The following is a 111219-nucleotide window of genomic DNA, read 5'->3' on the forward strand; positions in this document are numbered from 1 at the left end:
GCGGATCCGGGGTGGTCGTGGGCTCGCGGGGAGCGGGCTCGCGCAGCGCGGCGGGGCCCACGGCTGGAGCTGTCCGCGGCCGGCGTGCTCGTGCTGTCGCTGCCGTCCTTGCTCGATGGGTGCCCGCGGATCGGAGGTGGGAGCGAGTGACGGTTGTCCGCTCGGCGTGACGGTTGATCGAGGACCGTCACGGCAACCGTCACGGCTCAGAGGCCACGTATTCATTGGGATGCGCGGGCGCTCGGTGCGCGTGTGACGGTTGTGACGGTTGTTTCGGGGAACTCTAGCGGTGTGCTCTCCCGTGCCGCCGCGCACGCCAGGCGAACGGCCTCCATGCAACGACTTATGCAACACCGGTGTTGCATCGCGGTGTATCTGGATGCAGCAACCGGCACGCGTTCAGGCGAGAATCGCCCGCCGTTGCTGGGATCGGGGCGGTTCGGCGTGGCTCGATGTTGCAACGGTGGCCGGAGTTCGAGTCCCGCCCTCGCTACACAAGAAGCACCAGCAGGTCCGGCATCCGCCCCTCGGAGCACCGATGCGATCTGGGAGTGTGTTGAGGTCATCCGTGGACACTCCCCGAACGGGGCAATAGTCTATGCATGTGAATAAGATGCCGCGAGAGAATTGCCCGACCTGCCGCGCCCACCTCGAGATTGCCACCGAGGAGCGGCCCTATCACTGGTGCCGCGACTGCGCCGTCGGCTGGTTGGGCTGACCGCGGCCCTCTCGAACCCCGAGAATCTTCAGCGCCAGAGCGCCGCACCGGGTAGCTTAAAAAGCACCTAGACGCGAGCAGTCTCACCGGGAGCACAACATGGGCGTATTGCTGTACGGCAGCCACGGCATGGAGATCGACATCGACGATCGCGCGCTGGCCCATCTGCAGATCGTGATCACGTCGAAGCTGCGGCGCAACGAGCGGTTCCTCTTCAGCTGGACCAATTCGCTCACCGTCGGCAGCGGCCGGAGCAGCGTGTGGATGGACCCGGGCATCCCCCTCTACTTTCGATACTTCCACTCCGGGGCATCCGCGATCAACCGCGCCTGGATCGACGCCCTGATGGAGTCGGCCAACAGCGTCTCTGGCCTGCAGTTCACCTCAGAGCCCGACCGTGAGACAGCTCAGCCCAAGCCCAGGGGTCAGCGCATCACCGGTTAGAAGGCCTCGTCCGTTCGGCGACGTGCAGGAACCACATCGCATTCTCGAGAACCGAGAAGCTGGCCAGCCAGTCGCCGCGCGAATTCTTGACGACGAATCCGTACGCGCGGGTCTCCTCGATCGAGCCGAGGGGCATGTTGTCGAGTGTTGCGTCCCAGCGGCCGGCGGTGGGTTCGCTCCACGTCGGTTCACCAAGTTCAGCTTTCAGCATTTCCAGAGTCAAGCCGGTGATTCTCGAGAACCTCAAGGGGTTGATTTCAGCTGGTTTGGCGACAAACCCGGGTGAGATCGGGAAAAGTGAGCGGCGCGGGCTGCAAGCGGTTACCGTGGAACAGGACTGAGGAGAAGACAAAGGCGATGGGTAAATTGCTGTACGGCAGTTCGAGCATGGAGGTCGAGTTCGACGACCGCGCGCTCATGCACCTGCAGATTGTCATTTCCGCGAAACTCCGGCGGCAGGAATGCTTCGTGTTCTCCTGGCGCGACGCTTTCGATGTCGGTGATGGGCGTAGCAGCATCTGGATGCACTCGAGCATCCCCCTCTACTTCCGCTACTTCGGCAGCCGCATCCCGGCCATCAACCGCGAGTGGATCGAGGCGCTCACTATCTCCGCCAACAGCCCCGGCGGGCTGCACTTCTCAGACGAGCCCGGAGCGAACGCGGCGGCGCACGGGGGTCGCTGAGCCCGTCTCGCGCTACGAGCGGATCATGCGGTGTGGTGTCCGACGCGCGGCACTCCACCCGGCGGCAATGGCCCACACCGGAAGCCACGCGCACAGGGTCATGACGGTCATGATCAGGTGGAATCCGTGGTCAGCCGGATGCCGTCGCGACGAAGCTGCAGTTGTCTCGGGGGGCATCGGGGCGTAGTGGTCGGTCCATCCGCGCCCGTCGAACCAGCGCCTGCGGCCCGAGCCGATGTCGTACCAGCCGGCCGGCGCGGAAGCGACGGCGGCGGGGGTCGTGGCCGTGGTCGACTGCCCCGCGACGGTGATGTTCGACATGACTCCTCCAGCTCGGTTGGCACCAGCGTAGGCACGCCGGTTCTACTCCGACAGTCCCTCAAGCTGGGGCCATCGAGCCTCCGCGACACGCCGGCAATCCCGGCGTAGTGTCGAGAAATGAAATCAGTCGCGGGAAGGGTCGTGCTCGTCACCGGGGCCGCCATGGGAATGGGTCGCCTCTACGCTCAGCGGGCGGTGCTGGAGGGGGCGAAAGCGGTTGTCCTCTGGGACATCGATGTGGATGCCCTCGCCGCGACGACCGCAGAACTCGCCACCCCGGGGGTGAATGTCGTTCCATATGTCGTCGACATCTCCTCGCTGGGGTCCATCGCGGATGCTGCCGGGCGTGTGCGAGCGGAGGTCGGCCACCCCGAGGTGCTCATCAACAACGCCGGGATCGTGCGGTCGGGCTACTTCTGGGACCACCATCCCGAGCGCGACACCGAGCTCACCATGCGGGTCAACGCGATCGCGCCCATGCAGATCGCGGCCGAGTTCCTGCCGGGGATGATCGAGGGGGAGGGCCCTCGCCGCATTCTCAATGTCGCCTCGGCTGCCGGAACCGTCTCGAATCCGAAAATGAGCGTCTATGCGGCGTCGAAATGGGCGGTGATCGGCTGGAGCGACTCGCTTCGTCTTGAGCTGGTGCGAGCCGGTCACGCTCACGTCGGCGTCACGACCCTCGCCCCCAGCTATATCAGCACGGGCATGTTCGATGGCGCCCGGGGGCCGCTTCTGACGCCGATCATGGCACCGGAATACGTCGTCGATCGCGCCTGGTCAGCGATGCTCGCAGCCCGTCCGTTCCTCATGTTGCCCTGGACAGTGAGCTTGGGGCGGGCGCTCAACGGGCTGCTCCCGCAGCGCGCCTTCGACTTTGTTGCCGGCCGTCTCTTCGGCGTCTATCGCTCGATGGACGACTTCACTGGCCGAGTCTCCAAGGAATCTCCAAAAAAATCCTGAAACACTACATGTAGTGGAATGACACGGGTGTCATTAGCGTTATATAGTGGAGATCCAGCACGCGAGGGATTCAACCTCCGCACCTGCTGGAGCCGATCGGGGCGATCGGTAACAGAACTTAGAAGGAGGCCAACATGGACAACGACAACAACGTAGGCGGCTACGAAATCCCCGTCGACCCGATGGACCTCCTGCAGTGCGACAGCTGCCAGTAGGCGACTAAGTCCACCCGGAAGGCCCGGCCATCATGATGATGGCCGGGCCTTCCGCATTCCCCGGCTCGGCTGGTGGCGAGTGCCATTCGTTAGGCTGGCAAGCGTGCCAGTGAACCCAGAACTGCAGGGCCGCGTCTTCGCCCCCACCGATCCGTACCTCGTCGGCCGCGAGAAGGTGCGCGAATTCGCCCGCGCCGTCTTCGCGACCAACCCGATTAACCACGATCCTGCTGCGGCAGTGGCGGCAGGCTACCGCGACATCGTCGCGCCACCGACCTTCGCTGTCGTCGTGCAGGAGTCGACCCTCGCACAGCTGCTCGCCGAGCCGGACGCCGGCATCGACTTCAGCCGCGTCGTGCACGGGGAACAACGGTTCAGCTACTCACGGCCAATCGTGGCGGGAGACGAACTCACCGCGACTCTCTCGGTGACGAGCATCAAGACGCTGGGAGGCAACGCCATGGTGACCGCCGAATCGTCCATCGTCGACGCGACGGGCAGCCACGTCGTCACCGCCTCGTCCACTCTCGTCGTTCGGGGTGACGCGTGAGCGCCCCGGCTGCACCTCGCCTCGAGACGCTCGAGGTCGGGCAGGTCGTAGCCGACGCCGACTACCGCATCAGCCGCGACAGCCTCGTTCGCTACGCGGGGGCATCCGGGGACTTCAACGCCATCCACTACCGCGACGACGTCGCCGAGGCCGTTGGGCTTCCCGGCGTCCTCGCGCACGGCATGCTCACCATGGGCATTGCGGTGCAGTCCGTCGTCGACTGGCTCGGCGACCCCGGGCGCATCGTCGACTACGGTGTTCGCTTCACCCGACCGGTGGTCGTGGATGCGCTCGAGGGGGCTGGCATCGCGGTCGTCGCCAAGGTCGGTGCGCTCGACCCGGATGCAGGGGAGGCGAGGATCGACCTCACCGTCACCGCGCACGGCGGCACGGTACTCGGGAAGGCGCAGGTTCGCGTCAGCCTGAGCTGACTTGCCTGCCACAGATGGATCTTCGAGAACTGACAACCCTGCGCGTGGGCGGGGCGCCCCGCGAGCTGCTGAGCCCGGAAACACCCGACGAACTCGTAAGCGCGAGCCTGGGCGTGTGGGCGAGCGGCGAAGAGTGGATGGCCCTCGGCGGCGGATCCAACATCGTCGTCGGCGATGACGGATTCGACGGCAGCGTCATCCGCGTGCTCACCCGCGGCATCGAGTCGCTGCCGTCGGCACCCGGCACGGCACGGCTCCGCGTGCAGGCCGGCGAGCCGTGGGATGAGCTGGTCAGCTACACCGTCGACCGCGGACTCGCGGGGATCGAGGCGATGGCGGGCATCCCCGGGTCGAGCGGTGCCGGCCCCATCCAGAACATCGGCGCCTATGGGCAGGAGCTCTCCGACACGCTCGTCGCGGTCGAATTCCTCGACCACGAGAGCGGGCGCCTCGAGGTCATCCCGGCAGACCGGCTCGAGCTCGGCTACCGCAGCTCGGTATTCAAGTCGGGACGCCGCGGCGTCGTGCTCTCGATCGAGCTCGAGCTGACGGATACCGAGGGGCTCAGCCGCCCGGTCGCATCACAGCAGCTCGCGACCGCGATCGGCGCTGCCTTCGGCGACCGGATCCCGGTCGGCGTCATCCGCGACGCCGTGCTGGCGCTGCGCCGGGTGAAGGGGATGGTGCTCGATGCGTCCGACCCCGACACCACGAGCGCCGGTTCGTTCTTCACGAATCCGCTCGTCGCGGCATCCTTCGCCAGGACCCTGCCGCCGGATGCCGCCCAGTGGCCGATCGAACCCGACCGGGTGAAGCTGTCGGCGGCCTGGCTGATCGAGCGGGCCGGCATCGGCCGGGGGTTCTCGCTCCCCGGGTCCGGGGCGGCGATCTCGAGCAAGCACACCCTGGCGATCGTGAACACCGGGGCGGCGACGGCATCCGACATCCTCGAGCTGGCCCGATTCGTGCAGGAGCGCGTGCGCAACGAGTTCGGCGTGGCACTTCAGCCGGAGCCGGGCTACATCGGCATGCCGGCCGAGGACTGAGCGGTCAATAGCCGAGGGCGCGCGTGGCTGCGGCGTACTGCTCGCGGGTCACCGGCTGGGCGCTCGCGTCGAAGCGTGTCGTCTGGCCGAGGGCCCATGCGGGCGGCTCGCCAGTATGCACCCAGGCCGCCTGGCGCGCTGCGCCGTCGGCGACGTACTCGCTGGTTGGCGGCACGGTGACCGGCAGAGCGAACACCTCGGGGGCGATCCGCTGCACAGCCGCGTTCCGTGCCCCGCCCCCGATGAGCAGAACCCGCTCGACCGCGACGCCGCGGCTCGCGATCGCGTCGAGCCCGTCGGCGAGCCCGCACAGCATCCCCTCGACCATCGCCCTCGCGAGGTTCGGAGGCGTCGCGTTCGCGAGCGTCAGCCCGTGGATCGATCCTCGCGCGGTCGGGAGGTTCGGTGTGCGCTCCCCCTCGAGGTACGGCAGTAGCACCAGCCCGCCGCTGCCCGGGGCGGCCTCCATCGCCAGCTCCGCGACCCGGTCGTGATCGGCGCCGAGCAGGGTGCCCGCGGCCGCGAGCACCCTGGCCGCGTTGAGGGTCGCGACGAGGGGCAGGAAGAGCCCGGTCGCGTCGGCGAATCCGGCGACCGTGCCCGAGGGGTCCGCTACCGCCGTGTCGGTCACCGCGAAGACCGTGCCGGATGTGCCGATCGAGACTACGACGTCGCCGCGCCCGGCCGCGAGCCCCAGGGCGGCTCCCGCGTTGTCGCCCGCGCCGGGACCGACGAGGATCCCGGCCCGAACGCCCGCAAACGTCGCGGTCTCGCCCGCGGCATCCACCGGTCCGAGCACGCGAGGCACGATCACCTCTCGTCCGAAGGCATGCTCGAGCAGGTCGACGCGGTATTTGCCGGTCGCCGGTGACCAGTACCCGGTACCGCTCGCGTCGGAGCGGTCGGTGACGAGGGCCGAGAAATCGGCATTGCCGGGGCCATAGCCCAATAGGCGCCAGGTCAGGTAGTCGTGGGGCAGGGCCACGGCGACCGTCGCGTCGGCGTTCACCGGCTCGTGATCGCGCAGCCAGCGCAGCTTGGCCACCGTGAATGAGGCCACGGGCAGACTTCCCGTGCCGGTCGCCCAGGCATCGGCGCCCAGCTCAGCCACGAGGTCGTCGGCGGAGGGGGCAGACCGGGTGTCGTTCCAGAGCAGCGCCGGCCGCACGACCTCGCCGGCGGCATTGAGGCAGACACAGCCGTGTTGCTGGCCGCCGATCGAGAGGGCGACGACGCCCTCGAGCCCGCCGGCATCCTGTATCGCGGCAAGCAACGCATCCCACCACTCGGCCGGATCGACCTCGGTACCCGCCGGGTGGCTCGCGCGGCCCTCGCGAACGAGCCGCCCCGTCTCGAGGTCGCGCACCACGACCTTGCAGCTTTGTGTCGACGAATCGATGCCGGCGACGAGTGACATGGGTCCTCCATTGGCTGTCCGGCTTGCAGTATATGGTGTTGGCGGCAACAAACCATGTCCGCTGGCGCGGCCCGCCCGCCCGCCTCTCTACTGGAGCGAGTCGCCCACTTCTGTCGGGTTCGCGGCCTTTGTGGCCGCGGAGGGGACGTATGTGGGCGGTTCGCGGGGTGTGGGTCCACGAGTTGCCAGCCCAAGCGGAGTAGCTGGAGACTGCCAGCGCAGAGGCGGCTCCTACGCGAACAGCCGCTGCAGGCGCTGCACACCTTCGAGCAGGGCCTCGTCGCCCAGGGCGTACGACAGGCGCAGGTAGCCGCTCGGCCCGAACGCCTCGCCGGGAACGACGGCCACCTCGGCCTGCTCGAGGATCAGGTCCGCGAGCTCGAGCGAGCTCGTGGGCGTCACCCCGCCCCACTCGCGCCCCAGCAGACCCGTCACGTCGGGGTAGACGTAGAACGCGCCCTGCGGCATCGGGCAGTTGACCCCGTCGATCTTGTTGAGCTCCGCGACGATGGTCGCGCGGCGCCGGTCGAACGCCTGCCGCATGTCCTCCACCGCATCCTGCGGACCGGTCAGCGCGGCGATCGCCGCACGCTGCGAGATGTTCGACACGTTCGAGGAGAGGTGCGACTGCAGGTTCGCTGCGGCCTTGATTGCGTCGACGGGGCCGACCATCCAGCCGAGTCGCCAGCCGGTCATCGCATAGGTCTTGGCGACGCCGTTCACGAGGATCGTGGTGTCGGCGAGGGCAGGAACGGCCTCGACGACACCGACCGCACGGATGCCGTCGTAGACGAGGTTCTGGTAGATCTCGTCGCTGATGACCCAGATGCCGTGCTCGAGCGCCCACTCGCCAATGGCGCGGGTCTGCTCGGCCGAGTAGACCGACCCGGTCGGGTTGGACGGCGAGACGAAGAGGAGAACCTTGCTGCGCGGGGTGCGGGCGGCCTCGAGCTGCTCGACCGTGGCGAGGTAGTTCTGCTCCACGCCGGCGAAGACCTCGACCGGCACTCCGCCGGCCAGGCGGATCGCCTCGGGGTAGGTCGTCCAATACGGGGAGGGCAGGATGACCTCGTCGCCCGGGTCGATGAGTGTGGCGAAGGCCTGGTAGACGGCCTGCTTGCCGCCGTTCGTGACGACCACCTGGTTGGCGGTCACCGTCCAGCCGCTGTCGCGCGCGGTCTTCGCCGCGATTGCCTCGCGCAGCTCCGGCAGGCCGGCCGCCGGGGTGTAGCGGTGGTTCTTCGGATCGAGGACGGCGGCGGATGCTGCCTCGACGATGTTCGCCGGCGTCGGGAAGTCCGGCTCGCCCGCGGCGTAGCTGATGACCGGGCGCCCGGCCGCTTGCAGCGCCTTCGCTTTCGAGTCGACTTTGAGGGTCGCGGATTCCGCGATCGAGGAAATGCGCAACGAGATACGAGGGAGAGGAGTGGCCACGATCCCCAGCTTAACGAACCAAGCCTGTGGTGTGCAGTGCCGCGCAGCGTGGGCTGGCTTTACACCCCCGGACACCTGACCTAGACTGGGAGAGGTAGTGGAAATCTGCCATGCTTTTGCGTGCCCGTTTGTAGCCAACAATTCGGATGCCGATCGACAGGTCGTGAGTATGGGATTTCTCCTCCGAAGGGCGGTGGCTCAATTGGTAGAGCAGCGGTCTCCAAAACCGCAGGTTGCAGGTTCAAGTCCTGTCCGCCCTGCAGCTCGATTCGTGCGGGACCGCACGAACCAGCGAGTTGCCTGATCCTTAGCGGGTCGGGCGACCGGTATCCGGAAGGTAGTAACAGTGGCGAAGAACGTGACCGACGAGTCCAGTGAGGACGTCGTCGCCAACGCCAGGAAGGAGCGCGCCGGAAGGCGCGGTCCATTTGGTCGCATCGCCCTGTTCATCCGACAGGTCATCAACGAACTCAAGAAGGTCGTCACCCCGACCCGCAAGGAACTGTTCAGCTACACGGGCGTCGTGCTGGCGTTCGTCGTCATCATGATGTCGCTCGTGGCCGGATTCGACTTCCTGTTCGCGCTCGGTGTGGCATATGTCTTCGGTGACGGGCCCGCCCAGTAGTTCCCCCGGCCGCGCGAGTGGCCGACTCCCCGGGATGCCCCGGAAATCGTGACGGCGCGCGGAACCGCAAGGCTCGCGCGCAGACCCGCAACAACAACGGAAATGGAATCCAGTGTCTGACACAGAACGCGACGATATCGACCTCGCGACTGCCGCCGAGCAGTCTTCCGAGGTGGAAGAGGCTCAAGAGGGCAACTCCCTCGACGAGGCCGAGTCGTCGGTGGAGCCCGCCGAGCACACCGCGATGCACGTCGAGAACGACGTCGAGTCCGACCTCAACGCGGCACTCGACGCGATCGAGACAGCTGTCGACCCCGAGGCGGACGAGGTTGTCGACGACGCCCTCGACATCGACTCGATCGAGGAGGCCGACGCATCCGTCGCCGCTGTCGACGACGAGGCCGAGGTCGAAGCCGAGCTGGAGGAGGAGGCCGAGGTCGACCCCTACGAGGCCTTCCGCGCCGAGTTGAAGTTCGCGCCGGGCAAGTGGTACGTCATCCACTCCTACGCCGGGTTCGAGAAGCGCGTCAAGCAGAACATCGAGAACCGCAAGGTGAGCATGTCGATGGAGGACTATGTCTTCCAGGTCGAGGTGCCGATGGAGGACGTCGTCGAGATCAAGAACGGCCAGCGCAAGCTCGTCAACCGCGTGCGGATCCCCGGCTATGTGCTCGTCCGCATGGACCTCAACGAGGACTCCTGGTCGGTCGTGCGCCACACGCCCGGGGTCACCGGCTTCGTCGGCAACTCGCACAACCCCACCCCGCTTCGCTTCGAAGAGGCGTTCTCGATGCTCAAGAGCCTCGTGCAGATTATCGAAGCGCCCGCGAAGGCCGGAGCGAAGGGTGGCAAGACCACCGCGCGCTCGATCCCGCAGGAAGTCGACTTCGAGGTCGGCGAGACCATCACGATCAAGGAGGGCTCGTTCGCGGGTCTTCCCGGTTCGATCAGCGAGATCAAGCCGGAGAGCGGCAAGCTCACCGTGCTCGTGTCGCTCTTCGAGCGCGAGACCCCGGTTGAGCTCAGCTTCGAGCAGGTGACTAAGCTCTAACGCGATACACAGACCACCGCAACCGGACCTACCGGGCAGCGGGAGAGCATCCGGGACACGGATGCTCGAAAACGAAAGAGAGAAACAATGGCATCGAGAAAGAAAGTCACCGGTCTGATCAAGCTTCAGATCAAGGCTGGCGCCGCCAACCCCGCACCGCCCATCGGGCCGGCGCTGGGACAGCACGGCGTCAACATCATGGAGTTCTGCAAGGCGTACAACGCGGCGACCGAGGCCCAGCGCGGCAATGTCATCCCCGTCGAGATCACGGTCTACGAGGACCGCTCGTTCACGTTCATCCTGAAGACCCCGCCGGCAGCCGAGCTCATCAAGAAGGCCGCCGGAGTGGCCAAGGGATCCGGCACCCCGCACACCGTCAAGGTTGCGAAGCTCACCAAGGATCAGGTTCGCGAGATCGCCGAGGTCAAGATGGCCGACCTCAACGCAAACGACATTGAAGCAGCTTCGAAGATCATCGCCGGCACCGCCCGCTCGATGGGGATCACGGTGGACGCATAATGGCTACGAAATCCAAGGCCTACCGCGCCGCAGCAGAGAAGATCGAAGAAGGACGTTTCTACACGCCTTCTGAGGCCGTCGCGGTCGCCCGCGAAACTGGCTCCGCCAAGTTCAACTCGACCGTCGAGGTCGCGCTCAAGCTCGGGGTCGACCCGCGCAAGGCCGACCAGATGGTTCGCGGAACCGTCAACCTTCCCCACGGAACCGGCAAGACCGCCCGCGTCATCGTGTTCGCGACTGGACCGGCCGCTGAGGCAGCTCTCGCCGCCGGCGCCGACGAGGTCGGTGGCGACGAGCTCATCGAGAAGGTCGCCGCCGGGTACACCTCCTTCGACTCCGCCGTCTCGACGCCGGAGCTCATGGGCAAGGTCGGTCGTCTCGGTAAGGTCCTGGGGCCCCGCGGCCTCATGCCGAACCCGAAGACCGGCACCGTGACCCCGGATCCGGCCAGGGCCGTGACCGAGATCAAGGGTGGAAAGATCGAGTTCCGCGTCGACAAGCACAGCAACGTGCACTTCATCGTCGGCAAGTCCGGTTTCGACCAGGTGCAGCTCGAAGAGAACATCAAGGCCGCGCTCGACGAGATCTCGCGGGCCAAGCCCTCAAGCTCGAAGGGCCGTTACATCCAGAAGGGCACGGTGTCGACCACGTTCGGCCCCGGCATCCCGCTGGATGTCAACGTTCTGTAGCTGGAAGCATTCGCTCAGCACGAGCGACACGAGAAGGGGCCCACGCGCGTGGGCCCCTTCTTCGTTTTCCTGCCGCAGACATTAGGGGCGAGAGCCCCCGGTGCGACAGAATCGACTATGCCCACGACCGCCCCAGCCAACGAGGGCGTGGTGGTGCGCCAGGCCAGGCCAGCGGATGCCGTGGCACTGCACGAGCTCGCCGCGGCCACGTTCCCCCTCGCCTGCCCGCCCGGAACGCTGCGGCGCGACATGGACGCCTTCGTGGCCACCCACCTCTCCCGCGAGAAGATGACGGGCTACCTCGCCGACCCGCACCGCGAGCTGCTGCTCGCCGAGGTCGACGGCATCGCCGCCGGGTACACGATGCTGATCTTCGGCGAGCCGGCGGACCCCGACGTGTCGGCGGTGATCACGGTTCGCCCGACGGTCGAACTCAGCAAGCTCTACGTGCACACCGGGCACCACGGCAGCGGCATCGCCGCGCGATTGGTCGAGGCCTCGCTCCGGCGCGCCCTTCGGCGCGGGGCGCGCGGCATCTGGCTCGGCGTCAACCAGCTCAACGAGCGGGCGAACGCGTTCTATGACAAGAGCGGATTCGCTCTTGTGGGAACCAAGCGCTTCCTCGTCGGCACTCGCTGGGAGGACGACTTCGTGCGCGAGCTCCGATTCGAGTCCTGGCCTACGCCTCGCCGACCCTGAGCACGATCTTGCCGCGAGTGCGGCCGGACTCGAGTTTGGTGTGGGCCGCGGCCGCCTCGCCGAGATCGAAGACGTCGTCGAGGTGCACCCGGATGTCGCCGGATTCGAGGAGACGCGCGATGATCGCGAGGGTCGCCCCGTCGGGCGCAACCTTGTAGTCCGTCGCCCGGATGCCCGCGGCGGCAGCATCCGCCCGCATCGTCGGCCAGCTGCCGGACGGGGCGTTCACGAGCAGGCCGCCGCGGCGCAGCGTCGCCAGCGACCGGGTGCCGGTGTCGTCGTGCACGTTGCCGATGAGGTCGATAACGGTGTCGACCTTGTCGAGCCCCTCCTCGAACCGCGAGGCCGTGTAGTCGACGACCTGGCTCGCGCCGAGCTCGCCGAGCCAGCCGAGGTTGCGCGTCGAACCCGTCGCAATGACGTGGGCGCCGAAGTACCGAGCAAACTGCACGGCGAAGTGGCCGACCCCGCCGGCGCCGGCGTGGATGAGCATCCGCTGGCCCTCGTGCGCCTTCGCAACATCGACGACCATGCCCCACGCGGTGAGGGCGGCGAGGGGGACCCCAGCCGCCTCGACATGGGACAGGCTCGCCGGCTTGCGCGTCACGCTGAGCGACGAGACGGCCACGTACTCGGCGTAGCTCCCGGCGGACCGCGGAAAGCTCGTCATGCCGAACACCTCCATGCCGGGCTGGAGGGCGTGGGCCTCGAACGGGCTCTCGACGACCACGCCACTGAAGTCGCGGCCGAGCACCGCGGGGTATGCGCCGATCGCCTGGGCGACCCCGCCGCCGGAGCGGGTCTTCGCGTCGATCGGATTGATGCCGGCGGCCAGCACGCGAATGAGCACCTCGGAGTTAACCCGCAGCGGGATCGGCACCTCCGATCCGACCAACTCCAGCGGTGTGCCGGTCCTGTGGATCACCATGGCTCGCATCGTGGTCATTCGAATGGCCTCCTCGCCTGGGGAACACCAGTCAACCCGGCCCGTGAGTCGAGGCTGTTACAGCGGTGTCAATTGGATGCAAACTCTGCGCACTTCGCTAGTATCCGAGGCAGAGCCGAGAGTGCTCCCCGACAGCATTGGAGCACCGTGACCTACCTGTTCGCCGCCTTCCGGCTCGCTGCCGCAATCGCCGGGGCAACCGCCGTGATCGCGACCTTTGCCTACACGGCGGAGAAGGGCCCGATCAACCCGTTCAACTTCTTCGGGTTCTTCACCCTGCAGAGCAACATCTTCTCCGTTCTCGTGCTCGGTACCGCGGCGATCGTCGGCCTCGCCGGCCACGTGCAGTCGAGGGCGCTCGAGGTGGCCCGCGGGTGCGTCGCGACGTACATGATCATCGTCGGCGTGGTCTACAATACCCTTCTGACCGGCCTCGACGGCGGTGTGTTGCTGCCCTGGGCCAACGACATCCTGCACATCTGGATCCCCCTCTACCTCGCTGCCGACTGGATCCTGTTCGGAGACAGGTCCCCTCTGGCATGGAAGTACTTTCCCGCAGTGCTCGCCTACCCCGTGGTGTGGCTTACCGTCGTGCTGATCCGGGGCGCCACCGACGGCTGGGTGCCGTACCCGTTCCTCAGCCCCGCGACAGGCTACGGCTCGGTCGCGATCTACGCCATCGTCATCGCGATCGCCTTCGCGCTCGTCGGTGCGCTCGTCTGGGCGCTCAGCCGGGTGCGGGTCCTCACGCCGCTCGCGCCGGCTGGTCGCGGTCAGCGCTGACACGCGAGCACGTCGAGCACCTGGTTCGCCAACTGCACGAGCGAGTGGATCTCGTTCTCGTCCCGTTCGATCCAGCGGCACTCCGGCGTGATGTTCACCGGGACGAAGTCGAGGTGCTGCTCCCAGACGAGCAGGGTGCGCTCGGCGCCCAGCACGTACTGCTGCCACCAGATCTGGCGCAGGTACGACCGCGGGATCGACTGCCAGGCCGACTTCGTGGTCTTGATCTCGGCGAGCACGAGGTCGCCCGCGGAGGAACGGCCGAGTCCGTCCGGCGTCGCCAGGTGCTGTCTCTCGCCGTTGGCGTGGAACAGCCCGTCGCTCGGTGAGATGCCGAACTCGCCGTTCACCCAGCGGGCGATCTCGGGCTCGCGGGCCCGGCCGTGGTCAGTGTAGGCGTTGCCGCCGAAACCCGACCCGTGCACCTTCTCGAGGGCGATCGCCTGCACGGAGCGGATGCCGGACAGCCGGGCGGCATCCGTCGCCGTGATCCCCTTGCTCCTCGCCCGCAGCCACGCGACGCGGTCGCTCGACCTGGCCACGAGCCGGTCCCGATGGTCGGGGGGCGGCTCGTCCCAGAGGGAGAGCATGGGCTGCACGAACGTCACCTCGCCATTCTCCCCGACGACGACCCCGAGCCGGTGCGGACACTACCGGGAATATGTGCGCAGAACTATGCGTTTGCATGGATACAATCAAGTACGGAGGCACAGACAATGAGTGTGAACACATCGGGGCTGCATCACGTGACGGCGATCGCCGGCGAGCCGCAGCGCAATATCGACTTCTACGTGACCGGGCTCGGGCTTCGACTCGTGAAGAAGACCGTGAACTTCGACGACCCGGGGACATATCACCTCTACTACGGTGACACCGCGGGGCGCCCGGGATCGCTCATCACGTTTTTCCCGTGGGTCGGAGTGCCCGACGGCCGGGTCGGCCGCGGCCAGTCGACCTCGACGGCGTTCTCGGTTCCGGCGGGAACCCTCGGCTGGTGGAAGGAGCACTTCTCGGCCCTCGGCGTCGAGTCGTCCGTGACCTCCGAATCAGGCGACGAGGAGCGTCTGTCACTGCGGGACCCGGACGGCCTGCAGATTGACCTTGTCGCCTCCTCGGTCGCCGACCCGCGCGACCCCTGGGATTCCGCCTCGGTACCCGCCGACTACGCGGTGCGCGGGCAGCACTCCTCGGTGCTCACCGTCGCCGACCCCGTGAAAACCGTGGGCCTTATGACCGACGATCTCGGGCTGCGCATCGTGAGCGAGCGCGGAAACCGCACGAGGCTCGAGGCCGGTGACGGCGGAGCCGGCAACATTGTCGACGTCATCGCCGACCCGACCGGTCCGCAGGGGCTGTCGGCGGGAGGCACCGTGCACCACATCGCGTTCCGGGTCCCCGACCAGGCGACGCAGGAGTTGTGGCGGCGCGAGCTCGTCGACCGCGGCCACCAGGTCACGGCGATTCTCGACCGCCAGTACTTCACTTCCATCTACTTTCGCGAGCCGGGCGGTGTGCTCTTCGAGATCGCGACGGACACCCCCGGGTTCGACATCGACGAACCGTTGCTTGAGCTCGGCCGCTCGCTCAAGCTTCCGCCGTGGCTCGAGCCGAGCCGCGACGCGATCGAGAATGCCGTCGCGAGAATCGAGTTGCCCGCCGAGAACAATCCGCAGCTCGAGGGGCGCACCCGATGACCGCCCCGGCGCCGGCATGGCCGCACCTGTACCGCGAGGGGTCACCCGATTCGCCGGTGCTGCTGATGCTTCATGGCACGGGAGGGAACGAGCATGACTTCGCCGCGTTCGCGGACTCACTCGACCCCTCGGCCGCGGTGCTCGCGCCGCGCGGGCCGGTGCAGGAGAACGGGATGCTGCGCTGGTTCCGCCGGTTCGCCGAAGGCCAGTTCGACGTCGACGACGTCGTGCGCCGGTCGGGCGAGCTCGCCGGGTTCATTGCCGAGGCTCGAGCCTCGTATGGGCTCGCCAGCCGCCGGCTCATCGCCGTCGGCTTCTCGAACGGCGCGAACATGGCACTCGCCACGACCCTGCTCCATCCGGAGTCCATCGACCGGGCCATCGCCTTCTCGGGCATGAATCCGCTCCCCGGCCGAGAGGTCCACACCGACCTCTCGGGGCGCAGCGTGCTCGTGGTGAGCGGCGACTCCGATCCGATGGCGCCCCTTGACAGCGCGAAGCGTGTCGTCGCCGTCCTCGCCGAGCGCGGCGCCGAAGTGGACCACGTGGTGCGCGCCGGCGGCCACGGCATCGGCGAGTCCGACCTGCGGGCGGCGCTGGACTGGCTCGCGGCACCCCGACATTCGGCCGTGCTGCCGCACAGCGTGCACCGGGCGCACTCATAGGTTTCTCCTAGCACACACGGGATAGTAGGAGGCGTGACCGACACTGCTCCCGCCAGAGTCCCCCTGCGCCGCGCCGACGGCTCGCCCGTGCGCGCGGTGGTCGTCGACGATGAGGCATCCCTCACCGACCTGCTTGCGATGGCGCTGCGCTACGAGGGCTGGGATGTTCGCGCGGCATCCGGCGGCGCCGCCGCCATTGCCCTCATTCGTGAGTTCGCGCCGGATGTCGTTGTGCTCGACGTCATGATGCCGGACATCGACGGCCTCAACGTGCTGCGCAGGCTCCGGGCCGACGGCCGCGACATGCCGATCCTGTTCCTCACCGCGAAGGACTCGCTCGACGACCGCATCCAGGGGCTCACCGCCGGTGGTGACGACTACGTCACCAAGCCCTTCAGCCTCGAGGAACTCGTCGCGAGGCTGCGCGGACTCATCCGCCGGTCCACCGTGCTCGCGCCCGACCTGACCGACCCGATTCTGCGGGTGGGCGACCTTTCCCTCGACGAGGAGAGCTACGAGGTGCAGCGGGGCGGCGAGGCGATCGAGCTCACCGCGACCGAGTTCGAACTGTTGCGCTTTCTCATGCGGAACCCCCGCCGGGTGATGAGCAAGACACAGATCCTCGACCGTGTCTGGAGCTACGACTTCGGCGGGCGGTCGAGCATCGTCGAGCTCTACATCTCCTACCTGCGCAAGAAGGTCGACGGCGATCGGGAGCCGATGATCCACACGGTCCGCGGCGTCGGCTACCTCATCAAGCCGGCGCGATGAGGGGACACTCCGGGGCGCCCTGGTCGCTCCAACGCCGGCTCGTGGTCGGCATCATGCTGCTCCTCGCCCTCGTCAGCATCGTCGTCGGCGCCGTCAGCACCGCCGCGCTCGGTCAGGCCCTCACCGCGAGGGTCGACGAGCAGCTGCGGTCCGCCGCGGACATTCTGCTCGGACCGACGGGTCCGGGACGCGGCGAGTACACGCCGTCGCCGCGGGATGCCCTCCGGCCGGGCGCCGTCGTGCTCGTCGAGTCGCGGGGGAGTGTCGTCGTCGCCGGCTACGTGGCGGATGACGGCACCGCCATGCCGCTGACCACTGCCCAGCGGGACGCGCTGCTCGGCGTCGATGGCGGGCGTCGAGCGTCGAGCGTCGAGCTCGGCGAGCTCGGCGAATACCGGGTGCTCGCCGAGACTACGCGTGCCGACGAGCGCCTCGTGGTCGGCCTGCCGCTTGCGGAATCCCGGGCGACGACCCTGCAGCTGCTGCTCATCATCGTGCTCGTCACGGCGGCAGCGCTCGCCGCAACGGCCGTGATCGGCTCCGCGGTAGTCAGACTGGCGCTGCGCCCCCTCGGCCGTGTGGCCGGCACGGCGGCCCGGGTGTCGGAACTTCCTCTCGCGAAAGGCGAGGTCGCGCTCGTGGAGCGGGTGCCGGATGCCGATACCGACACGAGAACGGAGGTGGGGCGGCTGGGGGCCGCGATCAACCGGATGCTCGACCATGTGGCATCCGCCCTGCTCGCCCGGCAGGAGAGCGAGGGGAAGGTGCGCCGGTTCGTCGCCGACGCGAGCCACGAGCTGCGCACCCCGCTGACCTCGATCCGCGGCTACGCCGAGCTCACCCGGCGGGGCGGCCACGAGCTGCCCCCCGACGTCGCGAAGTCGATGGAGCGCATCGAATCCGAGGCGATCCGCATGACCTCCCTCGTCGAGGACCTCCTGCTGCTTGCCCGACTCGATGAGGGTCGCGACCTCGAGACCGGGTCGGTCGACCTGTCGGGCATCCTGCTCGATACCGTGAGTGACGCGCACGCCGCCGCCCCGGACCATGCTTTCGCGCTCGACCTGCCCGAGGTGCCCGTGATTGTCAACGGCGACGATTCGCGCCTGCGCCAGGTCGTCGCGAACCTGCTCGCCAATGCGCGCGTGCACACCCCGGCCGGCACCGCGATCACGATCGGCCTCGAGGTGCGCGACAGGGCCATCCTGACGGTCGCCGACAACGGCCCGGGAATACCCGCGGAGCGGCAGGCATCACTGTTCGAACGCTTCACGAGGGGCGACGAATCGCGGTCGCGGGCGGCCGGAAGCACGGGTCTCGGCCTTGCGATCGTGAGGGCCGTGATTGAGGGCCACAGCGGAACGGTGTCGGTCGACTCCGTTCCCGGCCGCACCGTCTTCACGGTCGAGCTGCCCCTCGCGTTTCGGCCGGTCCCGGCTCGCACTCGGCAGGACGGGGCAGAATGACACCGGCGGCACGGGTCGTCAGGAAGCGGGCACGGCGATGGACTCACTCACCCGGCACACCGACTACGGATCGACGAGCCTGACCGAAGCGGACGTCGACCCGGATCCGCTCGTCGAGTTCGCCGCCTGGCTGGCGCGGGCCGAGGGGGCCGGCGTCTACGAGCCCAATGCGATGGTGGTCGGCACCGTCGACGCCGACGGGCGGCCGAGCAGCCGCACGGTGCTGCTCAAGGGGCTGGATGCCGAGGGCTTCGAATTCGTCACCAACTACGAGTCCCGCAAGGGACGCTCGCTCGCCGCGAATGCCGCGGTCTCGCTTCTGTTTCCCTGGTACTCGCTCAACCGGCAGGTCTGCGTGCTCGGCACCGCCGCACCCACCTCGGCCGCGGTGAGCGACGCCTATTTCGCCCGGCGCCCCCGCGGCGCGCGGATCGCCGCCCTCGCGAGCGAGCAGTCCCGCCCGATCGCCTCGCGCGACGAGCTCGAGCGCCGGGTGCGGGAGCTCGAGGAGCGCTTTCCCGAGGGGACAGAGATTCCCCGGCCGGAGCACTGGGGCGGAGTACGCGTGGTGCCGCGCGAGATCGAGTTCTGGCAGGGCCGCACGTCGCGGCTGCATGACCGCATCCGGTTCACGGCGACGAGCGAGCCGGGTGCCGGCGCACGAGGCTGGACGCGCGAGCGCCTGCAGCCGTAGTCGCCCGGTACCCGCACGGGTGGGAGGATGGAACCTTGCAGTCAGCCACCAAAGGAGCCCGAATGAGGATCGCCGTCACCGGATCGGCCGGAAAACTGGGGAGCGTTGTCGTCTCGGAGCTGCGTGCCGCGGGACACGCCGTGTGCGAGCTCGACCTCGCCGGCCCGCGTAGCGAGACGTTCACGCGCGTCGACTTCACCGACTACGGACAGACCGTCGACGCCTTCTTCGGCATCGACAGCAGGCACTCGGGCCTGGACGCGGTCGTGCACCTCGCGGCGGCGCCGGCCGGCGGCATCCTGCCCGATTCCGCGACCTTCCACAACAACATGCTCGCGACCTACAACGTCTTCCAGGCGGCCCGTCGAGCGGGCGTGACGACGATCGTCTACGCCTCGAGCGAGACGCTGCTGGGCATCCCCTTCGACGCGCCGCCGCCGTACATCCCGGTCGACGAGGAGTACGAGTCGCGACCCGAGAGCACCTACGCGGTCACCAAGCACCTCGAGGAGGAGCTCGCCCAGAAGCTCGTGCGCTGGGATCCCGAGTTGAGTATCACCGCGCTGCGGTTCTCCAACGTGATGCACGTCGAGGACTACGCCGCGTTCGGTTCCTACGACGCGGACGCGCTCGCCCGCAAGTGGAACCTGTGGGGGTACATCGACGCCCGCGACGGAGCGCAGGCCGTGCTCAAGGCGCTCGAGAAGAACATTCCGGGTTTCGCTGCCTACATCATCGCCAACGCCGACACGGTCATGACCCGGTCGAGCGCCGAACTCGCGGCCGAGGTCTTCCCCGGCGTGCCGGTTACAAAGGAGCTCGTCGAGAACGAGACGATGCTCTCGATCGAGAAGGCCCGCCGGGTACTGGGCTACGAGCCGAATCACTCCTGGCGCAACCACGTCTGACGTGGGGGCGAGCCCGGTTTGCCGATCGGACCCGCATCCCCTAGTCTTAGCGAAGCCAAAGACCGCAGGTTGTCGGCGTTCCCATCACCGGGTGCCCGATCGAAGATTCGTTCAGCGAATGCCAGCGCAGGTGTGTGTAGAAGTCTCCCCCAGGGTTTCAGCTCCGTGCGCTTGCGCCGGAGCTTTTTTCATGAGCCGAGCCTGTTGATTCACTGCCCCGGTCGCGGCGCAAACAATCAATCAAAGGAGTGCCATGGCGAACAAGGAAGCTTCAGTCGCCGAGCTCACGGAGAAGTTCCGTAGCTCGAACGCTGTCCTGCTCACCGAGTATCGCGGACTCACCGTCGCCCAGCTGAAAACGCTGCGGACGTCGATCAGTGAGCACGCAACATACGCCGTGGTGAAGAACACGCTGACCAAGATCGCGGCCAACAACGCGGGTATCTCGTCATTCGACGATGAGCTCGCCGGGCCGTCCGCGATCGCATTCGTGCACGGCGACACTGTCGCCGTCGCGAAGGCTCTGCGTGACTTTGCCAAGGCAAACCCGCTGCTGGTCGTCAAGAACGGTTACTTCGACGGTAACGCTCTTACCCCGGCAGAGGTCATGAAGCTCGCCGACCTCGAAAGCCGGGAGGTGTTGCTGGGCAAGCTGGCCGGCGCCTTCAAGCAGTCGCTGTTCGGTGCGGCCTACCTGTTCAACGCACCGCTGTCGAAGGCCGTTCGCACGGTCGACGCGCTGCGTGAAAAGCAGGAGTCCGCGAGCTAATAACCCCCCCGCGGGTTCGGCCACGCGGCCACAACGATCACAGAACCAATTAGGAGAATAATCATGGCAAAGCTTTCAAATGACGAGCTCATCGAAGCATTCAAGGAGCTCACGCTCATCGAGCTGAGCGACTTCGTCAAGAAGTTCGAAGAGGTCTTCGAGGTCACCGCTGCGGCTCCCGTCGCCGCTGCTGCCGTCGGCGGCGCCGCGCCCGTGGAAGAGGTCGAAGAGAAGGACTCCTTCGACGTCGTCCTCGAGTCCGTCGGTGACAAGAAGATCCAGGTCATCAAGGAGGTTCGCGCGCTCACCAGCCTTGGACTCGGCGAGGCGAAGGCCGTCGTCGATGGCGCCCCCGGCGTCGTCCTCGAAGGTGCGAACAAGGAGACCGCCGAGAAGGCGAAGGCTCAGCTCGAAGCAGCTGGCGCCACCGTCGTCCTCAAGTAATAACTGCCGCACACGCGGTGCACCTCGAATAAGCCCTCGGCCTCTGGCCGGGGGCTTATTTGCGTCTCGGCGAGTCGGTGGACGGCGCGACGTTTGTCCACCATAATGAGGACACCCAACAGAGATTCGGCGGGTGAATACCGGTCGGCACTGCCCGATTGTGTCCCCGTGCGTGTCTAGACAGCCTTACCCTCTGCCTAGCCACTCGGCTCTCTCGCGCCACATCGGGACGCGGCGGGTGCTTCGATCCCGGAGGCACCCGCCCACCCGCCTGAGGCGTTCTAGCCTGCGTGAGGTGGCGCCGTGGTGCTGCGCCGGGCCACGAAGACGAGGGGCACGACGACGCGCTCGATGGCGGCCGGCTCACCGGACGTCGAGAGTTCGCGCATCACCAACTCGACCGCGCGGGCTCCCTGCCGGCACGGCTCTTGGCGCAACGTGGTCAGACCGAACATTTCTGCGAGGTCGTGGTCGTCGATGCCGATCACCGAGAGTTGCCTTGGCACGTCGAGGCCGAGCTCGCGGGCGGCAACGATGACCCCGATCGCGATCTCGTCGCATCCGGCCATGATCGCCGTGGGGCGCAGGCGCGGGTCGGAGAGCAGCTGTCGGGCCACCTCGTAGCCCCCTGCGATCGAGAATGGAACCGCGCGGAAGTCATCGCCCCGCTCGATTCCCGCCTCGTCGAGCGCGAGTCGGAATCCGGTCAGCCGCTGGGCGTGCACTCGGAAGTCCATCTGCTCGAACTGATCGCCACCAAGGTGCATGATGCGTCGGTGACCCAGACTGATGAGGTGCTCGGTCGCCAACCGGGCCGCTTCGACGTCGTCGATGCTGAGCGTGGACATCCCGTCGATGGGGCCGCCGAGGCCGACAATCGGCTTGCCGAGCGAGCGCAGCAGACCGATCTCCGACGGGGCGAGCTCGATCCCGATGGCGATCACCGCATCCACGCGCTTGCGCACCAGGAAGTAGTCGAACACGCGACGGCGCTGCTCCGGATCGCTGCTGAGGCGGTACAGGGTGAGGTCGTAGCCCGCATGGATGAGCGTCGACTCGATTCCCTCGAGCACCTCCGCGAAGAACCACCGGTTGATGAAAGGGATCACCACGCCCACATTGCGGGTCTGGCCCGTCACGAGGCTCGCCGCGTTCGAGGAGACGACGTAGCCGATCGCCGCGGCCGCCCGCTCCACCCGCTCCCTGGTGGGGAGGGCGACATAGCCGGCGCCGCTCAGGGCCCTGGATGCGGTGGACTTCGACACTCCCGCCATGCGGGCGACATCTGCAAGCGCGCTCACCTCCACTCCCTCCGTTGGGTTAGGCCTGGCTCGCATCATAACCGGGATTCGCCCGGTGTGGAATCGGTTCCAGATTTTCGCGTTCAACCCCGGTTGAGTCTGCTTTCAAAACTCTCTCAGCCACCTTCCAGCCGTGCCCCAATCGTTAGATTCCGTTGTGGAACTGTTGTTGCGCCGCGGCGTGGGGTGCCATAGCGTCGATTCTGGAACCGGTTCCCTACCCTTTGCCGCAGCGCCGAGACGTCACATCCGTTCCACACGCAGGCACCAACCCCGCGTCCTCTCCTTCTGAGACGCGGCCGACCTCAACGAGGAGGAATTACATGAGCTCAACCTTGCACCGCCGCTTGCTCTTGCCAATCGCCGCCGCCGGAGTACTGGGCCTCGTGCTCGCCGGCTGCACCGGAACAGACGGCGGCGGCCCGGCCGCCTCCGACGCCGACTGCGGGCCCTACGAGGACTACGGAACATTCGAGGGTGAGTCGGTCGAGGTCTACGCGACCATCGTCGACGTCGAAGCCGACCAGATGGTGCAGAGCTGGGAGGACTTCGAGTCCTGCACCGGCATCACCATCGACTATGTGGGCACACAGGAGGCTGAGACTCAGATCAACGTGCGTGCCGCTGCCGGCGACGCTCCCGACCTGATGATCATCCCGCAGCCTGGTCTGCTCCAGCGACTCATCAACGATGGCTACGTGCTGCCCGCACCCGAGTCCGTCGAGGCCAACGTCGACGAGTTCTGGTCCGAGGACTGGAAGGGCTACGGAACCGTCGATGACACGTTCTACGCCGCTCCACTGATGGCGAGCGTCAAGGGCTGGATCTGGTACTCGCCGTCGGACTTCGAAGCCAAGGGCTATGAAGTTCCGGAGACGTGGGACGAGATGATGGACCTCACGGCGACCATGGCCGAGGAGAGCACCGCGACCTACCGCCCCTGGTGTGTCGGCTTCGGCTCGGGCGACGCCACCGGATGGCCGGGAACCGACTGGATCGAAGACGTGGTTCTTCGCGAATCCGGCCCCGAGGTCTACAACGAGTGGGTCGCGGGCGAGGTCAAGTTCTCCGACCCCGAGATCACGAGCGCGTTCGACCGTGTCGGCGAGATCCTGCTCAACGAGGACTACGTGAACGGCGGATTCGGTGGGGTCAACTCCATCGTGTCGACCACCTTCAACGACGCCGCGCTGCCGATCCTCGACGGTAACTGCTCGATGCACCACCAGGCCTCGTTCTACGAAGCACAGTGGCCTGAGGGCACGACCGTTGCCCCGGATGGCGACATCTGGGCGTTCATCACCCCGAAGATCGACGAGGGCGCGGGTGACTCGGTCACCGGTGGTGGCGAGTTCGTCGCCGCATTCAGCGACTCCGAGGCTGTTCAGGCCGTTCAGACGTACCTCTCCTCCGACACCTGGGCGAACAACCGCGTCGAACTCGGCGGAGTGATCAGCGCCAACAAGGGACTCGACCCGGAGCTTGCCGGATCGGAACTCGGCAAGGCGTCGATTGAGATCCTGCAGGGCGAAGACACCACGTTCGCGTTCGACGGATCCGACCTCATGCCGGCCGCCGTCGGAACGAGCTCGTTCTGGACCGGCATGGTCGACTGGGTCTCCGGAACTCGGAGCACCGAAGAGGTCCTGACGTTCATCGACAGCACCTACCCGTAATTGCGCCCATGAAGTAGAGCGATCCTGGCCCATCGAGATCTTTCTCGGTGGGCCAGGTTTCGATAACGTGATCACAAACCAACGGAGGTCCCTGCATGTCAACGTCGATAGTGCATAGCGAGGTGCTCGCGAACGTGGGCCTCTTGCCCCTCAGCCGGGGTGGAATCCTCGGCGACATAACTGAGAAATTCGGTCTCATGATCGTCGGTCTGGCCGCCTTCGCGGCCGTCGTCGGTCTCATCCTCTTCCTCGCCGACCGCGCACCGAAGCGCGGCCGCGACGTCGTGCAGGTGCTGGCCTTCGTCTTACCGGCCCTGGCCCTTCTGGCCGTCGGCCTCATCTACCCGGCCATCCGCACCACCCTGCTCGCCTTCACCAACCGCGGGGGCGATTTCGTCGGCCTCGAGAACTTCGTCTGGATGTTCACCCAGCCGACGATCATCACAACCCTGATCAACACGCTCATCTGGGTGGCGCTCGTCCCACTCCTGTCGACCATGGTCGGACTCGCCTACGCGGTGTTCATCGACAAGTCGTCAGGGGAGAAGATCCTCAAGTCCCTCGTGTTCATGCCGATGGCGATTTCGTTCGTCGGAGCCGGCATCATCTGGCGCTTCGTGTACGAGTATCGGGCCGAGGGCTTCGAGCAGATCGGAATCCTCAACCAGCTCATCGTGTGGTTTGGCGGTGAGCCGGCGCAGTTCCTCATCAACAGCCCGTGGAACACGCTCTTCCTGATCGTCGTCATGGTCTGGATCCAGACCGGTTTCGCCATGGTGCTGCTCTCCGCGGCCATCAAGGGCGTGCCTGTCGAGATCATCGAGGCGGCGAAGCTCGACGGCGCCAACGCCTGGCAGCAGTTCCGCAACGTCACCATCCCGGCGATCCGGGGCACGCTCATCGTCGTCGTCACGACCATCACGATCGCTACCCTGAAGGTCTTCGACATCGTGCGCACCATGACGGGTGGTCAGTTCGACACCAGCGTCATCGCCAATGAGATGTACACCCAGGCATTCAACCGCGGTGAGTTCGGCCAGGGCTCCGCCCTCGCGGTGGTGCTGTTCATTATGGTGATGCCCATCGTCATCTACAACGTCCGGTCGATGCGCAAGCAGAGGGAGATCCGATGAGCATCCAAGAAGCCGAAGACAAGCTGGATCGCCCCCTCGGCCAGAAGAACACGCTGCGGCCGCAGAAAGTGCCGAAGGCCGACCGGGTCAAGCAGCGGCTGACGTCGCGCGGCGCCACGATCGCCGCAATCATCATCGCGACGCTCTGGACCATCCCGACCTTCGGGCTGTTCGTCTCGTCGTTTCGCCCTGCCGAGCAGATCCGGACCACGGGCTGGTGGACCGTGTTCACGAATCCGAGCTTCAGCCTCGAGAACTACGCCGACGTTCTGTTCGCGAGTGGGGCATCGAGCGCGAACCTGAGCTCCTACTTCATCAACTCGCTCGTCATCTCGATCCCCGCGACCCTGTTCCCGATTGCCCTCGCAACGATGGCCGCGTACGGGTTCGCCTGGATCAAGTTCAAGGGCAGCGGAGCGATTTTCGTGCTCATCTTCGCGCTGCAGATCGTGCCGCTGCAGATGGCCCTCATCCCGCTGCTCCAGATCTTCTCCCAGGTTCTCGGGATCAGCGGGACGTTCCCGGCGGTGTGGATCGCGCACACGATCTTCGGCCTTCCGCTGACGATCTTCCTGCTGCACAACTTCATCGCGGAGATCCCCGGCGAGGTCATCGAGGCCGCGCGGGTCGACGGTGCAAACCACACGCAGATCTTCTTCCGGATCATCCTGCCGCTGTCGATGCCCGCCCTCGCGAGCATCGGGATCTTCCAGTTCCTCTGGGTCTGGAACGACCTCCTGATCGCCCTCGTGTTCTCCGGAGGCACCGTCGACGTCGCGCCACTCACTCAGAGACTCGCGGAGCTCGTCGGCAACTTCGGTCGAAACGCGGAGCGGTTGCCCGCTGCGGCCTTCATCTCGCTGATCATCCCACTCATCGTGTTCTTCAGCCTGCAGCGCTACTTTGTGCGCGGGCTGCTGGCTGGCTCGACGAAGGGGTAGTCCGAGCGCTCGACCAACCGACGGCCGCGGCCGCGTCACCTCACCGGGTGCCGCGGCCGCGGCCTAAGTTAACGCCCATCCGACGAGACGTAAAGTGATCCAGTGAGCGGAATGCACCCCGGCCGAGGCGGCCGCATGATGGGCGGCGGCGACGCGTCTGCCCAGCGCAAGGAGAACGAGACGGCCCCGAGCGTTCCCGACCTGCTCCGCCGCATTGGAGACCTGTTCGCGCCGCACAAGAGCGCCCTCATCCTCACCGTCGTGCTCGTGGTGGTCGGCGCCGGGCTCACCGTGCTTCCTCCGCTGCTCACGAAGGTGGCCTTCGACCAGGGGCTCTTCCCACCGGGGCAGGGACCGGATGTGCCGCTGCTGGCCGAGGTCGTGGGCCTCATGGTCGTGATCTTCATCGTCAGCGCCGGACTCGGGGTCTGGCAGACCTGGCTCACCGCGACGGTGGGCAACAAGGTCATGGGGGCGCTGCGCATCCGCCTGTTCGAGCACCTCCAGCGCATGGAGCTCGCGTTCTTCACCAAAACCAAGACCGGGGCGATCCAATCCCGGCTGCAAAACGATGTCGGCGGCGTCGCCGGGGTGCTCACGAACACAGTGTCGAGCGTGTTGGGCAACACCGTGACCGTTGTTGCGGCCTTCGTCTCCATGCTCCTGCTCTCATGGCAGCTCACGCTGGTGGCGGTGATCCTCATGCCGATCCTCGTGATCGCGCAGCGCCGCGTCGGCCAGGTGCGCGCCCGCATCGCGACGAAGACGCAGGAGTCGCTCAGCGACATGACCGCGATCACCCAGGAGACGCTGTCGGTGTCCGGCATCCTGCTCGCCAAGAGCTTCAACCAGCAGAAGGCGGAGACCGGGCGGTACAGCGCCGAGAACGACACCCAGGTGGGCCTCCAGGTGCGCCTGCAGATGAGCGGGCAGTGGTTCTTCGCGACGGTGCAGATCTTCCTCGCGATCATTCCGGCGATCGTGTATCTCGTCTCGGCGTTCCTCATCCTCGGTGATGTGCCCATCACCGCGGGAACGATCGTGGCCTTCACGACGGTGCAGGCCCGGCTCATGTGGCCCCTCCTGGGACTGATGCGCGTGGCCCTCGACCTGCAGACCTCGCAGGCGCTCTTCGCTCGCATCTTCGAATACCTCGACCTGAAGCCCGCCATCACCGATCGGCAGGGAGCGCGATCGGTCACCGACTCCGGGCTCGGACGCATCGAATTCGACGATGTCGTCTTCGCGTACCCGGACTCGGCGCCGGAGACCCCGCCGACTCTGAAGGGGATCTCGTTTGCGATCGAGCCGGGTCAGTACGCCGCGTTCGTCGGGCCGTCGGGGGCGGGAAAGACGACGGTGTCATACCTCATTCCGCGCTTTCACGCCGTGAGCTCCGGTCGCATCCTGTTCGCGGGCGACGATGTGCGCGAACTGCAGCAGGACTCGCTCGTCGCGAACATCGGCATCGTCAGCCAGGAGACGTACCTCTTCCACGCGACCATCGGCGAGAACCTGCGCTACGCCAAACCGGACGCGAGCAAGGACGAGATCGAGGCGGCCGCCAGGGCGGCGAACATCCACGAGACCATCGCGTCGTTTCCCGAGGGCTACGACACCGTGGTGGGCGAGCGCGGCTACCGCCTGTCCGGCGGCGAGAAACAGCGCATCGCGATCGCCCGCGTTCTGCTCAAGGACCCGGCCGTGCTCATCCTCGACGAGGCGACGAGCGCGCTCGATTCGATCTCGGAGCGGGTCGTGCAGTCTGCGCTCGACACTGCCGCGCGGGGGCGGACGACGATCGCGATCGCCCACCGGCTGTCGACGATCGTGGGCGCCGACGTGATCTTCGTGGTGGATTCGGGGCTCATTGTCGAGCGCGGCACGCACAACGAGCTCATGGCGCTCGGCGGCGTCTACGCGGGCCTGTACCGGGAGCAGGTACGGGCCGGCTCCTGACCGCAGCCCCGGCATCCGGCATCCGGCATCCGGCATCCACTTTCATGATTCAGGAGCCTGTGGTGCCGCTCCCTTGCAGCATTCAGGAGTTTGGGCTGACATTCAGGAGTCCGCGGTCGAGAATCGCCGGTTTAACGGCGATCGAGATTGACCTGGGTCCGAAACTCCTGAATTCTGCGGGCCGTCTGGACCCGAAACTCCTGAATTCTGTGGGCCGTCGTCGGCAGGAACTCCAGACACGTGATTGGAAGCACGCCAGGCTCCCGCGTCTCCTGAGGTCTGCAGGATTCGCATCGCGTGTGCGCAACTCCGGCGAATGTGGATGCGTCGGCATCCACTCTTCGGACAACGTCGGGCTGCGTCAGAGCCAGGTGAGATTTCACCGGAGTTAGGTGCAACCAGGCGCAACCGCAGGATCAACCACTGGTCATTGATGAACTCCGCGCTCGTGTGCCGGTGAGGTTGACGACCGAAAGCGCGGTCGGCGCCCGGCCGGCCTGCGGTGCTGAAACTCGCCGACTAGTCGTTCTGCGTGTGCGCAACTCCGGTGAATGTGGATGCGGCGGCATCCGCCCCCGGGAATGCAGGACTACTCAGGTGCCCGGTGAGATTTCACCGGAGTTGTGTGCCAGGCGCCAGACCCGAAAACGCGAGCCAACAGCATTCTCACCACCCGCAGCGCGGCAACGCCCTTGGGACGCTGAAGAATGAAAGTGAGCGGGGCTAGTAGGCCGCGAGGAGCTGGTTCATGTAGTCCATCTCGCTGTTTTGTGTTCGGACGATGTTTCCCGCGAGTGCGGTTACGATGTCATTCGTCGAGCGCTCGAGCAGGGCCTGAGCCATCTCCACCCCGCCGGTGTGATGTGCGATCATGAGCTCGAGAAACATCTTGTCCGCATCCGCTCCGGTCGCCGTCTGGAGGGCCGCGATCTGTTGGGGTGTGGCGAGACCAGGCATCGCCGCCGCGGGCATGGTCGTGCCCGGCATGGTCATGCCCGGCATCGTCGTGGAATCCGAGTCGCCGGATTCGCTGTCAAGCGTGGGTTGCGCCATCCAGGTCATCGCCGGGTCTGAGGCGGCCTGCGGCAGCCCCCACATTCTCAGCCAGGCGAACATCTGCCCGGCCTGCTGCCCTTGAGACGTGGCAATGTCGTACGCGAGGGTTTTGATGTCCTGGTTGTCAGTCGTATCGCGGACGATAATCGCCATCTCGACAGCTTGCTGGTGGTGCGTCTGCATATCGCGGGCGAAGCCCGCCTCAGCGCTTGTCGTCGATGGCGTCGTCTGGTCGGCTGGCATCACCAGGCGCCCAATTGCAAATCCGCCGAGCAGCAGCACTCCGCTCGCCACGATCGCCACGATCACGTGGCGAAGCGGCCACGTGGACTTCTGGTTGATGGGCTCGGTCAAGAAATTTTACCCGGACCGTCAATGGCGCCGGAGCACGAAGCTCCCGCTTCCGGTGCCTCGCCCCCCTGCCAGAACTTGTCGACGAAGTCCTGCAGGCGCGGGTCGTCGACGCCGTCAAGCTCGACCTGGTTAGCCCATCCCGAGATGACCACGGGTGCCTGGAGGTCGGCCATGGGGGAGAGGACGGAGAACGTCGTCGGCACCGAGTCCTGAAGTGCCGCGAGCTCGTCGCCACTCACCTCGTCCGGGTCGTAGGTCACCCAGACCGCACCGTGCTCCAGGGAGTGGACGGCGTTCTCGCTGGGAACCTGCTCCGTGTAGACGCCGCAGTTCAACCAAGCGCCCGCGTGCTCGCCCCCGGCTGGCGGACTTTGGGCGTAGTCGACGGGTCCCTCCACATGCCCGGCGACGACATCCTCATAGCTCTGCAGGCCGCTGATCTCGATGTCCTCAGGATCCCGCGGCGGGGTGCCGCTCGTGACCACGGCGTTCACGACGAGCGCCAGCACGCTGGCGGTGGCGACGCTCGCGATCGCGATGCCGATGATCCGGTTGCGCTTCTCGGTGGCCTGTTTCTTCTTCAGCGCCGCCACCTTCTCGGCTCGGCGGGCGTCACGCTGTTGCTTGATCGTCAGCTCCTTGCGGGCGCCGGGCGGAATGGGCGAAGGGGTCGAATCGCGAGGGGGCAAGGCCGTGGTCCTGTCGTGTGTGCGGTCGGTGCACTACAAGAATGCACTACTCGGGCAGGCGCTGCGTGTGAGGGAGCCGGATGTCCGCTCCCCCGTAACACCCCGGGGCGCCTTGGTAAGCTCGAGCGACGGGCCACGAGCCCGCTTTTTCCTCCTTTCCGGCGAATCCAAGGGCTGGCCCAGTGAAGTACGCAAATTCCGTGATCGACCTCGTCGGCAACACGCCGCTCGTGAAGCTCAATCACGTGACCGAGGGCATCTCGGCGACGATTCTGGTGAAGCTCGAGTACGTGAATCCCGGGGGATCGTCAAAGGACCGCATCGCGACGCGCATCATCGACGCGGCAGAACGCGACGGGCTGTTGAAGCCCGGCGGAACGATCGTCGAGCCGACATCCGGAAACACCGGCGTCGGGCTCGCGCTCGTCGCCCAACAGCGCGGCTACCGGTGCGTCTTCGTGGTGCCCGACAAGGTCGGAATCGACAAGCGAAACGTGCTCACCGCCTATGGCGCCGAGGTCGTCGTGACACCGACCTCCGTCGCGCCCGACAGCCCCGAGTCGTATTACGGCGTGTCCGACCGCCTCGCCCGCGAAATTCCCGGCGCGTTCAAGCCCAACCAGTACGCCAACCCGAACGGGCCGCTCAGCCACTACGAGACGACCGGTCCGGAGATCTGGCGCGACACCGAGGGCACGGTCACGCACTTCGTCGCGGGCGTCGGCACCGGCGGCACGATCAGCGGAGTGGGCAAGTACCTCAAGGAGGTCTCGGGCGGAGCGGTGCAGATCATCGGAGCCGACCCGGAGGGCTCGGTCTACTCCGGCGGCACCGGGCGCCCGTACCTCGTCGAGGGCGTCGGCGAGGACTTCTGGCCCGAGGCCTACGACCCGAGCGTTGTCGACCGCGTCATTGCGGCATCCGACGCCGTCTCCTTCGCCCTGACCCGCCGGCTTGCGCTCGAGGAGGGCCTGCTTGTCGGCGGATCGAGCGGGCTCGCGATCGCGGCCGCGCTCGAGGCCGCCCGCGATCTCGGCCCCGGAGACGTCGTCGTCGTGTTGCTGCCCGACGGTGGGCGCGGCTACCTCGGCAAGATCTTCAACGACCAGTGGATGCGATCACACGGCTTTGCTGCGCCCGACGAGGGAACGACGGTCGCCGACGTGGTCGCGGGCCGCGAACTCGCGCACGTGCGGCCCGAACACACCGTGCGCGACGTCATCCGGCTCCTGCGCGAGACGGGCGCGTCGCAGCTCCCCGTGCTCTCCGCCGACCTCCCCGTCGTGCTCGGCGAGGTGCTCGGCGCGGTGCACGAAGACCGGCTTCTCGAGCTCGTGCTCGCGGGCGAGGCGGGAATGGCGGATGCGATCGGCGAGCTCGTCGGTGCGCCGCTCGACCTCGTCGGGGCCGGCCAGTCGATCGAATCGGCACTCGAGGCGTTCGGCGCCGCCGACACGCTCCTCGTGACCGACGGCGGCAAACCGCTCGCGCTGCTCACCCGCACCGACCTGCTCGCCCACCTCTCCAACTGACGAAGGACCCCATGAGTCACGACTTCTCCACCCGAGCCATCCACGTCGGGCAGACCCCCGACGCAGCGACCGGCGCGGTCATCCCGCCGATCTACCAGACCTCGACCTTCGTGCAGGACGGCATCGGCGGTTTCCGAGGAGGCTACGAGTACGCCCGCGGCGGCAACCCGACCCGCACCTCCCTTGAGACCCTCGTCGCCGACCTCGAGGGGGCGACGCACGGATTCAGCTTCGCGTCCGGCCTCGCCGGCGAGGACACGCTGCTGCGCGCGATCCTCGAGCCCGGCGCCCGCGTCGTGATGGGCAACGACGTCTACGGCGGCACACACCGCCTGGTCAACCGGGTTTTCGTGCCGTGGGGGATCGAACTGGCGACCACAGAGCTCACCGACCTCGACGCCGTGCGCGCCGCAGTCACTCCCGGAACCGCCGTGCTCTGGGTCGAGACACCCAGCAATCCGCTCATGAAGATCAGCGACATCGCGGCGCTCGCCGAGATCGGCCACGCGGCTGGCGCGATCGTCGTCGTCGACAACACCTTCGCCTCCCCCTACCTGCAGAACCCGCTGGCCCTCGGCGCCGACGTCGTCGTGCACTCCACCACCAAGTACCTCGGTGGGCACTCCGATGTGCTCGGCGGCGCGGTCGTCACGAGCAACGAGGAGATCGCCGAGAAGGTCGGCTTCCACCAGTTCGCCGTCGGTGCCGTCGCCGGACCGATGGATGCCTGGCTCACGGTGCGGGGGATCAAGACCCTCGCCGTGCGCGTCGAGCGGCATTCGAGCAACGCGCAGGCGATCGCGGAACGGCTCGTCGGGCATCCGTCGATCGAGCGGGTCTACTACCCCGGCCTGGCAGGGCACCCCGGACACGAGATCGCGGCGCGGCAGATGCGCGGCTTCGGCGGCATGCTCTCGCTCGCGCTTCGGGGCGGGGCTCCCGCCGCCCGAAAGCTCGTCGAGTCGACCGACGTGTTCCTGCTTGCCGAGTCGCTCGGCGGGGTCGAGTCGCTCATCGGCTACCCGTCCGAGATGACCCACGCCTCGGTGCTCGGCACCGAGCTCGAGGTACCGGACAACATCGTGCGACTGTCGGTCGGCATCGAGGGCGTCGACGACCTGGTTGGCGACCTGCTGCAGGCGCTCGACCGGTAGGTGACGCGCGCGGCATATGTTGATCGACAATCAGGAGTGGCGGGCCGCCGCGCGTGCGACATAATGGTGTCGTTCGCGAAATGTGAACGTACACATTGCCAATGAAGCCGGGTACGACAGTCACCATGGAACCACCGAAGGTTCGCGCTCCCAACATCCGGGATGTCGCACGACTCGCGGGAGTCTCGTACCAGACGGTGTCCCGGGTGCTCAACAACGCCGAGTCGATCAAACCCAGCACCAAGCAGCGCGTGCTCGAGGTCATCGAGCAGATCGGCTACCGGCCGAATCAGGCTGCGCGCGCCCTCGTGACGAGCAAGTCGCGGACTATCGGCGTGCTGACCTCGCAGACGGCCCACTACGGCCCGACGACCAGCCTGCACGCCATCGAGGACGCGGCACGCGAGGCGGGCTACCTCATCACCACGACGAGCCTGTCGACGAGCGATCAGGGCTCGATCACCGAGGGGCTCGAGCACCTCATGGCTCAGGCGATCGAGGGGCTCGTCGTCATCGCCCCGCAGGTGCGGGTGTTCGACGCCTTCCGGCAGCTCGCGCTGACCATCCCGCTGGTGACGCTCGATTCGACCGGACAGGATGCGCCGCGCAGCCTCTCGGTCGACCAGATCGCCGGCGCACGGATGGCCACGAACCACCTCATCGAGCTCGGCCACGAGGACATCGTGCACGTCGCCGGCCCGCGCGACTGGATCGAGGCGGAGGCTCGGATGCGCGGATTCCTCGATGCGATCAACGCGGCCGACCTGAGGACGCATCGGCCCGTCCTCGGCGACTGGACAGCCGACTTCGGGTACCACGTCGGCACCGAACTGTTGGACTTTCGCGACTTCACGGCGGTGTTCGCGGGGAACGACCAGATGGCGCTGGGGCTGCTGCATGCGTTCCGCAACGCGGGGCTCGATGTGCCCGGCGATATCAGCGTGGTCGGCTTCGACGACATCCCCGAGGCCCGCCACTTCTTCCCGCCGCTCACGACGGTTCGGCAGGACTTCGCCGAGCTCGGCAGGCGCTCGATCGCGCTGCTCGTCGGCGAGATCGAGGGCGAGGAAGACCTCGACCACGCGCAGATCCTTCCGGAGCTGATCGTGCGCGAGTCCACGGCGCGTGCGCGCCGCTGACGGCGGTCCCACCGAGCCAGCTTTGCCGAGCGACTGCGCCGTCGCGGGCTTGACAGGCGGGCCGGGCGGGCGGCTACCATGCAATGTGAGCGATCACATTTTGTGAACCGCCTCGTTCCCCCGCCCTGACGAAGGAGTCTCTCGTGCCCGCTTCCGCCGCACCGATCACGCCGGAGGACCGATTCGTCATCGGCGTCGACTACGGCACCCTGTCCGGCCGCGCCCTCGTCGTGCGCGTCTGCGACGGCGCCGAGTTCGGCACCGCGACCCACGAATACCCCCATGCGGTCATGGACACGGTGCTCGCCGCGACCGGCGAGAAGCTGCCGCCGGAGTGGGCGCTCCAGGTGCCCGCCGACTACGTGGACGTGCTCAAGACCGCCGTGCCGCGCGCGATCGCGGCATCCGGAATCGACCCGGCGCAGGTCATCGGCATCGGAACGGACTTCACCGCGAGCACCCCCCTCCCCGTGCTGGCCGACGGAACACCGCTCAACGAGGTTCCCGGCCTCGAGTCACGCCCGCACGCCTACGTGAAGCTGTGGAAGCACCACGCGGCACAAGCCCAGGCCGACCGCATCAACGAACTCGCCCGCACCCGCGGGGAGACCTGGCTGCCGCGCTACGGCGGGCTCATCTCGAGCGAGTGGGAATTCGCCAAGGGCCTCCAGCTGCTCGAGGAGGACCCCGAGCTCTACGCCCGCATGGACCACTTCGTCGAGGCCGCGGACTGGATCGTCTGGCAGCTCACCGGCAGCTACGTGCGCAACGCCTGCACGGCCGGCTACAAGGGCATCCTGCAGGATGGCGCATACCCCAGCCGGGAATTCCTTGCCGCGCTGAACCCCGAGTTCGCCGGGTTCGCCGCCGACAAGATCGCCCAGGAGATCGGCCAGCTCGGCGAGAGGGCCGGCGTGCTGTCCGAGCAGGCCGCCGCGTGGACCGGGCTCCGCGCCGGCATCGCTGTCGCAGTCGGCAACGTCGACGCGCATGTCACCGCGCCTGCCGCCCAGGCCGTCGAGCCCGGCCAGATGCTCGCGATCATGGGCACGTCCACCTGCCACGTCATGAACGCGACGGGGATCACCGAGGTGCCCGGAATGTGCGGCGTCGTCGACGGCGGCATCGTCGCGGGGCTCTACGGCTACGAGGCAGGGCAGTCCGGCGTCGGCGACATCTTCGCCTGGTACGTGAACAACCAGGTGCCGGGACGCTACCACGAGGAGGCCGCGGCGCGGGGGCTCAGCGTGCACGAGTACCTCACCTCCCTCATCCAGGACCAGCCCGTCGGCGGGCACGGTCTCATCGCCCTCGACTGGCACAGCGGCAACCGCTCGGTGCTCGTCGACCACGAGCTCAGCGGAACCCTCATCGGCGCGACGCTCGCGACCCGGGCCGAGGAGGTCTACCGGGCGCTGTTCGAGGCGACCGCGTTCGGCACCCGAACGATCGTCGAGACCTTCGCCGCGAGCGGCACCCCCGTGACCGAGTTCATCGCCGCGGGCGGCCTGATCAAGAACCCCTTCCTGATGCAGGTCTACAGCGACGTGCTGCGAATGCCGGTGTCGACGATCGTGAGCGACCAGGGCCCCGCGCTCGGCTCCGCGATCCACGCAGCCGTCGCCGCGGGAGCCTATCCAGACGTGCGCGCCGCCGGCGACGCGATGGGCCGCCTCAACAAGTCGGCCTTCACGCCGAACCCGGATGCCGCGGATGCCTACGACCTGCTGTTCGCCGAGTACACCCTGTTGCACGACTACTTCGGCCGCGGCGGCAACGACGTCATGCACCGCCTCAAGGCCATGCGGCGGGATGCGCTCGGGGGAGCGGGCGAGTTCGCCGGCGCCCTCGCCGCGGACCAATCGGAGCCCAGCGACCCCGCGGAGAGCGAGGTCGGGTCATGAGCGTCGATGACGACATCCGCCGCGTCCGCGCCGACGTCGCAGCGCTGCACGACCAGCTCACCCGCTACGGGCTCGTGATCTGGACCGGCGGCAACATCTCCGGCCGCGTGCCCGGCGCGAACCTGTTCGTGATCAAGCCGAGCGGCGTCGAGTACGACGACCTCGACGCCTCGAACATGATCCTCTGCGACCTCGACGGCCACGTCATCCCCGGGTCGGAGGGCAGCGAGCGCAGCCCCTCGAGCGACACCGCGGCGCACGCCTACGTCTACCGCAACATGCCGCAGGTGGGCGGCGTCGTGCACACCCATTCGACCTACGCCACCGCGTGGGCGGCCCGGGGCGAACCCGTGCCGTGCGTCATCACCGGCCAGGCCGACGAGTTCGGCGGCGAGATCCCGATCGGCCCGTTCGCGATCATCGGCGACGAGTCGATCGGCGAGGGAATCGTCGAGACGCTGTCCGGGCACCGCTCGCGCGCTGTGCTGATGCAGAACCACGGAGTCTTCACGATCGGCAAGGACCCCCGCGACGCCGTCAAGGCCGCCGTCATGGCCGAGGATGTCGCGCGGACGGTGCACATCTCCCGCCAGCTCGGCGAGCCGATCCCCATCCCGCAGGACAAGATCGACGCCCTGTTCGACCGCTACCAGAACGTCTACGGGCAGGCGCCCGCCGGTGCGCTCGACGACACCACGATGAACGACACCGCACTGGACAACACTGGAGAAGACGCATGAACGGCTCGATCATTCCCGACCTCGCCACAAACGAGGTCTGGTTCGTCACCGGCAGCCAGAACCTCTACGGCGACGAGACGCTGCGCCAGGTGGCGGAGCAGTCCCAGCGGATCGCGACCGCGCTCGGCGACGCCCGCGACATCCCCGTGACCGTGAAGTGGATGCCGGTGCTCAAGGACTCCGATTCCATCCGGCGCCTCGCCCTCGACGCCAACGCGAACGACCGCGTCATCGGCGTCATCGCCTGGATGCACACCTTCAGCCCCGCGAAGATGTGGATCACCGGACTCGACCTGCTGCGCAAGCCCCTGCTGCACCTGCACACGCAGGCGAACGTGGAGCTTCCGTGGTCCGAGATCGATATGGACTTCATGAACCTCAACCAGGCCGCCCACGGCGACCGCGAGTTCGGCTACATCCAGACCCGTCTCGGGGTCGCCCGCAAGACGGTCGTCGGCCACGTCTCCAACCCCGCGGTTGCCGCGAGAATCGGCACGTGGACACGCGCCGCGGCCGGGTGGGCCGCGACCCATGAGTTGAAGCTCGCCCGGTTCGGCGACAACATGCGCTTCGTCGCCGTGACCGAGGGCGACAAGACAGAGGCAGAGCTGCAGTTCGGCGTGCAGGTCAACACCTGGGGAGTGAACGATCTCGTCGAGGCGGTCGACGCAGCGACCGAGGCCGACGTCGACGCGCTCGTCGCCGAGTACGAGGAGCTGTACGAGGTCGTGCCAGAGCTACGGTCCGGCGGAGAGCGCCACGACTCACTGCGCTACGGCGCGCGCATCGAGCTCGGCTTGCGCTCGTTCCTCGAGGCTGGGGGGTTCAGCGCCTTCACCACGAGCTTCGAAGACCTCGGCGGACTCCGCCAGCTGCCCGGCCTCGCTGTGCAGCGGCTCATGGCGGACGGCTACGGCTTCGGCGCCGAGGGTGATTGGAAGACCGCCGTGCTGGTCCGCGCGGCCAAGGTCATGGGGGCAGGGCTTCCCGGCGGGGCCTCGCTCATGGAGGACTACACCTACGACATGACGCCGGGCAACGAGCTCATCCTCGGCGCGCACATGCTCGAGGTGTGCCCGTCGCTGACGACCTCGAGGCCACGCCTCGAGGTGCATCCGCTCGGCATCGGTGGCCGTGAGGATCCGGTGAGGCTCGTCTTCGATACGGATGCCGGGCCCGCGGTCGTCGTCGCCCTCTCCGACATGCGCGACCGCTTCCGGCTCGTCGCGAACGTCGTCGAGGTCGTGCCGCTGCCGCATCCGCTTCCCAAACTGCCCGTCGCCCGGGCGGTGTGGAAGCCCGAGCCCGACTTCGCGACAAGCGCCGCCGCGTGGCTTGTGGCGGGAGCCGCGCACCACACGGTGATGTCGACCGCCATCGGAATCGAGGTGTTCGAGGACTTCGCCGAGATCGCGCGCAACGAGCTCGTCGTGATCGACAAGAGCACGAACCTGCGCGATTTCACCCGGGAGCTGCGTTGGAACCAGGCCTACTACCGGCTCGCCCGCGGGCTCTGACCGCGCTGCCGTGGCCAACATCACCGACGTCGCGAAGCTCGCGGGGGTCTCGCACCAGACGGTGTCCCGGGTGCTCAACGATGCCGCCGTGCGCCCGGCGACCAGGGCGCGCGTGGATGCCGCGATCCGGGAGCTCAACTACCGCCCGAGCTCGGCCGCCCGCGCCCTCGTGACGCGGAAGTCGAACGCGATCGGCCTCATCGCGACGGGAGCGCCGCTGTATGGGCCCTCGAACACGATGCTGGCCTTCAACGAGGCGGCCCGGGCGGCGGGGTACCAGGTGACCATCGCGAGCATGACGAGCGTTGACCGGGCGTCGATGGTGAGCGCCATCGAGGTGCTTCTCGGGCAGCGCGTCGAGGCGCTCGTGCTCATCGTCGCGGATGTCGCGGCCTTCGACGCCATCGCGGGGCTCGACATCGATGTTCCACTCGTCACGGCTGAGAGCAGCGGCCGGGAGGGATTCCTCAGCGTGTCGATCGACCAGTTCGCCGGCGCGCGCCTCGCCGTGCGGCACCTGATCGGCCTCGGGCACACGGAGATCCTTCATGTCAAGGGGCCCGACTGGTCGGTGGATGCGGCAGAGCGCGAGCGGGGCTGGCGCACCGAGCTGGAGGCCTCCGGCCTGGCGGTGGTCCCGCCGCTCGCGGGCACCTGGCTTGCCGACAGCGGTTATGCGATCGGCACCGAGCTCGCCAGCACCGGCGCGGTCGGAGCGGGCCGAGCGACGGCCATCTTCTCGGCCAACGACCAGATGTCGATCGGGCTGTTGCACGCGCTTTCGGATGCCGGGCTCCGTGTTCCCGGGGATGTGAGCGTCGTCGGCTTCGATGACATCCCCGAGAGTGTGCACTATTCGCCCCCGCTCACGACGGTGCGCCAGGACTTCGCGGACCTCGGCGCCCGGATGATGCAGACGCTGCTGCAGGTGCTCGATGGTCGCCCGCCGCTGGACCCCGTCCAGGCGACCCCCGAACTGATCGTGCGCGCGTCGACCGCGCGCGCGATCCCGTTACCGAACCGTGAAGTGAATGCTTGACACGGCCCCCGGGAAACGGATTAGCATGTAGTCCACAATGTGACCGTTCACATTGGGTAAGAATCCTGCACCGGCATCCACCGATCGCATGACGAAGAGGTCAAGCATTGAGCACGATCCCACACCCCGCGCGCGCCGACGATTGCGTCGTCGTTTCGTGGACCGGTGGGGGACGCGCCCGTGATGCCCGTCCCCTGCGCCGTGGGGTCGCCGGCGCTCTGCCCCTCCCCGACTCGCCCAACGCCCGGCCTCTCGCCGGGTAGGCAAACGACGAGCCGACCGCATGGACGAGGTCGACCCGTTGAGCACCACGCAGTTCCCGAAGTCCAAGCACCCACGAAAGGAAACACAGTGAACAACAGGAAGATTCTGGCGACAATTGCCGCCGGAGCACTCGCCCTCGGCCTCGCGGCCTGCGCACCCGCCGAAGACGGCGGCGGCGCAGCCGGCGGCGGCGGCGGCGAAGGCGGCCTCGTCGGCGTCGCAATGCCCACGAAGTCATCCGAGCGCTGGATCCAGGATGGCGAAGCCGTCAAGGCCCAGCTCGAAGAGGCCGGCTTCGAGGTCGACCTTCAGTACGCGGAAGACGACATCCCGACCCAGGTCAGCCAGATTGAGAACATGATCACCAAGGGCGCTGTCGCCCTGATCGTCGCCTCGATCGACGGAACCACGCTCACCAACGTGCTCGAGGACGCCGCCAGCCAGGACATCGCGGTCATCGCGTATGACCGACTGCTGCGCGACACCGAGGCCGTCAGCTACTACGCCACGTTCGACAACTTCCTCGTCGGACAGCAGCAGGCATGGTCGATCACCAACGGACTCGGCCTGACCGAGCTCGACGGAACCGCGATCGACGGCGCTCCGGCCGGACCGTTCAACATCGAGCTGTTCGCCGGTTCGCTCGACGACAACAACGCGTTCTTCTTCTTCAACGGCGCCATGGACGTGCTCCAGCCGCTGATCGATGACGGCGTTCTCGTTGTCAAGAGCGACCAGACCGACATCGAGCAGGTTGCAACGCTCCGTTGGGACGGCGAGACCGCGCAGAGCCGCATGGAGGACATCCTCACGTCGCAGTACTCGGGTGGAGACAAGGTCAACGCCGTCCTCTCGCCGTACGACGGCATCAGCCGCGGAATCATCTCCGCCCTCGAAGGATCCGGGTACACGGTCGGCGCCGAATGGCCGATCATCTCGGGCCAGGACGCCGAACTCGACTCCGTCAAGGCGATCGTCTCCGGCGAGCAGTACGCCACCATCTTCAAGGACACCCGCGACCTCGCGTCGAAGGCTGTCGAGATGACGGTTGCGGTTCTCGCAGGTGAAGAGCCCGAGGTCAACAACACCGAGGACTACGACAACGGCGTCAAGAAGGTGCCGTCGTTCCTGCTCGAGCCGATCATCGTCGTCGCGGACAACATCCCCGAGGTGCTGATCGACAGCGGCTACTGGACCGACGAAGAGATCAACGGCTAGTCACATCGCACTGCGATAGCAACACAGAGCACCAACACGCCGGTGGGGAGTACCCAGGTACCCCCACCGGCGACCACAATGTACTACCCCCACCAAAGGAGTTGGATCGCCGGTGAATGCAAACATTCTCGAGATGCGTTCGATTACGAAGACATTCCCCGGCGTCAAGGCGCTGTCGGACGTCACCCTCAACGTGGCCCGCGGTGAGGTCCACGCGATCTGCGGCGAGAATGGCGCGGGCAAGTCGACCCTCATGAAGGTTCTGAGCGGGGTCTACCCTCTCGGCACCTACGAGGGCGACATCGTTTTCGAGAACGAGACGATGACCTTCCACGACATCCGCGACAGCGAGTCCAAGGGCATCGTGATCATTCACCAGGAGCTCGCGCTGAGCCCACACCTGTCGATCGCGGAGAATATCTTCCTCAACAACGAGCAGCGTGGCGCCCTCGGCCTCATCGACTGGAACAAGACCAACTCGGAGGCGGCGAAGCTGCTCGCCCGCGTTGGCCTGCGGGAGAACCCGACGACGAAGATCAAGAACATCGGCGTGGGCAAGCAGCAGCTGGTCGAGATCGCAAAGGCCCTGTCGAAGCGAGTGAAGCTCCTGATCCTCGACGAGCCGACCGCCGCCCTCAACGACGAGGACAGCGACCACCTGCTCGACCTCATCCTGCATCTCAAGGGTCAGGGCATCACCTCGATCATCATCAGCCACAAGCTCAACGAGATCAAGAAGGTCGCCGACTCGGTCACGGTCATCCGTGACGGCAAGACCATTGAGACGATCGCCAAGAACGACGTGACCGAGGACCGGATCATCAAGGACATGGTGGGCCGCGACCTCGAGCACCGGTACCCCGACCACACCCCGCATATCGGCGAGGAAGTGCTCCGCGTCGAGAACTGGACGGCGCATCACCCGCAGGACCCGACGCGAGTGATGGTCGACAACGTCAACCTCAACGTCCGCGCGGGCGAGATCGTCGGGATCGCCGGCCTCATGGGCGCCGGACGAACCGAGTTCGCGATGAGCCTGTTCGGCCGCTCCTACGGCAGCAGGATCACCGGCAAGGTCTTCAAGAACGGGAAGGAGATCAAGCTTCCGAACGTCTCCGAGGCGATCCGGCAGGGGATCGCGTATGCGACCGAAGACCGCAAGGTCTACGGGCTCAACCTCATCGATGACATCAAGCGCAACGTCTCGATGGCCGCGCTCGACAAGCTGTCGAAGTGGGGCCTCGTCCACGACAACGAAGAGTTCAAGGTTGCGAACGAGTACCGCAAGTCCATGAACATCAAGTCACCGACGGTGCTTGCCAAGGTCGGCAAGCTCTCCGGTGGAAACCAGCAGAAGGTCGTTCTGAGCAAGTGGATCTTCTCTAACCCTGACGTGCTGATTCTGGACGAACCGACGAGAGGGATCGACGTCGGCGCTAAGTATGAGATCTACACGATCATCAATCGCCTGGCGGCAGACGGCAAGGCCATCATCGTCATCTCGTCCGAGCTGCCCGAGTTGCTCGGAATCTGTGACCGCATCTACGCGATCTCGGAAGGCCGCATCACGGGCGAACTGCCGATTGAACAAGCAAACCCAGAATCACTCATCAAACTCATGACCATGGAGGCGCCCCGCTGATGGGCGGGGCGATCACGAAGGAGCACTCACGCCCATGACTGACACCAAGCCTGTTTCCACCGAGACCATCGGGCCACCCCAGAACCGATTCACAGCGTCGCTGACCCACGTTCTCGCCGACCTCGGCAAGAACGGCATCTTCCTCGCCCTCATCGCGGTGATCATCCTCTTCTCGATCACGACCAACGGGATCCTGCTGCGTCCGCAGAACATCTCGAACCTGATCGTGCAGAACGGATACATCCTCATCCTCGCGGTAGGAATGGTGCTCGTGATCGTCGCGGGCCACATCGACCTGTCGGTTGGATCGGTCGCCGCGTTCGTCGGCGCTGTCTCGGGGGTGTTCGCGGTCAATATGGGGCTGCCGTGGTGGCTCGCGGTCATCCTGTCTCTGCTTGTCGGCGCGGTCGTTGGTGCGTGGCAGGGATTCTGGATCGCCTACGTCGGCATACCCGCGTTCATCGTCACTCTCGCGGGCATGCTCATTTTCCGTGGACTCGCGCTCGTCGTGCTCCAGAATGCCAACATCGGTTCGTTCCCCACGGAGTACCGCGCGCTCGGCAACGGATTCCTGACCGACCTGCTCGGGGCGTACCAGGTCGACCCGGTGACGATGGGCATCGCGATCATCGCGATCATCGCCCTGGTGGTGCAGCAGATCCGAACCCGCCGCGGCCGCCTGCAGTACGCGCAGGAGGTCGAGCCCCTCATCTGGTTCGTTGCGAAGCTGATCCTCATCGTCGGCGGCATCGGTGCGTTCGCCTACGCCCTCGCCACCTTCAAGGGCATCCCCATCACACTCATCATCCTCGCGGTGCTCGTGATGATCTACGGCGTGCTGACGACCAAGAGCGTGTTCGGTCGTCACATCTATGCGATCGGCGGCAACCGCCACGCGGCCGAGCTGTCGGGTGTCAAGACCCGCCAGGTGGACTTCTGGATCTTCGTCAATATGGGCTTCCTTGCAGCGCTCGCCGGCCTCGTCTTCACGGCACGCCTGAATCTCGCTGGCCCGAAGGCCGGTGAGGGCTTCGAACTTGAGGCCATCTCTGCGGCGTTCATCGGTGGGGCGGCGGTGCAGGGCGGCATCGGCACGATCGCAGGTGCCATCATCGGTGGCCTCATCATCGGCGTGCTCAACAATGGCATGTCGATCATGGGCATCGGCATCGAGTGGCAGTCGGCAGTCAAGGGCCTCGTGCTCCTGCTCGCGGTCGCCTTCGACGTGTTCAACAAGCGTCGCTCCGGAGGCCGCTAGCCTCAGCACGGCTCGACAAGCCCCGTTCCGTTCGGAGCGGGGCTCGTTGTTCAGTATCAGCGCCACGCAGGAGGGACCGCAATGGTCCGAGTGAACCGTCGCACCGATCATGCACCGGAGTGTCGATGACCGCGAAGCTCAGAATCGTCATCGCGCCCGATTCGTTCAAAGGCACCACGACCGCCGTCGACGCGGCCGCGGCACTCGCGGCGGGGTGGCACGCCGCCAGGCCGGGCGACGAGGTCGTGCTCGCTCCCATGGCCGACGGGGGAGAGGGCACGATCGACACGATCGCTGGCTCCGTTCCCGGAGCGCTGCGGATGCCGGAGCGGGTCCTCGGCCCGGTCGGGTGCGGCCACAACGGACTGGTGGATGCGGAGTGGCTGCTGCTGCCCGCGACCTCGCCCGGCGAAGGACCCACCGGCGTCGTCGAGCTCGCCGCCGCGAGCGGCATCACGCACCTCGACTCGCTGTCACCCATGGCTGCGCACAGCTACGGGTTCGGCCAGCTCATCGCGCGCGCCCTCGAGGGCGGCGCGCACCGGCTGCTGCTCGCGATCGGCGGCAGCGCCTCGACCGACGGCGGCACGGGTGCGCTCGCCGCGCTCGGTGCCCGGTTCCTGGACGACAACGGCGGCGCCGTTGCGCCCGGCGGCGCCGGCCTCGGCGACATAGTGCGGGCTGACCTGTCCGCGCTTACATCGCTTCCCCCGGGCGGGGCGGTCGTGCTGGGAGACGTCACGAACCCGCTGTTCGGCGAAAAGGGCGCCGCTGCGGTGTTCGGGCCGCAGAAGGGGGCGACGCCCGCCCAGGTGGCCGAGCTCGACGCGGGACTGCGACGGCTCTCCACGGTGGTTTCCGCCGACCCCGAGACACCCGGCGCTGGCGCCGCCGGTGGCACTGGATTCGCATTGCTCGCGTGGGGCGCCTCGATGACGCCGGGGGCCGTGGCCGTCGCCGAGGCGATCGGCCTCGCCGACAGCATCCGCTCGGCCGACGTAGTCATCACCGGGGAGGGCAGGTTCGACGACCAGTCGAGCGACGGTAAGGTGCCCTCGCGCGTGCTGGCGCTCGCCGACGAGGGGGGCGCAGTCGCGATGCTCGTGGCCGGGCGTGTCGATGCCGACACTCACGGCTTCGCGGCATCCGTCTCGCTATCCGACCTCGCGGGAAGCGCGGACGAGGCGCTCGCCGATCCGCTCCGCTGGCTGCAGGTGGCCGGCGAACGGCTCGCGGGCGCGCTCTGACGCGCTCGGGACTACCGGGCGCCGAGGATGTGCTCGGTCGCGAGCTGGTTGAGGCGAACGAAGCCGAAGCCCTTGCCGCCGAAGTAGGCGTCGGTGTCGAACTGCTCATAGGAGGCGGCATCCGCCAGCAGGTCGGCGTAGCTCTCGCCGTCGGCAAGGGTCGGCTCGTTGATCTCGTGCACACGCGCGGCGGCGAGGGCCTCGTGCACCTCGGGGTCGGCGCGGAATGCCGCGGCGCGCTCCTTGAGCAGCAGGTACATGCGCATGTTCGCGGCCGCCGAGTCCCAGACGCCCACCGCGTCTTCGGTGCGGCTGGGCTTGTAGTCGAAGTGGCGCGGCCCGTCGTACGACGGACCGCCGTTCGGACCGCCGTTTTCGAGCAGGTCGACGAGCGAGAACGCATTCGCGAGGTCGCCGTGGCCGAACACGAGGTCCTGGTCGTACTTGATGCCCTTCTGTCCATTGAGATCGATGTGGAAGAGCTTGCCCTGGTAGAGGGCCTGGGCGATGCCGGCCGTGAAGTTGAGCCCGGCCATCTGCTCGTGGCCCGTCTCCGGGTTCACCCCGACGAGCTCGGGGCGTTCGAGCGTCTCGATGAACGCGAGCGCGTGGCCGAGGGTGGGGAGCAGGATGTCCCCGCGGGGCTCGTTCGGCTTGGGCTCGATCGCGAACCGGATGTCGTAGCCCTGGTCGGTCACATAGTCGCCGAGCAGGTTGACCGCCTCGCGGTACCGCTCGAGGGCTCCGCGGATGTCCTTCGCGGCGTCGTACTCCGCACCCTCGCGGCCGCCCCACATCACGAAGGTCTTCGCGCCGAGCTCGGCGGCGAGGTCGATGTTGCGCAGCACTTTGCGGATCGCGAAGCGCCGCACGGCACGGTCGTTCGAGGTGAAGCCGCCGTCCTTGAACACGGGAGCGCTGAACAGGTTTGTGGTGATCATTGGCACGATGATGCCGGTGTCGGCAAGCGCCTGCTTTGCGCGCCCGATCTCCTTCTGCCGCGCGGCGTCGCTCGACCCGAATGCGAACAGGTCGTCGTCGTGGAAGGTGAGCCCGTAGGCACCGATCTCGGCGAGCTTGTGCACGGCCTCGACGACGTCGAGGTGCGGCCTGGTCGGTCCGCCGAACGGGTCGGTGCCGTTGTAGCCGATGGTCCAGAGCCCAAAGGAGAACTTGTCGTCGCGGGTCGGGGTGAGAGTCATGGCGGTACCGTCCTTGGGCCTCGTCGTTGATTTGTAGGGAACGGGAACATATTAGCGGGTTCGCGCTGGATTGCGCCCGTGGTCGTCGAAGTGACTGCGGATTTGTGGCGGTATTAGCAGCGACCGTGTCGAGACCCGGCCAGTGTCGCCCCGGTCAGGGCAGTGCGGGTGTGGGCAGTCGTCCGCCGCGCCGCGGGGTGCGGGTCGGGTCGATTCTGGCGGGTGGGATGAACCAGGGCACGTTGTCGATGACCTGCACGGTCCACCCGTTGTGGATCACATGGTGGTGGCCGGTGCACAAAAGGATCCCGTTGTTGAGGTTCGTTGGCCCGCCGTTCGACCACCAGTGAATATGGTGCGCCTCCGTATAAGAGGGTGGTTTCCCACATCCTGTGACGGCGCAGCCGCCGTCGCGTTCGGCGAAGGCGATCCGCTGGGCGCGGGTGAACAGTCGTTTGCCGACGCCGAGGTCGAGTACCTGGCTCTTGCCGCCGAGCACTGCCGGGATCAGTTCCGCGTCCGCGGCGAGGATCCGGGCAGCACTAGCGGTGATGGGTTCCTCGACGCCGTCCAACTGCGCCGCGCCGAGTCCTGACTCGAGCTGCTCCAACGTCATCCGAATCACAAGGGTGGTGTGGGGGAGGGTTCCGGGTGCGGTGGTGCAGCCCATCATGTGTCGGGCGACATCGATCAGGGCGTCGGCGGCGATCCGGGGGATGGTGCGTGGGTCGGCAAGCTCGACGTGATCGGCCGAGCACGCGTCACGCTCGAGCCCGTCGTGGCTGTCGCTGCCGTTGGCTCCTGCCGCTCCCGCTGGCTCGGCTTCGAAGCGCACCTTGCGCAGGGCGTCGCCGACCATCGCGTCGATCATCGTCCTCACATATCCGGCGCCGAGGGGGTCGAGGTCGATGGTGCACCGTTCGAGGCCGTTGCCCTGTTTGGACCAGCGCAGCGAGCGGAGGGCGATCAGCGCCTCCTCCCGCGGTGCGATCCCGTCGGTATCGAGGGCGTCGCGCCAGGCGATCGACAGCTTGCGCACGGTGTCGGCCGGATGGTGGGCCGCGAACTCGACCAACTCCTCCTCCGCGGCGACCAGATGCTCCGGTAGTGCGCGCGGGGTCGCCTGCGTGAGCGCGGTGATGATCGACTGCGCGGCATCGACCTGCACGACACCGGTGTTGACCGCGTCGGCAACCAGTTCGAACGGCGCGGGGAGTCGTTCCCCAAGGAGTGACACCGGGGCGGTTGTCGCCTCTCCCAGCCGGACCGTTTTCCCAGCCTCGGCCAAGGTGATCCGACCGAGCTCGGTGATCAGCGATGCCGGGGAGGTGTGTCCGGACGATTTCGACAAACCGCCCTGGCCGAGGGAGGGGCGGGAGCGCACACTGAGTTCCCCGGCCGCACGCACCAGGAGGGCATCAACTTGGCGTTTCAGGTCGTAGCCGGACCGGATCGCCCGGAGCAGGCCCGCATCCGACATCGTCTCCACGTCCAGCTGCGCCGGGGCAACCGTGATCGCCCCGAACGCTGTGCCGGGAGCGCCGGCATCCGGGTGTTCGCCGACCCGGTCGCCGAACCCCGTAAGCGCACCAGCCCACACCGACGCGAACGCAGAAGCGCTGTCGATGAGCGAATCGGTTGTCTTGCACATACCCACATACTGACAGGCGCCACCGACATTCCCGCAGACGACAAACCACACTCTGATCTGGGGTATTGCTTGTGGAAAACCCTCCCGGAACGGGCCCTGTGGAGGAGAAGTCGACGGCTCGACGGTGCGGGGAACGCAATCGGCTGAACCGCTACCGCGTGCGTCCGTCTCCCTGGCGCCCGATGGTCCTCCACGCCACCAGCAACGGCATTCGCACACCAATGGGCATTCCAGCGCGGAATACGGGCTCATGGGGCGGCGCGACTACGATTACAGCGACATCTGACGGCAACAGATGGAAAGGCACTCCTGCGATGACAACCCACGGCAGCCCCGACTACCGCGACTCCGGTCTCGAGTTCCCCGACGACTTCCTGCTGGGCTCGGCGACGGCCTCGTACCAGATCGAGGGAGCCGTCGCCGAGGATGGCCGCGGCCCGTCCATCTGGGACACCTTCAGTCACACCCCCGGCAGTGTGGTGATGGGCGACACGGGCGACATCGCCGACGACCACTACCACCGGCTCGACGAGGACCTCGACATGATGAAGGGCCTCGGCCTCGAGGCCTACCGGTTCTCGATCGCCTGGCCGCGCATCGTGCCCACCGGCTTCGGCGCGATCAACCAGGCCGGCATCGACTTCTACTCCCGCCTCGTCGACGGGCTCATCGCGCGCGGGATCAAGCCCATCGCGACGCTGTACCACTGGGACCTCCCGCAGCCGCTCGAAGACGCAGGCGGTTGGCCCAACCGCGACACTGCCTACCGCTTCGCCGAGTACGCGGCGGTCATCGGCCAGGCGCTCGGCGATCGAGTCGAGACGTGGACCACGCTCAACGAGCCGTGGTGCAGCGCCTACCTGGGCTACGGCTCCGGCGTGCACGCCCCCGGCCGCACCAACGGCGCGGACGCACTCGCCGCAGTCCACCACCTCAACCTCGCCCACGGACTCGCGCTCACCGAGCTCCGCAAGGTCGTGACGAACGACCCCGACTTCTCGGTGACCCTCAACCTGCACGTCGTGCGGCCGGGAGCGGACAACGCAGGCGACGCGGTTCGCCGCATCGACGCGCTTGCGAACCGCGCCTTCACCGGTCCGATGCTGCGCGGTGAGTACCCGGCCGACCTCCTCGCCGACACCGTCGGCATCACCGACTGGGCTTTCGTGCTTCCCGGAGACCTCGAGGCGATCAACCAGAGCATCGACGTGCTGGGCGTCAATTACTACTCCACCGCGACCGTCAGGCCGTGGGATGGGGTTTCCCCGAAGCAGAGCGCCGACGGGCACGGCCGGTCGGTCGGCTCGCCCTGGCCCGGCAGTGAAGACGTCGAGTTCATCGCGCAATCGGGCCCGTACACCGAGATGGGATGGAACATCGCTCCCGACGGGCTCGAGGACCTCCTCGTCTCGCTGCACGAGCAGTTCCCGGCGCAGCCGCTCATGGTCACCGAGAACGGGGCCGCGTTCCCCGACGTGCTCGAGGACGGCCAGGTGCGCGACGCCGACCGCATCGACTACCTGCGCCGCCACTTCACGGCCGCGCATCGCGCGATGGAGCGCGGCGTCGACCTGCGCGGCTACCAGGTGTGGTCGCTTATGGACAACTTCGAGTGGGCCTATGGCTATACGAAGCGGTTCGGCATCGTGTACGTCGACTACGAGACCCTCGAGCGGACAGTCAAGGACAGCGGCCGCTGGTACGCCGAGCTGGTGCGCACGCACCGGATTCCGGCCTGAACGGTGGCGGCTCGGGGCGACGGGGCGCCCGACAACGGCCCCGTCGCGCCCCGGCGTGGAAACAGCAACGACCTGGTGCGCCGCCACAACCTGTCCGTCGTGCTCGGGCTCGCGCACCACGATCCGTCGGTGTCCCGCTCCCAGCTCACCAAGCAGACGGGCCTGAACCGGTCGACGATAGCGGCACTGGTCGGCGAGCTCTCCGAGCTGGGCCTCGTTGTCGAGTCCGAACCGGATGCGAGCAGGCAGGTCGGTCGCCCGAGCCCGATCGTCGCGCCTCACCCCGGAGTGGTCGCGATCGCCGTGAACCCCGAGATCGACTCCGTCACGATCGCCCTCGTGGGCCTCGGTGGCCGGGTGCTCCGCCGCATTCGCCGCGACGCCACGATGCCGACCGTCGACGACACCGTGAGTATCGTTGCCGACGCCGTCGACGAGCTCCGTGCCGAGGCCAGCCGCTCCGCCCGCCTGGTCGGGATCGGCGTTGCGGTGCCCGGACTCGTGCGCGCGAGCGACGGCGTCGTGCGCCTCGCGCCGCACCTCGGGTGGACGGATGCGCCGCTCGCGCGGCTGCTCGTCGACGCCACCGGACTCCCGGCGGCCGCCGCGAACGATGCCGGGCTCGGCGCGAAAGCGGAGCATATCTTCGGCGCCGGCCGTGGCCACACCGACATGATCTACCTCAACGGCGGCGCGAGCGGGATCGGTGGCGGCATCATCGCCGGAGGGCAGCCGATCCGTGGGGCGGGGGGCTACGCGGGCGAGTTCGGGCACACGCTCGCGACAACCCGCAACGGCCGTGACGCGAGCGGCGCGCCGGGAAGCCTCGAACTCGAGGTACGACGGTCCCTGCTCCTCGACGCGCTCGGGATCGCGACCGCCGACGCCGACGAACTCGACGCCAGGCTTCTCAACTCGGATTCCCCCGCCGTTCGCGCGGAGGTCGAGCGCCAGCTGGCCTTCCTCGGCGTCGCGCTGCGCAACGCGATCGACATCCTGAATCCCCAGCTCGTCGTGCTCGGCGGATTCCTCGGCTCGCTTCACGCGGCGGCACCCGGCCGGCTCGAGACGCTCGTCGCCGATCAGGCCCTCGCCGTCCCGTTCGACGAGGTGCGCTTCTCCCGGGCCGAACTCGGATCCGACCTCTTGCTCGTCGGGGCGGCCGAGCTGGCGTTCGGTCCACTCCTCGGCAACCCGGCCGGGGTCGAACCGGTTCCCGCCTGAATTTCGGCGCCCCCGTTGCGCAGGAAAGGGAATAACCCGCGCCCGCGAGAACTTGGGGTAGATGCGCGCTCAGTCTCGACTGGGCGGCATCCCCCACGCATAGTCGCGCCGCGAGCCACGGCCCGGTCGGCGCGTGGCGCGCCAATTCTGCGAAGAAGAACCGAGGAATCTCTCTGTGAGCACCGCGACCAGGCCGACAGCCGTCGTACACCCCGGCGATCTGCTGACCCGTCGCCAGCGCATCGTGTACATCGTGATCCTCGGTGCTCTCGTGGCCCTCGGCCCCTTCACGATCGACCTCTACCTTCCGGCTTTCCCGGTCATCGAAGGTGACCTCGGAGTCTCGCAAGCGGCAGTGCAACTCACCCTCACCGCTACCACCATCGGCTTCGGAGTGGGCCAGCTGCTCGTCGGGCCGTGGAGCGACCGCGTCGGACGGCGCCTCCCGCTTATCGTCGCGACGTCGCTGCATGTGCTCGCGAGCGTGGGGGTCGCCCTCGCCCCCGACATCGCCTGGATCGCGGTCTTCCGCGTGCTGCAGGGCATGGGCGCCGCGGCAGGAGCCGTCGTCGCCATGGCGACCGTGCGCGACCTGTTCGGCGGGCAGCCCCTCGTGCGGATGCTGTCGAGGCTCGCTCTCGTCACCGGCCTCGCTCCCATCCTCGCGCCGGTCATCGGCTCGCAGCTGCTGCTCGTGCTCGACTGGCGTGGCGTGTTCTACTTCCTCGCCGCCTACGGGGTGCTCGTGCTGCTCTCCGCGATCTTCTTCATCGTCGAGACGAGGCCGAAGGAGTCCCGCGGAACATCGGACCGCACGATGGCCCAGCGCTACAGGGCGATCTTCCGCGACCGCGTCTTCATTGGAGTTGCGGTCATCGGCGGCATGTCCTTCTCGGGCCTGTTCGCCTACCTCAGCGCGTCACCGTTCCTGTTCCAGGACCTGTACGGCCTCGACGCCCAGCAGTACGGCCTGCTCTTCGCCGTGAACTCCGTCGGCATCGTGATCGGCACCCAGACATCAGCCCGCCTCGCCCGCATCGTGGGGCCGCAGTGGATCCTCGCCTTCTCGACGGCCGTCGTGTTCCTCTCCTCCTCGGCGATCGTGGTCCTTGACCTCGCGGATGCTGGACTTCTGGGCGTTCTCGTGCCGCTCTGGTTCTTCATCACCGCCGTCGGCTTCGGCTTCCCGATGGTGCAGGTGCTCGCTCTTGCGGGCCACGGCAGCGAGGCCGGCACTGCGGCATCCGTTCTCGGTGCCCTCAACTTCGGCCTCGCAGGGCTCATCTCGCCGATCGTGGGGCTCTTCGGCGTCAGCGCGTTCGTGATGGGCCTGGTCATGGCGTCGACGGCGTTTGTCGCGGTGCTCTCCCTGTGGTTCATCGTGCAGCCGAAAACAGTGCCGGAGCTGTCCCGCTGACGGTGTGCAGGGGAGCCCGATAGCGTGGGAGACATGACCGAGAACAGGCCGAGGACGCGTTACGCCGCCGACCAGGCGCTGAAGTCCGAGGTGCGGGTCACCCGGCACTGGCCACTGGTCAGCGGGATCGCCGCGGTGGTGCTCGCCGCGGTGCTCGGAGCCGTGATCGCCTACCGGGCGAGCAACAAGCCGTTCGAGTTCGACACCGAGTGGATGGAAGAGATCCTCGAGGCCCGCAATCCCGTGTTGGAGATACCCGCCCAGCTCATGAACACCGTGGGAGGTGGGTTATTCGGCGTCATCATCCTTCCCATCGTGATCGTCGTGCTGCTGTTGATCCTGAGGCGCAAGTGGGCCGCCCTGTACTTCGCCGCCGCCAGCATCCTGAGCGCCGGGCTCGTGCAGCTCCTGAAGAACGTGTTCGCCCGCCCGCGCCCGGAAGACATGCTCGTTACCGCTGACATCGGATCTTTTCCCTCCGGTCACGTCGCGAATGCCGCGACGATGGCGGTCGTGCTCGGGTTCATCCTCCAGCGGACCTGGGTCTGGATCGCAGGAATGGTCTACGCGATCCTCATGATGCTGAGCCGTACCTACCTCGGCGTGCACTGGGCCAGCGACACCATCGGCGGTCTCGTGCTCGGCGCGGGCGTCGCGGTCATCCTGTGGGCGCCCCTCGCGCATCGGTTGCACCTGGAGCGGCACAAGCCGATTGTCGTGCAGTCCTGACGGTTGGCGGCCACTTCGCGGCCACCGACGGCTAGCGTGGGGGAATGAGAATCCTTCTGGTGGGCGCCGGCGGCGTCGGCGACGCCTTCGCCAAGATCGCCGCACGGCGCTCGTTCTACGAACTGATCGTCGTGAGCGACTACGACCTCGCCCGCGCCGAGCGCACCGTGGCCTGGATCGAGGCGCGTCACGGCGCTCAGGACGGGCGGTTTGTCGCCGAACGGATCGACGCCTCCGACCCCGACAGCGTCGCCGAGGTGGCGAGGCGGCACGGCGCGACCCACGTGATGAACGCGGTCGAACCGAAGTTTGTGCCGACGATCTTCGCGGGCGCGCTCGCCGCCGACGCGAACTACCTCGACATGGCGATGAGCCTGAGCGAGCCGCATCCGACGAATCCCCACGAGGAGACGGGCATCATGCTCGGCGACGACCAGTTCGCCCTCTCGGCCGATTGGGAGAAGGCGGGCAAGCTCGCGCTCGTCGGCATGGGCGTCGAGCCGGGACTCAGCGACGTGTTCGCCCGCTACGCTGCCGACCACCTGTTCAGCGAGATCGACGAGCTCGGCACCCGTGACGGCGCCAATCTCGTCGTGCGGGACGAACTCGGCAACGAGATCTTCGCGCCGTCGTTCAGCATCTGGACCACGATCGAGGAGTGCCTGAACCCGCCCGTCATCTGGGAGAAGGACAGGGGCTGGTTCACGACGGCGCCGTTCTCCGAGCCGGAGGTGTTCGTGTTTCCGGAAGGCATCGGACCGGTCGAGTGCGTCAACGTCGAGCACGAGGAGGTTATCCTCATGCCCCGCTGGATCAACGCGAAGCGCGTCACCTTCAAGTACGGGCTCGGCGACGAGTTCATCGGAATCCTGAAGACCCTCAACCAGCTCGGACTCGACAAGACCGAGCCCGTCCGCGTGCGCTCCACAGACGGACCGGTCATGGTCGCCCCGCGCGACGTCGTCGCTGCCGGGCTACCCGACCCGGCCAGCCTCGGCCCGCGGATGACCGGCAAGACCTGCGCCGGCGTCTGGATCACCGGCACCGGCACCGACGGCATGCCGCGGGAGGTATATCTCTACCATGTCAGCGACAACGAGTGGACGATGGCGGAGTACGAGGCGCAGTGCGTCGTCTGGCAGACCGCCCTCAACCCCGTGATCGCGCTCGAGCTGCTGGCCGCCGGCACCTGGTCCGGACTCGGGGTGCTCGGGCCGGAGGCCTTCGACGCGAAACCCTACCTCGACCTCATGGCGCTCCCGGTCGACCAGGGCGGCTACGGGCAGCCGTGGGGATTCGAAGACCGGCTCGCCTAGGTATCCGCAGCCATGATCTTGCCCAGGTCGCGCACCGAGGAGCTCCTCGGACTCACCGCCCTCCTCACCCCGACCGAGCTCGACTGGCAGCACCGGGCCAGAGAATTCGCCGTGACCCGCATTGCCCCGACGATCGACGACGACTACGAGCGCGAGGTGTTCCGCGCGGAACTCGTGCCCGAGCTCGGCGCCCTCGGCGTGCTGGGCATGCACCTCACCGGCCACGGCTGCGCTGGCGCCGGTGCGGTGTCGTATGGCCTCGTCTGCCACGAGCTTGAGGCGGCCGACTCGGCCTGGCGCACCTTCGTGTCGGTGCAGGGCTCGCTCGCGATGACGGCGATCTCGAAGTACGGCTCCGCGGAGCACAAGTCCAGCTGGCTTCCCCGGATGGCCGCCGGAGAGGCGATCGGATGCTTCGCGCTGACCGAACCGGACGGCGGCAGCGACCCCGCCGCAATGACCACGACGGCGGTGCTCGCGAATGGCGAGTGGCTGCTCACCGGCCGCAAGCGCTGGATCGGGCTCGCGTCGGTCGCCGATGTCGCCGTCGTGTGGGCGAGCACCGCGGAGGGCATCCGCGGCTTCATCGTGCCCACCGATAGCCCGGGATTCACCGCGACGAACATCGCGGGCAAGCTCTCCATGCGCGCGTCGATCCAGTGTGATGTTGAGCTGCGCGACGTGCGGCTGCCCGAATCGGCGCTGCTGCCCGGCGCCGCGGGACTCGCGGCGCCATTCAGCTGTCTCGGCGAGGCCCGGTACGGGATCGTCTGGGGCGCGATGGGCGCCGCCAGGGCATCCCTCGACGCCGCCGTCGGGTTCTCTCAGACCCGCATGGTGTTCGGAGCGCCGATCGGCTCCAAGCAGCTCATCCAGCACAAGCTCGCCGACGCATTCGTCGAGTACGAGAAGGGGATGCTGCTCGCGCTGCACCTCGGCAGGCTGGCCGACGCGGGCACGCTGACTCCGGATCAGGTGAGCGTCGGCAAGCTCAACAACGTGCGCGAGGCGATCGCGATCGTCTCGTCGATGCGGAGCGTGCTGGCCGGCGACGGCATCACCTCCGCCTACCCGGTGATGCGGCACGCGGCGAACCTCGAGGCGGTGCGCACCTACGAGGGAACGGACGAGGTGCACACGCTGGTGATCGGACGCGCGCTCACGGGGCTTGCCGCGTTCCGCTGACCGGGCCGCGAAACATCCGCCGCCTAGGCTGGCGAGATGAGAATTCACGCGATCGAGTTGCACCGCATCGGCATGCCGCTGGTGCGGCCGTTCGAGACGAGCTTCGGGGTGCAGACCTCACGCGAGGTGCTGCTCGTGCACGTGCGCACGGATGTCGGCGACGGCTGGGGAGAGTGCGTGGCGGGAGTCGACCCGTTCTATTCCTCCGAATACGTCTCAGCGGTCGAGGACGTGATCCGCAGCTACCTCGCCCCGGCGCTGCTCGCCGGGCAGCGCGGAGGGGCGGCCGATGTCGCGCCGCTCCTGCGCTTCGTCGTCGGGCACCGCATGGCGAAGGCGGCCCTCGAGGCCGCGATCCTCGACGCGCAGCTCCGTGCCGACGGGGTGAGCTTCGGAAGCCATTTCGGGGCGACCCGCGACCGGGTCGACTGCGGCGTTTCGGTGGGCATCTCGCCCGACATCCCGACCCTGCTCGACGAGGTGCGAACCTATGTCGACCAGGGCTACAAGCGCGTCAAGCTCAAGATCAAGCCTGGATGGGACCTCGAGCCAGTCGCCGCCGTGCGCGACCTGCTCGGGGCCGGTGGTTTACTGCAGGTCGACGCGAACACCGCGTACACGCTCGACGACGTCAGCCACCTGCGTGAGCTCGACGCATTCGACCTCCTGCTGATCGAGCAGCCGTTCGTCGAAGAGGACATCGGAGCGCACGCCGTGCTTGCCCGGGCGATCGAGACCCCGGTGTGCCTCGACGAGTCGATCGTGAGCACCTCCGTGGCGGTCGACGCCATTGAGCAGGGTGCAACGAGCATCGTCAACATCAAGGCCGGCCGCGTCGGCGGATACCTCGAGGCGGTGCGGATGCACGGAGCCTGCCTTACCCGCTCAATCCCGGTGTGGTGCGGCGGGATGCTGGAGACCGGCATCGGCCGCGCCGCAAACGTGGCGCTCGCCGCCCTGCCGGGTTTCACGCTTCCGGGCGACACCTCGGCATCGGACCGATATTTCGCAGAGGACCTCACCGACCCGTTCGTGCTCGAGGACGGCACGCTGACGGTGCCGACCGGGCCCGGAACCGGGGTCACGGTGCGCACGGAGCTCGTGCGCCACTGGGCGCTGCGCGAACCACTGGTGCTGTCAGCCGGCTGAGGGCGGCTAATGACGTGTGCGGGGCGCGTGGGTAGGCTGGCCCGATGACTGACGCGGTGGAACAGGCGAGGGCGGCTGTCGCCGCGGCGGCGAAGGCCCAGGCGGATGCCGAGGCCGCGCTCAGGCAGGCCGAGGAGGGTGCCGCGGAGCAGGCAGCCGCTCGCGCGAACGCGGAGCCGCCTTCGAACGACGCCCGCGCAAGCACCAACGGCCCCCTTGCCTCCGGCGAGGTGGACCGCATCCAGGCCGGCTACAGCTTCGAGGGCGCCGCGCTCGAGATGGGAGTGCTCGTCAACGGCGAGGCGCTCGCCGACGTGCCCGTGCGGATCCCGCTCGCGATGCTCAACCGCCATGGCCTCGTTGCTGGTGCGACCGGAACCGGCAAGACCAAGACCCTGCAGGTGCTCGCCGAGCAGATCTCCGCCCTCGGCGTCCCTGTGTTCGCCGCCGACATCAAGGGCGACCTGTCCGGCATCGCCTCGGCCGGCACCCCGAGCGAGAAGCTGCTCGCCCGCACCACCGGGATCGGCCAGGACTGGCAACCCACAGCATCCCCCACCGAATTCTTCAGCCTCGGCGGCATCGGCACCGGTGTTCCCATTCGCGCAACCGTGACCGGCTTCGGTCCGCTGCTGCTCTCGAAGGTGCTCGGCCTCAACGACACCCAGGAGTCCTCCCTCGGCCTCGTCTTCCACTACGCCGCGACCGCCGGGCTGCCCCTCGTCGACCTTGCCGACCTCCGCGCCGTGCTGACCTACCTCACAACGGCCGAGGGCAAGACGGAACTACGCGAACTCGGCGGGCTCAGCCCGGCGACGGTCGGCGTGATCCTGCGCGAGCTCATCACCTTCGCCGCCGACGGCGCCGACGTCTTCTTCGGCGAACCCGAGATCGACACCCGCGACTTCCTCCGGCAGACGCCCGACGGCCGCGGCATCATCAGCCTGCTCGAGGTGCCAGGCGTGCACGACAAGCCCGCGCTGTTCTCCACCTTCCTCATGTGGCTCCTCGCCGACCTGTTCAACGATCTGCCCGAGGTGGGCGATACCGACAAGCCCAAGCTCGTCTTCTTCTTCGACGAGGCACACCTGCTCTTCCGGGACGCCTCGAAGGACTTCCTCGCCTCGATCACCCAGACCGTGCGCCTCATCCGCTCGAAGGGCGTCGGCATCTTCTTCGTCACCCAGACCCCCAAGGACGTGCCGAACGACGTGCTCGCTCAGGTCGGGTCCCGCATCCAGCACCAGCTGCGCGCCCACACCCCCGACGATGCGAAGGCGCTCCGGGCCACGGTATCCACCTACCCCACCTCCGGCTACGACCTCGCGGAGGTGCTGCAGCAGCTCGCGACGGGCGAGGCGATCGTGACCGTCATGAACGAACGGGGAGCGCCGAGCCCGGTCGCCTGGACGAGGCTCCGCGCGCCCCAGGGTGCAATGGCGCCGACCCCGGCAGAGCGGATGCTTGCGAGCGTCACGGCCTCGCCGCTGCTGCCCAAGTACGGGACGAGCCTCGACACAGATTCCGCCCACGAGATGCTCGCGCGCCGAATGCAGGCCGCCGCAGCCGATGATGAGGCCGAGCGCCTCGGCGACGAGAAGGCGGAGTCCGCCCGGCAGGCTCAGGCCGAGTACGACCGGATGCAGAAGGAGTGGCAGAAGAGCCAGTCGAAGCCGCGCTCGTCCGGCGGGCAGTCACCAGCACCGAGACGCGCCCCGGCCCCGAAGGCGCAGAAGAACCCCCTCGAGGACTTCCTCGGCTCCTCCGCGGGACGCAGGGTGGTCACCACTGTCGTGCAGGGCATCTTCGGAACCCTCCGGCGCAAATAGCGCCAGCTAGTCTCCGAGCGTGATCGGGATTCCCGCGAGAGACATCAGGCCGAGCACGGCCGCGAGGCTCACCGCGAAGACGGCAAGCACCGTCGCGACGAACAACGCCGGCCGGTGCTCGAACCAGTACGCGCTGCCGGGGAAGCCGGCGAAGAACTCCCGCGAGGTGATCGGGTCGGGATAGTGCTCGGTCGGCACCCCGGTCGCGTCGGCGACCCTGCGGATGGCGGCACGGCTCCAGAACGTGCCGCGCATCCGCAGCAGACGCCGACCGGCGGCATCCCGAACCAGCAGCTGCGGCGTCGAATCCGGGGCGTGGCTGCGATAGGTCTCGGCGAGAACCGTGGTCGCCACCCGGGACAGGGGGATGCGCCGGGTGGACCCGAGGAAGCCGCGCTCGACGATCGCCTCCGGGGTGACCTCGATATACGTCAGCCGGTAACGCAGGTAGGCGACCAGGCAGAGGAGCATGGTGCCGAGCTGCCAGGAGAGAAGGCCCGGCCACGTGCCGCGGGGGATCGCCAGGTAGTAGAGGGAGCCGAACAGTGCGAGCGAGATGAGCACATACGACCAGAGGGCATTCCGGACGAGGATGCGACGCGGCACGACGCGTGTGAACACGATCGGATCGTGATCTGTCGCGGCCATCGAAATCCCCCAGTTTCACTGTGCCACCTATTGGCGGAGGATGGGGGATTCGAACCCCCGAGGGCTTTCACCCAACACGCTTTCCAAGCGTGCGCCATAGGCCACTAGGCGAATCCTCCTGGCGGGTACCGATCTGAGAGAGATCCGAACCAATGAATATCCTAGCCGCAAGCGATCGGCGCGTTTCGCCATTCGTCGCGCTTGCGGTCAGCCGGGGTGCCTAGGCTGGGTTCGTGTCGACTCGTATCTACATCACTTCGGCCGAGGGCCATACCGGAAAATCGGCGATAGCGCTCGGCGTGCTGCACACGCTCAGCCATCAGGTCGAGAGAGTCGGGGTGTTCCGGCCGATCGCCCGCACCGTGACCGAACGCGACTACGTGCTTGAGCTTCTGCTCGCCCATGACAGCGTCGACCTCGCCTACGACGAGTGCGTCGGTGTCGGATACGACCTCGTTCACAGCGATCCGGACGCCGCGCTCGCGCTCATTGTCGCCCGGTTCGCGGCGGTCGAGCGCCAGTGCGACGCGATCATCATCCTCGGCTCCGACTACACCGACGTCGGCACCCCCACCGAGCTCTCCTACAACGCCCGCATCGCCACGAACCTCGGTGCTCCCGTGCTGCTCGCGCTCGGCGGGCGCGCCGCGGAAGGCAACGGGCCGCGCACCGCCGACGACCTCCGGCAGATTGCCGAGGTCGCGACGGCGGAACTGCGGCACGCCCACGCGGGACTTGTGGCGATCGTGGTCAACCGGGCGGACCCCGACCGCCTCGACGAGATCGAGGCCGCCGTGGCATCCGCGGTCGACGATTCCGCAAGTGCGGTGCCGGTCTGGGTCATCCCGGAGGACCCCTACCTGTTCGCGCCGACCGTGGGGGAACTGCTCAAGTCGACCGGCGCTACTCTCATCGCCGGCGACCCCGCCCTCCTCGAACGCGAGGCGCTGACCGTGGTGTTGGCGGCCATGTCGATGGAGAACGTGCTGCCGCGCCTGCTCGAGGGGGCGATCGTCGTCGTGCCGGGGGACAGATCCGACGTGCTGCTCGCCACGATGCTTGCCGACCAGTCCGGCACCTTCCCCTCCGTCGCCGGCATCATCCTCAATGGCGGATTCGAGCTGCCGCCGCAGATCACGCGGCTCATCGAGGGTCTCCACTCGACCCTGCCGATCGCCCGCAACGAGCTCGGAACCTACGACACGGCCCTGCGGATCACCCAGACCCGCGGGCGGCTGGGGCTCGGATCTCAGCGCAAGTACGACACGGCGCTCGCCCTGTTCGAGAAGAACGTCGACGAGGACGAGCTCCTCCGGCTGCTGCGGGTGGCGCCGTCCGATGTCGTGACCCCGCTGATGTTCGAGTTCGGGCTGTTGGAACGGGCCAGGAGCCAGCGCAAGCACATCGTGCTGCCGGAGGGCGGCGATGACCGGATACTGCGGGCCGCAGCGACTCTGCTCCTTCGGGAGGTCGCCGAGCTCACGATCCTCGGCGACGAGAGCACCATCCGCACGAGGGCGACCACCCTCGGCCTCGACCTCGACGGCGCCCACATCGTTGACCCGTTCGATCCGGAATTGCGTGCCCGATTCGCCGAGGAATATGCACGGGTCCGCGCGCACAAGGGCATCTCGCTCGTCCAGGCGAGTGACACCGTGACGGATGTCTCCTACTTCGGCACGATGATGGTGCACCTCGGGCTCGCCGACGGCATGGTGTCGGGCGCGCAGCACACGACCGCGCACACGATCCGTCCCGCCTTCGAGATCATCAAGACGAAGCCGGGGGTGTCGGTCGTCTCGAGTGTGTTCCTGATGGCGCTCGCCGACCGGGTGCTGGTCTACGGCGACTGCGCGGTCATCCCCGACCCCACCGCTGAGCAGCTCGCCGACATCGCGATTTCCTCGGCGGAGACAGCGAAGCAGTTCGGTATCGAGCCGCGCATCGCCATGCTGAGCTACTCGACCGGCGACTCCGGCGCCGGCGCCGACGTCGAGAAAGTACGCACGGCAACGGCGCTCGTGCGCGAACGCCGCCCCGACCTGCTCGTCGAGGGTCCGATCCAGTACGACGCCGCAGCCGACCCGACCGTCGCCGCGGCGAAGATGCCCGGGTCGGAGATCGCTGGACGGGCGACGGTATTCATCTTCCCCGACCTGAACACCGGCAACAACACCTACAAGGCGGTGCAGCGCTCCGCTGGCGCCGTGGCGATCGGACCCGTACTGCAGGGCCTCAACAAGCCCATCAACGACCTCTCACGGGGGGCGCTCGTGCAGGACATCGTGAACACGGTCGCCATCACCGCCATCCAGTCCGCCTCGGACGCGGCCACCGAGACCGAGAGCGCATCATGACCCAGATCTTCGTCGTCAACTCCGGCTCCAGCTCGATCAAGTACCAGCTCGTCGATCTCGCGACCGAGAGGCCGGTGCTCGGCGGCCTCGTCGAAAGGGTGGGCGAGCCCGGCTCGGACGTGCCCGATCACGCGGCGGGGCTGCGGAGCATCCTGCACGACCTCGGCAACGGGCACGAGATCGCCGCGGTCGGCCACCGGGTCGTGCACGGCGGGGCGCTGTTCACCGAACCGACGGTCGTTACCGACGAGGTCGAGCGCGGGATCGAGGGACTCGCGGCCCTCGCCCCGCTGCACAACCCCGCGAACCTGCAGGGCATCCGGGCGGCACGCCTCGCGCTCCCGGAGCTGCCGCACGTGGCAATTTTCGACACCGCGTTCCACCACACCCTGTCCCCGGCGGCCTACACCTACGCGATCGACCGGGACCTCGCCGCGCAGCACGGGGTGCGCCGGTACGGATTCCACGGCACCTCGCACAAGTTCGTCTCGGAGCAGGCCGCGGTGTTCCTCGGCAGGCCGCTGGCCTCGCTGAAGACCATCGTGCTGCACCTCGGCAACGGGGCCTCGGTGGCGGCGATCGACGGGGGAGTGTCGATCGAGACGAGCATGGGCATGACTCCGCTCGAGGGCCTCGTGATGGGCACACGCTCGGGCGACATCGACGCGGCCGTGCTGATCCACCTGCACCGGCAGGCCGGGCTCGACTTCGACGAGCTCGACCAGTTGCTCAACCGGCGAAGCGGACTGCTCGGCCTGTCGGGCAACGGCGACATGCGCGACGTGCAGGCGGCAGCATCCAACGGCGACGAGGTCGCCGAGGCGGCGCTCGCCGTCTACCGGCACCGCATCCGCCGCTACATCGGGGCCTACATCGCCCACCTCGGCGGGCTCGACGCGATCGTCTTCACGGCCGGTGTCGGCGAGAACAATTCGCTGCTGCGCCGCCGGGTGCTCGCGGGGCTCGAGTTCCTCGGCATCCACGTCGACCCTGATCGCAACGAGCTGGCCTCCCGCGAGGCGCGCTTCATCTCGCCCGACGGCTCGCCCGTCGCCGTGCTCGTGATCCCCACCAACGAGGAGCTCGAGATCGCCAGGCAGACGGCCGCCGCCGCGCTGTAGGAGTGGGACGCGGTGCTCCGAGTCGCCGGGCGTCGGAAATTCAGGAACACAGCATGCCGACGCACGAGAGTAGGCCTGCGCGCGCACGGGCGGATACCGATTCCTGAATTTCGAACAGCGGGGCGGCAGAGAACGCCCACCACGCCGCGCCTACTCGGTGTGGACCGGGCCGCTCAGATTGCCGAGCGCCTCGGTGATCGGCGTGGTCCCCCCGACGACCTCGAACTGCGTTCCGATCGTCTGGACGGTCTCGAGCACGTTGGCGATGACCGCGGCGACGTCCGCCCGGGAGATCGAGGAGCGGTCGCTTCGCTCGGCGACGGTCACGAGTCCCGTGGGCGCGTCGTTCGTGAGGCCACCCGGCCTCACGATCGTCCAGTCCAGGTCGAGGGCGCGCACCGCAGCATCCGCTTCGCTCTTGGCCTTCAGGTAGATCTGCATACCGTCGGTCGACGATGGGTCATAGTCGTCGGCGCCGATCGAGGAGACAATCACAAACCGCGCGACGCCCGCGGCGACGGAGGCTTCGGCGAGCAGGATTGCGCCGTCACGGTCGACTGTGAGCTTGCGCTCCGGCCCGCTGTCGGGGCCTGCTCCCGCGGCGAAGACGACGGCATTCGCGCCGGTGAGCGCGGATGCGATCTCCTCCGGTGTGCTCTTCTCGAGGTCGAGTACCACCGGATCGGCCCCGGCGGACCTCAGATCGGCAGCGTGCTCCGGATTGCGGATGAGTCCCGTCGGCGTGTGGCCTGCATCCGCGAGCAGGCGCGACAGTAGTAGGGCGATCTTTCCGTGGCCTCCGGCGATGACGATGTGCATCGCCCCACGGTAGACGACTAAACTGGGCGACGGCTCCTCGCGTGGCGCCATCCAGGCCAACTCCCCCAGGACGGAAACGTAGCAAGGGTAACCGGGCTCTGGCGGGTGCGCGAGGGGTCTTTTATCTTGCCGTAGCGCGCCAACGCCGGCGGAGCGGTGCGATGCCGTCCCGTGCAGTGCGACGTCGCCCAGACCGCCCTCTCCCCCACTGACGAAGGAGATTCGGCGCCCGGCCTCCGGGAAGACCGATTTCGCGCGGCGAGTCGCAGTTTCTCCTGCGTTGCGGTTGTGTCGCGCCATCGCGTCGCGGCTAGAACGGATCTCCGAGCTTGACGAGCACTCGACCGTGACGTCTCTCGCGGTCCCGCCGAGCATCCGCAACTGCCCGCTCGATCACCGCGAGCGTGTGCGGCCAGGTCTGGAAGATGTGGGCGGTGCGGATGCGCAGTGAATGACGCCCCAATCCCTCAGCCTGCACATCGCGGTCCCGGTCCGTGGCGAACCGATCATCCCCCTCGTGCCAGGCCCGTCCGTCGACATCGATCCCGACGCAGTCGTCGACCACGAGGTCCTGGTGCCCCATGCCGGGCACGTGGCCCTGTGCGACCACCGTGAACCCCGCCCGTTCAAGTCGCAGGCGAACGATTGTCTCGTTGCCCGACCCGCTGTTGGCGACGATGCGCCGGATGCCGTCGTGCAGCCTCCGAGGAGCGTGCACCGCGAGCTGCCTGATCTGTTCCGGTCGGAGAAACCCAGTCCACATCGCTGACTCCATAGCCGCAATTGCGTTCTCCTCGTCCAGACAGTGCAGCGCCTGCCACAGCGACTGCAGCGGTGTTGCCTCCCCTGGGATTCGAAGGCCGAAGCGGGGCAGCGCCCAGTGGAATCGCGCGGTCGGGTCGGGCGTCGCGGACGAGGTGGGCGGCAGCTGAATGTGCAGGCGCAGGCTGTGGCCGGCCCACACGCCGTGGGCGCGGAGCACCGACACGCACGTGAGTGCGCCACCGATCGCGGCAGCCCGAGCGATCCGCTCGTCGAGGTGTCCGCATCCGTAGACGCCGCGGCGAAGCCGTTGAATTCGTCCGGTCGTCACTGACCGTCGCAGCTGTCCCGACGAGATCCCCCGGGAGGTCAGGGACTGGAGGCTCGCCACGTGTCCAAGCGCGCAGAGAACATCATTCATAACCCGAGGGTGAGTGCGGGGATGGAGCAGGGTGGCGGTGGCGGACACATCCGGGGATCGCGCACGAAAGATCTGGCCGGGGACGAGTAGTGGTTTGCTTTCGGCGAGCAGGTCGCCCGACGACGTAATCGAGGAGTTTCAGCAGACTCGCCGAAAATCGGGGCGTCAGGATGAGGCGTGTCGCAGATTCTCCTGCGTTAGCTGCGGCTCGCGCTGGTGTGCGTGCGGGTACGGGTACGGGTACGGGTACGGTGCGGGTGCGGCGCCAGAGCGCCGAGTTTCAGCCGTCGCCACCCGAGCCACCGGCTTTCCCGCGTTAAGCTGCCGCCGCAGTTCAGCGCCAGTGGTCGCGACTACTCTGGACGGGTGGCCACAGCTCTTTACCGCCGGTATCGTCCGGAGACCTTTGCCGAACTCATCGGCCAGTCTCAGGTGACCGATCCGCTGCGCACCGCCCTGCGCAACGACCGGGTCAATCATGCCTATCTGTTCAGTGGGCCCCGCGGATGCGGAAAGACCACCTCCGCGCGCATCCTCGCCCGCTGCCTCAACTGCGTCGAGGGCCCGACCGACACCCCGTGCGGAGTCTGCCCGAGCTGCGTCGAACTGAGCCGCGATGGCTCAGGATCGATGGACGTCGTCGAGATCGACGCCGCGAGCCACGGTGGCGTCGACGACGCCCGCGACCTGCGTGAACGCGCGATCTTCGCCCCGTCCCGCGACCGCTACAAGATATTCATCCTCGACGAGGCGCACATGGTGACCTCGGGCGGATTCAATGCGCTGCTCAAGATCGTCGAGGAGCCGCCGGAGCACGTGAAGTTCATCTTCGCGACGACGGAGCCGGACAAGGTCATCGGAACGATCCGATCGCGCACCCATCACTACCCGTTCCGGCTCGTGCCGCCCGCGCAGATGCTCGAATACGTGCACCAGCTGAGCGAGAGCGAGAACGTCGCGGTCGAGTCCGGCGTGTTGCCGCTCGTCGTGCGCGCCGGAGGGGGAAGCGTGCGCGACACGCTGTCGCTGCTCGACCAGCTCATCGCTGGCTCCGAGGGCTCGAGCGTGCAGTACGAGCGCGCCGTCGCCCTGCTCGGCTACACGCACGGCGCGCTGCTGAGCGATGTCGTCGACGCGCTCGGGGAACGCAACGCCTCGTCGGCCTTTGGCGCGGTCGACCGCGTGATCCAGACCGGTCAGGACCCGCGCCGCTTCGTCGAGGACCTGCTCGAGCGCCTACGAGACCTGATCGTCGTGAGCGCCTACTCCGGATCGACCGAGGGCGCGGCGGCTGTGCTGCGCGGAATTCCTCAGGACGAGCTCGACCACATGGCCCAGCAGGCGCAGATGTTCGGCACGGCTGAGCTCAGCCGCGCCGCCGACGTCGTCAACGCCGCGCTCACCGAGATGACCGGCGCCACCTCGCCACGACTGCACCTGGAACTCATGATCGCTCGTGTGCTGATCCCCGCGAGCGACGCGACCAACCGCGGCGCCCTCGCCCGGGTCGAGCGCCTCGAGCGCCGTGTCGGCGTTGAAACGGATGCCGGAGTCGAGGCGCCCGGCGCCCCCACCGTTCGTGTCTCGCCCCAGCCGGCAGCCGCACGAGTCGCGCCGCCCGCCGCCCCCGCGGCACCCGCTGCTGCCCCCTCGGCACCCGCTGCCGCACCCGCTGCCGCACCCGCTGCCACCCCCTCGGCACCCGCTGCCGCACCCGCTGCCACCCCCTCGGCACCCGCTGCCACCCCCGCGGAGCTCGCAGCAGCCGCACCCGTCACCCTCGGACAGGTCAAGGACGCCTGGCCCGAGATTCTCGACGCCGTGCAGAAGGCCAAGCGCACGGCCTGGATGGTCGTCTTCAACACCCACGTCGTCGACCTGAGAGACGACGTTCTGGTCCTTTCCTTCGTGAGCGAGAACGATGTCGGCAGCTTCAAGCACCAGCAGGGCGTCGGCCAAGGTGTGAGCGAGTTCCTGCGCCGCGCGATCGTCGAGGTGCTCGGCATCCGCGTCAAGTTCGTGGCGAGGGTGGATGCCGCCGCACACGCAAAGTCCGTTCCGTCGACTCTCGCCGCGCCCGTCAGCGAGCCCGCCGCACCCGGGTCGGCCGACCCGGCGATCGTCACGCCAGTGCAGCCGAGCGTCGCCGAGCAAGGCGCAGTGGAGCCGAGCGTCGCCGAGCAGATCCCAGTGCAGAACAACTCCGCCCAGCAGAGCCCGCCCCGGGCCACGGCCACCAACGCGTCCCAGGCGCAGACGCCCGCCCCGAAGGCGCAACCGACGACGACGTGGGCGACGGTCGCCGTTCCAGACTCCTCACCGATCGACACCCCCGCGAGCGCACCCGTCGCCGAGAAGACGACGCCGCCCGCGGCCCAGCCGACCGTGCGGTCTGCCCCGCCCGCCCCGACCCGGGCGCCATCGCGGCCGGTGTCAACGGACGGGAACCCGCCCGACGTCGAGCCCGTCGAGGAGGCGGACCGCGAGCCGGAGCCAGAATTCGAGCCGGACTACTCGTCGCCGCTCGTCGGTTCCCGACCGCCGCAGGGGAAACAGCAGCCCCAGCAGCCCCCGCAGCCCCCGGCATCCGTTTCGGCCCCACCGGCCGCGACGGTCGCGCGCGCGGCAGCAATCGACAAGGCGCGCTACGGCGAGTCGGTCGTGCGCGAGATCCTCGGCGCGAGCTTCATCGAGGAGCAGGCTGTCGCGCCCCGTGTCACCCCGAGAATCGACTAGTTCATGTATGAAGGCATCGTCCAGGAACTGATCGACGAGCTCGGCAGGCTGCCGGGAGTCGGACCCAAGTCGGCGCAGCGCATTGCGTTCCATATCCTGCAGACCGAGACCTTCGACGTCACCCGACTTGCCGAAATCCTCATGGAGGTCAAGGAGAAGGTTCGGTTCTGCGCAATCTGCGGCAACGTCACCGAGCAGGAGACCTGCGGCATCTGCCGGGATCCCCGCCGGTCGCCGGCCACGATCTGCGTGGTCGAGGAGGCCAAAGACGTAGTTGCGATCGAGCGCACCCGGGAGTTCCGCGGCCTGTACCACGTGCTCGGCGGCGCGATCTCGCCGATCGACGGCATCGGCCCCGATGACCTGCGCATCAAGCAACTCATGACCCGCCTCTCCGATGGAACCGTCACCGAAGTGATCATCGCCACCGACCCGAACCTCGAGGGTGAGGCAACGGCGACCTACCTGTCGCGGTTGCTCATGCACCTGGGGCTGCGAGTCACGCGGCTCGCCTCCGGCCTTCCGGTGGGTGGCGACCTCGAGTATGCCGATGAGGTAACGCTCGGCCGAGCGTTCGAAGGACGCCGCGTCGTCGAACACTAGAATCGAATCTTGATTCATTCGACCACCGCACCACACCCCCTGGAGTAGACGTGAGCTTGATCGTGCAGAAGTACGGCGGATCCTCCGTCGCGAATGCCGAAGGTATCAAGCGAGTCGCAAAGCGTATCGTGCAGACCCGGAAGGCCGGAAACGACGTCGTCGTGGTCGTGTCCGCGATGGGCGACACCACCGACGAACTGCTCGACCTGGCCGAGAGCGTCTCGCCACTGCCGGCCGGGCGCGAACTCGACATGCTGCTCACCGCGGGCGAGCGCATCTCGATGGCGCTGCTCGCCATGGCGATCAAGGGGCTCGGGGTCGATGCGCGCAGCTACACGGGCAGCCAGGCTGGCATGATCACGGATGCGAGGCATGGCAGCGCGCGCATCGTCGACGTCACCCCGGGCCGGGTCCGCGAAGCGCTCGATATCGGCGCCGTCGCGATCGTCGCCGGCTTCCAGGGCTTCAACCGGGGGACCGGCGACATCACCACTCTCGGACGGGGCGGATCGGACACGACCGCCGTCGCCCTCGCCGCCGCGCTCGGCGCCGATGTCTGCGAGATCTACACCGACGTCGACGGGATCTTCACGGCCGACCCCCGCGTCGTGCCGTCCGCTCGGAAGATCGATCGCATCACGAGCGAGGAGATGCTCGAACTCGCCGCCGCCGGCGCGAAGGTGCTGTATATTCGCGCGGTGGAATATGCCCGCCGCCATGGCGTCACGCTTCACGTGCGATCCTCCTTCAACAACAACGAGGGCACGCTCGTAGTCAATCCCCAGGATGGAGAAACGATGGAACAGCCGATCATCGCCGGTATCGCGGCGGACCTCAGCGAGGCCAAGATCACAGTCGTCGGAGTCCCCGACATTCCCGGCAAGGCCGCCCAGATCTTCACGATCGTGGCATCCACCGATGCCAACATCGACATGATCGTGCAGAACGTGTCGAGCGCCGCCACCGGCCTCGCCGACATCTCCTTCACGTTGCCCAAGCTCGAGGGCGCGAAGGTGCTCCACGTGCTGGAGAGCCGCAAGGACGAGGTCGGGTTCGACTCGCTGCAGTACGACGACCAGATCGGCAAGCTCGCCCTTGTCGGCGCGGGCATGCGCACCAACGCCGGAGTCTCGGCCAAGCTCTTCACCGCGCTGTTCGAGGCGGGCATCAACATCGAGATGATCTCCACGAGCGAGATCCGCATCTCAGTCGTCACTCGCGCCGACACCATCAACGAGGCGGTGCGGGTCGTGCACAGCGCTTTCGACCTCGACACCGACGACGTCGCGCTCGTTCACGGCGGGACCGGGCGATGAGCACGGGTGTGCGCATCGGCGTGGTCGGCGCGACCGGGCAGGTCGGCGCGGTCGTGCGGCAGCTACTCGACGAGCGCGACTTCCCGGTGGCGGAGATCCGCTACTTCGCGTCGTCGCGGTCCGCCGGAACCACGCTGCCGTGGCGTGGCGCCGAGATCGTCGTCGAAGACGCCGAGACGGCCGACCCCGCAGGTCTCGACATTGCGATTTTCTCGGCCGGGGCCACAACCTCCAAGGCGCAGGCGCCACGGTTCGCGGCCGCCGGCGTTCTCGTGATCGACAACTCCTCCGGGTTCCGCATGGACCCCGATGTGCCGCTCGTCGTGAGCGAGGTGAACCCGCACGCAATCGCCCAGGCGACCAAGGGAATTATCGCGAACCCTAACTGCACGACCATGGCCGCGATGCCAGTGCTCAAGGTTCTGCACGAGGAGGCCGGGCTTCAGCGGCTCATCGTGAGCACCTACCAGGCTGTCTCCGGCGCAGGGCTCGCCGGGGGAGAGGAGCTGCTTCAGCAGGCCCGGGCCGCTGTGGCCCAGGATGCGATGGCGCTCGTCCACGACGGATCTGCCGTCGAGTTTCCCGGGCCGGTCAAGTTCCCGCGCACGATCGCGTTCGACGTGATCCCTCTCGCCGGCTCGATCGTCGATGACGGTGAGTACGAGACCGACGAAGAGAAGAAGCTCCGCAACGAGAGCCGGAAGATCCTCGAGCTGCCGGAGCTGCTCGTGAGTGGAACCTGTGTTCGCGTCCCCGTGTTCACCGGGCACTCGCTCTCGATCAACGCGGAGTTCGCCTCCGCCCTGTCGGTCGCCCGCGCGACAGAGCTGCTCGCGGGCGCTCCCGGCGTCGAGCTGAGCGAGATTCCGACCCCGCTGCATGCTGCGGGCAAGGACCCGAGCTTCGTGGGGCGCATCCGCCAGGACCCAGGAGTTCCGGACGGGCGCGGCCTCGCGCTGTTCATCAGCAATGACAACCTCCGCAAAGGCGCGGCTCTCAACGCCGTGCAGATCGCAGAGCTCGTGGCGTCGAAGGTCGCCGGGTCCTGACGATTTCCGATCGCTACGGACGCCCGTGACGAAGTAAAGTCATGCACAAGCGCCGATTACTTCTCGCCTCGCTCGTTGGGGCACTGATTGTCGCTCTGATTGGGGTCATCGTGGTTCTCGGCGGCTCGAGCCGGCATTCGGCGATCGTCCCCGCGCCGAGCGCGGGGGTCGGCCCCCTTGTGGCCTTCTACGGCGACTCCTACACGCTCGGAACGGGAGCGAGCGACGACGCGCGGCGCTGGTCGACCCAGATCTCCCGCGACCGGGGGTGGCAGGAGTTCAACCCGAGCGTCAACGGGCTCGGGTTCATCAACAATCGCGACCGCTTCGGTGCTGGCGACCTCCCCGACCTGATTATCACGGCGAAGCCCGACATCGTCTTCGTGACGATGGGCCTCAATGACAACTTCTCATACGATTTCGCTGCGCAGGACATCAAGGCGCAGATCAGCGACGACCTGTCCCGCCTGTCCGCAGCGCTCCCCGACGCCCGGTTCGTTGTCGTCGAGCCGTTCTGGTACACCGACGAGCGCCCGCGCTCGGTCGAGGTGATCATCAGCTGGGTGCAGTCCGCCGCGACCGCCATCGGCGCAGACTACATCGCGGGGGCATCGCGGTGGATCGAGGGGCACCCCGAATGGATGGCCGCGGACGGCCTGCATCCGAACGACGACGGCTACCTCGAGATGGCGCGGCGGATGGACCTCGAGCTCGAGGCGCTCGGGCTGTGACCGGCCACGCATAAACTGGACTCGTGAGCACCCAAGCCCCGATCGACGTCGCCCTCATTGGCGGCGGTGTCATGAGCGCCACCCTCGGCGCCCTCATCAAGCAGCTGCAGCCCGACTGGACGATCACGATCTTCGAACGCCTCAGCGATGTCGCCAGAGAGTCGTCGAACCCGTGGAACAACGCCGGAACCGGTCACTCCGCGCTCTGCGAGCTCAACTACACTCCCGAGAAGCCCGACGGCACGATCGAGATCTCGAGTGCGGTAAAGGTCAACGAGCAGTTCCAGATCTCCCGTCAGTTCTGGGCCCACCTCGTGGCGAAGGGGCTCCTGCCCGACCCGCAGGCGTTCATCAACCCCGTCCCGCACATGAGTTTCGTCTGGGGTGAGGCGAACGTCGCCTACCTGCGCAAGCGGTTCGAGGCGCTCAAGGACCACCCGCTCTTCGCGGGAATGGAGTACAGCGAAGACGCCGCGGTCATCCGCACATGGGCGCCCGCAATGATCGCCGGCCGGCTGAAGTCGGAAAAGATCGCCGCAACGAAGATCGACTCCGGCACCGACATCGACTTCGGCGCGCTCACCAACGGACTGTTTGACTACATCACCGACAACGGCGCCGACCTCCGCACCGAGCACACCGTGACAGGGCTCAAGCAGCAGCAGGACGGCTCGTGGCGCATCCGCCTCAAGGAGGAGGTCGGAATGACCCGCCTGGATGTCTCGGCGCGGTTCGTGTTCGTCGGGGCCGGCGGCGGTGCGCTCCGACTGCTGCAGAAGTCCGGGATCCCCGAGGCGCGCGGCTTCGGCGGATTCCCCGTCAGCGGGCAGTTCCTGCGCACCGACAACCCCGACCTCGTCGCCCGGCATCAGGCCAAGGCCTACGGCAAGGCCGCCGTCGGCTCGCCGCCGATGTCGGTGCCGCACCTCGACACGCGCATTGTCGACGGCGAGGCGAGCCTCATGTTTGGTCCGTACGCCGGGTTCAGCCCGAAGTTCCTCAAAACGGGCTCCTGGCTTGACCTGATCGCCTCGGTGCGTCCGCACAACCTCCTGCCGATGCTCGCGGTCGGGCGCGACAATCTCGACCTCACCTGGTACCTCGTCAAGCAGGTGCTCGCCAGCCGCCGCACGAAGTTCGCGGCGCTCACCGAGTTCATGCCGAACGCCAAGCCAGCGGACTGGTACGAGATCACGGCGGGTCAGCGCGTGCAGGTCATCAAGAAGGATGACAATAAGGGCGGCGTTCTCCAGTTCGGCACCGAGGTGGTCACCTCGGCCGACGGCACGATCGCCGGTCTTCTCGGGGCCTCCCCCGGCGCGTCGACCGCGGTGCCGATCATGCTCACCGTTCTCGAGCGCTGCTTCCCCGAGCACATCGCGGGCTGGACGCCGACGATCAAAAAGATGATCCCGAGCTACGGCAAGGCCCTCGCCGAGAACGCGGCGCTCGCGAAGAAGACCATCGCGTCGACGAAGAAGGCACTCGCGATCACCTGAGTCGGACGTGGCGAAACGGGGCACAGGATGCCTCGGTATCCCACCAGCTGAGCGTCCGCGCCTCCCACAACGGGGTACAGATCGAGAAACGCCCGTCGGCTAGTTTGGTTGGATGGCGGTGAGTTCGGACGTATTGGGGCGGATGTCGCTCGGTCTCCCGCCGCACCTGACGCCGCGAGCGGTGAGCCGCTCGTTCATCAGCGCCATCCACGTGACCGCGGTCGTCTGCCTTGTCGGTGCGATGATCGTCTCCCTCGCGTTCCAGCTGGAGTGGCCGAACCTGATCTTCTGGCCAGCAGTACTCGCGCTCGTACCCGTGCTCGTAATGCTGTACCTCCTCGACCGAACCCCGACCAACTTCTTCTCGGTCTCCTACCTCATCATCGGCGGAGCATCGGTCTACTGGTACAGCCTGACCTTTGCGAGCCAGATCGAACTCGAAAGCTTCGCTGATTCGATCACCGTGGCGCTGCCCAAGATCGCGCTGATGCTCGTCGGCGGGGCTGGTATCGGCGCGCCTGCCGCGCTGCGTTGGGCAACCAGCGGATTTCTCGTCGCCGAGCTCGCGTCGTTTGCCGCAATCGTGCAGACGTCTCAGCAGTTCGCGCTCGACGAGATCTCGATCGCCGCGTACCTCATCACGGCTATGGTGCTGGTCGGCTCGTGGATCGGGCAGAGCGGAGCGAGGCGGATGCAGCCGCTGCTCTACCGCGCGGCGAAGGAGGAACTTGTCGCCGCGCTCCGCCACCGCATGGAGCTGAGGGCCGCCGCCCTCCTGCACGACACCGTGCTCAACCACATGTCCGTCATCGCGGAGTCGTCCCCGGGGGAGCTCGACCCGCTGCTGCGGGAGCAGATCAGGCGGGACCTGGCGCTGCTCGTGGGCGAGGAATGGCTGACGGAGGCGCCTCGTGCCGACGCGAGCAACGACACCGATTGGCACGACAGCGACCTCTCCCGGACTGTGTGCGAGGCGCGAGCGATGGGCCTCGAGGTCGATACCACCGGCGACACGACGGTCCTCCTGCGGCTCGAAGGCGAGAAGTCGCGCGAGCTCGCTCTCGCGGTCAAGCAGTGCCTCGTCAACGTGCTCAGGCATTCGGGAAGCTCCGATGCCGAAGTCGTCATCTACGGTGCCGATGACGAAGTGCTCGTCATGGTCGTCGACACCGGATGCGGGTTCGACACCGACGCGATCGGGCCAGATCGGCTCGGTCTCAGGACGTCGGTGCACCAGCGCATCGAAGCCGTCGGTGGAACAGTGCAGGTCTGGTCGACGGCGGGGCGTGGAACCTCGATCGTGATCCGCCTGCCTGTCGGACCGGCCTCATCCGCCCGTCCGATTGCCTCGGGGAGTGCCCGGTGACCGGCGCGGAGGTCACCGCCCAACGGCTGGACCCCGCGGGTACCCTCGGCGCCCACTTCCTCACCATCGTTCTGGTTGTCATCGCCTATCTCTGGGCGATCGCCTTCTCCTTGCTCGCGCTGTCGCGGGGCGGCGAGACGGCTCCCGCGCTCGGGGCCCTCATGGTGCTCGCGATCGCCTGCGCGCTCGTCGTCTACGCATCGGGCGAAGGGCACGGGGTGTTCACCGCCGGCATCCACCTGATGGTGCACGCTCTGGTGGTCGCAAGCTTTTTACTGGCGAGCTGGTCGAGCTGGTCGACCGACGACTTCAGCAGGGACCAGTGGGCACCGCTCAGCCTCGGCATCCTGATGGTCGCGGTGGCCCCGTACCGCCCCGCACGCGAACTCATCGCCGGAGGTAGCGCATCGGCCCTCGTCATGGGCGCCGTGACATTCGCCCACGCTGTCGTTGCCCGGACAACCTCGCCGCCGCTGGCCGTCGCGGTCGTCGCGGTGATCGGTGTCGTCGCGCTCTGTTACGGGGCGGCGATGTACTCTCAGCGCACGGTCGAGGCGCTCCAGCGTTGGCACCGGCGGGCGGATGTCGTCGCGGAAGCGCTCGCCGACGAGGTGCGGGTGGGGATAGCCCGCTCGGTGCAGCAGGATCGCGTGACGATCCTCAACCGCGATGTCGTGCCCTTCTTCGGCGACCTGCTCGGTCGCGAGACGATCACTGACGTCGACCGCGCCCGGGCACGGTATATCGCCACCGCAATCCGCAGCGTGATGGTCGCCGACGCCGACCGCACCTGGCTCGAGGTCGTGGTGCAGCAGGCCGGCCGCCCCGGGCGCGCGCTGATCGCGGTCGACGATCCCCACTTCCTCGCCTCCATGATGACGACGGCGCAGCGCACCGCGCTGCGCGCCCACGTCGTCGCGCTCGCCGCCGACCGCAAGGTCGCCGAGGGCTTCTCGATCGTGCTCTCCCGGCACGGCCGGCTGTGCGTCGGCACCCTCACGGTTCCCATCGTCTCCGCAGACCACGCCCTGCGAACCCGGTATGCCCCGATTCATTCGGTCATGCGAGTCGCATTCGACTCCGTCAGCATCCAGACCCACCCTCCTGACCTGATTGTGAGATTCACCTATGAGCATTCGTGAGACGACGAGCCGGCGGATCCGGCTCGCGATCCTCGACGACCACGAGATGCTGCTCGACACCATGAGCAGTTGGATCAAGGTCAACGCGACCGACTTCGATCTGGCGCTCAGTGCGGCGTCCTGGCTCGACCTCGTGCACAGCGACAACTTTCCGACCGAACTCGTGCTCATCGACTTCCAGCTGCGGGAGCACATCTCGATCGAAGCGCGAGTGCGCACGTGCCGTGCGGCCGGGGCGAAGGTCGTCGTGATTTCGAGCCTCGATACCCGCGAGGCGCGGCAGCGGGCGCTGGATGCCGGGGCATCCGCGTTCCTGTCGAAGTCGCTCCCGATGGTCGAGATCATGGACGAGGTGCGTGCCGTGATGGGCGCCCCGCGGGACTCACAGCCGCCGAGGGACTGGCGGCCGCTGCCGAGCGGGGCGACCTCCTACCCGCGCCCCAAGCTCAGTGCCGGGGAAACTGAAGCGCTTAGGCTGTACGCGTCGGGCTCGAGCACGACCGAGGTCGCGCGTGAGATGAACGTGCAGTATGAGACCGCGAAAACCTACATTCGCCGGGTGCGTGAGAAATACGCCAAGGTGAATCGACCGGCGGGGAAGAAGGCGGACCTCATCCGCCGTGCTGCCGAGGACGGATACCTGCTCTGATGGCGAAGCTCTATTTTCGGTATGGCGCGATGAACAGCGGCAAGAGCACGGCGATGCTCCAGGCGGCGTTCAACTACGAGGAGCGCGGCCAGCAGGTGCTTCTGGCCAAACCCCAGATCGACACCAAGGGCGATTCAGCGATCGTCTCCCGGCTCGGGGTGAGTCGCCCGGTCAACTTCGTGCTCTCGCCCGGAGAGGACGCCTACAGGGCCTTCACTGCCCAGCGGGAGCAGGTTCGGTCCAGCACGGGGCTCGACGTGAGTTGTCTCCTCGTCGACGAGGCCCAGTTCCTCACGGAGTCGCAAGTGGACGACCTCCTGCGTATCGCGATTCGCGAGGGGGTCCCCGTGCTTGCCTACGGCATCCGCACCGACTTCCAGACGGTCGCGTTCCCTGGCAGCCGAAGGCTGCTCGAGATCGCCCACTCCCTCGAGGAGTTGAAGACCATCTGCCGCTGCGGCCGTAAGGCTGTGTTCAACGCGCGCACCATCGACGGAGTGTTCGTCTTCGACGGAGACCAGGTCGCGATCGACGGAGTGGACGTCGCGTATGAGTCGCTCTGTGGCGCCTGCTACCTCGAGGAGAGCGGGGGAGTGCTCAACAGCGGGCGCCGTCCCCGGGCCGACTTCAGCTACGGGTCGGCCCCCGACGCCGACTTCGCCTGATCGCCCCGCGCACCCCGGCCGGGTTAACGAACTCAGGGCCGCACACTGTGCGGCCCTGAGTCATATGTCGGGGTAGCGGGATTTGAACCCACGACCTCTTCGTCCCGAACGAAGCGCGCTACCAAGCTGCGCCACACCCCGATCAACCCGAACAAACCGACGGCCCGTTCGACTACTCAACCAGAATAGCTGAAATCGTCGCCCGTCAAAGTCACCAGCACGGCTTCGGGCTTGCAGGCGAACCGAACGGGGGCGTAAATCGAGGTTCCGAGCCCGGCGGAGACGTTCAGGTACGCGGCCCTGAGCGCGTGATGCCACAGGCTGAGACCGCGAACCTGCTCCCTGGGAATGTCGCAATTGGTCACGAGCGCCCCGTATCCGGGCACGCACACCTGGCCGCCGTGGGTGTGACCGGAGAAGATCACGTCGGCTCCGTTCGTCACGAGGGAATTGAGCACGCGGCGGTAGGGCGCGTGGGCGAGGGCGATCGAGACCACGTCAGGACCGTCCCGCTCGTCGAGCCAACCGACGTTCTCGCGCAGCTCGTCCAGTGCACCGGGCAGCTTGTCGAGCCTGTCGAAGCCGGCATGGGGATCGTTGACGCCCATGAACTCGAGGCGCGCACCCTTGATCGACATCGCGCGCGCGGTGTTGTTGAGGCCCAGCCAGCCAAGCCCGTCGAAGAACGCCTCGAGCGCGGCCGTGTCGAGGTTCGGCTTCGTGCCCCGTGCGCTCTTCGACGGCCCCGTGAGGTAGCCGAGGGGGTTCTTCGCCTCGGGCCCGACGTAGTCGTTGGATCCGTGCACGTAGACCCCGGGCACGTTGCGGAACGGCTCGAGCGCATACTCGAGCCCGACGAGCCCGTCCTGATGGCCGAGGTTGTCACCCGTGTTGACGATGAGGTCCGGCTCGAAGATCGCGAGCGAGCGAATCCAGTCCTGCTTGGCCCGCTGCCACGGCGCCATGTGGATGTCGGAGAGGTGCAGCAGCGTGAGCGGTCGGGCTCCGGGCGCCAGCAGCGGGAGGGTCTCCCTCCTGATGCTGAAGGCGTTGCGCTCGACGAGGGCACCCCAGGCGAGGGCACCCAGACCGAGAGCGGCCGCCGTCGCCAGCGCGGCCCCGGCGCGGCTCGAGTTCGTCACTAGCAGTCGGGATCTTCGCCAGGCACAATCACGCCACCGTTCACGGTAAGCGTCACCGCCGTGGATTTCGACGTGGGTGTGCCGCCGGTCGGGTCGCTCGCGACCACCTCGCACTTGTCCGGTGGAACGCTCGGCGTCCATTTCACCGAGACCGAGGTGAACCCCTCATCCCCCAGCGTCTTGAGTGCGTCCTTCACCTGCGTGCCGACGACGTTCGGCACGGTCGCGGACAGGCTGCCGTCGCTCGTGAATACGCGCACCAGGGTCCCCTTGGACACAAGTGCACCCGAGCCGGGGTCAGTCGACGCGACGCGTCCGGCGGCAATCTCCGACGCGATCGTTCCGCCATCAGCGAAAGCCAGGCCGAGGCTCTGGATCACGCTGCGCGCCTGATCGATGCTCTGGCCGGCCACGTTGGGCACGGACTGGGTCGAGCCGCGGATGAGCTCAGGGGGCGGTTCAGGGAAATCGGCTGTTGTGGCGTATAGCGGAGAGCCATCGAGCGCGGTTTGCACGGGCTTCATGATGCGGTGACGTGCAGAGTTCGCGTTGCCGCTGGCGAGGTCCACGCGTGAGATGACCTGTTGGCCGACGATATTCCCGACCCAGACGGCGCTGGCGACCCGGGTGCTCGCCGACGTGACCCACGTCTGCAGCGAGTCGTCAGTTGTCCCAGTTTTTCCGAGTACCACTGTGCCGTCCCCCGGGTTTGAGGCGGAGCCGGTCCCCCCGCTGTTCATGACGCCCTTCAGGGCGGCGGCGGCGGCGGCGGCGACCTCCGGTGAGATGGCCTGGTTGCACTTCTGGGTCTGCCCCACGAGCTCAGTGCCGTTGGCGTCGACGACCTTGTCGACCGCGATCGGCTGGCAGAGGATACCGCCGCTCGCGACCGTCGCATAGGCGTTCGCCATCGTGAGGGGCGCGATCTCGTTGGTGCCGAGAATAGCGCTGGGGTAAATGAGCAGTTCGTTCCCATCCGCGCGGTGAACGCCCATCGACTTCGCCGTTTCGCGGATGTCGCAGAGGTCGAGCTTCGACGCCATATCGATGAATGCCGCGTTGATCGACTGGTTCGTCGCGGTCTGGACCGAGACGCGGCCGGCGCTGGTCCTGGTGAAGTTATTCGGCTTGTACGGCTCGGCGAGCTTCATCGTGCCGCCCTCGCAGTTCGCGGGAAAGGAAGAGTACCCCTTCACGTTACCGTCGACGACCTCGCGCAGGCCGCGACCGTTCTGCAGCCAGTTGACGAGTGTGAACAGCTTGTAGGTTGAGCCGGTCTGGAACCCGGACGACTGCCCGTACTCCCTGTCGGTGTTGAAGTTGACCGCCGTGGTCGTGGGGCCACCGCCCTCGCCGGAGTTATCGTACGACTTGTTCTGGGCCATGATGACGATTCGCCCGGTCCCGACCTCGACGGTCGAGATGGCGGCACCAAGCTCGAACCTCGTCTCATCGGCCGGCGTCTGCGTGGCGAGCACCTGTTCCGCATGCGCCTGCTGGTCGAGGTCGACAGTCGTGTAGATGTCGTATCCGCCCCGCTTCCAATTCTGGTAGCGCTCATCTTCGGTCGTGCCGAGGGCTTCGAGGTTCTTGACGTTGCGCACGACGTAGTCGCAGAAGTGCTTCGCGCCGGACGCGGAGAGACAGCCGTTCCGGGGTGGACTGACGAGGACCGTGGTGTCGTCGACCGGCGTCGAGATTGCCTCGTCGTACTGCTCCTTGGTGAGCATGTCCTGTTCGACCATGTTGCCCAGGATCGCGTCGCGCCGGACTTGATTGCGCTCGCGATTTTCTGCAATGTCGGGGCGCCGTGACGGTGGAGCCTGCACGATTCCGAGGAGGCTCGCCGCCTGGGCCGCGGTCAGGTCCTTCGCGGTTGTCGAGTAGTACTGCTGCGCGGCAGACTCGATGCCGTAGGTGTTGCCTCCGAAGCCGGCGATGTTGAGGTAGGCAAGCAGGATCTCGTCCTTGGTGTACCGCTTCTCGAGGCCGATCGCCAGCTTCGCCTCCTTGAGCTTGCGGTCGATGGTCGACGCCTGCGCGGCGGCGATGCCGGCCTGCCGCTTCTCCTCCGTGTCGTAGGTGAGGGCCTCCTGGATGAGGAGGTTCTTGACGAGCTGCTGCGACAGCGTCGACGCGCCCTGCGTCGAGCTCGACGTGACGTTGTTGATCGCGGCCCGAACTATCCCAGCAAGGTCCACCCCGCCGTGCTCGTAGAAACGCTCGTCCTCGCCCGCGATTGCGGCGTCCTTAACGAACTGCGACACCTCGTCCCACGCGACTTCCTCGCGGTTCTGGTCGTAGATCTGGGCGAATGGCACCTGCTGGCCCGCCTGCAACGCCCACAGCGTGTTCCGCTGCGACTGCTGGTTGATGACCATGTAGTCGGGCAGATCCTCGAAAATACCGACGGTGTTGTTCGCGGTCATGCTCGTCACGGCGATGGCTGGCGTGACCATGGCGGTGACGAGCACCCCCGCGAGAGCGCTGAAACCGAGAAAGCCGAGGATCGCGCCAAAGACACCAACGGGTTTCAAATTTTGGGCAGCCATATGATCAAGGGTAAGTCATACGCCCCTATTTCAATCTGAATGGACACTTCGATGCCAACTTGGGAGTATCTGACAACCCCCCTCATGATCCACAACACCGCCGCGATCCTCAACAACTGGGGGTCCGACGGGTGGGAACTCGTGCAGGTCGTCAACGGCCCGGAGGGCGGCCTTGTCGCCTACCTCAAGCGTGAAAAAAAGGAGAATTCCTGATGTCGGTGCTCGATGATCGCCTCGCGGAGCTCGGCCTCACGATTCCGGAGGTCGCCACTCCCGTGGCCGCCTACGTGCCCGCGGTCGTGAGTGGGCACCTCGTCTACACGTCGGGCCAGCTGCCGTTCGTCGCCGGAGCGCTCCCGGAGACGGGAAAGGTCGGCGCATCCGTGGCACCGGAGCGAGCACAGGAGCTCGCCGCGATCTGCGTGCTCAACGGGCTCGCCGCGGTGCGCTCAGTGATCGGGTCGCTCGACCGTGTGACCCGCATCGTCAAGGTCGTCGGTTTCGTGGCATCCGATCCGGCGTTCACCGGCCAGCCGGGCGTCATCAACGGGGCTTCGGAGCTTCTCGGCGACATCTTCGGCGATGCGGGGCGCCACGCGCGCAGCGCCGTCGGCGTCGCGGTGCTTCCGCTTGACTCGCCCGTCGAGGTCGAATTCATCATCGAATTCGCCTGATCGGCCCGATTCAGAAATGAAAAAAGGCCCCGACCGCTGAGGTCGGGGCCCTCTTCCTTTCTCGCCCGCTACTTCATCTTGTCGGTGATGATCTGCATCACCGACGTGTCTGCGAGAGTGGTGGTGTCGCCGATTTCGCGGCCCTCCGCAACATCCTGAAGCAAGCGGCGCATGATCTTGCCGGAGCGGGTCTTCGGCAGCTCGTTCACGATGAAGATCTGCTTCGGACGCGCGATCGCGCCGATCTGCTCCGCGACGTGGCTGCGCAGCATCGCCACGGCCTCGTCGGTGGTCTGCTTCTTTGCCTGCTTGGATTTCAGGATCACGAACGCGACGACGGCCTGCCCTGTCGCCTCGTCGGCGGCTCCGACGACAGCGGCCTCCGCCACTATCTTGTGCGACACGAGGGCCGACTCGATCTCCGCCGTCGAGAGCCGGTGCCCGGAGATGTTCATGACGTCGTCCACGCGGCCGAGCAGCCAGATGTCGCCGTCGGAATCGACATGCGCCCCGTCGCCGGCGAAGTACTTCGTCCCGCTGAGGGCCTTGAAACGGTCCCAGTAGGTCTCCTGGAATCGCTCGGGGTCGCCCCAGATGCCCCGCAGCATCGACGGCCACGGCTCCGAGACGACGAGCAGTCCACCGTTGGGTGGGTCGACCCGCGTGCCGTCCTCGCCGAGGATGTCGATCTTGATTCCGGGGATCGGCACCTGCGCCGATCCCGGCTTCAGCGTCGTGACGCCGGGCAGCCCCGAGATCATGATCGCGCCGGTCTCGGTCTGCCACCAGGTGTCGACCACCGGAGCAGTGCCGCCGCCGATGATGTCGCGGTACCAGACCCACGCTTCGGGGTTGATCGGTTCGCCGACCGAGCCGAGAACGCGCAGCGAGGTGAGGTCGAAGGCGTTCGGCACCTCGCGCCCAATCTTCATGAACGACCGGATCGCGGTGGGCGCGGTGTAGAAGATACTGACGCCATACTTCTGGATGATCTCCCACCAGCGGCCCGGATGCGGGGTGTCGGGGGTGCCCTCGTAGAGCACCTGGGTGGCGCCGTTCGCGAGCGGACCGTAAACCACGTAGCTGTGACCGGTGATCCAGCCGACGTCGGCGGTGCACCAGTAGACGTCGGACTCCGGATGCAGGTCGAACACATTCTTGTGGGTCGATGCGACCTGGGTCAGGTAGCCGCCGCTGGTGTGCAGGATCCCCTTCGGCTTTCCGGTCGTTCCCGACGTGTAGAGGATGAAGAGCGGGTTCTCCGCCTCGAACGCCTCGGCCTCGTGTTCGGCGTCGGCCGAGGCGAGCTCCTCGTGCCACCAGTGATCACGGCCGTCGACCCAGTCGACGACGTTCTCGCCGCGGCGCACCACGAGCACGTTCCCGACGGTGCTCTTCTTGCCCGCGAGGGCTCCATCGACCGCGCCCTTGAGGGAGAAGACCTTGCCCTTGCGCCACCCGCCGTCGGCGGTGATGACAAGCTTGGCGCTCGCGTCGTCGATTCTTGAGCGCAGGCTCTCTGAGCTGAACCCGCCGAAGATCACGGTGTGCACGGCGCCGATACGCGCGACGGCGAGCATTGCGATGACCGCCTCGGGGATCATCGGGAGGTAGATCGCGACTCGATCACCCTGGCCGATGCCGAGAGACAGCAGCACGTTGGCGGCACGCTTGACCTCGCCGGTCAGCTCCGCGTACGTGATTGAGCGGCTGTCGCCGGGCTCGCCCTCCCAGTGGATCGCGATGCGCTCGCCGTTGCCTGCCTCGACATGCCGGTCGAGGCAGTTGTAGGCGACGTTGATCTTTCCGTCTGCGAACCACTTGGCGAATGGAGGGTTCGACCAGTCCAGCGTCTCGGTGAAATCCCTGTGCCAGTGCAGAAGCGTTCTCGCCTGGTTCGCCCAGAAGCCGAGGCGGTCTGCGGAGGCCTCGTCGTAGATGGACTGGGAGGCAACAGCCTGGCTCGTGAAGCTCTCGCTCGGCGGAAAGCGACGTTCCTCGTGCAGCAGGCTGTCGATGGAATTACTGGGCATGGACTGATCCTCTTCGATCACACGGCGCTGGGCACGGGGTTCCGGGCCACGTGGTGCGATCCTAGTTGGCGGGGGGTTGCGACCCCGTCGCGCCGGCGTGTGCAGCGCCGATACTGCCCCGCGGAAGGCATCCGATCAACCGCGAAAATTCCCACTTGCATGGAGGGCTTCGTGGGCTACACTAAATTCGTCGAATTCGTTCGACTGGTGGCGCAAGTGATTCCCCCCAATCCCGCGTCACTGTGGCGGCACCGGTTCCCCCCAACAGGTGCCGCCCCTCTCATTTAACCCACAGATGGCAGCGGGTTCGGCGCGCGGAGCACCGGACGCGGCAGGCTCGACGGATGCCCCGAGGCTCGAGCAGGTCCACGCCGGACGAGCCATTCGTCGCCCAGCATCCGGCCAGCCATCACCCGGGTGCCCAGCACGCGCACGACCGGCTGGGCGCGGCGGAACTCGCGGAGTTCGGCCGCCTCGGCCGCCTCGTCGCCGATCCTCAGGTCACCGACGTGTTCGTCAACGGCGCGGGTCGGCTGTTCGTCGATCGGGGCAGTGGAGCGCTGCTGCAACCCGACCCCGACCTCGACGAGCGCCAGGTGCGCGCGCTCGCCGTGCGGCTCATCGCGGCCGGCGGCCGCCACATCGACGAGGCCACGCCCTGCGTCGACGTGCGCCTGCACGACGGCATCCGGATCCACGCCGTTCTGCCCCCGGTGTCGCCGACCGGCACTCTGCTGTCGATCCGGCTGCCCCGCGTCACGCGTGTCAGCGTCGACCAGCTCGAGAGGGAGGGCTTCTTCGCAATCGTGCCCATCGGCGAGGTGCGGCGGCTGCTGTCCCGGCGGCGAAATATCCTCCTCACCGGAGCCGGCGGAAGCGGCAAGACGACGGCCCTGTCGGCGCTGCTCGCGCTCGCCGACCCCCGGGACAGGATCATCGCGATCGAGGATGTCGCCGAGCTGGCTGTCGACCACCCGCACTTCGTCTCGCTCGAGGCAAGGCAGGCCAACCTCGAGGGGGCTGGCGCGATCGGCCTCGAGCGCCTCGTCCGGGAGGCCCTGCGAATGCGGCCCGACCGGCTCGTGCTCGGCGAGTGCCGCGGAGCCGAGGTGCGCGAACTTCTTGCGGCGCTCAACACGGGGCACGACGGCGGTGCGGGAACGCTTCATGCCAACTCGCTCGCCGGCGTGCCGGCGCGGATGGAGGCGCTGGGCGCGCTCGCAGGGCTCGGGCCCGAGGCGATCGCCCGGCAGACAGTCAGCGCGATCCACGCTGTGCTCCACCTCGAACGGCGCGGGGACGGCTCCCGGCGGATCGCCCAGATGGGCAGGTTCGAGCTCGACGGGCGCCAGCGACTGCGCACCGTCCCGGTGCACGGCCGTGCGTGAGCTCGCGGAACTCGATCCGGTTGCCTCCGTCGCCCAGCGCCTGGCGGTGCTGCTCGAGGGCGGGGTCGCCCCGGCGGCGAGTTGGCGCTATCTCGCCGATCAGCCGCGGGGGCGCACCGGTCGCCTGCTCGCGTCGGTTGCCGACGCGGCGGCCAGCGGCCGGCCGGTGTGCGATGCGATCGTCGACGCGATCGACGACGGCGGGCCCGGGGAGGCGTCCGCCTGGAGGGGGCTCGCCGCGGCCTGGCAGGTGGCGACGGATGCCGGTGCGCCGCTCGCACCGACGCTGCACTCCTTATCGAACTCGCTGCGCTCCCTCGCCCAGGTGCATCGAGAGCTGCAGAGCACGCTCGCCGGGCCGAGGGCGACAGCGCGCCTGGTGCTGGGGCTGCCGCTCGTCGGGCTGCTGTTCGGGGTGGCGCTCGGGTTCGACACCATCACCATCCTCGTCAGCACGGCGCCGGGCCTCGTCTGCCTGATTACCGGCCTCGCTCTCATGGTGGCCGCGCGATTCTGGACTTCCCGGCTGGTCGCGTCCGCTGCGCCGCGACTGGTGACGCCGGGCCTCGGCCTCGATCTCGTGGCCATCGCGGTCTCCGGCGGGAGCTCCATTCCGCGTGCGCTCGCGCTCGTCGATGCGGTGCAAACCCGATGCGGGCTCGCCGACGACGGGTCGCGCGCCGTTCTCGGCGAAGTTCTCGACCTCTCCCGCCGCGCGGGTGTGCCGGCCGCCGCGCTGCTGCGGAGTGAGGCCGACGAGGCGAGGCGGATCGCACGAAGTGCCGGAGACCGCCGAGCTGCAACACTCGCCGTCACGCTCATGATCCCGCTCGGGGTGTGCGTTCTGCCTGCGTTCCTGCTGCTCGGGGTGGTGCCGCTGCTCATCTCCGTCGTCTCCTCCACCATCGGCGTGTTGTGACCGCGTCTGGCCGCTCACAGGCGCAGCCGACCCGCCGCTGTGCACGGGGCGCACCATTCCGGTCATTCGAGGCGCCGGGCGGGCGAGGCTGGGTCGAAGCCCCAATAGGAGAGGAAGAACCCGATGGAGAACCGAGTGGACAGCCGATTCACGGCCCTGATGGCGCGCGCCCGCTGCGAGGATCGCGGAGCCGCGACGGCCGAGTACGCGATCGCGACAATGGCCGCGGTGGGATTCGCGGGGCTGCTGGTGGTGATCCTGCGCAGCGCCGAGGTGCGCGGCATCCTCACCGACCTCGTCCAGCGCGCGCTCACGTTCGCCGGATGAGCGAGCGGGCCGTCCGCGGAGAGCGCGGCAGCGTGAGCACCGAGTTCGCGGTGCTGATGCCGGCGGTGCTGCTGTTACTCGGCCTCGGCCTGTCGGCGGCGCAGGTGTCGAGCCGCCAGCTGCAATTGCAGGACGCGGCGGCCGACACGGCGCGGGTCATCGCCAGAGGAGAAGGGGTGCCGGCCGCGCAGTGGCATCTCGCCACCCTCGTGCCGGGGGCGGTGTTGCGCGCGCAGACCACTGGCGATCTGTCGTGTGTGCTGCTGAGCGCCTCCGGTGCGCCCCGCGGTCTGTTCGCCGCGGTGCGGCTCGAGGCGAGGAGCTGTGCACTCGATGGCGGGTTCTGAGACCGCGCGCCCGGCACGGAGCGAGCGCGGTGCCGGGTCGATCATGGCGGTGGCCGTGATCGCGGGGGCCGTCGTGACCTTCGCGGCACTCGCTCCGCTGTCGCTCGTGCTCCAGGCGAAGGTGGCCGCCGCCGGTGCCGCCGACGCAGCCGCGCTCGCCGCGGCCGACGCCGCGGTGGGCATCATTGCCGGCCCACCGTGCGAACGCGCGGGGGAGGTGGCGACCGCCAACGAGACCAAGCTGCGCGCGTGTCAGGTCGATGGCGTGATCGTGACGGTTCGGGTGGCCGTCACGGCAGCGGGCTTCGATGTCGGCGCTACCGCGACGGCGGGTCCCGCGCCACAGTAGGGAACGAAATGGGTGGGCTGGCCGTTTGAGTGTGTATGGTGTGCGTGTCGGGGCTTCATCCGGCATCCGGTCGGATGCGAACGCCGCCACACACACATCGTCGTGCGAGGGACCCTTCCCCCGCGCCCATCACCATCTGCATCAATAGAGGAGTTCCGTGCCAGTCACGAAGAAGCTGGTCATCGTCGAGTCGCCCGCGAAGGCCAAGACGATCGCCCAGTATCTCGGAGATGGTTACGAGGTCCAGGCCTCGGTTGGTCACATCCGCGACCTCATCGAGCCGAAGAATCTGCCGCCGGAGCTCAAGAAGGGCTCGCTCGGCAAGTTCTCCGTCGATGTCGAGAACGGCTTCGAGCCGTACTACGTGGTCTCCGACCAGAAGAAGAAGACCGTCGCCGACCTGCGACGAGCGCTGAAGAATGCCGACGAGCTCTACCTCGCAACTGATGAGGACCGCGAGGGCGAGGCCATCGCGTGGCACCTGCTGCAGGAGCTCAAGCCCAAGGTTCCGGTCAAGCGCATGGTCTTCCACGAGATCACCAAGGAGGCCATCGAGCGCGCCCGCGAGAACACCCGCGACATCGACACCGCACTCGTCGACGCGCAGGAGACCCGGCGCATCCTCGACCGCCTCTACGGCTTCGAGATCTCGCCCGTGCTCTGGCGCAAGGTCGGTCCCGGGCTGTCTGCGGGCCGTGTGCAGTCCGCCGCGACCCGCCTTGTCGTCGACCGCGAGCGCGAACGCCTCGCGTTCACGGCCGCGAGCTACTGGGACCTCGCCGCCCGCATGGCCACCGAGAAGGGCCAGTCCGGCTTCGAATCGCGCCTCGCCCGCGTCAATGGCGCTCGCATCGCCCAGGGCAAGGACTTCGACGACCTCGGCAGGCTCAAGTCCGACGTGCGGGTGCTCGACTCCGTCGCCGCAGAGTCCCTCGCCTCCGCCTTGCGCCGGAGCGATGTGACCGTCTCGGTCGCCTCGGTCGACTCCAAGCCCTACACGCGTCGCCCGGCGGCACCGTTCACGACGTCCACCCTGCAGCAGGAGGCCGCGCGCAAGCTGCGCTTCACGGCGCGCCAGACGATGAGCGTGGCACAGGGACTGTACGAAAACGGCCACATCACCTACATGCGAACGGACTCGCCGAACCTCTCCCAGCAGGCGATCGACGCGGCCCGCTCGCAGGCAGCCTCGCTCTATGGCCCCGAGACCGTGCCGGACAAGCCGCGCATGTACGCGGGCAAGAACAAGAACGCGCAGGAAGCCCACGAGGCGATCCGCCCCGCCGGAGACACCTTCCGCACCCCGGCGGAGCTGCAGGGAACGCTTCGCGGCAACGATTGGAAGCTCTACGACCTGATCTGGAAGCGCACCGTGGCGTCGCAGATGGCCGACGCGAAGGGCGCCACGGCATCCGTCGTCATCGCAGCAACCGTCACCGAGACGCTCGAGGCGTTCCCCGGAACCGGGCCGACCGTCGCCGAGTTCACCGCCAGCGGCACCGTCATCACCTTCCGCGGGTTCATGCACGCCTATGAGGAGGGCAAGGACGAGGAGCGCAACGAGGCACCGGAGGCCGCCGAGGCGAAGCTGCCGCCGCTCACCGCCGGCCAGCAGCTCACGATCGCGGAGGTCGAGGCCAAGGGCCACGAGACGAGCGCCCCGCCCCGCTACACCGAGGCGAGCCTCGTCAAGAAGCTCGAGGAGCTCGGCATCGGCCGGCCGTCGACCTACGCGTCGATCATCTCCACGATCATCGACCGCGGCTACGTCACCCCGCGCGGCCAGTCGCTGGTGCCGAACTGGGTCGCCTTCTCGGTGGTGCGGCTGCTCGAGGAATTCTTCGGCGACCTCGTCGAATACGACTTCACGGCGGAGATGGAGAACGACCTCGACCGCATCGCCGACGGTGAGGCCGACCGCGTCGCCTGGCTGACGAGCTTCTACTTCGGCAGCGACAAGCACCGTGGCCTGCGCAACGTCGTCGACAACCTCGGCGACATCGACGCGAAGACCATCAACTCGATGGCCCTCACCGACGAGATCACTTTGCGCATCGGCAAGTACGGGCCGTACCTCGAGGTCGCGTCCGACGAGCCGGATGCCGCGGACGGGACCGCCCAGGCGCCGCGGCGGGTCAACCTTCCGCAGGGCCTCGCCCCCGACGAGCTCACCGCCGACAAGGCGCGCGAACTCGTCGACGCTCCCGTGGTCGTCGACCGCGTCATCGGCGTGAACCCGGAGACGGGCAAGAAGGTGGTCGCGAAGGATGGCCGGTTCGGACCGTACATCACCGAGCTCGAGCCGGAGCCGGAAGCGCCCGCCGAGCCGGAGGCCGAGGTGGTTGACGCGTCGACCGGCGAGGTCTCCGCCGCACGGCCCAAGCGCAAGCCCGCCGCGAAGAAGCCCGTCGCCGTCAAGGCGCGCACGGCATCCATCTTCAAGTCGATGGACCTCGCGACGATCGACCTCGAGACGGCGCTCAGGCTGCTCTCGCTGCCGCGCGTCGTCGGCCAGGACCCCGAGACCGGCGACGACATCCTCGCCCAGAACGGCAAGTTCGGGCCGTACCTCAAGAAGGGTGCCGACACGCGCTCGCTGACCGAGGAAGACCAGATCTTCGAGATCGACCTGCCCGGAGCGCTCGAGCTCTACGCGCAGCCGAAGTACGGCGCCCGCAAGGCGTCGAGCGCGCTCAAGGAGTTCGACGCCGACCCCGAGAGCGGCAAGCCGATCCGGATCAAGGACGGACGCTTCGGCGCCTACGTGACCGACGGCGTCACCAACGCGACGATCCCGCGAGGCGAGACGGTCGAGGAGGTCGACTTCGAGCGCGCGATCCAGCTGCTGGCCGACAAGCGAGCCAAGGGACCCGTCGTCAAGAAGACGGCGGCGAAGAAGCCCGCGGCGAAGAAGCCCGCGGCGAAGAAGCCCGCAGCGAGGAAGCCAGCAGCGAAGAAGCCAGTAGCGAAGTCGGCTGCGACGAAGACCGCTGCGACGAAGGCGGCGGCCACCACGGCCCCGTCGGCGAAGACGCCAGCGGCCCGCAAGCCTGCCGCGCCGAAGACCGGGCTACCCGCAACCAAGAAGCTGGCCACCGAGTAGCCGTGCCGGGACTGTTCATCACCCTCGAGGGCGGCGATGGCTCGGGCAAGTCGACCCAGTCGACGCTGCTCACCGACTGGCTCGTCGGGCAGGGCAAGACCGTCGTCATCTCGCGCGAGCCCGGGGGAACCGACCTCGGACGTGAGCTGCGCGAGATCATCCTGCACCGGCGCGGCTACATCGCGCCGCGCGCCGAGGCGCTGCTCTACGCGGCCGACCGCGCGCACAATGTCGCGACTCTCGTGCGTCCGGCGATAGCCCGCGGCGAGGTCGTGGTGCAGGACCGCTACCTCGACTCGTCGGTCGCCTACCAGGGGGCAGGGCGGGTGCTCGACCCCGTCGAGGTGCGCGACCTGTCGCTCTGGGCCACCGAGGGGCTTCTCCCCGACCTCACGGTGCTGCTCGACCTCGATGTCGCGGCCGGTCGGGCCCGTCTCGACGCCGACGAGAAGGTCTTCGACCGGCTTGAGGCCGAGAAGGACGAGTTCCACACCCGGGTGCGCGACGCCTACCTCGCCCTCGCCGCCGCGGAGCCCCACCGGTTCCTGGTGATCGACGGCTCACTCCACGCCGAGCAGATCGCCGGCATCATCCGTTCCCGCGTCGCCGAGCTGCTCTGAGCTGACCGCCTCACCGGTACGCAGTTCGCCGTCGGCGGCGCCGGTTAGGCTTGCCGCATGTCCGTATGGGATGAATTGACGGGCCAGTCCGAGGCGATCGCGACGTTCCGCGCTGCCGCCGAGCAGTCGGTGGGCGGCGAGGCCAGCCGTTCGATGACGCACTCCTGGCTCATCACCGGGCCGCCGGGATCCGGCCGCTCGAACCTTGCCTACGCGTTCGCGACCGCACTGCTCAGTGCCGGCAACCCCGACGGCGACGAGTCCACCCGCCGGCAGGTCGAGGCGCGCTCCCACCCCGACCTCGGCGTGCTCAGCACGGAACGGGTGATCATCACGATCGACGAGGTGCGCGCACTCGTCAAGAGCTCGAACTACTCGCCGTCGGTCGCCAGCTACCGCGTCATGATCATCGAAGATGCCGACCGCATGCGCGAGACCGCCTCCAATGTGCTGCTGAAGGCCCTCGAGGAGCCGCCGCCGCGCACCGTCTGGATTCTTTGTGCCCCGAGCGAGGCCGACCTGATCCCGACCATCCGCTCCCGGGTGCGCAGCGTGCGGCTGCGGGTGCCGAGCGTCGGCGATGTCGCCGACCTCATCGCCCGGCGCAACGGCATCGACCTCCCGACCGCCACTCAGGCCGCGCGCGAGGCGCAGAGTCACATCGGTATGGCCCACCGGCTCGCGACGAACGACCACGCGCGCAGGCGTCGGGAGAAGACCCTGCAGACGGCCCTCGGCATCCGGTCCGTCTCGGATGCCGTGATCGCGGCGGCGACCCTGCTCGAACTCGCCGGCGATGATGCGAAGGCGATCACCGAGGAGCGCGACGCAGAGGAGCGGGCGAGCGCCCTGCGCTCCCTCGGTGTGGAGCCGGGAGGCACGGTGCCGCCGGGCCTGCGCGGCCAGCTGAAGAATCTCGAGGAGGACCAGAAGCGTCGCGCGACGCGGAGCCTCCGAGACGGCCTCGACCGCATCATGGTCGACCTCTTGTCGCTCTACCGCGACATCCTGCTCATGCAGCTCGGCGTTGACGACGACCTCATCAACGTGGCCATCCTCCCCGACCTCATCTCGGCGAGCCGTGCGTCGACCCCGGAGCAGACCCTGGCGACGATGGATGCCGTCACCACGACCCGGCGTCGCATCGAGGGCAATGTCGGGCCGGCACTGGCCCTCGAGGCGATGCTCATCTCCGCCATCCGGAAGGCGCCCCGACCATGACCGCTCGCCGGCTCGCCCTCACCGCCGCCGCCCTCGCTCTCGTGATCCCGCTCAGCGGATGCGTGTCGGCCTTCCTGCCGGAGAAGCGCGAGTCCGTGTCGACCCCGACGGGCGAGAAGGTGGCGGCCGACCTGGAGGGTTTCTACTCGCAGGTTCTCGAGTGGACGCCCTGCGAGGGTGACTTCCAGTGCGCCAGCGCCGAGGCGCCGCTCGATTGGGCCGACCCCGGGCGCGAGTCGATCGAGCTCGCGCTCATCCGCCAGACGGCGGGCGGCGGCACGATGGGATCACTGCTGGTGAACCCGGGAGGCCCTGGCGGGTCCGGCTACGACTTCGTGCGCGACAGTCTCGACTACGCCGTCTCGGACCGGCTGCAGGGCAGCTATGACGTAGTCGGGTTTGACCCGCGAGGCGTCAACGCGTCGTCGGCGGTGTCGTGCTACGACGACCCGGCCGAGCTCGACGCCTACCTGTTCGAGCTGCCGCAGAACGAACCCGGAACCCCCGCCTACCTCGACGAGCTGGCCGCGGCCTCGCGCGAGTTCGGCGCCGCGTGCCTCGAGAACACGGGCGAGCTGCTCGGCTACGTCGACACGGTCAGCGCCGCCCGCGACCTCGACCTGCTGCGCGCCATCCTCGGCGACGAGAAGCTCAACTACCTCGGCTACTCCTACGGCACCCTGCTCGGCGCGACCTACGCCGACCTCTACCCCGACACGACGGGCCGACTCGTCTTCGACGGCGCCGTCGATCCCGCCACGACCGAGTTCGAGGTGAGCGCCACCCAGGCGCAGGGGTTCGAGAGCGCCCTGCGGGCCTTCCTCACCGACTGCATAACCGGGGAGGACTGCGCGTTCACCGGCACGGTCGACGAGGCGACGCTGCAGATCCGGGCGCTGCTCGACAGCCTCGACGCGAGCCCGCTGCGCGCCACCGACGGGCGGCAGCTCGGCAGCGGCAGCATGTTCTACGCGATCATCCTGCCGCTCTACAACGCTGGCAACTGGGTGTATCTCAACGACCTCTTCGCGTCGGTGCTCGCCGGCGATGCCGACTACGCCCTCCAGCTGGCCGACAGCTACTACGGTCGCGACCCGGACGGCACCTACGCCGACAATTCGACCGAGGCGTTCATCGCAATCAACTGCCTCGACTACTCCTCCGACGCGAATCCCGAGGCACTCGCCGCGGAGGCGGAGGAGCTCGCCCGCCTCGCTCCGGTCTTCGGGCCGTCGATGTCGTACGGGGCGATCGGATGCGCGAACTGGCCGTTCCCGTCGACCAGGGAGCGGGTCGCGATCGACGCGGCCGGCTCGGCACCCATCCTCGTCGTCGGCACCACCAACGACCCGGCCACCCCCTACGTCTGGGCCGAGAACCTCGCGGCACAGCTCGAGAACGGACACCTCGTCACCTACGACGGCGAGGGGCACACCGCCTACAACAAATCGAACGCGTGCATCAATGACACCGTCGACGACTACTTCATCGACGGTGCCGTGCCGGCCACCGACCCGCTGTGCTGACCTCCTAAAGCTGCACGCGCAGCCGAGTTTGTGCAAATTTGCACAGCAGGCAAGAATAGTCGCATGAGTATCGGGGCCGTCGGACTGCGCGAGCGCAAGCGATTGGCGACCCGCCGGGCGATCCAGAAGGCCGTGCTCGAGCTCATGGAGGAGAAGGGCTACGACCAGGTCACGGTCGAGGAGATCAGCCACCTGGCCGACATCTCCCCGCGCACATTCTTCAACTACTTTGCCTCGAAGGAGGCCGCAGCGATCGGTGACGGACCGAGCCTGCCCGGCGAGAGCGACCTCGCCGCGTTCGTGGAGGCCGGCCCGGGCCAGGACGTGCTTTCGGGGCTGTCCGAACTTCTCGCGACGGCCGTCGAGTCGGCCGGCGACGAGCTCGAACTGCTGCACCTGCGCCGACGGGCTCTCAAGGAGTATCCGCAGCTCTTCGCCCTGCGGATGGCGACAATGCGCGTTTTCGAGGACGAGCTCGCGGTCGTCGTCGCCCGTCGCCTCGAGCGCGACGACCCACAGCTCGCGGCTGACCCGGAGGCGCTCACCGACCGTGCCCGCCTGATCACGCTCGTCGCGTTCGGCGCCATGCGGCACGCGTGGGCGTCGTGGGCGGACGCCGAGGGACGGATGCCGCTCGCCGACCGGCTGAGGGACACCTTCGGCCAGCTCGCCGAGATCCTCGTGACCGCGCGGTCGAAAATGATCGGCTAAGCTTTCTTGCTGTGCCACCGCTCGCGGTTGACGCGCCGCCTTAGCTCAGTTGGTAGAGCATCTCACTCGTAATGAGAAGGTCGTCAGTTCGATTCTGACAGGCGGCTCCCCCGCTGGTCCCCACGTTCACCCGGCCTTTCGCGCTGGCTCCGACACCTGTCGGAGCAGTACACGACGTCGGGCCACGACCGTTCCCACTTCTTCCTCCACTCGAAGGGGCGAGCGCACACGGGGCAGGTCTTCGGCGGATGGCCGTTCTTGGTCTGTGCCACTCGAGTCATACGGGCAGCCTAGGTTCTGCGCGGTCCCGACGGCACACGCGAGCAGTCGCTGCTAGATTTTGCCTTGGCGTTCGGCCGAACGCCGCGGAAGGGTAAACAAGTGCCAGGCACGCTTCGATGGGGCATTCTCGGCCCCGGCTTCATCTCAACCAAGCAGACCGAAGACCTCATTGGCAACGGATTCGCCGTGACGGCCGTCGGCTCGCGCTCCGAAGCATCCGCCCGCGAATTCGCCGACCGCTTCGGCATCCCCGCGGCGCACGGCAGCTACCGCGCGCTCGTCGAGGACCCGGATGTCGACATCGTCTACATCGGAACGCCGCACTCCCTGCACTACGAGCAGGCCAGGCTCGCGCTCGAGGCGGGCAAGCACGTGCTGCTCGAGAAGGCCTTCACCGTGACCGCCGAGCAGGCCGCGGTGCTCGTCGAGCTCGCTGAGAAGTCCGGGCTCGTGCTGCTCGAGGCGATGTGGACGAGGTTCCTGCCGCACATGGTGCGCATCCGCGAGGTGCTCGCCGCCGGCACGATCGGCGAGGTGCGCACCCTCATCGCCGACCACAACCAGAAGCTGCCGACGGATCCGACGCACCGCCTCAACGACCCGGCCCTCGCCGGCGGCGCGCTGCTCGACCTCGGCATCTATCCCGTCTCGTTCGCCTGGGACATCTTCGGGGCACCCGCGACCGTTCGGGCCAGCGCGTCGATGAGCGCGACGGGCGTCGACCGGCAGACCGCGATCATCCTCGGCTACGAGAGCGGGGCTCAGGCCCTCCTGCACACCGCCCTCGACACGTCCGGCCCGAACACCGCGACGATCCTCGGCGCGGACGGCTGGATCGCCATCGACAGCGTCTGGTACACGCCGACCGGGTTCACCGTGTTCGACAGTTCCGGAACCGTCGTCGAGCGCTACGAGCACGAGGTGGCCCCGCGCGGAATGCAGTTCCAGGCCGCCGAGCTCGAGCGGCTCGTCGAGGGCGGGCTCACGGCCGGCACCGTGCTGCCCCCGGCCGAGACCGTCGCCATCATGGGCACCCTCGACGCGATCCGCAACCAGATCGGCCTCGGGTACCCGGCCGATATCATGAAGGTGTGACCGAGAAGCCTGATCAGGAGCGCCGCCTGGCGCTGTTCATCATCGACGTGCAGAACGACTTCACCGAGGGCGGGGCGCTCGGCGTCGCCGGGGGAGCGGCCGTCGCTGCAGGCATCAGCGAACTGCTCGCGCGGCATCCGGAACGCTACGACGAGGTCTTCGCCTCGCGCGACTGGCACGACGGCGACAACGACAACGGCGGCCACTTCGCACTCGGCGGCGAGCCCGACTTCATCGTGACCTGGCCGAGGCACTGCGTGGCGGGAACTCCCGGTGCCGAGTACCACCCCGATCTCGACACGCGCCCGGTCGGCTGGCACGTGCGCAAGGGCCAGGGCCGGCCCGCGTACTCGATCTTCGAGGGCATCACCGACGGCGGCGAGAGCCTGGGCGAGAAGCTTGACGAGCTCGGCATCACCGATATCGACGTCGCCGGTATCGCGACCGACTACTGCGTGCTGGCCTCGGCGCGGGATGCCCTCGAATCGGGTCGGCGGGTGCGGGTGCTGAGCGACCTCGTTGCCGGTGTCGCCGAGGAGTCCAGCGCCGCGGCCCTCGCCACCCTGTCCCTGGCCGGAGCGGACGTCACACGGTCCGAGTGAGAAGGCACCACCCAGCATCCACCCGCGCGCGCCCCTCGCGCGTCGCGGCATCACCCAAGCACGAGTCACAGGAGACATCTGCATGATCACCGAATCCGCACTGCTCGCCAAGGTCCCCACCCAGCTGTTCATCGGCGGGGAGTGGGTCGACTCGACCTCCGGCCGCACGATCGAGGTGAGCGACCCCGCGACGGGACTCGTGATCGCCCGGATCGCGGATGCCTCCGTGGCCGACGGCGCGAGGGCGCTGGATGCTGCCGTCGCGGCGCAGGACTCCTGGGCGGCGACGCCGGCCCGGGTGCGCGGCGAGATCCTCCGGCGCGCGTTCGATCTGCTGCAGGAGCGCAAGGACGAGTTTGCGCTGCTGATGACGCTCGAGATGGGCAAGCCGCTCGCGGAGTCGACCGGCGAGGTCACCTACGGCGGCGAGTTCCTGCGCTGGTTCGGTGAGGAGGCGGTGCGCATCTCGGGGCATTACGGCACCAACCCCGAGGGCAGCGGCACCATGATCGTGACCCATCGCCCGGTCGGCCCGTCGTTCCTGATCACCCCGTGGAACTTCCCGCTGGCGATGGCGACCCGCAAGATCGCGCCGGCGATCGCCGCCGGCTGCACCTCGGTCATCAAGCCCGCCGAGCTCACCCCGCTCACCACCCTGTACTTCGCGAAGCTGCTCGAAGACGCGGGCCTCCCCGCCGGAGTCGTCAACGTGATCACCACCTCCACCTCACGCGACGTGAGCGAGCCGATCATCGCCGACACGAGGCTGCGCAAGCTCAGCTTCACCGGGTCGACCCCGGTCGGCGTCGCGCTGCTCAAGCAGGCCGCCGACGGCGTGCTGCGCACCTCGATGGAGCTCGGGGGCAACGCCCCCTTCGTCGTGTTCGACGACGCCGACCTCGACCGCGCCGTCGAGGGGGCGCTGCTCGCGAAGTTCCGCAACATCGGCGAGGCCTGCACGGCGGCGAACCGCTTCATCGTGCACGAGTCGATCGCCGACGAGTTCGCCTCTCGCGTCACCGCCGCAGTCAATGACTTCGTCGTCGGCCGCGGAACCGAGGAAGGTGTGCGCATCGGCCCGCTCATCAACGCGGATGCGGTGGCGAAGGCGGGCGCCCTCGTCGACGACGCCGTCTCGCGCGGAGCGACGGTGCTCACCGGCGGCTCGGCGATCGACGGCGTCGGCACGTTCTATGCCCCCACCGTGCTCACCGGGGTTGTGGCGGGCAGCGACATCCTGCGCGAGGAGATCTTCGGACCGGTGCTCTCGATCATCACGTTCACCGACGAGGCGGATGCCGTGGCGAAGGCCAACGACACCGAGTACGGCCTCGTGAGCTACGTCTTCACGCGGGACCTCGCGCGCGGACAGCGGATGATCCACAGCCTCGCCACCGGCATGATGGGCCTCAACGTGGGTGTGATCTCGAACGCGGCGGCACCGTTCGGCGGCATCAAGCAGTCCGGGCTCGGGCGCGAGGGCGGCACGTCGGGCATCCACGAGTACCTCGAGACCAAATACACGCTCACTCCGAACCCATTCGCGTGACCCCGCGCGTCATCGAGATCACCTCCCTCGACGACCCCCGCCTTGCCGACTACGCCCACCTCACCGACGTCGCCCTGAAGAAGGCGCGCGGCACCGAGCACGGGCTCTACATCGCCGAGTCGCTGCTCGTGCTGCAGCGGGCGCTCGCCGCCGGGCACGAGCCGCGATCGGTGCTCGCGCTCGGCGCCTCCGTCGACGACGCGATCGCCGCGCTCGGCGACCGCGACATTCCGGTCTTCTCCGGGCCGGGTGAGCTGCTCGAGGAGCTCACCGGCTATGTGCTGCACCGGGGCCTGATCGCCGCGATGCACCGACCGGCGCTGCCGACCGTGTCGTCGCTGCTCAAGGGCGCGACCCGGGTCGTGATCCTCGAGAACGTCGCCGACCCCACGAACGTCGGCGCGATCTTCCGCTCGGTCGGCGCGATCGGGGCGGATGCCGTGCTCGTCACCCCGCGCTGCTCCGACCCCTTCTACCGGCGCTCCATCCGCGTGAGCATGGGCACCGTGCTGCAGGTGCCGTGGACCCGCGTCGGCGACTGGGCATCGACGCGTGCGCTGCTGTCCGCATCCGGATTCCACATCGCCGCGCTCGCCCTGGCCCCGGATGCCGTGGCCCTGCGCGAGTTCGCCGCGCGCGCCCCGGAGAGGGTCGCCCTCGTGCTCGGGGCGGAGGGGGAGGGGCTGACCGCCGAGGCGGTCGCGGCCGCCGACACCGTGGTGCGGATTCCGATGGCGCATGGCATCGACTCGCTCAACGTCGCGGCGACCGCGGCCGTGGCGATGTACGCGTTGGCCTGAGCCGCGCTGGCCTGAGCCGCGCCGGCGCTACCTCGCGCGGCGCAGCGTGCGCCAGGCGAGGGCGCTCGCCGCGACCATCAGCACGGCTCCGATGCCCGCGGTCGTGGTGATGCCGCTGTCGAACGCGTGCCGCGCGGTCTCGATCAGGGCCTGGCCGAGCGGGAGCGGCAGCTCGCCAGCCACGTTGATCGCGCCGCCGAGGGTCTCGGAGGAGATGGACTGCTGGCGCTCCGAGAGGCCGGCGGGCAGGTCGATCGCGTCGCGGTAGGACGAGACGAGGATGCTGCCGAGCACGGCGGTGCCGAAGACGGCTCCGACCTCGTACGCGGTCTCGGAAATGCCGGCCGCCGACCCGGCCTTCTCCGCCGGCACCGCCGACACGATGAGGTCGTTCGACAGCGTCTCCGAGGCGCCGATTCCGGCGCTCAGCACCGCGAAGGCGACCGCAAGAGCCAGCCCGGACGTGCCGTTGCCGACGACCGCGATGAGGAGGTAGCCGATCGCCGACAGCACCAGGGCGGCGGCGATGACGACTCGCGGATGCACGTGCCGCACTATCCGCACGGCGGCGAGGCCCATCGCGATCATCATGAGCAGCCCCGGCAGCAGCAGCAGCCCGGACTGCACCGGCCCCAGCCCGAGCACGAGCTGCAGGTGCTGCGCACCGAAGTAGAGGAATCCGGTGAGCGAGAAGACCGCGAGGAAGTTGACGAGCACCGCCCCGCTGAACGGGGCATAGGAGAACAGCCGCACGTCGAGCATCGGCACGGGGCGAGCGAGCTGGCGGCGCACGAACCAGAAGCCGGCAGCCGCGGCGACCGCCAGTCCGGCCGCCGCCACGGGGCCGACCCCGTCGGTCGCGAACGACTTGATGGCCAGCACGAGCGGGAACAGCGTCGCGATCGAGAGCACGACGCTGAGCGGATCGACGGGCCCCGGATTCGGGTCCTTCGACTCGGGCACGAGAAGGGGGGTGAACACGAGCATGAGGGCCAGCATCGGAACGGCGAGCAGGAACACCGAGCGCCACCCGAAGCCCTCGATGAGGAACCCGCCGACGATGGGCCCGAGCGCGCTTCCCGCGGCGAAGCCGGAAGCCCAGATGGCCAGTGCGAGGCGCCGCTGGTCGCGGTCGAGGAAGATGTTGCGCAGCAGCGACAGTGTCGACGGCATGAGCATGGCGCCGAAGAAGCCGAGGGCGGCGCGGGAGGCGACGAGGGCGCCGGCCGACTCGGCGAACGCCGCGACGACCGAGAGTAGCCCGAAGCCGATGGCGCCGACGATGAGCATCCGCCGTCGACCGAAGCGGTCGCCGAAGCTGCCCATGGCGACGAGGAGCCCCGCGAGCACGAGGGGGTACGAGTCGACGATCCAGAGCAGCATGGTGCCGCTCGTGGTGAACTCGAGCGAGATGGCGGGCAGTGCGAAGCTCAGCACGGTGTTGTCGATCGAGACGAGCAGCACGGGAAGCATCAGCACCACGAGGGCGGCCCAGTCGCGCGGGCGCGCACTGATTTCGGGGTCGTCGGCGGAGCGTGCGGTGCGGGTGGCGGTCGGATGGGTGGTGGGGTCTGTCATGGGGTGCCTTGTTGGGGCCGGCGGGCGCCGACCCGGTCAACTGTACCGACTAGTCGGTACAGTTACAAGTCGTGGGGCGGTAGGCTCGGCGCATGGCATCCGCGCGCGACCGTATCCTCGACGCCTTCGAGGAGCTTCTGCTCACCGAGGGCGAGCGCGCGGCGACCCTCGATGCCGTCGCGGCGCGGGCGGGCGTGTCGAAAGGGGGGCTGGTCTACCACTTCCCGAGCAAGGACCTGCTGGCCCACGGGGTCTGCGAGCGACTCGCCTCGCTCGCCGCGGACGACGCAGCCCTCATGCGCTCGGCCGCCGAGGGCCCGGCCCGCTTCTACATCCGCTCGTCCCGCTATCGTGGCACGCCCCTCGACCGCGCGATTGTCGCGGTCGCGCGGCTGCACCAGGGTGGCAACGCTGAGGCAGTCGCGACGCTGCGGGCGGTGGAAGCGCAGTGGCTCGCCATCCTCGGCGACGCCCTCCGCGACGACGACGCGGCACAGGCCATCAAGCTGATGGGCGACGGGCTCTATTACGAGGCCCTGTTCCGGCTTCCGACCGGGTCGCCGCCTGTCGAGTCGGATGTCGCCGGCGACGACCTCGAGCTCGAGCGGCTCTTCCGCGTCATCGACAAGATCGTCGGCTAGCAGCGCCGCTGGCTGGGCTGGCTGGCTGGCTTTCATTATTCAGGAGTCTGGCCGGCGTGGCTTCTGAGCCACCGTGGCTACTGCGGAAAGTCGGGCCCAGTACCGAGCTCAGTACGCCGCACGCGGCGGCCGACCGCAGATGATTCGTCCCGCTGCCCGGCCGCTTCTGAATATTGAAACCTCCTCCTGAATAATGAAAGTGCCGACCCGGCTAGACCAGCAGCTGGTGCTTCGCGAGTTCCTTGTACAGCGGGGTGGATGCGACGAGCTCGGAGTGCGTGCCCACGCCGACCACGAGTCCATGGTCGAGCACGACGATCTGGTCGGAGTCGACCACGGTCGACAGCCGGTGCGCTATGACGATGAGCGTGCGGTTCTCGGCGACCGCGTCGATCGCCTCGCGCAGCATCTGCTCGTTGAGCCCGTCGAGCGACGACGTCGACTCGTCCAGCAGCAGGATCGGCGGCGCGGCGAGCAGTGTGCGGGCGATGGCCAGGCGCTGACGCTCGCCGCCGGAGAGCATCACGCCGTCCTCGCCGACGGGTGCGCCGAGCCCGAGCGGGTTGCGCTCGAGCACCTCGGTGAGGTTGACGTCCCGCAGCACTCGGATGCAGTCGTCGTCACTCGCGCCGGGAGCGCCGAGCACGAGGTTCTCGCGTAGCGTGCCCGCGAGCACCGGGGCATCCTGCTCCACATAGCCGATCTGGGCACGAAGGGCCTCGCGGTCGAGGGCGCGGAGGTCGACGCCCCCGAGCCGGATGACGCCGCCGCTCGGGTCGTAGAACCGCTCGATCAGGGCGAGGATCGTGCTCTTGCCCGCGCCGGACGGCCCGACGAGGGCAGTGCGCTTGCCCTTCGGTGCGCTGAAGGAGACCCCGCGCAGCACGGTGCGGTCGCGCGGCCCCGTCTCGATCGCGACCTCGGCCTCGACCGCGCGCGCACCGGCGGGGACCCCCACCAGCTCGGCCATCGGGTCCTGGTCGGTCACGACAATCGCCTCGCCCGACTCCTCCGGCGGCAGCTCGCTGTAGCGGAACTCCACGTTCTCGAAACGGATCGCATCGTCCGACGAGGTAGGCGCCTCGGCGGTGGCCGCGATCTCGTCGTCGCGCTCGGTCTCGGTCGGCAGGCCGATGATCTCCTGGATGCGGCCGAGCGCCCCGAGCGCCTGGTTGACCGCTGTGATCGCCCCGAACGCCTGGCCGAGCGGCATGATCATCAGGAAGAGGAACAGGATGAACGCGACAAGGTCGGCGACGGTGAGCGCGCCGCTCGCGACCCGGTAACCCCCAACGCCCAGCACCACGAGGAACGAGACCTGCAGCGCGATCCCGGCGATCGGCACGACGAGCGCGGAGATCTTGGCGACGCTGATTCCCATGCGCCAGGCGCCCTCGGCATCCTTGTGCACGGCGGCGATCTCCCGGTCGGCTGCGTTGGATGCCCGGATCGTGCGCACGGCGCTGATCGACCGCTCGACCGCGGCGGCGAGGTCGCCGACCTTCTCCTGCGCCTTGCGGCTCGCGACGCGGATGCGGCGGCTGAGGGTCACGACGGTGACGACGGAGACGGCGATGACGAGCACCGTCAGCCCGAGCAGGACCGGGTCGATCACGAGCATCGCGATGAGCGCCCCGACGAAGGTGAGCGAGCCGCCGATCGCCTCGACCAGCCCCTGGGTGAGGACGGCGCGCAGAAGGGTCGTGTCGGAGCCGACCCGCGAGACGAGGTCGCCCGTGCGGCGCAGGTCGAACTCGCTGATCGGCAGGTTCAGCATGCGGGTCACGAGACGGCGCCGGCTCGAGAGCACGACCCCCTCACCGGTGCGCTGCAACAGGTAGTGCTGGAATCCGCTGATGAGTCCGGACGCGACCACCAGCCCCACGAGGAGCCAGACGAGCCCCTGCAGGGAGTCGCCCGCCTCGACGACCGAGATGACGTTGCTGACGAGCAGCGGCTGGGCGAGCGATGCGGCAGCTCCGAGCACGCTGAGCACGATGACGAACCCGAGCACCCGGCGGTGCTCGAGAAGGTACGGCATCAGCTGGCTGAAGGTGGCGCGGGGACCGGTGTCGTCGACCGGCCTGCCGAAGCCGCGGCGAACTCGGGGCGGCGTGCTGCGTGAAGTGCTCATCGCTAGAAAGCGTATCCTCGCGCGCGGAGTGTTCCCTGCCCAGTTCGCTGAGGGCATGCCGCGGCGAGGTCTGCGGGCCGGGTTAGTGTTGGGATCGTGCCAGCTCCCGTGATCACAGCCTCCGCCCTGACCAAGGCCTACAAGGGTTTCGCGGCCGTCGACGGCATCTCGTTCGAGGTCGCCCCCGGCGAGTCCTTCGGCCTGCTCGGGCCCAACGGCGCCGGCAAGTCGACGACCATGCGCATGGTCGGGGCGGTCTCCACCCGCACGAGCGGCGACCTGGCGATCCTCGGCCTCGACCCCGACCAGTACGGTCCCGAGATCCGGTCGCAGCTCGGCGTCGTTCCGCAGGCAGACAACCTCGACATGGAGCTGCGGGTGCGCGACAACCTCATCGTCTACGGCCGCTATTTCGGGCTGCCCCGCGCCCAGGTCGCCAAGCGCGCCGACGAGCTGCTCGAGTTCGCGCAGCTCGCCGACCGCGCGAAGTCGAAGGTCGACGACCTCAGCGGCGGAATGAAGCGACGCCTCACGATCGCCCGGGCCCTGATCAACGACCCGCGCATCCTGCTGCTCGACGAGCCGACCACCGGACTCGATCCGCAGGCCCGGCACATCCTGTGGGACCGCCTGTTCCGCCTGAAGGAGCAGGGCACGACCCTCGTGCTGACGACCCACTACATGGACGAGGCCGAGCAGCTCTGCGACCGGCTCGTCGTGGTCGACAAGGGCCAGATCATGGCGGAGGGCTCGCCGGCCTCGCTCATCCGCGAGTACTCGAGCCGGGAGGTGCTGGAGGTGCGCTTCGGCTCCGAGCGCAACGAGGCGATGGGCGAGCAGCTCGCGGACATCGGCGATCGCATCGAGGTGCTCCCCGACCGGGTGCTCATCTACAGCTCCAACGGCGAGGCGGTGCTCGAGCGCATCACCCAGCTCGGGCACGAGCCCATCACGAGCCTCGTGCGCCGCTCCAGCCTCGAGGACGTCTTCCTGCGGCTCACCGGACGGACCCTCGTCGATTGAGTGAGCGGGCGGTGCTGTCGGATGCCGCCTGGCGCGAGCGCGCCCTGGCCGGCGGGGTGCGGCCGCGGCGCTACGGGTCGTGGTACGTGGCGGAGCACCGCATCCGGAGCATGCGCTCCTACGGGCAGACGATCCTCGCGACCAGCATCGGGAACCCGCTCATCTACCTCTTCGCGCTCGGCATCGGGCTCGCCACCCTCGTCGACGCGAACCTCGGCGACGATGCCGTGCAGGGAGTCAGCTACCTCGTCTTCGTCGCACCCGCCCTACTGGGGCTCGCCGCCGTGATGGTTTCGGCGGAGGAATTCACCTACCCGATCATGCTCGGCTTCAAGTGGAACCCGATCTTCTTCGGCATGAACGCGGCACCGATCACCGGCGGCCAGATCACCAACGGCATCCTGATCTCGGTGCTCGCCCGCATGGTGCCGACCTGCGTGATCTACTTTATCGCGATGGTGTTGTTCGGGGCGGTACCCTCCGCCGTCGGCATCCTGATGATTCCCGTCGCGGTGCTCGCGGCGATGTCGGTCGGCGTTGCGATCATGGCGTACACGGCGCGGATCGAGCAGGACAAAGGGCAGATGGCGCTGATCATGCGCTTCGGGATCACCCCGATGCTGCTGTTCTCCGGCACGTTCTTCCCCCTCACACAGCTTCCCGTCTACCTGCAGTGGATCGGCTGGATCTCGCCGCTCTGGCACGGCACGGAGCTCGGTCGGGTGATCAGCTACTCTCTCGCGGAGCCGGCCTGGCTCACCGCGGTGCACGTGCTCTACCCCGCGGCGATCATCGTGGTCTGCTGGCCCATGTCGCAGCGCGTCTTCACGGCGAGGCTCAACAAATGACTTTCGCCCCGACCCGGCCGCTCGGCGCCACCAGGAACCGCTTCCTCGGCGCCGTCTACGCCCGCAACTCCGGAGCGGTCATGAGCCGCGGGCTGCTCGCCACCCGCAGCTCGAACGCGGCGATCGTCGTGAGCGGATTCTTCGAGCCGGTCTTCTACCTGCTCTCGATGGGGATCGGCCTCGGCGCGCTCGTCGGCACGGTGGTGACGACCACGGGGCAGGAGGTGTCGTACGCGGCCTTCATCGCGCCGGCGCTGCTCGCGGTCTCGGCGATGAACGGTGCGATCTACGACTCCACCTGGAATGTGTTCTTCAAGATGAACTACGCGAAGCTGTACGAGGGGATGCTGACGACGTCACTCGGCCCGCTCGACGTCGCCCTCGGCGAGATCGGGCTAGCCCTGTTGCGCGGGGTGCTCTACGCGCTCGGCTTCCTCATCATCATGCAATCGCTCGGGCTCAACCTGTCGTGGACCGCGATCCTCGCTCTGCCGGCGGTGGTGCTCATCGCGTTCGGCTTCGCGAGCCTTGGCATGGCCGTGACGAGCTACCTGACGACGTTCCAGCAGATGGACTGGATCAACTTCGTGATGCTGCCGATGTTCCTGTTCTCGGCCACGTTCTACCCGCTCTCGGTGTACCCCGAGCCGATCCAGTTGGTGGTGCAGGCACTGCCGCTGTGGCACGGCGTGGAGCTCATCCGGGGCCTGACGACGGGCGCGCTCAGCGTGGCACTGCTCGGCCACGTGCTCTACTACGTCGTGATGATCGCCATCGGGCTCGTCTTCACGACCTCGCGCCTGAAGAAGCTCTTCCTAGACTGACCCCCGGGCTTCCGGCTTTCACTATTCAGGAGTGTGCGGCCGGCTGGCTTTCATTATTCAGGAGTCGGGGGTCAGGGTGACCTGCACAATTCAGGAGTCTGGGTGCTGAAGTGACCTCGGCGCCGGCATCCGGCCCCATATTCCGGCGGATGCGGGGGTCCTGCGGCACTCCGCGACGGTGCCGCTCCTGAATGATGAAGTTGCCGCGGGGCCAGACTCCTGAATAATGAAAGCCACCCGCCCGCACACTCCTGAATAATGAAAGTCAGTAGTCGACGTCGCGCGTCTCCTTGCTCAGCAGCAGAGCCACGAGGGTGATCGCGCCCATCGAGCTCAGGTACACGCCGACCAGCACGGGGCTGCCACCGGCGGCGCCCCAGAGGGCAACGGCGATGAACGGGGCGACGGCCGCGCCCAGGATCGACGCGACGTTGTAGCTGATCGCCGAGCCGGTGTAGCGCACGTTCGTCGGGAACAGCTCGGGCAGCAACGCGCCCATCGGCCCGAAAGTCAGACCCATGAGGGTGAAACCGATGATGAGAAGCGCGTAGACGCCGACGGTGCCGGCGGCGAACAGCGGCACAAACAGCAGCCCGAACACGATGATCGCGATCGTCGTCACGATCAGGTGCGCGCGGCGGCCGAATCTCTCGGCGAGCGGCCCGGACACGAGGGTGAAGATACCGAAGAACACGACGCCGATGATGAGCATGACGAGGAAGGTGTTGCGCTCGAAGCCCAGACCGGCGACCGGGGCGTCGACCGGGGTCGTTCCGTAGGTGAGCGTGTAGGTCGTCATCAGGTAGAACAGCGTGTAGGTCGCGAGCATGATGAACGTGCCGAGGATGAGCTCGCGCCAGTTCGACCGGAACACCCGCGCGAGTGGGACCTTGACGACCTCGCCCGTGGCGACCGCCTTCTGGAAGGAGGGCGTTTCGATCAGCTTGAACCGCACGTACAGGCCGATGATGACGAGCACGGCGCTCGCGAGGAACGGCACCCGCCAGCCCCACTCGAGGAACGTCTCCGGCGACATGGTTGTGGCGAGCAGCAGGAAGACGCCGTTGGCGACGATGAATCCGATCGGGGCGCCGAGCTGGGGGAAGGTGCCGTAGATCGCACGCCGACCGGCGGGGGCGTTCTCGGTCGCGAGGAGCGCCGCGCCGCTCCACTCGCCGCCGAGTCCGAGTCCTTGGGCGAACCGCATCAGCACGAGCAGCGCCGGTGCGAGGATCTCCCAGCCGGGGGTGAGTGCCGTCGGGAGGCATCCGATCAGCACGGTCGCGACGCCCATCGTGAGTAGCGATGCGACGAGGGTGCCCTTGCGGCCGATGCGGTCGCCGAAGTGCCCGAACACGATGGAGCCGATCGGGCGGGCGATGAACGCCGCACCGAAGGCCGCGAACGACTTCAGCAGCGACAGAGTGGGGTCGTCGCCCGGAAAGAACAGCGCAGGGAACACGAGCACCGCGGCGGTCGCGTACACGTAGAAGTCGTAGAACTCGATCGAGGTTCCGATGAGGCTCGCGAAGATGACCCGCGATCTCGGGTTGGTCGTGACCGGTGTGGACGTGGACGTGCTCATTCGACGGCTCCGCGGGGGGTGGGGGATGGATGCCGCGACTCGCGGCCCACTCCGACCCTACGCCTCAGAGAAGCACCTTCTGCACGAACAGCACCGCGATCGCGACCGCCGCGATCGCAGCCCCCCACTTCACGAGGAACAGCAGCGGGTTGCGCATGGCTAGACCGCGAGGGAGCGGATCAGCACCGCCGTCGACAGTGCGGCCTCGGCCGCTTCGGCGCCCTTGTCCTCTGTCGAACCGGCGAGGCCCGCGCGGTCGATGCCCTGCTCCTCGGTGTCGATCGTCAGCACGCCGAAGCCGACGGGTTTGCCGGTCAGCACGCTCACCTGGGTGAGGCCCTGCGTGGCCGCGCTCGCGACGTATTCGAAGTGGGGGGTGCCGCCGCGGATGATGACGCCGAGGGCCACGACGGCATCCGCGCCAGCATCCAGCGCTGCGCGGCTCGCGACGGGCAGCTCGAAGCTGCCCGATACGCGCAGTTCGGTCACCTGCGCGCCAGTTTCGGCGAGGTAGCGCCGGGCGCCGGCGAGCAGCCCCTCGGCGATCACCTCGTGCCACAGCCCGGCGACGATCGTCACCTTCAGTCCGGTGCCGTCGATGGGGGTGACCTCTGGTGCGCCTGCGCCGCTCATAGTTCCTGCTCTCTCAGTGATTGTGCCGCAGCGGCGGTAACCGCGCGGTCGAGGAATCCGTCGCCCGGGAGGATGTGGCCCATCCGGTCGCGCTTGGTGCCGAGGTACGCCTCGTTGAAGCCGTCGACGCCGACGACGAGCGGCACCTGCTCGAGAACGGTGATCCCGCGGGCGGTCAGCTGCTCCAGCTTGTCGGGGTTGTTGGTGATCACGCGGATGCTGCTCAGGCCGAGGTCGCCGAGGATCGCCACGGCGGCGCCGTAGTCGCGCCCGTCGGCGGGGAAGCCCAGCGCGATGTTGGCATCGAGGGTGTCGAGGCCGTCCTCCTGCAGGCGGTACGCCTTGAGCTTGTTGATGAGGCCGATGCCGCGCCCCTCGTGGCCGCGCATGTAGATGACGACTCCGCCCTCGTTCTGGATGGCGTCGAGGGCGGCGTCGAGCTGTGGCCCGCACTCGCATTTGAGCGACCCGAGAACCTCGCCGGTGAGGCACTCGGAGTGCACGCGCACCAGGGCGCCGTCGGCGGGGGAGCCTGCGATGATCGCGATATGGTCGGCGCCCGTCATCCGGTCCCGGTAGGCGCGGATGCGGTACGGGCCGTGAGTCGTCGGCACCACGGTCTCGACCTCGAAGATCACCCGGGAGGTCTCGGGAACCGGCAGCGTGACCGGCACCTGCACGTCGCAGAGCACCTCCTGGAGGTAGGCAATGAGCGATTCGATCGTGATGACCGGCACGTTCTCGCGGGCGCCGAGCTCGATCAGCCCGGGCAGGCGCATCATCTCGCCGTCCTCGGCGACGATCTCGCTGATCGCGCCGACGGGGATGAGCCCGGCGAGCTTGAGCAGGTCTACGGCGGCCTCGGTGTGGCCGCTGCGCTCGCGCACTCCTCCGTCGACCGCCCGCAGCGGCAGGATGTGGCCGGGGCGGTTGAGGCTCGCGGGAGTGGACGTCACGTCGGCGAGCACCCGGAGGGTGTGTGCCCGGTCGGCGGCGCTGATGCCCGTGCTGATCCGGTCGGCAGCGTCGACGGTGACCGTGTAATTGGTGCCGCGTGGGTCCTCGTTGTTGACCACCATGACGGGCAGCTCGAGCCGGTCGGCGAGCTCGTTCGACATCGGGGCGCAGATGAAGCCGGAGGTGTTGCGCACCATCCAGGCCATCCATTCCTGAGTGGCGAGCTCCGCGGCGATGATGACGTCGCCCTCGTTCTCGCGGCCCTCGTCGTCGGCGACGATGATGGGCCGTCCGGCGCGCAGGGCGTCGAGGGCTGTGGGGATGTCGGCGAGACTCATGCGTCTCTCCTTCCGGTGTACTGCAGCATGCGCTCGACGTGGCGAGCCAGGATGTCGGTTTCGATATTGACGGTGTCTCCCACCGATTTGAGGCCGAGGGTCGTGACGGCGAGGGTCTCGGGGATCAGCGACACTTCGAACCAGTCGCCGTTGTCGTTGCCGACCGCGCTGACCGTGAGCGAGACACCGTCGACGGCGATCGAGCCCTTGTTGGCCACGAGCGGGGCGATACCGCCCGACAGGCTGAACCGCAGCACCCGCCAGGCGCCGCCCTCGGTGATCGACAGCAGCGTGCTCGTGCCGTCGATGTGGCCCTGCACGATGTGGCCGCCGAGGCGGTCGCCCACCTGTGCGGCGCGTTCGAGGTTCACCCGGTCGCCCGGCGCGGGCGAGGCGAACGTGCTCATCGCGATGGTCTGTGCCATGACGTCGGCGGTGAACCAGTCGACCCCCTGGTCGACGACCGTGAGGCACACACCGCTGACCGAGATCGAGTCGCCGTGGCGCGCGTCGCTCACGGCGATGGGGCCGTGAACGGTGAGCCGCGCCGCATCCTCCGTCGGCTCCCATTTCACGATCTCGCCGAGCTCTTCGATGATTCCGGTGAACACTAGGCGTTCCTCTCGAGCGGGGCTGATGGGTGGCGCCGCGGCGTGACCGGCCCGTGCGGCGCCGCGGTGATGAGCAGGTCGTCGCCCAGGTGCTCGACGGACGTGATGCGCAGCCGCCGCGCCTCGCCTATGGTGGCGACGCCGATGTCGCCGATCGCGAGCCTGTCGCCGCCGAGCAGGCTGGGGGCGAGGTAGATGAGGTACTCGTCGACGAGTCCCGCGGCGACGAATGCGCTCGCGAGGGTGGGGCCCCCCTCGACGAAGGCGTGGCGGATGCCGAGCTCGAACAATCCGGAGAGCACGGCGGCGAGGTCGCGGCTGGCGGTCTCGATGAGCCCGCGCGGGTGCGCTCGCAGCTTGGCATCCGCCGGCGCGGTGCGCTCGCCGATGACCACGGGGATCGGCTGGTGCCCGAGCAGTTCGCCGGCGTCGCCGCGAGCGGTCAGGGCCGGGTCGTCGGCGAGCACGGTGCCGGTGCCCACGATGATGGCGTCGGATGCTGCGCGCTGCTCGTGCACACGCTGCCGGGAGGCCGTGCCGGTGATCCAGCGGCTCGTGCCGTCGGCCGCCGCCGTGCGGCCGTCGAGGGTCGAGGCCCACTTGAGGGTGACAAACGGGCGCTCGAGGCGCACCGAGGTGAGCCACGTGCGCAAGAACGCCTCGGCTTCTCCCTCGAGCACTCCGGCCTCGACCACGACTCCGGCCTCGGCGAGGCGGCCGGCGCCTCCGCGGGAGTGCTGCCCCGGGTCGGCGACGGCATAGACGACGCGCGTGATCCCCGCGGCGATGAGCGCGGCACTGCACGGGCCGGTCCGCCCGGTGTGGTTGCACGGCTCGAGCGTGACGACCGCGGTCGCACCCCTGGCAGCATCCGGATTCGGGAGGGAGATCAGCGCGGCGACCTCGGCGTGGGCGGTGCCGGCCCCGCGGTGCCAGCCCTCGCCGATCACCGCGCCGGCTGCCGACAGGATCACGCAGCCGACCCGCGGGTTGGGGCCGGTCGCCGGTCCACGGGCGGCGAGCGCGAGGGCGCGCCGCATGGCGGTCTCGATCCCTGCCGTGTTCAACATCCGGTTCCTGACATCTCGTTGTGAGACGGACTCCGGGATTCGTGCGTCGCTGACGACGTGCGGGCGTCGTCAGGCGACCGCTCGTGCTACCTCTCATCCAGACTGAGAGACCTTGCGGTCTCATAACTGTCGGTCCCGGAATTCCACCGGCTCAACCGCTGCCTCTCATGTGAGTGGCCTCGGGTCGCGGACTATCACCGCCGGTTCGGAATTTCACCGACCCCGGAGCACGTACTTCTGGTTCTGAGTGTACTCAACGCTCCAGAGGCCCGTGTATTCCTTCGTCACAGTGCCGTGGGGGTGCCGTGGCTGGTCATGCCGGCCACCCCGGCTTGGGCGCGCGGTCATCCGTATCGCGCAGCGCGCCCCGCCAGCTCGCCGGATGGGACCCGTCGCGGTGGGCGATGCGCGACGGCCCCTCGCCCGTGAAGCGGAATCCGCAGCGCCGTGCCACGGACGCGGATGCCGCGTTTCCGACAATGCACTCCCAGCCGATCTCCCGGATGCCCGCGAAGCCGGTGCCGAGAGTCCAGTCGGCGACGAGACGCAGCGCCTCCGACATGTGGCCCCGGCCACGGTGCTCAGCGCCCATCCAGAACCCGACGTCGGAGGTCGGAACTCGGAGCCCGATGACCCCCAGCAGCGGGCCCCCGCGCTCGGCTCGGATCGCCCAGGTCAGCTCATCGCCTGTCGTCCAGCCGGTCGGGATGTGGTCGTTCACGAAGTACTCGGCATCCGCCCTGCTGTACGGCCAGGGAACGGTGAGAAATCGCTCGAACAGGGGATCCTGGCAGTACCGGGTGATGTCGTCGACGTCCGTCGACAGCGGAGGATCGAGCACGACGCGGTGTGACTCGAGGGCTACCCGATCCATTGCATCCGCCCCCGTTCGCGCCCGAGATTCAATTCTCTCAGCCTCACCCGGGCCGATACGCAGCCGTGAATCCGCTGACTATCTGTGCAGCGCCTCGCGCCGTCGGGCCCCGAGCGGCACGTCGGCCACCCGAGGGTGCGAACACCGCAAGAACCCGCAAATTCCCCGGAATTTCGGGCCTCGAGCCCCCGCGGACGACCATTCATCCAGATTCGAGGCCCTGCACGTATGTTCAATTGCGTTGCGCGGCAGGCGCTCGCTCTGGCGGGATTGTCACTGCACGCACCGAAGTCGCTCGGTAGCGGCATCAATGATGATTGAGGGTCAACGTGGACAATCTCGGAATAGTTTTTCTCTCGGAAGTGCTCGGGACGGGGATGCTGACGCTCCTCGGTTGCGGAGTTGTGGCGAACGTCGCCCTCGCCAAGAACAAGGGCCTCGGCGGCGGATTCCTGATGGTGACGTTCGGCTGGGGACTCGCCGTCTTCGCCGGCGTGATCGTCGCGTACAACTCGGGTGCGCACCTCAACCCGGCCGTCACGATCGGACTCGTCGCCAATGGCGCGACCGAATTCGGCTCGGGTGTTCCGGTCAACGTGATCTCGGTGCTGGTCTACTTCGCCGGTGAATTCCTCGGAGCCTTCCTCGGTGCCGTCGTCGTCTGGATCGCGTACAAGCAGCACTTCGACGACGAGCCGGAGGCGGCCAACAAGCTCGGCGTGTTCTCCACCGGGCCCGCGATCCGCTCCTACGGCTGGAACCTCGCCACGGAGATCATCGGCACCTTCGTGCTCGTGTTCGTCGTGATCGCCTTCGGCCGCCAGGGCGA

At 67.9% G+C, this 111219-nt stretch carries 102 protein-coding genes, 4 tRNA genes, 1 other RNA gene and 1 riboswitch; of the genes, 79 read left to right on the plus strand and 28 right to left on the minus strand.

From position 1 onward, the window contains the following. Positions 1-817 precede the first annotated feature (817 nt). Positions 818-1162, plus strand: coding sequence for a DUF7882 family protein (locus ABIB15_RS09565; protein ID WP_354477492.1), 345 nt, complete (start codon positions 818-820; stop codon positions 1160-1162). Here ABIB15_RS09565 and ABIB15_RS09570 read toward each other — a convergent pair. Next, positions 1152-1373, minus strand: a complete 222-nt coding sequence (locus ABIB15_RS09570; RefSeq protein ID WP_354477495.1) for a hypothetical protein — start codon at positions 1371-1373, stop codon at positions 1152-1154. The two genes, ABIB15_RS09565 and ABIB15_RS09570, sit on opposite strands and share 11 nt — an antisense overlap. A gap of 146 nt (positions 1374-1519) precedes the next feature. On the opposite strand from ABIB15_RS09570, the gene ABIB15_RS09575 reads away from it, so the two are divergent. After that, positions 1520-1846 (plus strand): DUF7882 family protein, encoded by a 327-nt coding sequence (locus ABIB15_RS09575; protein WP_354477498.1) that lies wholly within the window; start codon positions 1520-1522, stop codon positions 1844-1846. Positions 1847-1858: 12 nt separating this feature from the next. Here the strand turns inward: ABIB15_RS09575 and ABIB15_RS09580 are convergent, their stop codons facing one another. Then, positions 1859-2167, minus strand: a complete 309-nt coding sequence (locus tag ABIB15_RS09580) for a DUF2510 domain-containing protein (RefSeq protein WP_354477501.1) — start codon at positions 2165-2167, stop codon at positions 1859-1861. 117 nt (positions 2168-2284) lie between these two features. Here ABIB15_RS09580 and ABIB15_RS09585 point away from each other — a divergent pair, with 117 nt between their 5' ends. From ABIB15_RS09585 to ABIB15_RS09600, 4 genes are all read left to right on the plus strand, one after another. Continuing rightward, positions 2285-3130: an SDR family NAD(P)-dependent oxidoreductase gene (locus ABIB15_RS09585; protein ID WP_354477504.1), complete on the plus strand. Its 846-nt coding sequence runs from the start codon at positions 2285-2287 to the stop codon at positions 3128-3130. Between the two features lie 318 nt (positions 3131-3448). Next, a complete protein-coding gene (locus tag ABIB15_RS09590) occupies positions 3449-3895 on the plus strand; it encodes an FAS1-like dehydratase domain-containing protein (protein ID WP_354477507.1) in 447 nt (148 codons plus the stop codon). Further along, a complete protein-coding gene (locus ABIB15_RS09595; protein WP_354477510.1) occupies positions 3892-4326 on the plus strand; it encodes a MaoC/PaaZ C-terminal domain-containing protein in 435 nt (144 codons plus the stop codon). Before ABIB15_RS09590 ends, ABIB15_RS09595 begins: the two co-directional genes overlap by 4 nt. Then, entirely contained in the window at positions 4323-5372 is a 1050-nt protein-coding gene (locus ABIB15_RS09600) for a UDP-N-acetylmuramate dehydrogenase (protein ID WP_354477775.1), read from the plus strand. Before ABIB15_RS09595 ends, ABIB15_RS09600 begins: the two co-directional genes overlap by 4 nt. 4 nt (positions 5373-5376) lie before the next feature. Here the strand turns inward: ABIB15_RS09600 and xylB are convergent, their stop codons facing one another. Together xylB and ABIB15_RS09610 are read right to left on the minus strand one after the other, a co-directional pair. Continuing rightward, positions 5377-6789 carry a xylulokinase gene (gene xylB / locus ABIB15_RS09605; RefSeq protein ID WP_354477513.1) on the minus strand — a complete coding sequence of 471 codons (1413 nt, stop codon included), beginning with the start codon at positions 6787-6789 and terminating at the stop codon, positions 5377-5379. A gap of 231 nt (positions 6790-7020) precedes the next feature. Further along, complete coding sequence (locus tag ABIB15_RS09610) at positions 7021-8223, minus strand: pyridoxal phosphate-dependent aminotransferase (RefSeq protein ID WP_354477516.1); 1203 nt, start codon at positions 8221-8223, stop codon at positions 7021-7023. A gap of 187 nt (positions 8224-8410) precedes the next feature. On the opposite strand from ABIB15_RS09610, the gene ABIB15_RS09615 reads away from it, so the two are divergent. From ABIB15_RS09615 to ABIB15_RS09640, 6 genes are all read left to right on the plus strand, one after another. Continuing rightward, positions 8411-8483: transfer RNA gene (locus tag ABIB15_RS09615), tRNA-Trp, on the plus strand. An 86-nt stretch (positions 8484-8569) separates the two neighbouring features. Continuing rightward, a complete protein-coding gene (gene secE, locus ABIB15_RS09620; protein ID WP_354477519.1) occupies positions 8570-8848 on the plus strand; it encodes a preprotein translocase subunit SecE in 279 nt (92 codons plus the stop codon). A gap of 112 nt (positions 8849-8960) precedes the next feature. Beyond that, positions 8961-9899, plus strand: coding sequence for a transcription termination/antitermination protein NusG (nusG, locus tag ABIB15_RS09625; protein WP_354477522.1), 939 nt, complete (start codon positions 8961-8963; stop codon positions 9897-9899). An 87-nt stretch (positions 9900-9986) separates the two neighbouring features. Further along, entirely contained in the window at positions 9987-10418 is a 432-nt protein-coding gene (rplK, locus tag ABIB15_RS09630) for a 50S ribosomal protein L11 (protein ID WP_354477525.1), read from the plus strand. Next, positions 10418-11107: a 50S ribosomal protein L1 gene (gene rplA / locus ABIB15_RS09635; RefSeq protein ID WP_354477528.1), complete on the plus strand. Its 690-nt coding sequence runs from the start codon at positions 10418-10420 to the stop codon at positions 11105-11107. Before rplK ends, rplA begins: the two co-directional genes overlap by 1 nt. A 117-nt stretch (positions 11108-11224) precedes the next feature. Next, positions 11225-11806, plus strand: coding sequence for a GNAT family N-acetyltransferase (locus ABIB15_RS09640; RefSeq protein ID WP_354477531.1), 582 nt, complete (start codon positions 11225-11227; stop codon positions 11804-11806). On the opposite strand, the gene ABIB15_RS09645 is transcribed toward ABIB15_RS09640, so the two are convergent. Beyond that, positions 11787-12752, minus strand: a complete 966-nt coding sequence (locus ABIB15_RS09645) for an NADP-dependent oxidoreductase (RefSeq protein WP_502908938.1) — start codon at positions 12750-12752, stop codon at positions 11787-11789. The genes ABIB15_RS09640 and ABIB15_RS09645 overlap by 20 nt on opposite strands. A 147-nt stretch (positions 12753-12899) precedes the next feature. Here ABIB15_RS09645 and ABIB15_RS09650 point away from each other — a divergent pair, with 147 nt between their 5' ends. Beyond that, the gene (locus ABIB15_RS09650; RefSeq protein WP_354477534.1) at positions 12900-13535 is read left to right on the plus strand and encodes a Pr6Pr family membrane protein; all 636 of its coding nucleotides are present in this window, start codon (positions 12900-12902) and stop codon (positions 13533-13535) included. Here the strand turns inward: ABIB15_RS09650 and ABIB15_RS09655 are convergent. Next, positions 13526-14143, minus strand: coding sequence for a YqaJ viral recombinase family protein (locus tag ABIB15_RS09655; protein WP_502908939.1), 618 nt, complete (start codon positions 14141-14143; stop codon positions 13526-13528). The two genes, ABIB15_RS09650 and ABIB15_RS09655, sit on opposite strands and share 10 nt — an antisense overlap. Before the next feature lie 108 nt (positions 14144-14251). On the opposite strand from ABIB15_RS09655, the gene ABIB15_RS09660 reads away from it, so the two are divergent. From ABIB15_RS09660 to rplL, 8 genes are all read left to right on the plus strand, one after another. Then, positions 14252-15229, plus strand: coding sequence for a ring-cleaving dioxygenase (locus tag ABIB15_RS09660; RefSeq protein ID WP_354477537.1), 978 nt, complete (start codon positions 14252-14254; stop codon positions 15227-15229). Next, the gene (locus ABIB15_RS09665; RefSeq protein WP_354477539.1) at positions 15226-15894 is read left to right on the plus strand and encodes an alpha/beta hydrolase; all 669 of its coding nucleotides are present in this window, start codon (positions 15226-15228) and stop codon (positions 15892-15894) included. Before ABIB15_RS09660 ends, ABIB15_RS09665 begins: the two co-directional genes overlap by 4 nt. A 33-nt stretch (positions 15895-15927) precedes the next feature. Next, the gene (locus tag ABIB15_RS09670) at positions 15928-16665 is read left to right on the plus strand and encodes a response regulator transcription factor (protein ID WP_354477542.1); all 738 of its coding nucleotides are present in this window, start codon (positions 15928-15930) and stop codon (positions 16663-16665) included. Beyond that, complete coding sequence (locus ABIB15_RS09675; protein ID WP_354477544.1) at positions 16662-18131, plus strand: sensor histidine kinase; 1470 nt, start codon at positions 16662-16664, stop codon at positions 18129-18131. The genes ABIB15_RS09670 and ABIB15_RS09675 overlap by 4 nt, the downstream gene beginning before the upstream one ends. Positions 18132-18168: 37 nt before the next feature. Beyond that, complete coding sequence (gene pdxH, locus ABIB15_RS09680) at positions 18169-18825, plus strand: pyridoxamine 5'-phosphate oxidase (RefSeq protein WP_354477547.1); 657 nt, start codon at positions 18169-18171, stop codon at positions 18823-18825. Between the two features lie 62 nt (positions 18826-18887). Then, positions 18888-19733 carry an NAD-dependent epimerase/dehydratase family protein gene (locus ABIB15_RS09685; RefSeq protein WP_354477550.1) on the plus strand — a complete coding sequence of 282 codons (846 nt, stop codon included), beginning with the start codon at positions 18888-18890 and terminating at the stop codon, positions 19731-19733. Between the two features lie 253 nt (positions 19734-19986). Continuing rightward, a complete protein-coding gene (rplJ, locus tag ABIB15_RS09690; protein WP_354477553.1) occupies positions 19987-20502 on the plus strand; it encodes a 50S ribosomal protein L10 in 516 nt (171 codons plus the stop codon). Positions 20503-20565: 63 nt separating this feature from the next. After that, positions 20566-20946: a 50S ribosomal protein L7/L12 gene (gene rplL / locus ABIB15_RS09695; RefSeq protein ID WP_354477556.1), complete on the plus strand. Its 381-nt coding sequence runs from the start codon at positions 20566-20568 to the stop codon at positions 20944-20946. A 281-nt stretch (positions 20947-21227) separates the two neighbouring features. Here the strand turns inward: rplL and ABIB15_RS09700 are convergent, their stop codons facing one another. After that, a complete protein-coding gene (locus ABIB15_RS09700) occupies positions 21228-22247 on the minus strand; it encodes a LacI family DNA-binding transcriptional regulator (RefSeq protein ID WP_354477559.1) in 1020 nt (339 codons plus the stop codon). 323 nt (positions 22248-22570) lie between these two features. On the opposite strand from ABIB15_RS09700, the gene ABIB15_RS09705 reads away from it, so the two are divergent. The 4 genes from ABIB15_RS09705 (at position 22571) to ABIB15_RS09720 (ending at position 27956) form a co-directional block, all read left to right on the plus strand. After that, the gene (locus tag ABIB15_RS09705) at positions 22571-23923 is read left to right on the plus strand and encodes an ABC transporter substrate-binding protein (RefSeq protein WP_354477561.1); all 1353 of its coding nucleotides are present in this window, start codon (positions 22571-22573) and stop codon (positions 23921-23923) included. A gap of 197 nt (positions 23924-24120) precedes the next feature. Further along, positions 24121-25056 carry a carbohydrate ABC transporter permease gene (locus ABIB15_RS09710; protein ID WP_354477783.1) on the plus strand — a complete coding sequence of 312 codons (936 nt, stop codon included), beginning with the start codon at positions 24121-24123 and terminating at the stop codon, positions 25054-25056. Beyond that, complete coding sequence (locus ABIB15_RS09715; protein WP_354477564.1) at positions 25053-25997, plus strand: carbohydrate ABC transporter permease; 945 nt, start codon at positions 25053-25055, stop codon at positions 25995-25997. The genes ABIB15_RS09710 and ABIB15_RS09715 overlap by 4 nt, the downstream gene beginning before the upstream one ends. A 111-nt stretch (positions 25998-26108) precedes the next feature. Further along, a complete protein-coding gene (locus tag ABIB15_RS09720; RefSeq protein WP_354477786.1) occupies positions 26109-27956 on the plus strand; it encodes an ABC transporter ATP-binding protein in 1848 nt (615 codons plus the stop codon). Positions 27957-28679: 723 nt separating this feature from the next. On the opposite strand, the gene ABIB15_RS09725 is transcribed toward ABIB15_RS09720, so the two are convergent. Next, the gene (locus ABIB15_RS09725) at positions 28680-29321 is read right to left on the minus strand and encodes a DUF305 domain-containing protein (protein ID WP_354477566.1); all 642 of its coding nucleotides are present in this window, start codon (positions 29319-29321) and stop codon (positions 28680-28682) included. Between the two features lie 41 nt (positions 29322-29362). After that, positions 29363-30055 (minus strand): thioredoxin-like domain-containing protein, encoded by a 693-nt coding sequence (locus tag ABIB15_RS09730; RefSeq protein ID WP_354477569.1) that lies wholly within the window; start codon positions 30053-30055, stop codon positions 29363-29365. A 182-nt stretch (positions 30056-30237) separates the two neighbouring features. Between ABIB15_RS09730 and ABIB15_RS09735 the strand changes: the two genes are divergently transcribed. The 11 genes from ABIB15_RS09735 to ABIB15_RS09785 all read left to right on the plus strand — a co-directional run bounded on the left by ABIB15_RS09735 (position 30238) and on the right by ABIB15_RS09785 (position 44709). Beyond that, positions 30238-31587 (plus strand): cystathionine beta-synthase, encoded by a 1350-nt coding sequence (locus ABIB15_RS09735; RefSeq protein ID WP_354477571.1) that lies wholly within the window; start codon positions 30238-30240, stop codon positions 31585-31587. Between the two features lie 11 nt (positions 31588-31598). Further along, a complete protein-coding gene (locus ABIB15_RS09740) occupies positions 31599-32741 on the plus strand; it encodes a cystathionine gamma-synthase (protein WP_354477574.1) in 1143 nt (380 codons plus the stop codon). 101 nt (positions 32742-32842) lie between these two features. Continuing rightward, complete coding sequence (locus ABIB15_RS09745; RefSeq protein ID WP_354477577.1) at positions 32843-33880, plus strand: LacI family DNA-binding transcriptional regulator; 1038 nt, start codon at positions 32843-32845, stop codon at positions 33878-33880. A 143-nt stretch (positions 33881-34023) separates the two neighbouring features. After that, a complete protein-coding gene (gene araB / locus ABIB15_RS09750) occupies positions 34024-35784 on the plus strand; it encodes a ribulokinase (protein WP_354477580.1) in 1761 nt (586 codons plus the stop codon). Beyond that, positions 35781-36524, plus strand: a complete 744-nt coding sequence (locus ABIB15_RS09755) for an L-ribulose-5-phosphate 4-epimerase (RefSeq protein WP_354477583.1) — start codon at positions 35781-35783, stop codon at positions 36522-36524. The genes araB and ABIB15_RS09755 overlap by 4 nt, the downstream gene beginning before the upstream one ends. Continuing rightward, a complete protein-coding gene (gene araA / locus ABIB15_RS09760; RefSeq protein WP_354477586.1) occupies positions 36521-38041 on the plus strand; it encodes an L-arabinose isomerase in 1521 nt (506 codons plus the stop codon). The genes ABIB15_RS09755 and araA overlap by 4 nt, the downstream gene beginning before the upstream one ends. A gap of 10 nt (positions 38042-38051) precedes the next feature. Continuing rightward, positions 38052-39080, plus strand: coding sequence for a LacI family DNA-binding transcriptional regulator (locus ABIB15_RS09765; protein WP_354477589.1), 1029 nt, complete (start codon positions 38052-38054; stop codon positions 39078-39080). A gap of 351 nt (positions 39081-39431) precedes the next feature. Further along, entirely contained in the window at positions 39432-40562 is a 1131-nt protein-coding gene (gene chvE / locus ABIB15_RS09770) for a multiple monosaccharide ABC transporter substrate-binding protein (protein ID WP_354477592.1), read from the plus strand. 112 nt (positions 40563-40674) lie between these two features. Then, entirely contained in the window at positions 40675-42204 is a 1530-nt protein-coding gene (gene mmsA / locus ABIB15_RS09775; RefSeq protein ID WP_354477595.1) for a multiple monosaccharide ABC transporter ATP-binding protein, read from the plus strand. Between the two features lie 34 nt (positions 42205-42238). After that, positions 42239-43462 carry a multiple monosaccharide ABC transporter permease gene (gene mmsB / locus ABIB15_RS09780; protein ID WP_354477598.1) on the plus strand — a complete coding sequence of 408 codons (1224 nt, stop codon included), beginning with the start codon at positions 42239-42241 and terminating at the stop codon, positions 43460-43462. Between the two features lie 125 nt (positions 43463-43587). Next, complete coding sequence (locus ABIB15_RS09785) at positions 43588-44709, plus strand: glycerate kinase (protein ID WP_354477601.1); 1122 nt, start codon at positions 43588-43590, stop codon at positions 44707-44709. Between the two features lie 11 nt (positions 44710-44720). Here the strand turns inward: ABIB15_RS09785 and xylA are convergent, their stop codons facing one another. Together xylA and ABIB15_RS09795 are read right to left on the minus strand one after the other, a co-directional pair. After that, positions 44721-45911, minus strand: a complete 1191-nt coding sequence (gene xylA / locus ABIB15_RS09790) for a xylose isomerase (RefSeq protein WP_354477604.1) — start codon at positions 45909-45911, stop codon at positions 44721-44723. Positions 45912-46065: 154 nt separating this feature from the next. Next, on the minus strand, positions 46066-47562 hold the full coding sequence (locus tag ABIB15_RS09795) for an HNH endonuclease signature motif containing protein (protein ID WP_354477607.1): 1497 nt from the start codon (positions 47560-47562) through the stop codon (positions 46066-46068). Positions 47563-47876: 314 nt separating this feature from the next. Between ABIB15_RS09795 and ABIB15_RS09800 the strand changes: the two genes are divergently transcribed. The 8 genes from ABIB15_RS09800 (at position 47877) to ABIB15_RS09835 (ending at position 58150) form a co-directional block, all read left to right on the plus strand. Then, positions 47877-49301 (plus strand): GH1 family beta-glucosidase, encoded by a 1425-nt coding sequence (locus ABIB15_RS09800; protein WP_354477610.1) that lies wholly within the window; start codon positions 47877-47879, stop codon positions 49299-49301. Positions 49302-49304: 3 nt separating this feature from the next. Then, complete coding sequence (locus tag ABIB15_RS09805; RefSeq protein ID WP_354477613.1) at positions 49305-50525, plus strand: ROK family protein; 1221 nt, start codon at positions 49305-49307, stop codon at positions 50523-50525. Positions 50526-50700: 175 nt separating this feature from the next. Next, positions 50701-51942, plus strand: coding sequence for a multidrug effflux MFS transporter (locus ABIB15_RS09810; protein ID WP_354477616.1), 1242 nt, complete (start codon positions 50701-50703; stop codon positions 51940-51942). A gap of 33 nt (positions 51943-51975) precedes the next feature. Beyond that, positions 51976-52671, plus strand: a complete 696-nt coding sequence (locus ABIB15_RS09815; protein ID WP_354477619.1) for a phosphatase PAP2 family protein — start codon at positions 51976-51978, stop codon at positions 52669-52671. 44 nt (positions 52672-52715) lie between these two features. Further along, positions 52716-53987 (plus strand): saccharopine dehydrogenase family protein, encoded by a 1272-nt coding sequence (locus tag ABIB15_RS09820; RefSeq protein WP_354477622.1) that lies wholly within the window; start codon positions 52716-52718, stop codon positions 53985-53987. A gap of 12 nt (positions 53988-53999) precedes the next feature. Then, the gene (locus ABIB15_RS09825) at positions 54000-55172 is read left to right on the plus strand and encodes an acyl-CoA dehydrogenase family protein (RefSeq protein WP_354477625.1); all 1173 of its coding nucleotides are present in this window, start codon (positions 54000-54002) and stop codon (positions 55170-55172) included. A gap of 36 nt (positions 55173-55208) precedes the next feature. Beyond that, positions 55209-56321 (plus strand): o-succinylbenzoate synthase, encoded by a 1113-nt coding sequence (gene menC, locus ABIB15_RS09830; protein WP_354477628.1) that lies wholly within the window; start codon positions 55209-55211, stop codon positions 56319-56321. A gap of 44 nt (positions 56322-56365) precedes the next feature. Beyond that, positions 56366-58150 (plus strand): helicase HerA-like domain-containing protein, encoded by a 1785-nt coding sequence (locus ABIB15_RS09835; RefSeq protein WP_354477631.1) that lies wholly within the window; start codon positions 56366-56368, stop codon positions 58148-58150. 6 nt (positions 58151-58156) lie between these two features. Here ABIB15_RS09835 and ABIB15_RS09840 read toward each other — a convergent pair whose 3' ends face one another. Both ABIB15_RS09840 and ABIB15_RS09845 read right to left on the minus strand, forming a co-directional pair. Further along, entirely contained in the window at positions 58157-58798 is a 642-nt protein-coding gene (locus ABIB15_RS09840; RefSeq protein ID WP_354477634.1) for a YdbT family protein, read from the minus strand. Positions 58799-58829: 31 nt separating this feature from the next. Then, positions 58830-58917 (minus strand) — tRNA-Ser (locus ABIB15_RS09845). 114 nt (positions 58918-59031) lie between these two features. Between ABIB15_RS09845 and pta the strand changes: the two genes are divergently transcribed. Both pta and ABIB15_RS09855 read left to right on the plus strand, forming a co-directional pair. Beyond that, a complete protein-coding gene (gene pta / locus ABIB15_RS09850) occupies positions 59032-61155 on the plus strand; it encodes a phosphate acetyltransferase (RefSeq protein WP_354477637.1) in 2124 nt (707 codons plus the stop codon). Continuing rightward, positions 61152-62276 (plus strand): acetate/propionate family kinase, encoded by a 1125-nt coding sequence (locus ABIB15_RS09855; RefSeq protein WP_354477640.1) that lies wholly within the window; start codon positions 61152-61154, stop codon positions 62274-62276. Before pta ends, ABIB15_RS09855 begins: the two co-directional genes overlap by 4 nt. 150 nt (positions 62277-62426) lie before the next feature. Here ABIB15_RS09855 and ABIB15_RS09860 read toward each other — a convergent pair whose 3' ends face one another. Then, the gene (locus ABIB15_RS09860) at positions 62427-63095 is read right to left on the minus strand and encodes an SDR family oxidoreductase (RefSeq protein ID WP_354477643.1); all 669 of its coding nucleotides are present in this window, start codon (positions 63093-63095) and stop codon (positions 62427-62429) included. 28 nt (positions 63096-63123) lie between these two features. Here ABIB15_RS09860 and ffs point away from each other — a divergent pair. Next, an RNA gene (ffs, locus tag ABIB15_RS09865) (signal recognition particle sRNA small type) lies at positions 63124-63220 on the plus strand. A 185-nt stretch (positions 63221-63405) separates the two neighbouring features. Here ffs and ABIB15_RS09870 read toward each other — a convergent pair. Then, on the minus strand, positions 63406-64278 hold the full coding sequence (locus tag ABIB15_RS09870) for a putative endonuclease domain-containing protein (RefSeq protein ID WP_354477646.1): 873 nt from the start codon (positions 64276-64278) through the stop codon (positions 63406-63408). A 366-nt stretch (positions 64279-64644) separates the two neighbouring features. On the opposite strand from ABIB15_RS09870, the gene ABIB15_RS09875 reads away from it, so the two are divergent. The 10 genes from ABIB15_RS09875 (at position 64645) to ABIB15_RS09920 (ending at position 76034) form a co-directional block, all read left to right on the plus strand. After that, positions 64645-67014 carry a DNA polymerase III subunit gamma and tau gene (locus ABIB15_RS09875; protein ID WP_354477648.1) on the plus strand — a complete coding sequence of 790 codons (2370 nt, stop codon included), beginning with the start codon at positions 64645-64647 and terminating at the stop codon, positions 67012-67014. 3 nt (positions 67015-67017) lie between these two features. Then, positions 67018-67617: a recombination mediator RecR gene (gene recR, locus ABIB15_RS09880; RefSeq protein WP_354477652.1), complete on the plus strand. Its 600-nt coding sequence runs from the start codon at positions 67018-67020 to the stop codon at positions 67615-67617. A 50-nt stretch (positions 67618-67667) separates the two neighbouring features. After that, entirely contained in the window at positions 67668-68933 is a 1266-nt protein-coding gene (locus tag ABIB15_RS09885; protein WP_354477655.1) for an aspartate kinase, read from the plus strand. Then, the gene (locus ABIB15_RS09890) at positions 68930-69982 is read left to right on the plus strand and encodes an aspartate-semialdehyde dehydrogenase (protein WP_354477658.1); all 1053 of its coding nucleotides are present in this window, start codon (positions 68930-68932) and stop codon (positions 69980-69982) included. The genes ABIB15_RS09885 and ABIB15_RS09890 overlap by 4 nt, the downstream gene beginning before the upstream one ends. Positions 69983-70023: 41 nt before the next feature. Further along, a complete protein-coding gene (locus tag ABIB15_RS09895) occupies positions 70024-70713 on the plus strand; it encodes an SGNH/GDSL hydrolase family protein (RefSeq protein WP_354477661.1) in 690 nt (229 codons plus the stop codon). Between the two features lie 23 nt (positions 70714-70736). Beyond that, the gene (locus tag ABIB15_RS09900) at positions 70737-72212 is read left to right on the plus strand and encodes a malate:quinone oxidoreductase (protein ID WP_354477664.1); all 1476 of its coding nucleotides are present in this window, start codon (positions 70737-70739) and stop codon (positions 72210-72212) included. Positions 72213-72324: 112 nt separating this feature from the next. Further along, a complete protein-coding gene (locus ABIB15_RS09905; protein WP_354477667.1) occupies positions 72325-73578 on the plus strand; it encodes a sensor histidine kinase in 1254 nt (417 codons plus the stop codon). Continuing rightward, entirely contained in the window at positions 73575-74720 is a 1146-nt protein-coding gene (locus tag ABIB15_RS09910; protein ID WP_354477670.1) for a hypothetical protein, read from the plus strand. Before ABIB15_RS09905 ends, ABIB15_RS09910 begins: the two co-directional genes overlap by 4 nt. After that, entirely contained in the window at positions 74707-75369 is a 663-nt protein-coding gene (locus tag ABIB15_RS09915) for a response regulator transcription factor (RefSeq protein WP_354477673.1), read from the plus strand. Before ABIB15_RS09910 ends, ABIB15_RS09915 begins: the two co-directional genes overlap by 14 nt. Beyond that, the gene (locus ABIB15_RS09920; RefSeq protein ID WP_354477676.1) at positions 75369-76034 is read left to right on the plus strand and encodes a thymidine kinase; all 666 of its coding nucleotides are present in this window, start codon (positions 75369-75371) and stop codon (positions 76032-76034) included. The genes ABIB15_RS09915 and ABIB15_RS09920 overlap by 1 nt, the downstream gene beginning before the upstream one ends. A gap of 67 nt (positions 76035-76101) precedes the next feature. Here ABIB15_RS09920 and ABIB15_RS09925 read toward each other — a convergent pair. The 3 genes from ABIB15_RS09925 to ABIB15_RS09935 all read right to left on the minus strand — a co-directional run bounded on the left by ABIB15_RS09925 (position 76102) and on the right by ABIB15_RS09935 (position 79728). Continuing rightward, positions 76102-76175 (minus strand) — tRNA-Pro (locus ABIB15_RS09925). 35 nt (positions 76176-76210) lie between these two features. Further along, entirely contained in the window at positions 76211-77176 is a 966-nt protein-coding gene (locus ABIB15_RS09930) for a metallophosphoesterase (RefSeq protein ID WP_354477679.1), read from the minus strand. Continuing rightward, complete coding sequence (locus ABIB15_RS09935) at positions 77176-79728, minus strand: transglycosylase domain-containing protein (protein ID WP_354477682.1); 2553 nt, start codon at positions 79726-79728, stop codon at positions 77176-77178. Before ABIB15_RS09935 ends, ABIB15_RS09930 begins: the two co-directional genes overlap by 1 nt. A gap of 51 nt (positions 79729-79779) precedes the next feature. Between ABIB15_RS09935 and sp36 the strand changes: the two genes are divergently transcribed. Then, positions 79780-79941, plus strand: a complete 162-nt coding sequence (sp36, locus tag ABIB15_RS09940; protein WP_354477685.1) for a Sp36 family protein — start codon at positions 79780-79782, stop codon at positions 79939-79941. Next, a complete protein-coding gene (locus ABIB15_RS09945) occupies positions 79941-80402 on the plus strand; it encodes a RidA family protein (protein WP_354477688.1) in 462 nt (153 codons plus the stop codon). Before sp36 ends, ABIB15_RS09945 begins: the two co-directional genes overlap by 1 nt. A 68-nt stretch (positions 80403-80470) precedes the next feature. Here ABIB15_RS09945 and acs read toward each other — a convergent pair whose 3' ends face one another. Then, entirely contained in the window at positions 80471-82435 is a 1965-nt protein-coding gene (gene acs / locus ABIB15_RS09950) for an acetate--CoA ligase (RefSeq protein ID WP_354477691.1), read from the minus strand. A 344-nt stretch (positions 82436-82779) separates the two neighbouring features. Here acs and ABIB15_RS09955 point away from each other — a divergent pair, with 344 nt between their 5' ends. From ABIB15_RS09955 to ABIB15_RS10005, 11 genes are all read left to right on the plus strand, one after another. Next, positions 82780-83823, plus strand: coding sequence for a TadA family conjugal transfer-associated ATPase (locus tag ABIB15_RS09955; RefSeq protein ID WP_354477694.1), 1044 nt, complete (start codon positions 82780-82782; stop codon positions 83821-83823). After that, positions 83816-84742 (plus strand): type II secretion system F family protein, encoded by a 927-nt coding sequence (locus ABIB15_RS09960; RefSeq protein ID WP_354477697.1) that lies wholly within the window; start codon positions 83816-83818, stop codon positions 84740-84742. Before ABIB15_RS09955 ends, ABIB15_RS09960 begins: the two co-directional genes overlap by 8 nt. Before the next feature lie 123 nt (positions 84743-84865). Next, positions 84866-85069 (plus strand): DUF4244 domain-containing protein, encoded by a 204-nt coding sequence (locus ABIB15_RS09965; protein WP_354477700.1) that lies wholly within the window; start codon positions 84866-84868, stop codon positions 85067-85069. Then, positions 85066-85416, plus strand: a complete 351-nt coding sequence (locus tag ABIB15_RS09970) for a TadE family type IV pilus minor pilin (protein WP_354477703.1) — start codon at positions 85066-85068, stop codon at positions 85414-85416. The genes ABIB15_RS09965 and ABIB15_RS09970 overlap by 4 nt, the downstream gene beginning before the upstream one ends. Continuing rightward, positions 85403-85765: an Rv3654c family TadE-like protein gene (locus ABIB15_RS09975; RefSeq protein ID WP_354477706.1), complete on the plus strand. Its 363-nt coding sequence runs from the start codon at positions 85403-85405 to the stop codon at positions 85763-85765. The genes ABIB15_RS09970 and ABIB15_RS09975 overlap by 14 nt, the downstream gene beginning before the upstream one ends. 157 nt (positions 85766-85922) lie before the next feature. After that, positions 85923-88868, plus strand: a complete 2946-nt coding sequence (topA, locus tag ABIB15_RS09980) for a type I DNA topoisomerase (RefSeq protein WP_354477709.1) — start codon at positions 85923-85925, stop codon at positions 88866-88868. A gap of 2 nt (positions 88869-88870) precedes the next feature. Next, on the plus strand, positions 88871-89488 hold the full coding sequence (tmk, locus tag ABIB15_RS09985) for a dTMP kinase (RefSeq protein WP_354477712.1): 618 nt from the start codon (positions 88871-88873) through the stop codon (positions 89486-89488). Positions 89489-89545: 57 nt separating this feature from the next. After that, positions 89546-90709 (plus strand): DNA polymerase III subunit delta', encoded by a 1164-nt coding sequence (locus tag ABIB15_RS09990; RefSeq protein WP_354477715.1) that lies wholly within the window; start codon positions 89546-89548, stop codon positions 90707-90709. Next, on the plus strand, positions 90706-92235 hold the full coding sequence (locus tag ABIB15_RS09995) for an alpha/beta hydrolase (RefSeq protein WP_354477718.1): 1530 nt from the start codon (positions 90706-90708) through the stop codon (positions 92233-92235). Before ABIB15_RS09990 ends, ABIB15_RS09995 begins: the two co-directional genes overlap by 4 nt. A 63-nt stretch (positions 92236-92298) precedes the next feature. Continuing rightward, positions 92299-92946, plus strand: a complete 648-nt coding sequence (locus ABIB15_RS10000) for a TetR/AcrR family transcriptional regulator (protein ID WP_354477721.1) — start codon at positions 92299-92301, stop codon at positions 92944-92946. Positions 92947-92980: 34 nt separating this feature from the next. Continuing rightward, positions 92981-93053 (plus strand) — tRNA-Thr (locus tag ABIB15_RS10005). Here the strand turns inward: ABIB15_RS10005 and ABIB15_RS10010 are convergent. Beyond that, positions 93030-93227 (minus strand): DUF2256 domain-containing protein, encoded by a 198-nt coding sequence (locus ABIB15_RS10010; protein WP_354477724.1) that lies wholly within the window; start codon positions 93225-93227, stop codon positions 93030-93032. The genes ABIB15_RS10005 and ABIB15_RS10010 overlap by 24 nt on opposite strands. A 100-nt stretch (positions 93228-93327) precedes the next feature. On the opposite strand from ABIB15_RS10010, the gene ABIB15_RS10015 reads away from it, so the two are divergent. The 4 genes from ABIB15_RS10015 to ABIB15_RS10030 all read left to right on the plus strand — a co-directional run bounded on the left by ABIB15_RS10015 (position 93328) and on the right by ABIB15_RS10030 (position 97274). Then, positions 93328-94323 carry a Gfo/Idh/MocA family protein gene (locus ABIB15_RS10015; protein WP_354477727.1) on the plus strand — a complete coding sequence of 332 codons (996 nt, stop codon included), beginning with the start codon at positions 93328-93330 and terminating at the stop codon, positions 94321-94323. Then, the gene (locus ABIB15_RS10020) at positions 94320-94925 is read left to right on the plus strand and encodes an isochorismatase family protein (RefSeq protein WP_354477730.1); all 606 of its coding nucleotides are present in this window, start codon (positions 94320-94322) and stop codon (positions 94923-94925) included. Before ABIB15_RS10015 ends, ABIB15_RS10020 begins: the two co-directional genes overlap by 4 nt. An 82-nt stretch (positions 94926-95007) precedes the next feature. After that, positions 95008-96474 (plus strand): NAD-dependent succinate-semialdehyde dehydrogenase, encoded by a 1467-nt coding sequence (locus ABIB15_RS10025; protein WP_354477733.1) that lies wholly within the window; start codon positions 95008-95010, stop codon positions 96472-96474. Beyond that, entirely contained in the window at positions 96471-97274 is an 804-nt protein-coding gene (locus ABIB15_RS10030; protein WP_354477736.1) for a TrmH family RNA methyltransferase, read from the plus strand. The genes ABIB15_RS10025 and ABIB15_RS10030 overlap by 4 nt, the downstream gene beginning before the upstream one ends. Positions 97275-97301: 27 nt before the next feature. On the opposite strand, the gene ABIB15_RS10035 is transcribed toward ABIB15_RS10030, so the two are convergent. Continuing rightward, positions 97302-98852: an MFS transporter gene (locus ABIB15_RS10035; RefSeq protein ID WP_354477739.1), complete on the minus strand. Its 1551-nt coding sequence runs from the start codon at positions 98850-98852 to the stop codon at positions 97302-97304. 92 nt (positions 98853-98944) lie between these two features. On the opposite strand from ABIB15_RS10035, the gene ABIB15_RS10040 reads away from it, so the two are divergent. After that, positions 98945-99493, plus strand: coding sequence for a TetR/AcrR family transcriptional regulator (locus ABIB15_RS10040; RefSeq protein ID WP_354477742.1), 549 nt, complete (start codon positions 98945-98947; stop codon positions 99491-99493). A 211-nt stretch (positions 99494-99704) separates the two neighbouring features. Here the strand turns inward: ABIB15_RS10040 and ABIB15_RS10045 are convergent, their stop codons facing one another. Then, on the minus strand, positions 99705-101627 hold the full coding sequence (locus ABIB15_RS10045) for an ABC transporter ATP-binding protein (protein ID WP_354477745.1): 1923 nt from the start codon (positions 101625-101627) through the stop codon (positions 99705-99707). Between the two features lie 96 nt (positions 101628-101723). On the opposite strand from ABIB15_RS10045, the gene ABIB15_RS10050 reads away from it, so the two are divergent. Genes ABIB15_RS10050 through ABIB15_RS10060 form a run of 3 tightly spaced genes read left to right on the plus strand, consistent with a single transcriptional unit; the run spans position 101724 to position 104322 of the window. Next, entirely contained in the window at positions 101724-102650 is a 927-nt protein-coding gene (locus tag ABIB15_RS10050; RefSeq protein ID WP_354477748.1) for an ABC transporter ATP-binding protein, read from the plus strand. Continuing rightward, on the plus strand, positions 102647-103498 hold the full coding sequence (locus ABIB15_RS10055; RefSeq protein WP_354477751.1) for an ABC transporter permease: 852 nt from the start codon (positions 102647-102649) through the stop codon (positions 103496-103498). The genes ABIB15_RS10050 and ABIB15_RS10055 overlap by 4 nt, the downstream gene beginning before the upstream one ends. Next, the gene (locus ABIB15_RS10060; RefSeq protein ID WP_354477754.1) at positions 103495-104322 is read left to right on the plus strand and encodes an ABC transporter permease; all 828 of its coding nucleotides are present in this window, start codon (positions 103495-103497) and stop codon (positions 104320-104322) included. The genes ABIB15_RS10055 and ABIB15_RS10060 overlap by 4 nt, the downstream gene beginning before the upstream one ends. A 265-nt stretch (positions 104323-104587) precedes the next feature. Here ABIB15_RS10060 and ABIB15_RS10065 read toward each other — a convergent pair whose 3' ends face one another. The 6 genes from ABIB15_RS10065 to ABIB15_RS10090 all read right to left on the minus strand — a co-directional run bounded on the left by ABIB15_RS10065 (position 104588) and on the right by ABIB15_RS10090 (position 110390). Further along, the gene (locus tag ABIB15_RS10065) at positions 104588-105907 is read right to left on the minus strand and encodes an MFS transporter (RefSeq protein WP_354477757.1); all 1320 of its coding nucleotides are present in this window, start codon (positions 105905-105907) and stop codon (positions 104588-104590) included. 159 nt (positions 105908-106066) lie between these two features. Then, positions 106067-106540 carry a 6,7-dimethyl-8-ribityllumazine synthase gene (gene ribH / locus ABIB15_RS10070; protein WP_354477760.1) on the minus strand — a complete coding sequence of 158 codons (474 nt, stop codon included), beginning with the start codon at positions 106538-106540 and terminating at the stop codon, positions 106067-106069. After that, positions 106537-107835 (minus strand): 3,4-dihydroxy-2-butanone-4-phosphate synthase, encoded by a 1299-nt coding sequence (gene ribB / locus ABIB15_RS10075; protein WP_354477763.1) that lies wholly within the window; start codon positions 107833-107835, stop codon positions 106537-106539. The genes ribH and ribB overlap by 4 nt, the downstream gene beginning before the upstream one ends. Then, a complete protein-coding gene (locus ABIB15_RS10080) occupies positions 107832-108446 on the minus strand; it encodes a riboflavin synthase (RefSeq protein WP_354477766.1) in 615 nt (204 codons plus the stop codon). Before ABIB15_RS10080 ends, ribB begins: the two co-directional genes overlap by 4 nt. After that, positions 108446-109516, minus strand: coding sequence for a bifunctional diaminohydroxyphosphoribosylaminopyrimidine deaminase/5-amino-6-(5-phosphoribosylamino)uracil reductase RibD (gene ribD, locus ABIB15_RS10085; RefSeq protein ID WP_354477769.1), 1071 nt, complete (start codon positions 109514-109516; stop codon positions 108446-108448). Before ribD ends, ABIB15_RS10080 begins: the two co-directional genes overlap by 1 nt. Before the next feature lie 80 nt (positions 109517-109596). Then, a riboswitch (FMN riboswitch) is annotated at positions 109597-109750 on the minus strand. Between the two features lie 79 nt (positions 109751-109829). Then, positions 109830-110390 (minus strand): GNAT family N-acetyltransferase, encoded by a 561-nt coding sequence (locus ABIB15_RS10090; RefSeq protein ID WP_354477772.1) that lies wholly within the window; start codon positions 110388-110390, stop codon positions 109830-109832. A 377-nt stretch (positions 110391-110767) separates the two neighbouring features. Between ABIB15_RS10090 and ABIB15_RS10095 the strand changes: the two genes are divergently transcribed. After that, on the plus strand, positions 110768-111219 hold a 452-nt coding region (locus ABIB15_RS10095; RefSeq protein ID WP_354477789.1), incomplete at its 3' end, for an MIP/aquaporin family protein.

Origin of the sequence: Marisediminicola sp. UYEF4, assembly GCF_040546025.1 — a bacterium.
In the GTDB taxonomy this organism is placed as follows: Bacteria; Actinomycetota; Actinomycetes; order Actinomycetales; family Microbacteriaceae; genus Marisediminicola.

Coding starts and splice junctions, on each gene's coding strand:
- ABIB15_RS09825 (WP_354477625.1), top strand. CDS start 54,000: ATGATCTTGCCCAGGTCGCGCACCGAGGAGCTCCTCGGACTCACCGCC.
- ABIB15_RS09710 (WP_354477783.1), top strand. CDS start 24,121: ATGATCGTCGGTCTGGCCGCCTTCGCGGCCGTCGTCGGTCTCATCCTC.
- ABIB15_RS10065 (WP_354477757.1), bottom strand. CDS start 105,907: ATGAGCACGTCCACGTCCACACCGGTCACGACCAACCCGAGATCGCGG.
- ABIB15_RS09665 (WP_354477539.1), top strand. CDS start 15,226: ATGACCGCCCCGGCGCCGGCATGGCCGCACCTGTACCGCGAGGGGTCA.
- ABIB15_RS09675 (WP_354477544.1), top strand. CDS start 16,662: ATGAGGGGACACTCCGGGGCGCCCTGGTCGCTCCAACGCCGGCTCGTG.
- ABIB15_RS09785 (WP_354477601.1), top strand. CDS start 43,588: ATGACCGCGAAGCTCAGAATCGTCATCGCGCCCGATTCGTTCAAAGGC.
- ABIB15_RS09740 (WP_354477574.1), top strand. CDS start 31,599: ATGAGTCACGACTTCTCCACCCGAGCCATCCACGTCGGGCAGACCCCC.
- ABIB15_RS09860 (WP_354477643.1), bottom strand. CDS start 63,095: ATGCACATCGTCATCGCCGGAGGCCACGGAAAGATCGCCCTACTACTG.
- ABIB15_RS09970 (WP_354477703.1), top strand. CDS start 85,066: ATGAGCGAGCGGGCCGTCCGCGGAGAGCGCGGCAGCGTGAGCACCGAG.
- ABIB15_RS09870 (WP_354477646.1), bottom strand. CDS start 64,278: ATGAATGATGTTCTCTGCGCGCTTGGACACGTGGCGAGCCTCCAGTCC.
- ABIB15_RS09795 (WP_354477607.1), bottom strand. CDS start 47,562: ATGTGCAAGACAACCGATTCGCTCATCGACAGCGCTTCTGCGTTCGCG.
- ABIB15_RS09855 (WP_354477640.1), top strand. CDS start 61,152: ATGACCCAGATCTTCGTCGTCAACTCCGGCTCCAGCTCGATCAAGTAC.
- araA (WP_354477586.1), top strand. CDS start 36,521: ATGAACGGCTCGATCATTCCCGACCTCGCCACAAACGAGGTCTGGTTC.
- ABIB15_RS09585 (WP_354477504.1), top strand. CDS start 2,285: ATGAAATCAGTCGCGGGAAGGGTCGTGCTCGTCACCGGGGCCGCCATG.
- pdxH (WP_354477547.1), top strand. CDS start 18,169: ATGGACTCACTCACCCGGCACACCGACTACGGATCGACGAGCCTGACC.
- ABIB15_RS09715 (WP_354477564.1), top strand. CDS start 25,053: ATGAGCATCCAAGAAGCCGAAGACAAGCTGGATCGCCCCCTCGGCCAG.
- acs (WP_354477691.1), bottom strand. CDS start 82,435: ATGCCCAGTAATTCCATCGACAGCCTGCTGCACGAGGAACGTCGCTTT.
- ABIB15_RS10035 (WP_354477739.1), bottom strand. CDS start 98,852: ATGACAGACCCCACCACCCATCCGACCGCCACCCGCACCGCACGCTCC.
- rplK (WP_354477525.1), top strand. CDS start 9,987: ATGGCATCGAGAAAGAAAGTCACCGGTCTGATCAAGCTTCAGATCAAG.
- ABIB15_RS10045 (WP_354477745.1), bottom strand. CDS start 101,627: ATGAGCACTTCACGCAGCACGCCGCCCCGAGTTCGCCGCGGCTTCGGC.
- rplA (WP_354477528.1), top strand. CDS start 10,418: ATGGCTACGAAATCCAAGGCCTACCGCGCCGCAGCAGAGAAGATCGAA.
- rplL (WP_354477556.1), top strand. CDS start 20,566: ATGGCAAAGCTTTCAAATGACGAGCTCATCGAAGCATTCAAGGAGCTC.
- rplJ (WP_354477553.1), top strand. CDS start 19,987: ATGGCGAACAAGGAAGCTTCAGTCGCCGAGCTCACGGAGAAGTTCCGT.
- menC (WP_354477628.1), top strand. CDS start 55,209: ATGAGAATTCACGCGATCGAGTTGCACCGCATCGGCATGCCGCTGGTG.
- ABIB15_RS09745 (WP_354477577.1), top strand. CDS start 32,843: ATGAAGCCGGGTACGACAGTCACCATGGAACCACCGAAGGTTCGCGCT.
- ABIB15_RS09705 (WP_354477561.1), top strand. CDS start 22,571: ATGAGCTCAACCTTGCACCGCCGCTTGCTCTTGCCAATCGCCGCCGCC.
- ABIB15_RS09645 (WP_502908938.1), bottom strand. CDS start 12,752: ATGACCACGATGCGAGCCATGGTGATCCACAGGACCGGCACACCGCTG.
- ribD (WP_354477769.1), bottom strand. CDS start 109,516: ATGTTGAACACGGCAGGGATCGAGACCGCCATGCGGCGCGCCCTCGCG.
- ABIB15_RS09840 (WP_354477634.1), bottom strand. CDS start 58,798: ATGGCCGCGACAGATCACGATCCGATCGTGTTCACACGCGTCGTGCCG.
- ABIB15_RS09905 (WP_354477667.1), top strand. CDS start 72,325: ATGGCGGTGAGTTCGGACGTATTGGGGCGGATGTCGCTCGGTCTCCCG.
- ABIB15_RS09945 (WP_354477688.1), top strand. CDS start 79,941: ATGTCGGTGCTCGATGATCGCCTCGCGGAGCTCGGCCTCACGATTCCG.
- mmsB (WP_354477598.1), top strand. CDS start 42,239: ATGACTGACACCAAGCCTGTTTCCACCGAGACCATCGGGCCACCCCAG.
- ABIB15_RS09895 (WP_354477661.1), top strand. CDS start 70,024: ATGCACAAGCGCCGATTACTTCTCGCCTCGCTCGTTGGGGCACTGATT.
- ribB (WP_354477763.1), bottom strand. CDS start 107,835: ATGAGTCTCGCCGACATCCCCACAGCCCTCGACGCCCTGCGCGCCGGA.
- ABIB15_RS09975 (WP_354477706.1), top strand. CDS start 85,403: ATGGCGGGTTCTGAGACCGCGCGCCCGGCACGGAGCGAGCGCGGTGCC.
- ribH (WP_354477760.1), bottom strand. CDS start 106,540: ATGAGCGGCGCAGGCGCACCAGAGGTCACCCCCATCGACGGCACCGGA.
- ABIB15_RS09955 (WP_354477694.1), top strand. CDS start 82,780: ATGCCCCGAGGCTCGAGCAGGTCCACGCCGGACGAGCCATTCGTCGCC.
- ABIB15_RS09800 (WP_354477610.1), top strand. CDS start 47,877: ATGACAACCCACGGCAGCCCCGACTACCGCGACTCCGGTCTCGAGTTC.
- ABIB15_RS09890 (WP_354477658.1), top strand. CDS start 68,930: ATGAGCACGGGTGTGCGCATCGGCGTGGTCGGCGCGACCGGGCAGGTC.
- sp36 (WP_354477685.1), top strand. CDS start 79,780: ATGCCAACTTGGGAGTATCTGACAACCCCCCTCATGATCCACAACACC.
- ABIB15_RS09935 (WP_354477682.1), bottom strand. CDS start 79,728: ATGGCTGCCCAAAATTTGAAACCCGTTGGTGTCTTTGGCGCGATCCTC.
- ABIB15_RS09995 (WP_354477718.1), top strand. CDS start 90,706: ATGACCGCTCGCCGGCTCGCCCTCACCGCCGCCGCCCTCGCTCTCGTG.
- ABIB15_RS09915 (WP_354477673.1), top strand. CDS start 74,707: ATGAGCATTCGTGAGACGACGAGCCGGCGGATCCGGCTCGCGATCCTC.
- ABIB15_RS09580 (WP_354477501.1), bottom strand. CDS start 2,167: ATGTCGAACATCACCGTCGCGGGGCAGTCGACCACGGCCACGACCCCC.
- ABIB15_RS09815 (WP_354477619.1), top strand. CDS start 51,976: ATGACCGAGAACAGGCCGAGGACGCGTTACGCCGCCGACCAGGCGCTG.
- ABIB15_RS09820 (WP_354477622.1), top strand. CDS start 52,716: ATGAGAATCCTTCTGGTGGGCGCCGGCGGCGTCGGCGACGCCTTCGCC.
- ABIB15_RS09575 (WP_354477498.1), top strand. CDS start 1,520: ATGGGTAAATTGCTGTACGGCAGTTCGAGCATGGAGGTCGAGTTCGAC.
- ABIB15_RS09565 (WP_354477492.1), top strand. CDS start 818: ATGGGCGTATTGCTGTACGGCAGCCACGGCATGGAGATCGACATCGAC.
- ABIB15_RS09920 (WP_354477676.1), top strand. CDS start 75,369: ATGGCGAAGCTCTATTTTCGGTATGGCGCGATGAACAGCGGCAAGAGC.
- ABIB15_RS10090 (WP_354477772.1), bottom strand. CDS start 110,390: ATGGATCGGGTAGCCCTCGAGTCACACCGCGTCGTGCTCGATCCTCCG.
- ABIB15_RS10000 (WP_354477721.1), top strand. CDS start 92,299: ATGAGTATCGGGGCCGTCGGACTGCGCGAGCGCAAGCGATTGGCGACC.
- xylB (WP_354477513.1), bottom strand. CDS start 6,789: ATGTCACTCGTCGCCGGCATCGATTCGTCGACACAAAGCTGCAAGGTC.
- ABIB15_RS09990 (WP_354477715.1), top strand. CDS start 89,546: ATGTCCGTATGGGATGAATTGACGGGCCAGTCCGAGGCGATCGCGACG.
- ABIB15_RS09720 (WP_354477786.1), top strand. CDS start 26,109: ATGCACCCCGGCCGAGGCGGCCGCATGATGGGCGGCGGCGACGCGTCT.
- ABIB15_RS09640 (WP_354477531.1), top strand. CDS start 11,225: ATGCCCACGACCGCCCCAGCCAACGAGGGCGTGGTGGTGCGCCAGGCC.
- ABIB15_RS09660 (WP_354477537.1), top strand. CDS start 14,252: ATGAGTGTGAACACATCGGGGCTGCATCACGTGACGGCGATCGCCGGC.
- xylA (WP_354477604.1), bottom strand. CDS start 45,911: ATGACTCTCACCCCGACCCGCGACGACAAGTTCTCCTTTGGGCTCTGG.
- ABIB15_RS10060 (WP_354477754.1), top strand. CDS start 103,495: ATGACTTTCGCCCCGACCCGGCCGCTCGGCGCCACCAGGAACCGCTTC.
- recR (WP_354477652.1), top strand. CDS start 67,018: ATGTATGAAGGCATCGTCCAGGAACTGATCGACGAGCTCGGCAGGCTG.
- ABIB15_RS09570 (WP_354477495.1), bottom strand. CDS start 1,373: ATGCTGAAAGCTGAACTTGGTGAACCGACGTGGAGCGAACCCACCGCC.
- ABIB15_RS10025 (WP_354477733.1), top strand. CDS start 95,008: ATGATCACCGAATCCGCACTGCTCGCCAAGGTCCCCACCCAGCTGTTC.
- ABIB15_RS10010 (WP_354477724.1), bottom strand. CDS start 93,227: ATGACTCGAGTGGCACAGACCAAGAACGGCCATCCGCCGAAGACCTGC.
- ABIB15_RS10040 (WP_354477742.1), top strand. CDS start 98,945: ATGGCATCCGCGCGCGACCGTATCCTCGACGCCTTCGAGGAGCTTCTG.
- ABIB15_RS09835 (WP_354477631.1), top strand. CDS start 56,366: ATGACTGACGCGGTGGAACAGGCGAGGGCGGCTGTCGCCGCGGCGGCG.
- ABIB15_RS09965 (WP_354477700.1), top strand. CDS start 84,866: ATGGAGAACCGAGTGGACAGCCGATTCACGGCCCTGATGGCGCGCGCC.
- ABIB15_RS09685 (WP_354477550.1), top strand. CDS start 18,888: ATGAGGATCGCCGTCACCGGATCGGCCGGAAAACTGGGGAGCGTTGTC.
- ABIB15_RS09755 (WP_354477583.1), top strand. CDS start 35,781: ATGAGCGTCGATGACGACATCCGCCGCGTCCGCGCCGACGTCGCAGCG.